General features: G+C 69.3%; 96 protein-coding genes, 3 tRNA genes, 2 pseudogenes and 1 riboswitch (1 of these 102 cut by a window edge). Of the genes and pseudogenes, 42 read left to right on the top strand and 59 right to left on the bottom strand.

Features of this window, described 5'->3' with window-relative positions:
• Positions 1-193 (bottom strand): transposase (locus tag Q8W71_RS05210; RefSeq protein ID WP_305524274.1); only part of this gene is annotated, 193 nt, incomplete at its 3' end.
• A 273-nt stretch (positions 194-466) separates the two neighbouring features.
• Here Q8W71_RS05210 and Q8W71_RS05215 point away from each other — a divergent pair.
• Together Q8W71_RS05215 and Q8W71_RS05220 are read left to right on the top strand one after the other, a co-directional pair.
• Positions 467-640 (top strand): hypothetical protein, encoded by a 174-nt coding sequence (locus tag Q8W71_RS05215; protein WP_305524275.1) that lies wholly within the window; start codon positions 467-469, stop codon positions 638-640.
• 50 nt (positions 641-690) lie between these two features.
• Positions 691-849: a hypothetical protein gene (locus tag Q8W71_RS05220; protein ID WP_305524276.1), complete on the top strand. Its 159-nt coding sequence runs from the start codon at positions 691-693 to the stop codon at positions 847-849.
• Between the two features lie 217 nt (positions 850-1,066).
• On the opposite strand, the gene Q8W71_RS05225 is transcribed toward Q8W71_RS05220, so the two are convergent.
• From Q8W71_RS05225 to Q8W71_RS05240, 4 genes are all read right to left on the bottom strand, one after another.
• Positions 1,067-2,368, bottom strand: coding sequence for an MFS transporter (locus Q8W71_RS05225; RefSeq protein ID WP_305524277.1), 1,302 nt, complete (start codon positions 2,366-2,368; stop codon positions 1,067-1,069).
• A gap of 88 nt (positions 2,369-2,456) precedes the next feature.
• A complete protein-coding gene (phnY, locus tag Q8W71_RS05230) occupies positions 2,457-3,908 on the bottom strand; it encodes a phosphonoacetaldehyde dehydrogenase (RefSeq protein ID WP_305524278.1) in 1,452 nt (483 codons plus the stop codon).
• 4 nt (positions 3,909-3,912) lie between these two features.
• Positions 3,913-5,157: a phosphonoacetate hydrolase gene (gene phnA, locus Q8W71_RS05235; RefSeq protein ID WP_305524428.1), complete on the bottom strand. Its 1,245-nt coding sequence runs from the start codon at positions 5,155-5,157 to the stop codon at positions 3,913-3,915.
• Positions 5,158-5,174: 17 nt separating this feature from the next.
• The gene (locus tag Q8W71_RS05240; RefSeq protein WP_305524279.1) at positions 5,175-6,284 is read right to left on the bottom strand and encodes a phosphonoacetaldehyde reductase; all 1,110 of its coding nucleotides are present in this window, start codon (positions 6,282-6,284) and stop codon (positions 5,175-5,177) included.
• Positions 6,285-6,387: 103 nt separating this feature from the next.
• Between Q8W71_RS05240 and Q8W71_RS05245 the strand changes: the two genes are divergently transcribed.
• Complete coding sequence (locus tag Q8W71_RS05245; protein WP_305524280.1) at positions 6,388-7,275, top strand: LysR substrate-binding domain-containing protein; 888 nt, start codon at positions 6,388-6,390, stop codon at positions 7,273-7,275.
• A gap of 154 nt (positions 7,276-7,429) precedes the next feature.
• On the opposite strand, the gene Q8W71_RS05250 is transcribed toward Q8W71_RS05245, so the two are convergent.
• Both Q8W71_RS05250 and Q8W71_RS05255 read right to left on the bottom strand, forming a co-directional pair.
• Positions 7,430-11,599, bottom strand: coding sequence for a peptidoglycan-binding protein (locus Q8W71_RS05250; protein ID WP_305524281.1), 4,170 nt, complete (start codon positions 11,597-11,599; stop codon positions 7,430-7,432).
• 374 nt (positions 11,600-11,973) lie between these two features.
• Positions 11,974-12,049, bottom strand: a tRNA-Ala gene (locus Q8W71_RS05255).
• A gap of 126 nt (positions 12,050-12,175) precedes the next feature.
• Between Q8W71_RS05255 and Q8W71_RS05260 the strand changes: the two genes are divergently transcribed.
• Together Q8W71_RS05260 and Q8W71_RS05265 are read left to right on the top strand one after the other, a co-directional pair.
• Entirely contained in the window at positions 12,176-12,478 is a 303-nt protein-coding gene (locus Q8W71_RS05260) for a YggT family protein (protein ID WP_305524282.1), read from the top strand.
• 11 nt (positions 12,479-12,489) lie between these two features.
• Positions 12,490-13,533: a MaoC family dehydratase gene (locus tag Q8W71_RS05265; RefSeq protein ID WP_305524283.1), complete on the top strand. Its 1,044-nt coding sequence runs from the start codon at positions 12,490-12,492 to the stop codon at positions 13,531-13,533.
• 76 nt (positions 13,534-13,609) lie between these two features.
• Here the strand turns inward: Q8W71_RS05265 and Q8W71_RS05270 are convergent, their stop codons facing one another.
• The gene (locus Q8W71_RS05270) at positions 13,610-14,170 is read right to left on the bottom strand and encodes a L,D-transpeptidase (RefSeq protein ID WP_305524429.1); all 561 of its coding nucleotides are present in this window, start codon (positions 14,168-14,170) and stop codon (positions 13,610-13,612) included.
• Positions 14,171-14,196: 26 nt separating this feature from the next.
• On the opposite strand from Q8W71_RS05270, the gene Q8W71_RS05275 reads away from it, so the two are divergent.
• From Q8W71_RS05275 to Q8W71_RS05310, 8 genes are all read left to right on the top strand, one after another.
• The gene (locus Q8W71_RS05275; protein WP_305524284.1) at positions 14,197-14,793 is read left to right on the top strand and encodes a hypothetical protein; all 597 of its coding nucleotides are present in this window, start codon (positions 14,197-14,199) and stop codon (positions 14,791-14,793) included.
• A gap of 203 nt (positions 14,794-14,996) precedes the next feature.
• Positions 14,997-16,238, top strand: coding sequence for an efflux RND transporter periplasmic adaptor subunit (locus Q8W71_RS05280; protein ID WP_370875347.1), 1,242 nt, complete (start codon positions 14,997-14,999; stop codon positions 16,236-16,238).
• Between the two features lie 18 nt (positions 16,239-16,256).
• Positions 16,257-19,421, top strand: a complete 3,165-nt coding sequence (locus tag Q8W71_RS05285; protein WP_305524285.1) for a multidrug efflux RND transporter permease subunit — start codon at positions 16,257-16,259, stop codon at positions 19,419-19,421.
• Positions 19,422-19,590: 169 nt separating this feature from the next.
• The gene (locus Q8W71_RS05290; RefSeq protein ID WP_305524286.1) at positions 19,591-21,207 is read left to right on the top strand and encodes an ABC transporter substrate-binding protein; all 1,617 of its coding nucleotides are present in this window, start codon (positions 19,591-19,593) and stop codon (positions 21,205-21,207) included.
• Positions 21,208-21,220: 13 nt separating this feature from the next.
• Positions 21,221-22,201: an ABC transporter permease gene (locus tag Q8W71_RS05295; RefSeq protein WP_305524287.1), complete on the top strand. Its 981-nt coding sequence runs from the start codon at positions 21,221-21,223 to the stop codon at positions 22,199-22,201.
• On the top strand, positions 22,198-23,172 hold the full coding sequence (locus tag Q8W71_RS05300; protein WP_305524288.1) for an ABC transporter permease: 975 nt from the start codon (positions 22,198-22,200) through the stop codon (positions 23,170-23,172). Before Q8W71_RS05295 ends, Q8W71_RS05300 begins: the two co-directional genes overlap by 4 nt.
• Before the next feature lie 208 nt (positions 23,173-23,380).
• Positions 23,381-24,361, top strand: a complete 981-nt coding sequence (locus tag Q8W71_RS05305) for an ABC transporter ATP-binding protein (RefSeq protein WP_305524289.1) — start codon at positions 23,381-23,383, stop codon at positions 24,359-24,361.
• Positions 24,358-25,338, top strand: a complete 981-nt coding sequence (locus Q8W71_RS05310; RefSeq protein WP_305524290.1) for an ABC transporter ATP-binding protein — start codon at positions 24,358-24,360, stop codon at positions 25,336-25,338. The genes Q8W71_RS05305 and Q8W71_RS05310 overlap by 4 nt, the downstream gene beginning before the upstream one ends.
• 50 nt (positions 25,339-25,388) lie before the next feature.
• On the opposite strand, the gene Q8W71_RS05315 is transcribed toward Q8W71_RS05310, so the two are convergent.
• From Q8W71_RS05315 to Q8W71_RS05330, 4 genes are all read right to left on the bottom strand, one after another.
• On the bottom strand, positions 25,389-26,600 hold the full coding sequence (locus Q8W71_RS05315) for an SMP-30/gluconolactonase/LRE family protein (RefSeq protein ID WP_305524291.1): 1,212 nt from the start codon (positions 26,598-26,600) through the stop codon (positions 25,389-25,391).
• Between the two features lie 20 nt (positions 26,601-26,620).
• Complete coding sequence (locus tag Q8W71_RS05320; protein ID WP_305524292.1) at positions 26,621-27,652, bottom strand: SMP-30/gluconolactonase/LRE family protein; 1,032 nt, start codon at positions 27,650-27,652, stop codon at positions 26,621-26,623.
• Positions 27,649-28,971 (bottom strand): MFS transporter, encoded by a 1,323-nt coding sequence (locus tag Q8W71_RS05325; protein ID WP_305524293.1) that lies wholly within the window; start codon positions 28,969-28,971, stop codon positions 27,649-27,651. Before Q8W71_RS05325 ends, Q8W71_RS05320 begins: the two co-directional genes overlap by 4 nt.
• Positions 28,972-29,047: 76 nt before the next feature.
• On the bottom strand, positions 29,048-30,442 hold the full coding sequence (locus Q8W71_RS05330; RefSeq protein ID WP_305524294.1) for a M20/M25/M40 family metallo-hydrolase: 1,395 nt from the start codon (positions 30,440-30,442) through the stop codon (positions 29,048-29,050).
• Between the two features lie 256 nt (positions 30,443-30,698).
• On the opposite strand from Q8W71_RS05330, the gene Q8W71_RS05335 reads away from it, so the two are divergent.
• The 4 genes from Q8W71_RS05335 (at position 30,699) to Q8W71_RS05350 (ending at position 35,208) form a co-directional block, all read left to right on the top strand.
• On the top strand, positions 30,699-31,223 hold the full coding sequence (locus Q8W71_RS05335) for a (2Fe-2S)-binding protein (RefSeq protein ID WP_305524295.1): 525 nt from the start codon (positions 30,699-30,701) through the stop codon (positions 31,221-31,223).
• Positions 31,220-32,227, top strand: a complete 1,008-nt coding sequence (locus Q8W71_RS05340; RefSeq protein WP_305524296.1) for an FAD binding domain-containing protein — start codon at positions 31,220-31,222, stop codon at positions 32,225-32,227. The genes Q8W71_RS05335 and Q8W71_RS05340 overlap by 4 nt, the downstream gene beginning before the upstream one ends.
• Positions 32,228-32,238: 11 nt before the next feature.
• Complete coding sequence (locus Q8W71_RS05345; RefSeq protein ID WP_305524297.1) at positions 32,239-34,491, top strand: xanthine dehydrogenase family protein molybdopterin-binding subunit; 2,253 nt, start codon at positions 32,239-32,241, stop codon at positions 34,489-34,491.
• Between the two features lie 564 nt (positions 34,492-35,055).
• Complete coding sequence (locus Q8W71_RS05350) at positions 35,056-35,208, top strand: hypothetical protein (protein ID WP_305524298.1); 153 nt, start codon at positions 35,056-35,058, stop codon at positions 35,206-35,208.
• 52 nt (positions 35,209-35,260) lie between these two features.
• Here the strand turns inward: Q8W71_RS05350 and cynS are convergent, their stop codons facing one another.
• Positions 35,261-35,749, bottom strand: coding sequence for a cyanase (gene cynS, locus Q8W71_RS05355; protein WP_305524299.1), 489 nt, complete (start codon positions 35,747-35,749; stop codon positions 35,261-35,263).
• A 291-nt stretch (positions 35,750-36,040) separates the two neighbouring features.
• Between cynS and tsaE the strand changes: the two genes are divergently transcribed.
• From tsaE to Q8W71_RS05370, 3 genes are all read left to right on the top strand, one after another.
• Positions 36,041-37,624, top strand: a complete 1,584-nt coding sequence (gene tsaE, locus Q8W71_RS05360; RefSeq protein WP_305524300.1) for a tRNA (adenosine(37)-N6)-threonylcarbamoyltransferase complex ATPase subunit type 1 TsaE — start codon at positions 36,041-36,043, stop codon at positions 37,622-37,624.
• 15 nt (positions 37,625-37,639) lie between these two features.
• Positions 37,640-38,377 (top strand): nucleotidyltransferase family protein, encoded by a 738-nt coding sequence (locus tag Q8W71_RS05365; RefSeq protein WP_305524301.1) that lies wholly within the window; start codon positions 37,640-37,642, stop codon positions 38,375-38,377.
• A gap of 160 nt (positions 38,378-38,537) precedes the next feature.
• A tRNA-Arg gene (locus tag Q8W71_RS05370) sits at positions 38,538-38,614 on the top strand.
• A 606-nt stretch (positions 38,615-39,220) separates the two neighbouring features.
• Here the strand turns inward: Q8W71_RS05370 and Q8W71_RS05375 are convergent.
• On the bottom strand, positions 39,221-39,496 hold the full coding sequence (locus Q8W71_RS05375; RefSeq protein ID WP_305524302.1) for a hypothetical protein: 276 nt from the start codon (positions 39,494-39,496) through the stop codon (positions 39,221-39,223).
• Between the two features lie 407 nt (positions 39,497-39,903).
• Between Q8W71_RS05375 and Q8W71_RS05380 the strand changes: the two genes are divergently transcribed.
• A complete protein-coding gene (locus Q8W71_RS05380) occupies positions 39,904-40,152 on the top strand; it encodes a hypothetical protein (protein WP_305524303.1) in 249 nt (82 codons plus the stop codon).
• A gap of 29 nt (positions 40,153-40,181) precedes the next feature.
• Here the strand turns inward: Q8W71_RS05380 and Q8W71_RS05385 are convergent, their stop codons facing one another.
• The 3 genes from Q8W71_RS05385 to Q8W71_RS05395 all read right to left on the bottom strand — a co-directional run bounded on the left by Q8W71_RS05385 (position 40,182) and on the right by Q8W71_RS05395 (position 42,020).
• On the bottom strand, positions 40,182-40,757 hold the full coding sequence (locus Q8W71_RS05385) for a PIN domain-containing protein (protein ID WP_305524304.1): 576 nt from the start codon (positions 40,755-40,757) through the stop codon (positions 40,182-40,184).
• Positions 40,750-41,043, bottom strand: coding sequence for an STAS-like domain-containing protein (locus Q8W71_RS05390; RefSeq protein ID WP_305524305.1), 294 nt, complete (start codon positions 41,041-41,043; stop codon positions 40,750-40,752). Before Q8W71_RS05390 ends, Q8W71_RS05385 begins: the two co-directional genes overlap by 8 nt.
• 80 nt (positions 41,044-41,123) lie before the next feature.
• A complete protein-coding gene (locus Q8W71_RS05395; RefSeq protein ID WP_305524306.1) occupies positions 41,124-42,020 on the bottom strand; it encodes an ATP-binding protein in 897 nt (298 codons plus the stop codon).
• Positions 42,021-42,487: 467 nt separating this feature from the next.
• Here Q8W71_RS05395 and Q8W71_RS05400 point away from each other — a divergent pair, with 467 nt between their 5' ends.
• From Q8W71_RS05400 to Q8W71_RS05410, 3 genes are all read left to right on the top strand, one after another.
• The gene (locus Q8W71_RS05400) at positions 42,488-43,396 is read left to right on the top strand and encodes an SMODS domain-containing nucleotidyltransferase (RefSeq protein WP_305524307.1); all 909 of its coding nucleotides are present in this window, start codon (positions 42,488-42,490) and stop codon (positions 43,394-43,396) included.
• Positions 43,351-43,956, top strand: coding sequence for an SLATT domain-containing protein (locus Q8W71_RS05405; RefSeq protein WP_305524308.1), 606 nt, complete (start codon positions 43,351-43,353; stop codon positions 43,954-43,956). Before Q8W71_RS05400 ends, Q8W71_RS05405 begins: the two co-directional genes overlap by 46 nt.
• Before the next feature lie 855 nt (positions 43,957-44,811).
• Complete coding sequence (locus tag Q8W71_RS05410; RefSeq protein ID WP_305524309.1) at positions 44,812-45,357, top strand: Ros/MucR family transcriptional regulator; 546 nt, start codon at positions 44,812-44,814, stop codon at positions 45,355-45,357.
• 3 nt (positions 45,358-45,360) lie between these two features.
• Here the strand turns inward: Q8W71_RS05410 and Q8W71_RS05415 are convergent, their stop codons facing one another.
• Together Q8W71_RS05415 and Q8W71_RS32885 are read right to left on the bottom strand one after the other, a co-directional pair.
• Positions 45,361-45,642, bottom strand: coding sequence for a hypothetical protein (locus Q8W71_RS05415; RefSeq protein ID WP_305524310.1), 282 nt, complete (start codon positions 45,640-45,642; stop codon positions 45,361-45,363).
• A gap of 77 nt (positions 45,643-45,719) precedes the next feature.
• Positions 45,720-46,112, bottom strand: coding sequence for a DUF6894 family protein (locus Q8W71_RS32885; protein WP_370875343.1), 393 nt, complete (start codon positions 46,110-46,112; stop codon positions 45,720-45,722).
• A gap of 121 nt (positions 46,113-46,233) precedes the next feature.
• Here Q8W71_RS32885 and Q8W71_RS05420 point away from each other — a divergent pair, with 121 nt between their 5' ends.
• The 3 genes from Q8W71_RS05420 (at position 46,234) to Q8W71_RS05430 (ending at position 48,882) form a co-directional block, all read left to right on the top strand.
• On the top strand, positions 46,234-46,446 hold the full coding sequence (locus Q8W71_RS05420; protein WP_305524311.1) for a hypothetical protein: 213 nt from the start codon (positions 46,234-46,236) through the stop codon (positions 46,444-46,446).
• A 501-nt stretch (positions 46,447-46,947) separates the two neighbouring features.
• A complete protein-coding gene (locus Q8W71_RS05425; RefSeq protein ID WP_305524431.1) occupies positions 46,948-47,601 on the top strand; it encodes an SOS response-associated peptidase in 654 nt (217 codons plus the stop codon).
• Between the two features lie 570 nt (positions 47,602-48,171).
• Positions 48,172-48,882, top strand: a complete 711-nt coding sequence (locus Q8W71_RS05430) for a hypothetical protein (RefSeq protein ID WP_305524312.1) — start codon at positions 48,172-48,174, stop codon at positions 48,880-48,882.
• 31 nt (positions 48,883-48,913) lie between these two features.
• Here Q8W71_RS05430 and Q8W71_RS05435 read toward each other — a convergent pair whose 3' ends face one another.
• From Q8W71_RS05435 to Q8W71_RS05465, 7 genes are all read right to left on the bottom strand, one after another.
• Positions 48,914-49,228, bottom strand: coding sequence for a hypothetical protein (locus tag Q8W71_RS05435; RefSeq protein WP_305524313.1), 315 nt, complete (start codon positions 49,226-49,228; stop codon positions 48,914-48,916).
• A gap of 748 nt (positions 49,229-49,976) precedes the next feature.
• Positions 49,977-51,068 carry a S49 family peptidase gene (locus Q8W71_RS05440; protein ID WP_305524314.1) on the bottom strand — a complete coding sequence of 364 codons (1,092 nt, stop codon included), beginning with the start codon at positions 51,066-51,068 and terminating at the stop codon, positions 49,977-49,979.
• Between the two features lies 1 nt (position 51,069).
• On the bottom strand, positions 51,070-53,841 hold the full coding sequence (locus Q8W71_RS05445; protein ID WP_305524315.1) for a phage tail tape measure protein: 2,772 nt from the start codon (positions 53,839-53,841) through the stop codon (positions 51,070-51,072).
• Positions 53,841-54,092, bottom strand: coding sequence for a hypothetical protein (locus Q8W71_RS05450; RefSeq protein ID WP_305524316.1), 252 nt, complete (start codon positions 54,090-54,092; stop codon positions 53,841-53,843). Before Q8W71_RS05450 ends, Q8W71_RS05445 begins: the two co-directional genes overlap by 1 nt.
• Positions 54,092-54,700, bottom strand: coding sequence for a hypothetical protein (locus tag Q8W71_RS05455; RefSeq protein WP_305524317.1), 609 nt, complete (start codon positions 54,698-54,700; stop codon positions 54,092-54,094). Before Q8W71_RS05455 ends, Q8W71_RS05450 begins: the two co-directional genes overlap by 1 nt.
• Entirely contained in the window at positions 54,697-54,981 is a 285-nt protein-coding gene (locus Q8W71_RS05460) for a hypothetical protein (protein WP_305524318.1), read from the bottom strand. Before Q8W71_RS05460 ends, Q8W71_RS05455 begins: the two co-directional genes overlap by 4 nt.
• Before the next feature lie 291 nt (positions 54,982-55,272).
• Positions 55,273-55,674 (bottom strand): hypothetical protein, encoded by a 402-nt coding sequence (locus Q8W71_RS05465; RefSeq protein WP_305524319.1) that lies wholly within the window; start codon positions 55,672-55,674, stop codon positions 55,273-55,275.
• A gap of 86 nt (positions 55,675-55,760) precedes the next feature.
• Between Q8W71_RS05465 and Q8W71_RS05470 the strand changes: the two genes are divergently transcribed.
• Positions 55,761-56,756 carry a DUF2971 domain-containing protein gene (locus Q8W71_RS05470; protein ID WP_305524432.1) on the top strand — a complete coding sequence of 332 codons (996 nt, stop codon included), beginning with the start codon at positions 55,761-55,763 and terminating at the stop codon, positions 56,754-56,756.
• A gap of 372 nt (positions 56,757-57,128) precedes the next feature.
• Here Q8W71_RS05470 and Q8W71_RS05475 read toward each other — a convergent pair whose 3' ends face one another.
• The 6 genes from Q8W71_RS05475 to Q8W71_RS05500 all read right to left on the bottom strand — a co-directional run bounded on the left by Q8W71_RS05475 (position 57,129) and on the right by Q8W71_RS05500 (position 62,593).
• On the bottom strand, positions 57,129-59,351 hold the full coding sequence (locus Q8W71_RS05475; RefSeq protein WP_305524320.1) for an AAA family ATPase: 2,223 nt from the start codon (positions 59,349-59,351) through the stop codon (positions 57,129-57,131).
• The gene (locus tag Q8W71_RS05480; RefSeq protein ID WP_305524321.1) at positions 59,341-59,652 is read right to left on the bottom strand and encodes a hypothetical protein; all 312 of its coding nucleotides are present in this window, start codon (positions 59,650-59,652) and stop codon (positions 59,341-59,343) included. The genes Q8W71_RS05475 and Q8W71_RS05480 overlap by 11 nt, the downstream gene beginning before the upstream one ends.
• Positions 59,653-59,708: 56 nt before the next feature.
• Positions 59,709-59,894 carry a MerR family transcriptional regulator gene (locus tag Q8W71_RS05485; protein WP_305524322.1) on the bottom strand — a complete coding sequence of 62 codons (186 nt, stop codon included), beginning with the start codon at positions 59,892-59,894 and terminating at the stop codon, positions 59,709-59,711.
• A gap of 590 nt (positions 59,895-60,484) precedes the next feature.
• Positions 60,485-60,694: a hypothetical protein gene (locus tag Q8W71_RS05490; protein WP_305524323.1), complete on the bottom strand. Its 210-nt coding sequence runs from the start codon at positions 60,692-60,694 to the stop codon at positions 60,485-60,487.
• A gap of 28 nt (positions 60,695-60,722) precedes the next feature.
• Complete coding sequence (locus Q8W71_RS05495) at positions 60,723-61,277, bottom strand: hypothetical protein (RefSeq protein ID WP_305524324.1); 555 nt, start codon at positions 61,275-61,277, stop codon at positions 60,723-60,725.
• Positions 61,277-62,593, bottom strand: a complete 1,317-nt coding sequence (locus tag Q8W71_RS05500; protein WP_305524325.1) for a tyrosine-type recombinase/integrase — start codon at positions 62,591-62,593, stop codon at positions 61,277-61,279. Before Q8W71_RS05500 ends, Q8W71_RS05495 begins: the two co-directional genes overlap by 1 nt.
• 136 nt (positions 62,594-62,729) lie before the next feature.
• Between Q8W71_RS05500 and Q8W71_RS05505 the strand changes: the two genes are divergently transcribed.
• Positions 62,730-62,800, top strand: a tRNA-Ser gene (locus Q8W71_RS05505).
• 108 nt (positions 62,801-62,908) lie between these two features.
• On the opposite strand, the pseudogene Q8W71_RS05510 reads toward Q8W71_RS05505, so the two are convergent.
• The 7 genes and pseudogenes from Q8W71_RS05510 to uraH all read right to left on the bottom strand — a co-directional run.
• Positions 62,909-63,073: pseudogene (locus tag Q8W71_RS05510) on the bottom strand (IS3 family transposase); the annotation flags it as partial.
• A 91-nt stretch (positions 63,074-63,164) separates the two neighbouring features.
• Complete coding sequence (locus Q8W71_RS05515) at positions 63,165-63,899, bottom strand: aspartate/glutamate racemase family protein (protein ID WP_305524326.1); 735 nt, start codon at positions 63,897-63,899, stop codon at positions 63,165-63,167.
• A 14-nt stretch (positions 63,900-63,913) separates the two neighbouring features.
• Positions 63,914-65,413, bottom strand: a complete 1,500-nt coding sequence (locus tag Q8W71_RS05520) for an NCS1 family nucleobase:cation symporter-1 (protein WP_305524327.1) — start codon at positions 65,411-65,413, stop codon at positions 63,914-63,916.
• 319 nt (positions 65,414-65,732) lie between these two features.
• Positions 65,733-66,815 (bottom strand): annotated as a pseudogene (puuE, locus tag Q8W71_RS05525) (allantoinase PuuE); the annotation flags it as partial.
• A gap of 146 nt (positions 66,816-66,961) precedes the next feature.
• Positions 66,962-67,864: a LysR family transcriptional regulator gene (locus Q8W71_RS05530; protein WP_305524329.1), complete on the bottom strand. Its 903-nt coding sequence runs from the start codon at positions 67,862-67,864 to the stop codon at positions 66,962-66,964.
• 164 nt (positions 67,865-68,028) lie between these two features.
• Positions 68,029-69,720 (bottom strand): AMP-binding protein, encoded by a 1,692-nt coding sequence (locus Q8W71_RS05535; protein ID WP_305524330.1) that lies wholly within the window; start codon positions 69,718-69,720, stop codon positions 68,029-68,031.
• Between the two features lie 314 nt (positions 69,721-70,034).
• Complete coding sequence (uraH, locus tag Q8W71_RS05540) at positions 70,035-70,388, bottom strand: hydroxyisourate hydrolase (protein WP_305524331.1); 354 nt, start codon at positions 70,386-70,388, stop codon at positions 70,035-70,037.
• 290 nt (positions 70,389-70,678) lie between these two features.
• Between uraH and Q8W71_RS05545 the strand changes: the two genes are divergently transcribed.
• Positions 70,679-71,926 (top strand): urate hydroxylase PuuD, encoded by a 1,248-nt coding sequence (locus Q8W71_RS05545; RefSeq protein WP_305524332.1) that lies wholly within the window; start codon positions 70,679-70,681, stop codon positions 71,924-71,926.
• Between the two features lie 58 nt (positions 71,927-71,984).
• Positions 71,985-72,512 (top strand): 2-oxo-4-hydroxy-4-carboxy-5-ureidoimidazoline decarboxylase, encoded by a 528-nt coding sequence (gene uraD, locus Q8W71_RS05550; RefSeq protein WP_305524333.1) that lies wholly within the window; start codon positions 71,985-71,987, stop codon positions 72,510-72,512.
• Between the two features lie 9 nt (positions 72,513-72,521).
• Here uraD and Q8W71_RS05555 read toward each other — a convergent pair whose 3' ends face one another.
• The 3 genes from Q8W71_RS05555 to Q8W71_RS05565 form a co-directional block, all read right to left on the bottom strand.
• Positions 72,522-73,451 carry a LysR family transcriptional regulator gene (locus Q8W71_RS05555; RefSeq protein WP_305524334.1) on the bottom strand — a complete coding sequence of 310 codons (930 nt, stop codon included), beginning with the start codon at positions 73,449-73,451 and terminating at the stop codon, positions 72,522-72,524.
• Positions 73,452-73,592: 141 nt separating this feature from the next.
• A complete protein-coding gene (locus Q8W71_RS05560) occupies positions 73,593-74,609 on the bottom strand; it encodes a hypothetical protein (RefSeq protein WP_305524335.1) in 1,017 nt (338 codons plus the stop codon).
• 117 nt (positions 74,610-74,726) lie between these two features.
• Positions 74,727-76,163: a nucleobase:cation symporter-2 family protein gene (locus Q8W71_RS05565; RefSeq protein ID WP_305524336.1), complete on the bottom strand. Its 1,437-nt coding sequence runs from the start codon at positions 76,161-76,163 to the stop codon at positions 74,727-74,729.
• Between the two features lie 459 nt (positions 76,164-76,622).
• Between Q8W71_RS05565 and Q8W71_RS05570 the strand changes: the two genes are divergently transcribed.
• On the top strand, positions 76,623-77,984 hold the full coding sequence (locus tag Q8W71_RS05570; RefSeq protein ID WP_305524337.1) for an 8-oxoguanine deaminase: 1,362 nt from the start codon (positions 76,623-76,625) through the stop codon (positions 77,982-77,984).
• 100 nt (positions 77,985-78,084) lie between these two features.
• Here Q8W71_RS05570 and bhcD read toward each other — a convergent pair whose 3' ends face one another.
• The 4 genes from bhcD to bhcA all read right to left on the bottom strand — a co-directional run bounded on the left by bhcD (position 78,085) and on the right by bhcA (position 82,487).
• Entirely contained in the window at positions 78,085-79,050 is a 966-nt protein-coding gene (gene bhcD / locus Q8W71_RS05575; protein ID WP_305524338.1) for an iminosuccinate reductase BhcD, read from the bottom strand.
• A gap of 34 nt (positions 79,051-79,084) precedes the next feature.
• Entirely contained in the window at positions 79,085-80,248 is a 1,164-nt protein-coding gene (gene bhcC / locus Q8W71_RS05580; RefSeq protein ID WP_305524339.1) for a 3-hydroxy-D-aspartate aldolase BhcC, read from the bottom strand.
• Between the two features lie 14 nt (positions 80,249-80,262).
• Positions 80,263-81,204, bottom strand: a complete 942-nt coding sequence (gene bhcB / locus Q8W71_RS05585; RefSeq protein WP_305524433.1) for a beta-hydroxyaspartate dehydratase BhcB — start codon at positions 81,202-81,204, stop codon at positions 80,263-80,265.
• Between the two features lie 92 nt (positions 81,205-81,296).
• On the bottom strand, positions 81,297-82,487 hold the full coding sequence (gene bhcA, locus Q8W71_RS05590) for an L-aspartate--glyoxylate aminotransferase BhcA (RefSeq protein WP_305524340.1): 1,191 nt from the start codon (positions 82,485-82,487) through the stop codon (positions 81,297-81,299).
• 189 nt (positions 82,488-82,676) lie between these two features.
• Between bhcA and bhcR the strand changes: the two genes are divergently transcribed.
• Entirely contained in the window at positions 82,677-83,489 is an 813-nt protein-coding gene (gene bhcR, locus Q8W71_RS05595; protein WP_305524341.1) for an HTH-type transcriptional regulator BhcR, read from the top strand.
• A gap of 47 nt (positions 83,490-83,536) precedes the next feature.
• Here the strand turns inward: bhcR and gcvP are convergent, their stop codons facing one another.
• From gcvP to Q8W71_RS05615, 4 genes are all read right to left on the bottom strand, one after another.
• Positions 83,537-86,389, bottom strand: a complete 2,853-nt coding sequence (gene gcvP, locus Q8W71_RS05600) for an aminomethyl-transferring glycine dehydrogenase (protein WP_305524342.1) — start codon at positions 86,387-86,389, stop codon at positions 83,537-83,539.
• Between the two features lie 77 nt (positions 86,390-86,466).
• Positions 86,467-86,829, bottom strand: a complete 363-nt coding sequence (gene gcvH / locus Q8W71_RS05605) for a glycine cleavage system protein GcvH (protein WP_305524343.1) — start codon at positions 86,827-86,829, stop codon at positions 86,467-86,469.
• Positions 86,830-86,842: 13 nt separating this feature from the next.
• A complete protein-coding gene (gcvT, locus tag Q8W71_RS05610; RefSeq protein WP_305524344.1) occupies positions 86,843-87,988 on the bottom strand; it encodes a glycine cleavage system aminomethyltransferase GcvT in 1,146 nt (381 codons plus the stop codon).
• Between the two features lie 50 nt (positions 87,989-88,038).
• A riboswitch (glycine riboswitch) is annotated at positions 88,039-88,143 on the bottom strand.
• A 175-nt stretch (positions 88,144-88,318) separates the two neighbouring features.
• On the bottom strand, positions 88,319-88,978 hold the full coding sequence (locus Q8W71_RS05615; protein ID WP_305524345.1) for a DJ-1/PfpI family protein: 660 nt from the start codon (positions 88,976-88,978) through the stop codon (positions 88,319-88,321).
• A 70-nt stretch (positions 88,979-89,048) separates the two neighbouring features.
• Between Q8W71_RS05615 and Q8W71_RS05620 the strand changes: the two genes are divergently transcribed.
• The 4 genes from Q8W71_RS05620 (at position 89,049) to Q8W71_RS05635 (ending at position 92,765) form a co-directional block, all read left to right on the top strand.
• Positions 89,049-89,660 carry a helix-turn-helix domain-containing protein gene (locus Q8W71_RS05620; RefSeq protein ID WP_305524346.1) on the top strand — a complete coding sequence of 204 codons (612 nt, stop codon included), beginning with the start codon at positions 89,049-89,051 and terminating at the stop codon, positions 89,658-89,660.
• Between the two features lie 76 nt (positions 89,661-89,736).
• Positions 89,737-91,080, top strand: coding sequence for an MFS transporter (locus Q8W71_RS05625; RefSeq protein ID WP_370875344.1), 1,344 nt, complete (start codon positions 89,737-89,739; stop codon positions 91,078-91,080).
• Between the two features lie 165 nt (positions 91,081-91,245).
• Positions 91,246-91,821 carry an MOSC domain-containing protein gene (locus Q8W71_RS05630; protein ID WP_305524347.1) on the top strand — a complete coding sequence of 192 codons (576 nt, stop codon included), beginning with the start codon at positions 91,246-91,248 and terminating at the stop codon, positions 91,819-91,821.
• Positions 91,818-92,765, top strand: a complete 948-nt coding sequence (locus Q8W71_RS05635) for a PDR/VanB family oxidoreductase (RefSeq protein WP_305524348.1) — start codon at positions 91,818-91,820, stop codon at positions 92,763-92,765. Before Q8W71_RS05630 ends, Q8W71_RS05635 begins: the two co-directional genes overlap by 4 nt.
• Positions 92,766-92,831: 66 nt before the next feature.
• Here Q8W71_RS05635 and Q8W71_RS05640 read toward each other — a convergent pair whose 3' ends face one another.
• Positions 92,832-92,963, bottom strand: a complete 132-nt coding sequence (locus Q8W71_RS05640; RefSeq protein ID WP_305524349.1) for a hypothetical protein — start codon at positions 92,961-92,963, stop codon at positions 92,832-92,834.
• A 120-nt stretch (positions 92,964-93,083) separates the two neighbouring features.
• Positions 93,084-94,838, bottom strand: a complete 1,755-nt coding sequence (locus Q8W71_RS05645) for a DUF3369 domain-containing protein (RefSeq protein ID WP_305524350.1) — start codon at positions 94,836-94,838, stop codon at positions 93,084-93,086.
• A gap of 134 nt (positions 94,839-94,972) precedes the next feature.
• Between Q8W71_RS05645 and Q8W71_RS05650 the strand changes: the two genes are divergently transcribed.
• On the top strand, positions 94,973-95,743 hold the full coding sequence (locus Q8W71_RS05650; RefSeq protein ID WP_305524435.1) for a response regulator: 771 nt from the start codon (positions 94,973-94,975) through the stop codon (positions 95,741-95,743).
• Positions 95,744-96,196: 453 nt separating this feature from the next.
• Here the strand turns inward: Q8W71_RS05650 and ugpB are convergent, their stop codons facing one another.
• A complete protein-coding gene (ugpB, locus tag Q8W71_RS05655) occupies positions 96,197-97,552 on the bottom strand; it encodes a sn-glycerol-3-phosphate ABC transporter substrate-binding protein UgpB (protein ID WP_305524351.1) in 1,356 nt (451 codons plus the stop codon).
• Complete coding sequence (locus Q8W71_RS05660; RefSeq protein WP_305524352.1) at positions 97,549-99,894, bottom strand: ATP-binding protein; 2,346 nt, start codon at positions 99,892-99,894, stop codon at positions 97,549-97,551. The genes ugpB and Q8W71_RS05660 overlap by 4 nt, the downstream gene beginning before the upstream one ends.
• 211 nt (positions 99,895-100,105) lie before the next feature.
• Here Q8W71_RS05660 and Q8W71_RS05665 point away from each other — a divergent pair, with 211 nt between their 5' ends.
• Positions 100,106-100,291, top strand: coding sequence for a hypothetical protein (locus tag Q8W71_RS05665; protein ID WP_305524353.1), 186 nt, complete (start codon positions 100,106-100,108; stop codon positions 100,289-100,291).
• Between the two features lie 137 nt (positions 100,292-100,428).
• A complete protein-coding gene (locus Q8W71_RS05670) occupies positions 100,429-101,742 on the top strand; it encodes an MFS transporter (RefSeq protein ID WP_305524354.1) in 1,314 nt (437 codons plus the stop codon).
• 26 nt (positions 101,743-101,768) lie between these two features.
• Here the strand turns inward: Q8W71_RS05670 and Q8W71_RS05675 are convergent, their stop codons facing one another.
• A complete protein-coding gene (locus Q8W71_RS05675) occupies positions 101,769-103,967 on the bottom strand; it encodes a CHASE2 domain-containing protein (RefSeq protein ID WP_370875348.1) in 2,199 nt (732 codons plus the stop codon).
• A 92-nt stretch (positions 103,968-104,059) separates the two neighbouring features.
• On the bottom strand, positions 104,060-107,725 hold the full coding sequence (locus Q8W71_RS05680; protein ID WP_305524356.1) for a beta strand repeat-containing protein: 3,666 nt from the start codon (positions 107,723-107,725) through the stop codon (positions 104,060-104,062).
• 1,204 nt (positions 107,726-108,929) lie between these two features.
• Between Q8W71_RS05680 and Q8W71_RS05685 the strand changes: the two genes are divergently transcribed.
• Together Q8W71_RS05685 and Q8W71_RS05690 are read left to right on the top strand one after the other, a co-directional pair.
• Complete coding sequence (locus tag Q8W71_RS05685; protein WP_305524357.1) at positions 108,930-110,861, top strand: glycosyltransferase family 2 protein; 1,932 nt, start codon at positions 108,930-108,932, stop codon at positions 110,859-110,861.
• 139 nt (positions 110,862-111,000) lie between these two features.
• Positions 111,001-111,711: a FecR family protein gene (locus Q8W71_RS05690; protein WP_305524358.1), complete on the top strand. Its 711-nt coding sequence runs from the start codon at positions 111,001-111,003 to the stop codon at positions 111,709-111,711.
• Positions 111,712-111,757: 46 nt separating this feature from the next.
• On the opposite strand, the gene Q8W71_RS05695 is transcribed toward Q8W71_RS05690, so the two are convergent.
• The 3 genes from Q8W71_RS05695 to Q8W71_RS05705 form a co-directional block, all read right to left on the bottom strand.
• Positions 111,758-112,501, bottom strand: a complete 744-nt coding sequence (locus tag Q8W71_RS05695; protein WP_305524359.1) for a DUF1223 domain-containing protein — start codon at positions 112,499-112,501, stop codon at positions 111,758-111,760.
• Between the two features lie 133 nt (positions 112,502-112,634).
• Positions 112,635-113,630 carry a lipid A biosynthesis lauroyl acyltransferase gene (locus Q8W71_RS05700; protein ID WP_305524360.1) on the bottom strand — a complete coding sequence of 332 codons (996 nt, stop codon included), beginning with the start codon at positions 113,628-113,630 and terminating at the stop codon, positions 112,635-112,637.
• Between the two features lie 77 nt (positions 113,631-113,707).
• Positions 113,708-114,061 carry the 3' end of a zinc-binding dehydrogenase gene (locus Q8W71_RS05705; RefSeq protein ID WP_305524361.1) on the bottom strand. The gene runs 669 nt beyond the window's last position, so 354 of the gene's 1,023 nt are visible here — the last part of the coding sequence; its start codon lies off the right edge, out of view — the gene reads right to left on this strand; the stop codon is at positions 113,708-113,710.

Consider the following 114,061-nt stretch of genomic DNA (forward strand, 5'->3'; position numbering starts at 1 on the left):
CCACCGCCGCCCGCTGTTCAGCCAGGACCGCGCGGCGCCAGCGAAACAGCAGGCTGGAATGCAGCCCGTGCCGGCGTGCCACCGCCGAGGCCGACGTGCCCGGCTCGTCCGCCTCGGCCAGGATCGCTCGCTTCTGCTCCGGCGACCACGCCCGGCGCGTGCCGGCGACCACGACGTGCGAGGGAGAAGTCATAGGTCCAGACCCAGCGCCGATCCAGCGCCATCCGACGCCAGCACCTGTATCCAGAGCGCGCCACTATCCGCGCAAGGCAGCCGTCACCGAGCGCTTACGATCGCGATACGCTGACGGCGCTGGATAACGGCAAGGCGGCGTGGCCCAGCCTGCGTCTGGCCATCCTAGACGGTGCCTTCACCGCCGAGCGCTGCAAGGACTGGTGCCATCTGCACGGCATGCGCCACCGCGTCGTCGAGAAGGACCCGGATCAGAAGGGCCCTTATCCTGAGCTTGTCGAAGGACGTCGTGCTGGAACGGCGCTGGCTCGTCGAGCGCACTTTCGGCTGGCTCAGCCACTGGGCCGGCCTGCTGCGCGAGCGTGCCGGCCGTCTCGACGTGGCGACCGGTCGCCTCACCTGCGTCGCCTGCCTCATGGCCGCCAACGCCCTCCACAATCCAGCCTAATCTCTCGCCCTCAAACAGGCTCTTACATCCTCGTACTGACGGCCTTGGACATGGGCGCACCGCTCAGCGTAGTCGCGACGGCGCGTGAGATGTCGATGATGGTCGGCGCGCTGCTCGGCATGGTGGTCCTGCGCGAGGCAGTGGGACTGTGGCGCCTAATCGGCTGCTTCGTGATGATCACCGGCGTTGTTCTCCTGAGCGCCAGTTGACCATGTGAACGCAGCTCGCGAGCATCGTCGAGCGTCGCGCCGATGGCAGTCGTCACTGAGCCGTATGAAGCGAAGCATGCCGGCACGGCGCGTCGCCGGGCCGGGTCCCGTTCCAGGAGGAAGGCGAGGATTCGATCGTGCCGTTCCATCGGACACTGGAAGGCCGCCCCGAGCCAGGGGCACGGGGCGGCGTGGATAGCTGTGTAGACTCGATCGTTCAGCGGCGGATGAACAAGGCCACCGTCGCACTCGCCGCGCTGGCGGCAGCCACGATCAGAAACACCAGCGACGTGTCGTTGTGGGTGTCCATGAACCCGCCGATCAGCGGCTCGCCGAGACCGGCAAACAGGTAGGCGAAGAAGTTCATCACGCCGATCGCCGTACCGGCTCGTTTGTGCCCGACGAGGTCCGGGCAGAGTGCCCAGAACGAGGATTGCGGACCGTAGACGAAGAACCCGCAGAGGAAGAGGACAGCGAGGCCTTTGTAAACCTCTGTCGTCGGGATCGTGTACATGTACAGCGAAGTAATAGCTGCAAGCGCCATGTAGAGCACGATTGCCAGGTAGCGCTTGGATCCGAAAACTTTATCGGACACCCAGCCGTTGGTCGCGGCACCGAAGGCCATGCCGACAGGTAGGGCGACGCTGATCCACTTCGGATCGATCATGGCGGTCTGTGCGCTCGCCTTCGCCCAGTTCGCACCGAGGAAGTGCACCGGCACCCAGACGAGTAGGCCGTAGCGCGCAGCGTTCTGGAAACCAATGGCGAGACCGCCGACGAGAAGACGCCAATTCTTCAGAACGCCCTTGTAGCGATCCCAGGAACTCTCGTCGTCGGCGACCTGTGCGGCGCTTTCGTCCACGGCATCGTCGTGCGGCGAGGCGAAACCCAGATCCTCCGGACGCTCGCGGGCGACCAAGTAGAAGGTGATGCCGCCGACCAACAGGAGAAGCACCGGGATCCGGAAGATCCAGCGCCAGTCGAGGTGGAGTTGCTGCACGATGATGAGCGAGGTGACGAAGGATAAGACCGAGGCCATGCCCGCCGCGAACACGTAGCAGCCGAACACCTTTCCGCGCTCGTGCCGGCCCCACCAGTTCGAGAGCAGGCGGCTGCCGGGCGCCCAGCCCATCGCCTGGAAATAGCCGTTCACGGCCCAGAAACCGCCGAGCGTGAAGACGCCCGTCGCGAAGCTCGTCGCCCAATTCATCGCGCAGGACAGGATTGCGCCGGCGCTCATCACGCGTCGGCCACCGAATTTGTCGCCGAGATTGCCGTTAATGGCTTGGCCGAGCGCGTAGGCCCACAGCATGCCGGCGCTGACCCAGCCGAGAGTCTCCTTGCTGACCCCGAACTCGGCCTGAATCCCGGGAATAGCGAAACCGAAGGTCTGCCGGCCGGTGTAGAAGAAGAAGTAGCAGAACATCGCCGCCAGTAGCATGCGCCACTGTGCACGACGGAATGAGGCTTGGACTGGGGTTACGGCAAAGCCGGGCACCCCCACCTGTGCGGTGGTCATCGACGTTCCCTCCCAGGGACAGTGAATGGGGACGTTGCCGGGTGCCGAACTCTATTTTCTATCCGGCACCCTTAGCACGCGTGGCGTTTTATTGATGCCAGGGCATCGACCAGGTCCTGACATTGGTGAAGCTCTTCATGGCTTCTACGACGCCTTCCTTGTAGCCAAGGCCCGAGTCCTTGATTCCACCGAAGGGCGACATCTCGATGCGGTAGCCCGGGACTTCCCAGACGTTGACCGTGCCAACTTCAAGCTCGGCCACGAAGCGGCTCACGTAGTCGAGTCGATTGGTGCACACGCCCGACGACAGGCCATACGCGGTGGAGTTGGAGATCCGGATCACCTCGGCGATGTCGTCGGGGCAGCGGATAATCGGAATGACCGGACCGAAGGTCTCCTCGTGCACCAGCTTGCAGTCGTATGAGATCCGATCGACCACGGTCGGCGCGAATAAGGCTCCTTGGCGGGGGGGGCCGTGCAGGACCTCAGCACCGCGCCCGACCGCGTCGTTGACGCGCGCCTCGAATAGGGCGGCGGAGCGTTCGTTGATAACGGTACCAACATCCGTCTCCGGGTCTGACGGGTCACCGCATTTCAAGCGCTTGGCCTTCTCGACCACGAGCTTGGAGAAAGCGTCGGCCACACTCTCGACGACCAGAATGCGCTTGACTGCCGTGCAGCGCTGGCCGGAGTTTTTCGTGGCTCCGGTCACCGCAAGTTCGGCAGCCTTGTCGAGGTCGGCATCCTCCATGACGATCAGCGGGTCGTTGCCGCCGAGTTCGAGCACGATGCGTTTGTAGCCCGCCGTATTCGCGATGTGCTTGCCGACGCGGACCGAGCCCGTGAACGTGACGAGGTCAGCATCCGGGTCGGTGATCATGGAGTCGCCCATAGTGGACGGGTTGCCGGTCACCACGGAGAGCATTTCCGGTGGAAGACCCGCTTCATAGAGCACGTCGGCCAGGGCCAGAGCCGTGAGCGGCGTCAGCTCGGTCGGCTTCAGGACCAGCCGGTTGTTGGTGGCGATGGCCGGCGCCAGCTTGTGGCTGACCATGTTGAGCGGGTGATTGAACGGCGTGATGGCCGAGATCACGCCGAGCAGTGGTAGACGGGTCGTGTATATCTTGCGAGCCTTGCCGTTCGGCGAGACATCGCAGGAGTAGATCTCGCCGTCGTCTTTGATCGTGAGCTGCGCCGCAAAGGACCAGACATCGTAAGCGCGGCTGGCCTCGTAGAGCGAGTCCTTCCAGCAGAGCCCCGACTCGGCCGTGATGAGTGCGGCGAAGGTCTCCTTACGGTCACGCAGCAGCTCGGCCGTGCGCTGCAGGACCTGCTGGCGCTCATAGCGGGACAGCCGCGGCTTGAACGCCCGGGCTTTGGCGAAGGCCTCCCGCACATGCTCGGGGCGCGCCGCCGGCACAAGACCGACGAGGGCGTTGTCGTAGGGGTTGCGGACCTCGACCTGCTCGTCGGTCTCGACAAGCTTGCCGGCGATGCGCATGGCCTCGCGCCGCACGGGCGGCTTTACATTCACGTTCATGGCATCACCGCACGAGGTTCAAGGCGACGTCGAAGACGTCGAAGTTGCGCAGTGTGCGGCCTTCAGGGACCGCGATCGGACGGTTAGCAATCATCGGCACCACCTGCTCGGTGAGGCCGCCGTGCGAGCGCAGAGGCTCGGTCAGGCCGGAGAGGTCGTGCTTGGCCGCGGCCGTACCGAGCACCTTGTGCCGGTCGGAGAGGACCACGACATCGCCGATCCGATCGGCCGGCAGCTCGAAGCGCTGGCAGGCTTCCTCGGCCGGGATGGCGACGGTGACGCCTGGAATGGCCTTGGCGATGCTGACGACCGCGTCGCGCGTAGCGGCATCGACGTAGACCGTGGCGAAAGAGCCAAGCGCCCCATGATGCGCGACGTAGGGGTCGGTGATCGGCAGGATCACCCGCGCCGTACCAGCACCGAGTTCCTTGTCGAGGATCTCTTGCAGGTAGATCACGTCCGGCTGGCCGTCCGCGAGGTGCTTGTCGTTCATGCCGTGATCGGCAGTCATCACCAGCGTGCAGCCCGCCGCATCGAGTTCGCCGACGTAGCGGTCGAACATCGCGTAGAAGCTGTTGGCGACCTCAGAGCCCGGCGCCGCCTTGTGTTGCACGTAGTCGGTGGTCGACAAGTACATCACATCGGGCCGGAACGTCTTGAGGAGCTTCACGCCGGCAGCGAACACAAACTCCGATAGGTCAGCCGAGTAAACCTCCGGCAGGGGCAGACCGACGAAATCCAGCACGTTGTCGATGCCGTTCTCGGCCTTAATGGCCTTATCCGCCTTCTCGGACGAGAAGGCGATCGCGGTGCCGTCGGCGAAGTCGAGGCCCTTGCCGAGGAGCGTGCGCAGCTTGTCCTTGGCAGTCACCATCGCGACCTTCATCCCGGCCTTCTGGAACTCGGCCAAGATGGTCGGCGCGCGCAGGAAGCGCGCGTCATTCATCATCACTTCGACGCCCGCTTCACGGTCGTAGAAGAAGTTGCCGGCAATGCCGTGCCAGGCTGGAGGACGCCCGGTGATGATCGAGAGGTTGTTGGGGTTGGTGAAGCTCGGGATGACTGACAGCGCCGTTGTGTTCGCGCCGGTCTTCATCAGGCGGTCGAGATTCGGCGCGAGGCCTCTCTCGATCGTGGCCTCGATGTAGCCCGGCTCGGACCCATCGATGCAGATGACCACGACTGACTTCTCTGGCCGCCGGTATGTGCGGTCGTTGGCAACGACGTCCGCACCGAGGTTGATGTGCATGTTCATGGCTTCCTCCATCAGGCTGCCGCGGCCAGGACCGCTTCGCGGCTGCCGATGAAGTTGCGGCCGCGCTCGCCCTGCAGGGCTTCATCGATGGCGCCGATCCAGTTCTCGCGCGTGACGCCGTAGTCGGTGGCGCGGGTCGAGACGCCGAGCTGGTTCAGGAAGGCTTCGAGCCGGTCGGCCCCAGCAGCAAGGTCGTCACCGAAGATGCGCTTGAGCGCAGCGTCACAATCCGCATTGCGACCGACCACGCTGCGCATGACCGCCGGGAGGCTGAAGGAGCAGGCGATCCCATGAACGGTGCCGTGGTGCAGGGTCAGGTAGTAGGAGAGCGAGTGGGCAAGCGCCGTTTTGGTGTTGGAGAAGGCGAGCCCGGCGAACAGGCTCGCCTTGGCAACCCGTCCACGCAACTCGATGTCGTCGAGCCGGTCGAGCAGCAGCGGCAGCGCAGATAGGATTTCCGTCGCCGCATGCACGGCATGATTCGCTGACACCGGATTTGCATTATAGTTCCAAATGCTCTCCAGCGCATGGGACAGGGCATCCAATCCAGTCGATAGCGTCAGGCCGCGCGGTACGTCGAGAGAGGTTCGCGGATCAAGGATGGCGTGCTCGGGATAGAGGTTGGGTCGATTGAGCGAGTACTTCTGCTTCGCGTCAGTGTCCCAAACGGTCGCCCAGGAGGTGACTTCGCTGCCCGTGCCCGCCGTGGTCGGTACCGCGATGATCGGCGTGGCGCTCAGGAATTGGGGTCCGTTGCGTCCCTCCAGGAAGGCCTGAACGCGCGAGAAATCATTGCCTGAGGCAGCTAGCACCTTGGCGGTATCAATAACTGAGCCGCCACCAAAGGCGACAATCGCTTCTGGCTGAATCCCAGCCTTGCCGTAAGAGTGGCAGGCAGTCCGCAGCCCGTTGAAGCTGGGATTCGGTTCGACATCGCGAACGATGACCGTCGGGTAACCCACTTCCTTTTTGATCCGCTCGACCATGTGGTCGAAGTACGGATGATCATTGTAGGTCAGAAGGCAGAAGCTGCGACCGGCGAGCCTAACTCGGATTGCCGATGTTGCCTCTTCGCCGAACGTCACAGTGACTGGGTTCGCGTAAGTCCAGGACTCCGCCATCTCCGCCTTCCTCCCAAATTTGTTGGTTCGGTGCGGAGACAGGAACCATAATGCAGCGCCTGCGGCGAATTGATAGTTTTTGCCGTTCCTATAGAAAAAACCTATGAGACACACTCAGCTCCGGGCCTTCCATGTCGTGGCGTTCACCGAGAGCGTCACCGCGGCCGCAAATCAGCTCAACGTCAGCCAGCCGACGCTGACCACACAGATCCGTGCACTGGAGGATGAGTATGCAGTTGAGCTGTTCGTGCGAACTGGCGGTCGCATGCGCTTGACCGACGCTGGACGACAGCTCCAGGCGATTACACGGCGCTTGTTTGCCGACGAAGCGGAGGCGCGCCATTTTCTGGTCGAGAGCCGCGAGCTGCGCACCGGTCACTTGCGGGTCGGGGCGGTCGGCCCCTTCCACGCGACCGAGATGCTGGTCGCGTTCCATGCCCGTTATCCGCAGATTGAGATCTCAGTGTCTGTCGGTAACTCGCAGATGGTGTTGCAAAACCTCCTGGACTTCCATTCAGATGTCGCGGTTCTGGCGCATTTCGAAGAGGACCCTCGCTTATGGGTATCGGAGTACAGCAAGGATCCAATCGTCGCATTCGGAAGGAAGGACCACCCTCTGTTCAGTCAGAAGCGGAGGGGAATACGGCTGCTTGAATTACATGGGCAGCCAATGGTGGTCCGTGAGCATGGATCTAACACGCGCCGCGCCAGCGATGCTGCAATGGCATCGGCAGGAGTGATCCCACAAGTCGTCATGGAAATCGGCAGCCGCGAAGCTGTGCGTGAGGCTGTTGCTAGCGGAGTTGGCTTCGGCTTTGTGTCCAAAGCGGAGTACATCGACGACAAGCGCATTACCAGCTTGCCGATCGTTGATGCCGAAATTTACAATTATGCGCGGATTGTCTGTTTGCGTGACCGAGTATCTTCGCGCATGATTTCGGCCTTCCTGGATGTGACCAAAAATCTAGGAAGCGGACCTGCAGCTGCTTGAGGACCATCGCTGGCATGGATTGCATAATTCTCGCCGGACGGGAGCATCTCCGAAACCTCCCCTCAAAAGTCCGGGTTCGGTGGAGAAGCCGCCTTCTTGAGTGAAGCTGCCGAAGGTCGGCTGTTGGCGCAGATCGGAACCGCAGCCTCACCTTCTAGGGAGCGATCCACCTGCTCACGAAGCGTTCGCCCTGCTTGTATTGTACTAGCTTGGGCCCACTGCCGTCACACGGCTCGCCGATCATGTCGCGAACCATGCCGAACTCGGTGTCGCTCACATACCCGGTGATGAAGCAGACATCCCGGTACTCGCCCCGGAGGCGGTTGCGCATCTTGATGGTCGACGTCGCCAGCGCCGTCTCCAGCGACCGCTCCTTGTACATGGCCGTGCCGTAGTCGAGGATCGTCGTCTGCGCCGACATGAACTCCCACCGATCGTCACGTAGACTGGCGTAGGCGCGTGCCAGCTTCGGATACCGATCCGAGAAGGTAGAGGGCCGCCCATCCGCGAACGCCTTCGCCTCCTCGCCCAGCGCCTGCTCGAACGTGCGCGCGCGCTCACCCCATTGTGCCCGTAGCGCGCGTTCCAGCGCTTCCCGTTTCCGCGCCTCTTCCGCCGCCTTGTCGCGCTCGATCGCGTCCCGGTCGCGCAGTTCGCGGTCGCGCTCGGCCCGGTCTTCGACCCTCCGGCGCTTCTCCTGGTCGATGCCGGCCTGCGTGCGGATGATTTCCTCCGGCGTGATCCAGATCGGCAGGAAGCGAGAACCAAGACCATCGCGGCCCATCGCCTCGACCAGCGCGAGCAGGTCCGCTACCGCGGCATAGACCGCCCCGCACTCGCCGCGCTTCACACCGATGAAGGCCCCGTCCGCCGATGTCGGTGAGGTGATCGGCCGGCTCGGCAGTTCATCGCCGAGCCGTTCGGCCAGCCGCGACAGGATCGCGTCCTGGGCCTCGGCGTTGGCGTCGCCGACCCGGCACACGACGCTCGAATCGTTGGCCGCGACGATTACGCCGAACCCTTCGACCTTGCGGCCGCGCACCGTCGCCTCGACCTCGTTGGCCTTGGCGGCCTCGGCCTGCCTCGTCGCCGCGAGCACGGCCGCGTCGACGACCGTCAGCCGCGCGTACAGGCCGCCGTTGACCGCATCTGCGAGCGCGATCACCCGGTCGACTGGCTCGCGCAGGAGGCGGTCGCGCTCGGCGAAGATCAGGTCCTGTTCGGCCAGCGTGCCGGGAGCGCAGGATGCCAACGGTAAGTCGAGCCGGGCGCCCAACGCCGCGGTCCGGTCGCGGATCTGGCGATTGAGGAAGACGTCGCCGAGGGGCGCGTGATAGACGCACGCCGCGGCCCGCCCGTCGTCGAACACGAGCTCGCCGCGCAGGTTGCGCACTACCGAGGGCGCCTTGCCGCCGTCGTTGTAGAGCACGATCAGGTCGCCACGCTCGCCCTCGATGAGGAAGCGGCTCTTCGGCGTCAGGATGCGGGCGAGGCGCGCGGCCTCGTCGATGCGCCCGCTCTTCTCCGCGTAGCGATCACCGAGCTCTCTCAGGCGTGCCTCGGCCGTGTCCGGCCCAACGGCGGCGACATCGGCGACGAACCCGGTCAGGAACGCCTGCAGGTCCGGCGGCACGCCCGCCATCAGCGCGGCCTCGGCTTCAGCCTTCGATCGGTTCAGGCGCTCGATCACCGCTTGCCGGTCCCGGCGCACCTGCTCGTCCTGCCGCTCCCTGTCCCGCTCCGCCTGCGCGCGGCGGCCCTGCTCGTCCTTGTCGGTGAGTTCCTGCCGCGCCTTCTCGACGACCTCCGGCGCGATCCAGATCGGCAGATAGCGGAACGTTACGCCGTCGCGGGTGAACCCCTTGCTCAACGCCGCCATCTCCTTGGCGCTGGCGTAGATCGCCCCGCACTGCCCGCGCTTGGCCGACAGGAAGGCGCCGTCCGCGCTCGACGCCACCGTGGTCGTCGGCCCGCGCAACTCGCCCCGCAGCAGGGCCTCGAAGGGCTTGAGGAGGCGCTCGTGCAGCGCGGCGTCGCCGGCGGCGACGCGGCAGAGCGTGCGTGAGCCGTTGGCGAGCGCCACCATCGCGAGTCCGTCCAAGGTGCCCCGCGCCACCTCGGCCTCGGCCTCGGCTGCGCGGATCCCCTCCGCCTGATGCACAGCGTCAAGATCGGCCTTGGAAAGCGTCCCGGCGAGAGCATAGACACCGGTGTCGACGCCCGAGGCGACCGTGCCGAACAGCCCGGACTGCGCCCGCAGCGCGCCGCGCTCGAACACGATCAGGTCGGCGCTCTGCTGCTGCGCGCCGGTGCAGCGCGCGAAGGCGTCCTTGATCGGTGCGCCCACGGCCCGGGCCTTGGCTGCGAGTTGTTCCTGCGCGACGCGGCCCGTCGGCGGGTCGAGCAGCGCGCAGGCGACCATGCGCTCGGGGTCGAACACGAGGCCGCCGTCGAGCCCGCGGGCCACGCCGCCGGCCTTCGGCGAGCTGTTGTAGAGCAGCACGAGATCGCCGGGATCGCCCTCGACGAGAAAGCGGTTCCGATCCGTGACCGCCCGCTGCACCGCCTCCGCCTCCCGCAGGCGCGGCTCCAGCTGCGTCAGGCGCCGCTCGATCCCGTCCGCCAGGGTGCGCGCGTCCGTCGTCCCGCGCGCCTCGGACTGCCGCAGCGTCTCGGTGAGGTCCGCCCGCAGTTCGTCGGGCGCGGGACCGGCGAGCACGGCCTGCACGCGCTTGCGCTGCTCGTCGAGGCGCGCCTGCGCCTGCGTCCGGGCGGACCGCTCGCGCTCCTCGGTCCCGAGATCGATGAGATAGCTGTCGAAGCGGCTCGCCACCGCGTTGATGCGCGTGACCAGGCCTGGATCGATGACCACGCCCGCGCTCGGCGCAACGCCGGAGCGCCGTCCCAGCCGATCCGCCAGCGCGTTCGACAGGAACCCGTCGGCCGTCAGCCCTTCGGCCTCGGCGAGAGCCGTGATCGCGCGGCGGGTGACGCTGCCGTAGACGCCATCGGCCTGCGCATCGCTTGCCAGGAAGCCGGTCGCGCGCAGCGCCTCCTGCAGATGCGCGTGCTCGGCGATCGGGCGTGCGAGTTCCTGGCGCGCGCCGGCCGGCCCGTCGCGGCCGACGCGTGCGGCCCACGCGTCCCGCTGTCGCTGGTAGACCGTCGCGATGCACGGGACCGCCCTGGCGCGCAACGTACCGCTCACCTTGCCCGTGTCGGGGATGCGGCATCCCTCCTGCGTGCGTTTGACGAGGTCGTTCGATTCCGCTTTCAGCGCCGCCCCGTCGTCCGGCCGGAAATGGCGCAGCGCGTAGAACGGTCTGGCCAGCTCCAGGTCGAGGCGGCGCAGACCGGCGTCCTCGCAGATCATCAGCGGCAGCGGCGTCGCCGCCTTCTCGCAGTCGAAGGATGGCCCGAGCTCTCGCTCCGGTGCCAGCACCGCCTTCTGGACCTGGACCGGGCGCGGGGGTTCGGACACCGCGGCGGTCGCGGCGCGCAGCTCGGTCAGACGGCGCTTCAGACCGTCCGGGGTGTCGCCCTTCGTGCGCGCCTCCGCCTGGGCGCGTAGGCCGTTCAGGCGATCGAGCGCCGCCAACCGTGACGCCTCCGCGTCGGACAACGCATCGAGCGCCTTGACCGCGCGGTCGATGGCTTCGGTGTCCGGCGCGGACGGACCGGCCCGGGTGGAGAGCTGCTGCTCGATGCGGTTCTGCAGGCGGGCAACCTCGGCACGCACGACCGGTGACGGCTGGCGCTGATAGTTCGCCAGCGTCGCGCGCAGCACCTGCAACTGCTCCGCCCGGCCCTGCGCCTCGACCCGGGCCGCGCGTGCCTGCCGCGCGTCCTCCGTCTCGAGGTCGGTGACGAACACGCGGGTGCCGGAGAAGTGCAGCTCGACGGCCTCGCGCACGTCGATCGGCCGAACGCTGCCCGCGGCGTCGCGGTAAGCGAAGGTCTGATCGCAGGTCGTGCCTACAACCCCAATGTTGTCGTCACGGACGGTGCAACTGATGCCGCGGCGCAGGCTGGCCTCGGTGAAGCGCCGGCACTGGGACACGTAGGGGCCGAGGCGGCCGTCTTCGGGTCCGATCCCGCTACGGACGAGCGCCTCGATGTCCGTGTTGCGGGTCGCCAGGGCACGCTGGAGGCAAGAGCGGTCGGCGCCCGGCAGGCGAGCCCACGCTTCCCGCGCCGCCTGCATCTGCGCGGCGCCCATCAAACCGCCGAAGATGTCGAGTGGATTGACCTGCGCGGACGCCGGTCGCACGGCAGCCACCACCAAGATCATAAGCACCGCACAGCGCAGCCCAGCGCGGACCATGCCGGCAACCTCCCCGAACCCCGTCGCGACCCTTGTCGATGGTTCCAGAGCGACATTCAAGGTTGCACAAGTCACACAGCGGGTGTGTTCACCGCCCCAAAAGCGGCGGTGGCGTTGTCGAACGGTGGCTGCGGCTTGAGGAATGGATTCGAACGCGGTCTGCGAGCCGATGCGAACCCGTCTACGGTTCGCCGCTGGCGAGGCGTGCAGAAAACCGCTGCGCCCGCCGCGAGACACGGAGCAGAGACTGGGCGGTACGAGCGGGTGTGAAGGGGGCTGAACTTAGCAGAAGGCGTTGCCCCCGGCCGCTAACCGTAGGCGACCACGGCCTTGTCAGTGCAATGCCCGGAATACCGATTTTCACCAGGAAACCCTGGTGGAGCTGAGGGGATTCGAACCCCTGACCTCCGCAGTGCGATTGCGGCGCTCTCCCATCTGAGCTACAGCCCCGTCCCGGGGACGCCGGCCTTGTAGGCGGGGGCGGCTCAGCCTGTCAATTCCCATCTGCAACGCCGCGTACCGCCGCCGATCCGGCCCCGGGCGCGGGCGTCATTCCAAGGACATCGCGCGGCCCGCATGAATGCCCTGATCTGGCTCTTCGACACGGTCGTACAGCTCTTCATCTACGTTCTCATCGCCAGCGCAGTCCTGAGCTGGCTCGTCGCGTTCAACGTCGTGAACGTGCGCAACCCCATCGTCGCCCAGATCGGCGAGGTGCTCTACCGGATCACCGAGCCGGCGCTGCGGCCGATCCGCAACCTGCTGCCCAACCTCGGCGGCGTCGACATCTCGCCGATCATCCTGATCCTGCTGCTGCTGTTCATCAGCCGGCTCCTGCACGAGTACGCCGTGCCGGCGACCTACATCTACGCCCGCTGACGGTGGCGCCCGTGAAGACCAATCCCGGCCGCTTCTTCGAGGATTTCCGCCTCGGCGAGACCATCCGCCACGCGACGCCCCGCACGGTCACGACCGGCGACGTGGCGCTCTACACCGGCCTCTACGGGCCCCGCTTCGCGGTCCAGTCCTCGGACGCCTTCGCACAGGCGCTGGGTTACCCGAAGAGCCCGCTCGACGACCTGCTCACCTTCCACATGGTGTTCGGCAAGACCGTGCCGGACGTCTCGCTCAACGCGCTCGCCAACCTCGGCTACGCGGAGGGCGGCTTCCGGCGCCCGGTCTACCCGGGCGAGACGCTGTCGACGGTGTCCGAGGTGATCGGCCTGAAGGAGAGCTCCAACCGGCAGACCGGCGTCGTCTACGTCCGCTCGGTCGGGTCGGACTCGCGCGGCGAGACCGTGCTGAGCTACTGCCGCTGGGTCCTCGTGCGCAAGCGCGACCCCGAGGCCGCGATCAGCGAGGAGCGGGTGCCGACGCTCGCCAAGGCGGTCGACCCGCGCGATCTCGCGGGCGCCCTGCCGCCCCTGAAGGCGGGGGCCTACGACACCGAACTCGCCGGCAGCCCGCACCGCTTCTCCGACTACGCGGCGGGCGAGCGGATCGACCACGTCGACGGCATGACCGTCGAGGAGGCCGAGCACCAGATCGCCACGCGCCTGTTCCAGAACACCGCCAAGGTGCATTTCGACGGGCTGGCGGCGCGCGACACCCGCTTCGGCCGCCGGCTGATCTACGGCGGTCACGTCATCTCCCTGGCGCGGGCGCTGAGCTTCAACGGGCTCGCCAACGCCTTCTCGATCGCCGGGATCAACGCCGGGCGGCACGTGGCGCCGCTGTTTGCCGGCGACACGGTCTACGCCTGGAGCGAGGTGGTGGAGACGGCCGATGTCGGCCGCGACGATGTCGGCCTGCTGCGCCTGCGCACGGTCGCCACCAAGAACCAGCCCTGCGGCGACTTCCCCGACCGGGCGGGCGACGGCTACGACCCGGCGGTGATCCTCGACCTCGACTACTGGGCGTTCATGCCCAAGTGAACGACCCAAGTGAGCGAGGGCGGGCGCGGCAGGATCCGCGCCCGCATCCGCCAGGCGAAGGCCAAGTCCAAAGAAATCAGTTGCGGACCACGACCTTGGTGCCGACCCGGACCCGGTCGTAGAGATCGACCACGTCCTTGTTGGTCATGCGGATGCAGCCCGAGGAGACTGCGGCGCCCATCGTCTCGGGCTCGTTCGACCCGTGGATGCGGTAGAGCGACGAGCCGAGATAGAGCGCGCGGGCGCCGAGCGGGTTGTCCTGGCCGCCGGCCATGTAGCGCGGCAGGTCCGGGCGGCGGGCCAGCATCTGCTGCGGCGGCCGCCAGTCCGGCCACTCCTTCTTCATGGTGACGGTCTTCTGGCCGGACCACGAGAAGCCCTGGCGGCCGACGCCGACACCGTAGCGGATCGCCGCCCCGCCGCCGAGCACGTAGTAGAGCCGCCTCTGCCCCGTCGAGACGACGATCGTGCCGGGCTTCTCCGACCCCTTCCAGGCCACCGTCTCGCGCGGGATCGCCTGGGTGCGGAAGACGTTGAGGAAGTCGGCGATCGGCCCCCGGTCGAAGGGATTGGCCTGCGCGGGCAGACTCCCCAGGGCGAGCCCGGCAAGCGCCAGCACCGCGATCCGTCTCGACATCATCCTGTTCTCCCGCTGTCGATGGGATGGCCTCGGTCACGCCACCGGAGGGTGGCACGACGGCCGCGGGCGCGAGCCGGCCCCGGTTTCGCGGCAGGGATGAGGCCGGCGCGGCGCACAACCGGCTTTCGCGGCCGGGCGTGTCCTTCCTGCAACAGGGTCGCCGCGAGCCGGGCCGGGGGGTGATTGCGTTGGCGGAAGGCCATGCTTATCTCAGGTCCGTGATCGCGCCCAATCCCCCGCCCCGCCGCAATGCGGGTCTGCCGGACTGCCTCCGAGCCTGCTTCGCGCTGCTCGCGCTGCTGGTCGCCGCGGGGACGGTTCTGCTGGGCGGGCCGGCGGCCGTCCGCTCGACCGGACCGGTCTACGCCTGCACCGGGATCACGACGGTGGCGAGCCTGACGGCTCCGAAGGCGGCGCGCCCCGCCGCGTCGATCACCCGCGACGAGAGCAGCATCGAGGCCGCCGACATCGAGGTGCCCGCCGAGTTCGGCCTGCTGGCCCCGCATCGGGTCGCGGTGCGCGTGCGGCGTACCGCCGCGATCGCCTACGCGGAGCCGGCCGGCCCGCCGTCGCCACCCATCGGTCGGGGATCGCCGCACCGCCCGCCCCGGGCGGCCTGATCGAGACGCGCCGCGCCTCAGTCCGTCCACGCTTGCAGACGCTGACGGCGTGCAACCCCCGGTCCTCGCGACCTGGGGCTTCTCTCGGCGTATCCTGTCGAACGCGCCGATCCCAACAGACGCCTTTCCCGAGGAGCGTCGGACCCGTGATCCACAGCCCCGTCACCAAGCGCCGTACCCGCCCCCTGCGGACCCTGCGCCCCCTGCGGACCCTGCCCGCCGCCCTCCTGCTGATCGCGCTCGGCGCCTGCCAGCAGAAGCAGGCCGCGGTCCCGACCCCGCCCGTGCCGGAGATCGGCGTCGTCACGGTGCAGCCGCAGGCGATCCCGTACCTGCGCGACCTGCCCGGCCGCGTCGCGCCGATGCGCATCGCCGAGGTGCGCTCCCGGGTCTCGGGGCTCGTCGTGAAGCGGCTGTTCGAGCAGGGCAGCATGGTCAAGGAAGGCGACATCCTCTACAAGATCGACCCGGCGCCCTACGTGGTCGAGCTCGCCAGCGCCGAGGCCGCGCTCGCCCGCCAGGAGGCGGCGCTGGTGCTCGCCAAGCAGCAGGCCGACCGCCTGGAGACGCTGCTCACCCGTGCGACCGCGAGCCAGGCACAGTACGACGCCGCCTTCGCCGCCCGGAAGCAGGCCGAGGCCGAGGTGGCCGGCGCCAAGGCGACAAGGGACCGCGCCCAGCTCAACCTGTCCTGGACCGACGTGCGCGCGCCGATCACCGGGCGCATCGGCCGGGCGCTGCTCACCGAGGGCACCCTGATCGACCAGAGCTCGACGGGAGCGCTCGCCACGATTCAGCAGCTCGACCCGATCTACGTCGACATCACCCAGTCGGTGGGCGAGCTGAACCGCCTGCGCCGCGATCTCGCGAGCGGCGAGCTGGCACGGCTGGAGGACAACACCGCCAACGTCCACCTGATCATGGACGACGGCAGCCTGTACCCGCTCGCCGGGCGGCTGCTGTTCTCGGACGTGACCGCCGACCCGAGCACCGGGCAGGTCACCCTGCGCGTGCAGTTCCCCAACCCGCACGACGAGCTGTTTCCGGGCATGTACGTCCGGGCGCGGATCAAGCAGGGCATCGACGCCGACGCCATCGCGGTGCCGCAGCAGGCGATCCAGCGCACCGACGACGGCCGCGCCGAGGTCTGGCTGGTGCGCGCCGACGACACCGTCATGCGCCAGCCTGTCGATGTCGGCCCCGTGGTGGGCGGCGACTGGCTGATCCGCTCGGGCCTCAACCCCGGCGCGCGGGTGGTGGTGGACGGCTTCCAGAAGATCACCGTCGGCGCGAAGGTGAAGCCGATCGATCAGTCCCCGGCCCGCGCCGAGGCGGCGGCCGGGCACGATGCCGACGAGGCGCCGGACGCGCCCGACGCCCGCAACGCAGACTTCAAGCAACCCGCCGGCGGCCCGCAGCCGCAGGCGGCCGCGCAGCGGCGCTGAGCGGAGCCGGTCCCGACCATGGCACGCTTCTTCATCGACCGGCCGGTCTTCGCCTGGGTGGTGGCGCTGTTCATCTGCCTGGGCGGCGCGCTCGCGATCCCGAACCTGCCGGTGGCGCAGTATCCGGTGATCGCGCCGCCCTCGATCGCCCTCTCAACCGCCTTCCCCGGCGCCTCCGTCGAGAGCCTCTACACGGGCACGACCCGGCTCATCGAGGACGAGCTGAACGGCGCGGCCAACATCATGAGCTTCGAGTCGACCACCGACTCGTTCGGCTCGATCAACATCACCGCGACCTTCCAGCCCGGGACCGACCCGTCGCTGGCCTCGGTCGAGGTGCAGAACCGCCTCAAGCGCGTCGAGGCGCGCCTGCCGGCCGAGGTCCGCCAGCAGGGCATCCTCGTGGAGGAGGCCTCCGCGGCGACGCTCAACATCATCACGCTGGTCTCCACCGACGGCTCGATGGACGAGGTCGGGCTGGGCGACTTCCTGATCCGCAACGTCATCAACGAGATCCGCCGAATCCCCGGCGTCGGGCGCGCGACGCTCTACTCGACCGAGCGCAGCCTTCGCGTCTGGGTCGATCCGGACAAGCTGCGCGGCCTCTCGCTCACGCCGGGCGACGTCAGCGACGCGATCCGCAACCAGAACATCCAGATCGCCTCCGGCGCGGTCGGCGCTCAGCCGAGCCCGAACAAGAACGCGCTGACGGCGCCGATCGTCGTCAAGGGCCAGCTCTCGACCATCGAGGATTTCGGGGCGATCGTGCTGCGGGCCAACCCCGACGGCTCGAACGTGCGCCTGCGCGACGTCGCCCGGATCGAACTCGGCGGCGACGCCTACCAGTTCTCGACCCGCCTCAACGGCGGGCAGGCGGCCGGCATCTCGGTGACGCTCGCCCCCGACGGCAACGCGCTGGAGACCGCCAAGGCGATCCGCGCCAAGATGGAGGAGCTGGCGCAGTTCTTCCCGCCGGGGCTGAAGTGGGACATCCCCTACGACATCACCCCGGCCGTGAAGGCCTCGATCGAGAAGGTGATGCACACCCTCGTCGAGGCGGTGGTGCTCGTCTTCCTCGTGATGTTCCTGTTCCTCCAGAACATCCGCTACACGCTCATCCCGACCATCGTCGTGCCGATCGCCCTGATGGGCACGGTGACGGTGATGTGGCTGTCCGGCTTCTCGGTGAACGTGCTCACCATGTTCGGCATGGTGCTGGCCATCGGCATCCTCGTCGACGACGCCATCGTCGTGGTCGAGAACGTCGAGCGCATCATGAACGAGGAGGGGCTGCCGCCGAAGGAGGCGACCCGCAAGGCGATGGACCAGATCACCGGCGCGATCATCGGCATCACGCTGGTGCTGGTGGCGGTGTTCATCCCGATGGCGTTCTTCCCCGGCTCGGTCGGCATCATCTACCGGCAGTTCTCGATCGCGATGGTCACCTCCATCGCCTTCTCGGCGCTGCTCGCCCTGTCGCTGACGCCGGCGCTGTGCGCCACCTTCCTCAAGCCGATCGAGAAGGGCCACGGCCACGCCAAGGGCGGCGTGTTCGGGATGTTCAACCGCTTCGTCGACCGCGAGACGGCCCGCTACGGCCGCGGCACGGCGTGGTTCATCCGCAAGTCCGGACGGGTGATGCTGGTCTACCTCGCGCTGGTGTCGGGCACGGCCTACGCCTTCGTGAACCTGCCAGAGGGCTTCCTGCCGGTGGAGGACCAGGGCTTCTTCACCGTCGACGTCCAGACCCCGCCCGGCGCCTCGTTCAACCGGACGCTGGCCGCCGTGCGCAAGGTCGAGGAGCACCTGCTCGCCCAGCCGGGCGTGGCGACGGTGACGATCCTCAACGGCTTCTCGTTCTCCGGCCAGGGCCCGAACACCAGCCAGGCGTTCGTGACGCTGAAGCCCTGGAGCGAGCGCGACGCGGCCAATTCCGCGGCCAACCTCGTGAAGGGCACCAACGACGCGCTCGCCAACTACCGCGACGCGACCATCGACGCGCAGGAGCCGCCGCCGGTGGACAACCTCGGCAACGCGGCGGGCTTCTCGTTCCGCCTCCAGGACCGGGCGCAGCGCGGCTACGCGGCGCTCACCGCCGCCGAGGCGCAACTGCTGGAACTCGCCAAGCGCAGTCCCATCCTCCAGAAGGTGAAGATCGAGGGCCTGCCCGCGACTCCGCAGGCCGAGCTGATCATCGACCGCGAGAAGGCGGCCGCGCTCGGCGTGAAGTTCGAGGACATCAACGACACGATCCAGGTCAACCTCGGCTCGGTCTACACCAACGACTTCCCGAACCGCGGCAAGATGCAGCGCGTCTACGTGCAGGCGGAGCAGCTCCAGAGGCTGAACGCGGCCGACATCCTCAACTACGCGGTGAAGAACGCGCAGGGGACGATGGTGCCGCTCTCCTCCTTCGCGGAGCTGAAGTGGAGCATGGGGCCGAGCCAGATCGTCGGCTTCAACGGCTACCAGTCGGTGCGCTTCACCGGCGAGCCGAACCCCGGCTACACGTCGGGCGACGCGATCAACGAGATGGAGCGGCTGATGCTCCAGTTGCCGAAGGGCTTCGGCTACGCTTGGACCGGCCAGTCGCTCCAGGAGAAGCTCGCGGGCTCGCAGGCGAGCCTGCTGCTGGCCCTGTCCGTGCTGATCGTGTTCCTGTGCCTCGCGGCGCTCTACGAGAGCTGGGCGATCCCGTTCTCGGTGCTGCTCGTGATCCCGCTCGGCGTCATCGGCGCGGTGGCGGCGGTGTACCTGCGCGGCATGCCCAACGACGTGTACTTCAAGATCGGGCTGATCACGATCATCGGCCTGTCGGCCAAGAACGCGATCCTGATCGTCGAGTTCGCCAAGGACCTGTGGAAGCCCGGCACCTCGGTGGTGAAGGCGGCGATCGACGCGTCGACGCTGCGCTTCCGTCCGATCGTGATGACCTCGCTCGCCTTCATCTTCGGCGTGGTGCCGCTGGCCATCGCCACCGGCGCCGCCTCGAAGAGCCAGCAGGCGATCGGCACCGGCGTGATGGGCGGCATGATCACGGCGACCGTGCTGGCGGTGTTCTTCGTGCCGGTGTTCTTCGTCGTCGTCATGCGGATCTTCCGCCGCAAGGACGTGGCGGCGGGCGAGCGCGCGGGCGAGGCGGCGGTCCCGGAACACCGGCCGCACGCCACGGCCGCGGAGTGAGGCGCCGGCCGCCGCGCGGCGCGACCCGCGCGGCGGCCGACCGCATTTTGGATACATCTGGCCCGGCGCTTGCTGGGGGTTGCTCCGAACGCCCCTTTGCCGGCGCCGATTGCCGGATTACCGTCGGTCGCCGCGCCGGCAATCCCGTTCCCAGGTCCCGGAGATCAGCGTGTCCCGAACCCTCCTGAAGAGCCTCGTCCGCGGCGTCGCCGCGGGGGCGGCCCTCGCCCTCGTCGCGATGCCGGCGCAGGCCGAGAACGTGTTCCGCTTCGCCTTCCAGGGCGACATCAAGTCCCTCGACCCGTACTCCCTCAAGGAGACGTTCACGATCGGCATGCACGCGGCGGTCTACGAAGCGCTCGTGACCCGCGACAAGGACATGAAGATCGTGCCCCAGCTCGCGGAATCCTGGGAGACGCCGGAGCCGACCCGCTGGCGGTTCCACCTGCGCAAGGGCGTGAAGTTCCACGACGGTTCGCCGTTCACCGCTGACGACGTGATCTTCTCCGCCCAGCGCGTGCGCGCGCCCGGCTCGAACTTCCAGACCAACGTGCCCGCCGACGCCGAATTCGTGAAGGTCGACGACTACACCGTCGACATGGTGCTCAAGCGGCCCAACCCGATCGCCATCGCCCAATTCCCGACGTGGTACATCATGTCGAAGACGTGGGCCGAGAAGAACGGCGCCGTGCAGCCCACCGCGCCCACCGCCGGCAACCCCGGCTACGCCACGCTCCACGAGAACGGCACCGGCCCGTTCGTGATCACCGAGCAGCAGCCCGGCGTGAAGACCATCTTCAAGAAGTTCCCGGGCTACTGGGGCAAGGTCGAGTCGAACCTCGACCAAGCGGTGTTCACGACGATCAGCAACGACGCCACCCGCGTCGCCGCCCTCCTGTCGGGCGAGGTCGACTGGATGGACCCGGTGCCGCTCCAGGATCAGCAGCGGGTCAACGCCAGCGGCACCGCCACGGTGATGACCGGGCCGGAACTCCGCACGATCTTCCTCGGCATGGACCAGTGGCGCGACGAGCTGAAGGACTCGTCGGTGAAGGGCAAGAACCCGTTCAAGGACCCGAAGGTGCGCGAGGCGTTCTACCTCGCCATCGACGAGGACACGATCGCCAAGCGCGTGATGCGCGGCCAGGCCACGCCCTCCGCGTTGCTGATCGCGCCCGCGCTCTACGACCGCGCGGGCGAGTTCAAGCGGCCGGCGACCGACCTGAAGAAGGCCAAGGAGCTGATGGCCGAGGCGGGCTATCCGGACGGGTTCTCGCTGACCATGGACTGCCCGAACGACCGCTACGTCAACGACGAGGCGATCTGCCAGGCGGTGGTCTCGATGCTGGCCCGCATCGGCGTCAAGGTGAACCTCAACGCGCAGCCGAAGGCCAAGTACTTCGCCAAGGTGCTGGCGCCGGGCTACGACACCTCGTTCTACCTCGTCGGCTGGACCCCGTCCTCGCAGGACAGCCACAACATCCTGTTCGAGATCGCGGGCTGCCGCAAAGCCGGCGACAAGTCGGGCCGGGGCGGCTGGAACCTCGGCGGCTACTGCAACCCGAAGATCGACGAGATCGCCGACAAGGTCGAGGGCGAGACCGACAAGACCAAGCGCGACGCGCTGATCAAGGAGGGCTTCGACCTCATCCAGGCGGACTGGGGCTACATCCCGCTCCACCAGCAGGCGCTGGCCTGGGGCGTGTCGAAGAAGGTCCACCTCGTCCAGCGGCCGGACAACATGCTGCTGCTCTACTGGGTCTCGAAGGACAAGACCCCGTCCTGAGGAAGCGTTCAGCGTGCTCGCGTTCCTGCTGCGTCGGGTGATCCAGGCGGCCGCGGTGCTCGCGGTCGTCGGGCTCATCGCGTTCTCGATGTTCCGGTTCGCGGGCGATCCCGTGAACCAGATCGTCGGCCCCGACACGCCCGTCTCCGAGCGGGCCGAGATCCGCAAGAGCCTCGGGCTGGACGATCCGGTGATCGTCCAGTTCGGCCGCTACGCGGGCGACGTGCTCCGGGGCGAGTTCGGCATCTCCTACCAGTTCCGGCAACCGGTCTCGCGGCTGCTCGCCGACCGCATGCCGGCGACCCTGGAACTCGCCTTCTGCGCCACCGTGTTCGCCCTCGTCGTGGGCGTGCTGATGGGCGTGTACTGCGCGCTGCGGCGCGACTCCTGGCTCGCCGGCCTGTTCCAGGCGGTCTCGCTGGTGGGCATCAGCCTGCCGACCTTCCTCACCGGCATCCTCCTGATCTTCCTGTTCTCGGTGACGCTCGGCTGGCTGCCGAGCTACGGGCGCGGCGACACCGTGCGGCTCGGCTGGTGGACGACGGGCTTCCTCACCGCGTCGGGCCTCAAGGCGCTGATCCTGCCGTCGATCACGCTGGGCATGTTCCAGATGACGCTGATCATGCGGCTGGTGCGCGCCGAGATGCTGGAGGTGCTGCGCACCGACTACATCCGCTTCGCCCGCGCCCGGGGCCTCACCACCCGGGCGGTCCACCTGCGGCACGCGCTGAAGAACACGCTCGTGCCGGTCATCACCATCGCCGGGCTCCAGCTCGGCTCGGTCATCGCCTTCTCGATCATCACCGAGACGGTGTTCCAGTGGCCGGGCATGGGCCTGCTGTTCGTGCAGGCGGTGCAGAACGTCGACATCCCGATCATGTCCGCCTACCTGCTCCTCGTCGCGCTGATCTTCGTGACCATCAACCTCGTCGTCGACATCCTCTACACCGTGGTCGACCCGCGCCTGCGGCTGCCGGCGGGGAAGGCGGCATGAGCGGCCAGGACCTCGACACCGGCGACATCGCCGCCGTGCCGCAGCCGGGTGCCGCGGCCCCGTCGCGCTGGACGGCGTTCCGGGATTCCGACCTGCTGGCGAGCTTCCTGCGCTCGAAGCTCGCGGTCGGGGCGCTGATCGCCACGGCCGTCATGGTGGCGCTCGCGCTCGCCGCGCCGCTGATCTCCCCCCAGAACCCCTACGACCCGGCCCAGCTCGACCTGATCAACTCCAACCTGCCGCCGATCTGGCAGGCGGAGGGGCAGGCGCCGTTCTACCTCGGCACCGACGACCAGGGCCGCGACGTGCTCTCGGCGGTGCTCTACGGCCTGCGCCTGTCGCTGATCGTGGGCGTGCTGGGCGTCCTAACCTCCGGCATCCTCGGCATCGCGCTCGGGCTGGTGGCCGGCTACGCGGGCGGCGCCCTCGACACGCTGATCATGCGGATCGCCGACGTGCAGCTCACCTTCCCGGCGATCCTGATCGCGCTCGTCGTCGACGGCGTCGCCAAGGCGGCCTTCGGGGGCGCCCTCGACGTCGGCCCCCTGATCGGGCTGATCGTCGTCTCGATCGGCCTGTCGTTCTGGGTGCAGTACGCCCGCACCGTGCGCTCCTCGGTGATGGTCGAGAAGGGCAAGGACTACGTCCAGGCCGCCCGGCTGATCGGCCTGTCGGCGCCCGTCATCATGGTCCGGCACGTGCTCCCGAACGTGACGGGTCCGGTCTTCGTCATCGCCACGATCAACCTCGCGCTCGCGATCATCACCGAGGCGACGCTGTCGTTCCTGGGCACCGGCCTGCCCGAGACGATGCCCTCGCTCGGCACCCTGATCCGCACCGGCAACCGCTTCCTGTTCTCGGGCGAGTGGTGGATCGTCGCCTTCCCCGGCCTCGCGCTCGCCGGCCTCGTCATCGCCATCAACCTGCTGGGCGATTGGCTGCGGGACGCGCTCAATCCGAAGCTGCAGTAATGCGCGTTCCCCTCAACGGCACTTCGTTCATTCCTCCCCGCGTCCTCATCCTGAGGTGCCGCGCCAGCGGCCTGAGGTGCCGCGCCAGCGGCCTCGAAGGAGGTCTCCAGGGATCGCGCGGCTTCTGGAGGGCTCCTTCGAGGCTCCGCTTCGCTCTGCGCCTCAGGATGAGGGAGTGGGTGGGAAGCGCCGCCGAGAGCATGAGCGCATGACCGAACCCGTCCTCTCGGTGCGCGACCTGACGGTCGCCTTCGCCACCCGCCGCGGCCTGCTCACCGCCATCGACCGGGTGTCGTTCGACATCGGCCGCGGCGAGATCCTGGGGGTCGTCGGCGAGTCCGGGGCCGGCAAGTCGGTGACCGGCTCGGCGGTGATCGGGCTGATCGACCCGCCCGGACGCGTCGCGGGCGGCGAGATCCGGCTCGGCGGCGAGCGGATCGACACCCTGTCCCCGGCCGAGATGCGGCGGGTGCGCGGCAAGCGCATCGGCATGATCTTCCAGGACCCGCTGACCTCGCTCGACCCGCTGTTCCGGGTCGGCGATCAGATCGTCGAGACCCTGCGCACCCACACCGGCCTCTCGGCCCGCGCGGCCCGCGCCCGCGCCATCGACCTGCTCGCCGAGGTCGGCATCCCCGCCCCCGAGCGGCGGATCGACGGCTACCCGCACGAGTTCTCCGGCGGCATGCGCCAGCGCGTGGTCATCGCCCTCGCGCTCGCGGCCGAGCCGGAGCTGATCATCGCCGACGAGCCGACCACGGCGCTCGACGTCTCGGTGCAGGCGCAGATCATCACGCTCCTGAAGCGCCTGTGCCGCGACCACGGCACCGCGGTGATGCTGGTGACCCACGACATGGGCGTGATCGCCGAGGCCGCCGACCGGGTGGCGGTGATGTATGCCGGGCGGCTGGCCGAGATCGGCCCCGTCGCCTCCGTGGTGCGCGATCCCCATCACCCCTACGCGGTGGGTCTGATGGGCGCGATCCCGACGCTCAGCCAGGACGCGGACCGCCTCAGCCAGATCCCCGGCGCGATGCCGCGGCTGACCGCGATCCCGCCGGGCTGCGCCTTCAACCCGCGCTGCCCGAAGGTGTTCGCGCGCTGCCGCGTCGACCGGCCGGAGCCGCTGCCCGTGGGCCCGAGCCGGGTGGCGTGCCACCTCTACGACAAAGCCGCGAGGGCGGCATGAGCGCCTACGTCGAGGTCACCGACCTGCGCCGCGTCTTCGACGTGTCGAAGCCGTGGCTGAACCGGGTGATCGAGCGCGAGCCCCGCCGGTTCCTCACCGCCGTCGACCGGGTCGGCTTCGAGATCGTCAAGGGCGAGACCTTCGCGATCGTCGGCGAGTCGGGCTCGGGCAAGTCCACCGTGGCGCGGATGGTGGTGGGCCTGCTGCCGCCCTCGGCCGGCGAGGTGCGGATCGCGAACGTGTCGATGACCGACCCGCGGCAGGCAGCGGCGCGCCGGCGCCTGCGCGCCCGCATCCAGATGATCTTCCAGGACCCCTACGCCTCGATGAACCCGCGCTGGCGGGTGGGCCGGATCATCGCGGAGCCGATCCGGGCCTTCGACCTGATCAAGGGCGAGGCGGCGATCCGCGCCCGCGTCGGCGAGTTGCTCGGCCTCGTCGGCCTCCACGCCGACGACGCGCGGAAGTACCCGCACGCCTTCTCCGGCGGCCAGCGCCAGCGCATCGCCATCGCCCGGGCGCTGGCGAGCCAGGCCGAGTTCCTGGTCGGCGACGAGCCGACCTCGGCGCTCGACGTGTCGGTGCAGGCGCAGATCCTGAACCTGATGCGCGACCTCCAGGACCGGCTGGGGCTGACCTACCTGTTCATCTCCCACAACCTCGCCGTGGTGCGCCACATGGCGACGCGGGTGGGGGTGATGTATCTCGGCCGCCTCGTGGAAGTGGCCCCGTCGCGCGACCTGTTCGCCCGGCCCCGCCACCCCTACACGCGGATGCTGCTCGACGCGGTGCCCGACCTCGCCCATGTCGGCCGCGCCCGCACCCCGGTCTCCGGCGAGATCCCGAACCCGATCGACCCGCCGCCGGGCTGCACCTTCAACCCGCGCTGCCCGCTGGCCAACGACCGCTGCCGCACGGAGGTGCCGGCGCTGCTCGACGGCGTCGCCTGCCACGCGGTCCAGGAGGGGCGGGACTGATGGGGCGGGACTGACCGCCCCGACCGCGACGCGCAGGCGGCGAACGGGCGTCACAGCACCGGGTCGGCGTCGATCCGCATCCGCAGGATCGCGTAGGGCTTCTGCTGGAGGTCACGGCCCCCATTGAACTCGGGCCGGCGGTTGACCTGGGCGGACGAGATGTAGAGCCACCGGTCCGGGGTGATCCAGAACGTGTCGGCCCAGATCAGGCGGTCGTCGGCGGCGATCACCGCAATCGTGCCGTCCGGGTCGCGGCGCCCGACGGCGTTGTGCTCCTGAAGGCTGAGGTAGACCCGGTCCTTCGCATCCGTGGTCAGCCCGCCGGTCATGCCCTTCTCGCCGAGGTCGCGGACGCTCGCCGCCACCTCCGCGTCCGAGACCTTCGGGTCGAGGAGCCCGGCCGTCTCGACCGCGTAGAGGCGCCGGCCCATCAGCGGCGCGTAGTACAGCCGCTCCCCGTCCGGGCTGATCGCGATGCCGTTGGCGCCGCCCTGCGGCGATTGCGGCGGCGCGTCGCCGGTGTCGCGCATCACCGGGCGCCGCTCGACGAACTTGACGATGCCCTTCTGCGACTGGGTGCTGGCGTGTCCCGCGAGGCGGCGCGTCACCTGACCCGAATTCAGGTCGACGGCGAGGATCGCCCCCTCTCCCTCCTGGCCCTGGTCGGTGACGTAGGCCAGCGCCCGCCCGTCCCGCACGTCGACGCGCAGGTCGTTGAGGGAGGAATCCGGCACCACGCCGGCCGAGAGCGGGATCACCCGGCGGACACTGTTCTGGCCGACATCGATCTCCACGATCTTCGCGGCCCCCGGCACCGGCGTGCCCTTGCCCTCGGGCAGGCCGGCGTCGAGCACCCACAGGGTGTCGTTGCGGTCGAACACGCCGTTCGGGACGTGGGCGAGGGTCGCCTGCGGCCGCTTCGGGTCGAAGCGGTTGGTCGCCATGTCCGGGTAGGGCTTCACCGTCCCGTCGGGCAGCGCCTCGCCGAGGGTGAACGGCTCCTTGCCGGTGAAGCGGGGCATCATCAGGAACACCCGGCCGTTCCGGGAGAGGGCGAGCCCTGTCGGCGACGAGGGGGCGTCGGCGGCCAGCGCCAGTTCCATCGCCCCGACCGGCCGGCTCGTGGGCGGCGCGGCCGGCTGGGGGGCGGGCGAGGCCGTGGCGGGACCGGGCTTCACCGGGTTCGGCGTCTCGGCCCGCGCGGGTCCGGCCGCGAGGGCGGCGAGGCCGGTGCCGAGCAGCAGGCGGCGGTCGAGTGGCATGCGTGGCCTCGTCGCGGAACTCAGAAGCGGCGGAGCGCCGGCGCGCGCAATTCGATCGCGTGGACCGCGCTGCCGGCGGTGATGAACAGGGTGCGGTCGTCGGGACCGCCGAAGGCGAGGTTGGCGGCGGTCGTGGGCGTCGCCACCCGACCGAGCAACACGCCCGCGGGATCGAAGATCCGCACGCCGTCGATGCAGGCGGCGTAGACCCGGCCGTCGAGATCGACCTTCAGCCCGTCCGGCACCCCGGCCTCCAGGGCGGCGAACACGCGCGGGGCCCCCAGCCGGTCGGCCTCGACGGGGAAGGCGAGGATCGCCCGGCCGCCCTCTGGGTTCCGCGCCGCGCCGGACTCGGCGACGTAGAGGGTCTTCCCGTCCGGGGCGAAGGCGAGCCCGTTCGGTTGGTCGACCGCCGCGGTCATCGCCTCGACCCGCCCTGGCTCCGGGATCCGGTAGACCCGGCGCGCCCGCTGCTCCGGCTCGGCCTGGATCCCCTCCTCCGGCTCGGCGATGCCGTAGACGGGGTCGGTGAACCAGATCGCCCCATCGGGGCCGAGCACGGCGTCGTTCGGCGCGTTGAGCGGCTTGCCCGCGAAGCTGTCGGCCAGCACCGTGACCGCGCCGTCGGGGTCGCGCCGCACCACCCGGCGGCCGCGGTGCTCGCAGGTGATCAGCCGGCCGCGCGCGTCGAGGGTGTTGCCGTTGGCGTTGTTGGAGGGCGCGACCAGCGTCTCGACCTCGCCCGCGCGCGTCAGGAGCAGGATGTGGTTCCGCTTCACGTCGCTGAACGCCAGCCCGGCGCGATGCGGCAGCCAGCACGGCCCCTCGCACCAGCGCCCGCCGCGGTAGAGCGTCCGGAGCGTCTGGCGCGGCTCGAGCACGGCTTCGAGGCGCGGGTCGTCCACCCGCACCACCGGCGCGGCCGCCCGCGCGCCGGTGGCCGCGAGCGCGAGGCCGGCGCCGATGAGCGCGCGCCGGTCGATCCGGACGGGCCCGCGCCGGACATCGCCTGGATCGATCGGCGACCGGGCCTTCCCCTCCCCCCGACTCACGGGTTGCGGTCGCTGCGGCGCAGGCTGTCCGGCGTCGCGAACAGCAACAGGCCGGCGGCCACGAGGCAGAGGGTGCCGATCGCGTAGAGCGCCGGCGTGGTCGAGCCGGTCAGGTCCTTGACCCACCCGACCATCACCGGGCTGACGATGCCGCCGAACTGACCGAGCGTGTTGATGAGCGCGATGCCGCCGGCCGCGCCGACCCCGGTCACGAGCTTGGCCGGCAGCGTCCAGAAGGCCGGGATGGAGGCGACGATGCCGGCGCCGAGCAGCGCGAGCGAGATCATCAGCGGCACGATGTGGTGCTCGAACAGGCCGGCGGTGAAGAAGCCGACCGCCGCCGCGACCGCCAGAGCCGCCACGAATTTCGGCCGCTCGCCGGAGGCGTCGGAGAGGCGCCCCATCACCACCATGCTGATCGCGCCGCAGATGTAGGGGATCGCGGTGAGGAACCCGACCGAGGCGGCGGCCCCGCCGCTCGCGGTCTTGATCAGGTCCGGCCCCCAGAAGTTCAGGCCGTAGGAGCCGATCTGGAGGAGGAAGTAGACCAGCGCGATGAGCAGGAATCCCGGCTGCTTGATTGCCCCCCACAGGGAGTGGTCGGCGATGTCGCGGTTGTGGTGGGCGATCTGCGAGGAGAGCAGGTCCTTCTCGGTCTGCGAGAGCCAGCGCGCATCCGCGATCCGGTCGTCGAGGCGCGCGAACACCAGCACGCCGAGCACGAGGCAGGGCAGGCCGCCGGCCAGGAACAGCCACTGCCAGCCGGCGAGACCCGCGGCGCCGTTCAGGCCGCCGAGGATCAGGCCGGCCACCGGGCCGCCGATGATGCCGGAGAAGGCGGAGGCCACGAACATGTACGAGGTGACCCGGCCCCGGAACGAGGCCGGGAACCACAGGGTCAGGTAGTACAGGATCCCGGGCGCGAAGCCCGCCTCCATCGCACCGATGATGAAGCGCAGCACGTAGAAGTGCCACTCGGTGCGGATGAAGATCATCAGCGCCGTGGCGATCCCCCACGAGATCATGATCCGCGCGATCCACCGCCGCGCCCCGACCTTGTACAGGAACAGGTTCGAGGGCACCTCGAAGATCACGTACCCGACGACGAACATGCTCGCGCCGAGACCGTAGGCGACGTTGCTGAAACCGAGATCGCTCTGGAGCTGGAACTTGGCGAAGCTGATGTTGATCCGGTCGAAGAACGCGAACATGTAGCAGATCATGATCAGCGGCATCAGCCGCCACGCCGCCTTCCGGACGACGCCGCTCTCCGTGATGCCGCCGCCCGCGGCGAAGGCACCCGACGTGGCGCTGGTCATGCGGGTTCCCTCCGGCCGCCGCTCTGGTCCGGCCGGAGTATCGGGCGCCCGCGGATCGCGAACAGGGGCGCGCCTTTCAGCCGCGCCCGACTGTCCCGAACCCCGCGAGGATGCGCGCCCAGGAGCGCGTGCCCTTGTGGAAGCTCGTCAGGTCGTACTTCTCGTTGGGCGAGTGGATGCGATCGTCGTCGAGCCCGAAGCCGATCAGCAGCGTGTCCTTGCCGAGGATCCGCTTGAAGTCGCCGACGATCGGGATCGAGCCGCCGGCCCCGACGGTGACCGCCGGCACGCCCCATTCCTCGGCCAGCGCGGCGCGGGCGAGTTCCAGCTCCGGCATGTCGAACGGCAGGCTGATCGCCCGCGAGCCCTTGTAGACGGTCACGTCGGCCTCGCAGTCGTCGGGCGTTCGAGCGCGCACGAACGCCTCGAACGCGGCCGCGAGCGCTTTCGGGTCCTGGTCGTCCACGAGGCGGAACGAGACCTTGGCCGAGGCCTCGCTCGCGATCACCGTCTTGGTTCCCTCCCCCGTGTAGCCGCCCCAGATGCCGTTGACGTCGCAGGCGGGCCGCGACTGCACCATCTCGATCGGCATCCGGCCGCGCTCGCCCGCCGGCTCCTTCAGGCCGATCGGGCCCAGCAGCTTCTCGGCCGTCATCCCGAGGCCGCGCCACTGCTCCAGCACCTCGGGCGGGCGCTCGTGCACGCCGTCGTAGAAGCCCGGGATCGCCACGCGGCCGTCGGCGTCGTGGAGATCCGCGACGATCTTCGCCAGCACGTGGACGGGGTTGCGCGCCGCGCCGCCGAAGAAGCCCGAGTGCAGGTCGCGGTCGGCGCAGGTGACCTTGACCTCGAAATAGGCGAGCCCGCGCAGCGACGAGGTAATCGCCGGGGTCTTCGCATCCCACATGGTCGTGTCGCACACGAGCACCACGTCGCAGCCGAGCCGGTCGCGGTTCTGCGCCACCCACTCGGGCAGCCCCTGCGACCCGCTCTCCTCGGCGCCCTCGACCAGGATGGTGACGCCGCAGGGCAGCTCGCCGCTCATCGCGATGTGCGCCCGGCAGGCCTCGACGAAGGTCATCACCTGACCCTTGTCGTCGGAGGCGCCGCGCGCAACGATTCTTCGCTCGCCGTTCGCGTCCGCGGCGATCCGCGGCTCGAAGGGCGGGTGCTTCCACAGGTCGAGCGGATCGACCGGCTGCACGTCGTAGTGCCCGTAGAACAGCACGTGCGGCGCCCCGGGCTTCGGCTTGTGGGCGAGCACCACCGGGTGCAGCGACGTCTCCTCCACCGAGGTATCGAAGCCGAGCGCGGTCAGGTCCGCCGCGAGCCACGCGGCCGCCGCCCGGCAATCGCCGGCGCGGGCCGGCTCGGTCGAGATCGACGGGATCCGCAGGAAGGCGAACAGCCGCTCCAGGGCGTTCTCCAGGTCGGCGTCGATGTCGTTCAGGATCGCGTCGAGCGCGGCCATCGGGCTTCTCCGGGTGCTGGCAGACTTTGGTGCTGGCAGGCTTGGTCGCCCCGAGGGTTAGCCGAGGGTGAGGGCCGCCTGCAATCGCCCTCTCGGCTGCGCGGCAGACCGTTCCCGGAACAGGGGCAGATTGGAATCGTTATCGATCCATTCGACCGCCGGACGTTTCCCGCGGGCGCTCGCTCTGCGCCGTGCCGGGCTTGCGGCCTCCACTCGTCCCGCCGGCCCCGGGCCGGCCCACCCCGCGGAAGGCGCCATGCTCCTCGAACAGTCTCCGCCCGTGTCGGCGGACACGCCGATTCCGATCACGCTCACCATCAACGGCCAGCGGCGCGAGCTCCAGGTCGCGCCGTGGACGACGCTGCTCGACCTGCTGCGCGAGCGCCTGGACCTGACCGGCACCAAGAAGGGCTGCGACCACGGCCAGTGCGGCGCCTGCACGGTGCTGGTGGACGGCACCCGCGTGAATGCCTGCCTCGCGCTCGCCGTGATGAAGGACGGGGCCGAGATCACCACCGTCGAGGGGCTGGCCGGCCTCGGCGAGCGCAAGGGCAGCAACGCCCTGCACCCGATCCAGGAGGCGTTCATCGAGCACGACGCCTTCCAGTGCGGCTACTGCACGCCGGGCCAGCTCTGCTCGTCGGTGGGCCTGATGAACGAGGGCCACGCCAAGTCCCGCGACGAGATCCGCGAGGCGATGAGCGGCAACCTGTGCCGCTGCGGCGCCTACACCAACATCGTCGACGCCATCGAGGACGTCATGCACGGAGGCGCCCGATGAACCGCTTCGAGTACGTCCGCGCCGGCACGGTGGCGGAGGCGGTCCAGGCGTTCGGCGCTGGCGCGCGCTTCATCGCGGGCGGCACCAACCTGATCGACCTGATGAAGTACGATGTCGAGAAGCCGGGCCGGCTGATCGACATCACCCGCCTGCCGTTGACCGGCATCGAGGAGCGGGACGGCGGCCTGCGGCTCGGGGCGCTGGCGACCAACGCCAAGGTCGCCTACGACGACCGGGTGGCGCAACGCTACCCGATGCTGCGCAACGCGATCCTGGCCGGCGCCTCGGCGCAGTTGCGCAACGCCGCCTCGACCGGCGGCAACCTGCTCCAGCGCACCCGCTGCTACTACTTCTACGACGCGGGCACGCCCTGCAACAAGCGCGAGCCGGGCTCCGGCTGCCCGGCGATTGGCGGCGTCAACCGCATCCACGCGATCTTCGGGGCGAGCGAGCACTGCATCGCCACGCACCCGTCCGACATGTGCGTGGCGCTCGCCGCCCTGGAGGCGGTGGTGCAGGTCAGCGGTCCGGACGGCGAGCGGTCGATCCCCTTCGCCGCGTTCCACCGCCTGCCCGGCGACGCGCCGGAGCGCGACACCACTCTCAAGCCCGGCGAGATCGTCGTCTCGGTCGACCTGCCGGAGCGGGGCTTCGCCCAGCACTACACCTACCTGAAGCTGCGCGACCGGCTCTCCTACGCCTTCGCCCTGGTCTCGATCGCCGCCGGCCTCGAACTCGACGGCGACACGGTGAAGACCGCGCGCCTCGCGCTGGGCGGCGTCGCCCACAAGCCCTGGCGCAACGTGGAGGCGGAGGCTCTGCTCGTCGGCAAGCCGGCGACCCGGGACAACTTCCAGGCGGCGGCGGATCGGATCGTCGCCGAGGCGAAGCCGCAATCGGAGAACGGCTTCAAGGTCGAACTCGCCCGGCGCGCCATCGTGCGCGGCCTCGAACAGGCCGCCGCGGGCACGCCCCAGTCGCTCAGCGACAAGCGCATCCAGTGAGGTCGCCGGACATGACGAAGCAGATCAGCCCCGCCGCGGGCCTGGACCGACACGTCGGCAGCGCCCGCAGCCGCGTCGACGGGCCGGCCAAGGTCACCGGCCTCGCCAAGTACGCGGGCGAGTTCGCCGCCCCCGACCTCGTCCACGGGTACATCGTCACCAGCACGATCGCCCGCGGCCGGATCACCGCCATCGACAGCAGCGCCGCGGAGGCGGTGCCGGGCGTGATCAAGGTGCTCACCCACGAGAACCGCGAGAAGACCGCCGAGAAGGCCAAGGCCTACGCCGACATGGTGGCGCCCCCCGGCACGCCCCTGCGCCCGCTGCACGACGCCAACGTCCTGTTCTCGGGGCAGCCGGTGGCGCTGGTGCTGGCCGAGGATTTCGAGACGGCCCGCCACGCCGCGGCGCTCGTGCGGGTGCGCTACGCCGCGGAGGCGCCGGAGACCGACCTCGCGGCCCTGCTGCCGAAGGCCTACGACCCGCCGGTCAAGCGCGACGGCATCAAGCCGCCGCCGAAGGCCTGGGGCGACGCCGACACGGCGTTCGGCGCGGCGCCGATCCGGGTCGAGCGGGAGTACCGGATCGCCGACGAGCACCACAACCCGATGGAGCCCCACGCCTCGACGGTCGTCGTCGAGCCGGACGGCACCTACACGGTCTACGACAAGATCCAGGGTGTGGCGAACAGCCTGATGTACCTCCAGGGTGCCTTCGGCCTGAAGGACGACGAGGTGCGGGTGCTCAACCCGTATTTCGGCGGCGGCTTCGGCGGCGGCCTGCGCCCGCAATTCCAGCTCTTCCTGGCGATGCTCGCCGCGCGCGACCTGAAGCGCTCGGTGCGGGTGACGCTCGCCCGCGATCAGATGTGGAGCTTCACCTACCGGCCCGGCTACATCCAGACCGTCACCCTCGGGGCGGACGAGGGCGGCGCGCTCCAGGCGCTCAAGCACCACGTCGTGCACGGCACCTCGCGCTACGAGGATTACCAGGAGAACGGCGTCAACTGGTCCGGCGTCCTCTACGGCTGCGACAACGTCACCCTGAGCTACAACCTCGTCCAGCGCGACACGGCCACGCCGGGCGACATGCGGGCCCCGGGCGCCGTCTCCGGCATGTTCGGGCTGGAAAGCGCCATGGACGAGCTGGCCTACGCCACCGGCCAGGATCCGATCGCCCTGCGGCTCGTCAACTACACCGACCGCGATCCCGTCGAGGACAAGCCGTTCGGCTCGAAAGCGCTGAAGGCGTGCTTCGCGCAAGGCGCCGAGCGCTTCGGCTGGAGCCGGCGCGACCCGAAGCCCCGCTCCATGCGCGACGGCCGGGAACTCGTCGGCTGGGGCGTGGCCACGGGCATCTGGGAGGCGCTGATGATGCCCTCCAGCGTCCGGGCGGTGCTGACGAGCGACGGCAAGCTGGAACTCGGCAACTCCACCGGCGACCTCGGCACCGGCACCTACACGATCCTCACGCAGATCGGGGCGGACGCGCTCGGCCTGCCGATGGAGGACGTGACGACGAAGCTCGGCGACACGAAGCTCGCCGAGGCGCCGGTGGCGGGGGGCTCGTGGACGGCGGCCTCCTCCGGCACGGCGGCGATGAAGGCCTGCCGCAACATCGCGAGCCAGGTGTTCGTGCTGGCGCGGGGGATGGAGAACTCGCCGCTCGCCAACGTCGATTTCGAGCGCGTGGTGTTCACGGGCGGGCGGATCGCGGTCGCGGGCGAGCCCGAGCGGGGCGTGTCGATCACCGAGGCGATGCGGGCCGGAGGCTTCGATCGGATCGAGGCGACCGAGAAGGCCGGACCGGACACGGACTTCGCCAAGCAGTACGAGTGCTACACCCACTCCGCGATCTTCGCCGAGGTGAAGGTCGACGAGGAACTCGGGCAGGTGCGCGTCACCCGCGTCGTCTCGGCGATCGCGGCGGGCAAGATCCTCAACCCGAAGACCGCCCGCAGCCAGATCGTCGGCGCGACCGTGATGGGGATCGGCTCGGCCCTGCACGAGGAGTCGATGCTCGACCACCGGCTCGGGCGCTACATGAACCGCAACTTCGGCGAGTATCACGTGCCCGCCCACGCCGACATCCACGACCTCGACGTGATCTTCGTCGAGGAGGAGGACAAGGCCAACCCGCTCGGCGTGAAGGGCGTCGGCGAGATCGGCATCGTCGGCACCGCGGCGGCCATCGCCAACGCGGTGTTCCACGCCACCGGCAAGCGGGTGCGCGAGTTGCCGATCACGGTCGACAAGCTGCTCTGAGCCCGGGGCCGCCCGACGCCCGGAACCGGGTCGGTGCAGGCGCATGCATCGCGACGATGAAGAGGAGCCGCTGCGGCCTTGGGCCCGGCGGCTCTTTGCGTCGTGCGGGACAGGGGCCCCCTTACGGTCATCCCGCCCGTGCCGCCGCCGAGTCCCGGCCCTCCGCGCGGCGGACCCAGAGCTCCGAACTCGGGTTAACGACCCGCAACCTGTGAGAGATGCAACCACCTCTGTCACACGCAGTCCGTCATTCCGGGGCGCCGCAGGCGAGCCCGGAATCCAGAACCGCCAACAGTGCCGAGCCTTGCGCGCCGCGTCTTGCGCCCCGAGACTTGCGCTATGCCTGGCACGCCGGAGCGGTTCTGGATTCCGGGCCCTGCTGCGCAGTCCCGGAATGACGGGGTCTCTCGCAAACACCGCTGCCATGCCTGCATTAACCCGAGTTCGGAGCCCTGGCGGTGGAACAGGCCCCGTCGACTTCGGCTTGGTTTGGTGCTCAGATCCCGGTGGAAGAATCGGTTAACCGGACCGGCGCATCCTGCTGATCCGAACGGGGAGGTGGCGATGGACTGGGTCTACCGCGGTTTCGAGACCTCGCTGATCGGTGTCTGCCTGGGCCTCGCCGTCCTCGCGGCGCTCGGCATCCGCGGCGAGGCCGGCGGCATGCTCGCCATCGAATTGCCAATGCTGAGCGTCACCGCGCCGGCCGCGCAGTGACCGGAGCGGCGACCGGACCGGGCGCCGCGCGCCCGGCCCGGTCTCCGTCGGGTCAGCCCTCCTTGTAGCCGTACTCGGGGGTCGCCTCGTCGTTGCCGTAATACTTGTACGGCAGGAACTTGCCGGACATCGACAGCTTCACGCGGTCGCCCTTGTTGTTGGCCTCGCGGGCCATCTCCATGTTGAAGTCGATCGCCGACATGATGCCGTCGCCGAACTCCTCCTGGATCAGCTCCTTGAACGTGGTGCCGTAGACCATCACCAGCTCGTAGAACCGGTAGATCAGCGGGTCGGTCGGCGGCATGGCCGGGATCGAGCCGCGGTAGGGCGCCTCGTTGATCATCCGCTCCTCGGCCGCCGAGAGGCTGAACAGCTCGGCCGCACGCCTCGCCTGCGCCTTGGGCAGCTTCATCTGCCCCAGGCAGGCGGCGGTGATCAGGAACGGCGACAGGCCGCCGATCTCCTCGTGGATGTGCTTCCAGGTCCAGCCGTTCTCGCGCTTGATGTCGAGCAGCTTCTCGGTGAGGTCTTCGCGCTTCATGGTTCGTCCTTGAGCCCGTCCGCCCCAAGCAAACCGCGCGCCAGGGCGGCCCCGCACGGGACCGTTCGAGGCGCAGAGCCCCCGTCACGCGGCCGGGTGCCGGTCGCGGCGGAACGGTCCGGGCCCCGGCCGCGGACCCGCAGCGGCTTCGCGGCTTGCGGGCCTGCCCGGCGTGGTTTCGATGCACCGCCCGGTCGGCATGAGCGCGGCGGATCGGCGATAAGGCTTGCATCGGCTGCCGCTTTTCGGACCATGCGCGCCGGGCCTCAGGGGCGGGCCCTCGGAGGCGGGATGGGCGGGGACGACACGGCGTTGCAGGGCACGGACGCGACGGAGCCGACGCCGGCCGCGGCCTGGGAGTTCGTGCTGCCCGACGCGTATGCCACCGAGGATCTCGGCCTGTTCCTCGCCGAGTTCCTGGCGCCGGGCGACGTCGTCGCGCTCTCCGGCGGCCTCGGCGACGGCAAGACCACCCTCGCCCGGGCGGTGATCCGCGAACTGACGGGCGATCCCACCCTCGACGTGCCGAGCCCGACCTTCACCCTGATCCAGCCCTATGCCGGCCGCGACGGCCGCGCGATCGTCCACGCCGACCTCTACCGCCTGCGCGACCCGGACGAGCTGGTCGAGCTCGGCTTCGAGGAGATGGCCGAGGGGGCGATCACGCTCGTCGAGTGGCCGGACCGGATGCCCCCGCGCGACGGCCCGGTGCTGACCGTCGCGCTGTCCATGCGGCCGGAGTTCGGCGAGGGCTCCCGCTTCGCCCGGATCGACGGCACCGGCGGCATGCGCGCCCGGCTCGACCGCGCCCGCGCCGTGCAGAAGCTGCTCGCCCGCACCGGCTGGGACGTGGCCGAGCGCCGGCTGATGCAGGGCGACGCCTCCTCGCGCGCCTACGAGCGCCTGACGAAGCCGGACGGCGCGAGCGCGGTGCTGATGATCGCCCCGCCCCGCCCCGACGGGCCGCCGGTGCGCGACGGCAAGCCCTACAGCGCGATCGTGCACCTCGCCGAGAGCGTCCACGCCTTCGTCGCCCTCGACCGCGGCCTGCGGGCGCTGGGCTTCTCCGCCCCGCGCATCTACGGCGAGGATCTCGCCGAGGGCCTGCTGATCCTCGAAGATCTCGGCGCGGAGCCGGTGGTCGAGGACGGGGCGCCGCGGCCCGAGCGCTACGCCGAGGCGGTGCGCCTGCTCGCCCGGCTGCACGCCACGGAGCTGCCCGCGGCGCTGCCCGTGGGCGACGGCACCGAGCACGTCATTCCCCCCTACGACCGCGCGGCGCTGCTGTTCGAGACCGAGCTGATGCCGGAGTGGTACGCGCCGGCGATCCGCGGCGTCAGCCTCGACGCGGCGGCCCGGGCCGACTTCATCGCCCTGTGGCGGGAGGCGCTCGCGGGCGCCGAGCCCGACCGCCCGACCTGGACCCTGCGCGACTACCACTCGCCGAACCTGATCTGGCTCGGCGCCCGCGACGGGCTGGAGCGGGTCGGTCTGATCGACTTCCAGGACACGGTGATGGGGCACCCCGCCTACGACGTCGCCTCGCTCCTCCAGGACGCCCGGGTCGATGCCAGCGCCGATTTCGAGCTGCGCCTGCTCGGCCTCTACGTGCGCGAGCGCCGCGCCCGCGAGCCGGCCTTCGACATGGGCGCCTTCGCCACCGCCTACGCCCTGCTCGCCGCCCAGCGGGCGACGAAGATCCTCGGCATCTTCGCCCGGCTCGACAGGCGCGACGGCAAGCCCGGCTACCTCGCCCACCTGCCGCGGATCGAGGGCTACCTCGCCCGCAACCTCGCCCATCCCGCGCTGAGCCGGCTCCGCGCCTGGCACGAGGCGCATCTCCCCGGTCTCGCGGCGGCCGCCGCCGAGACCTGATCGTCGGATCCGCCCATGACCGTCCCGCCCGCGATCACCCGCGCCTTCGTGCTCGCCGCGGGGCTCGGCACGCGCATGCGGCCGGTGACCGACACCGTGCCGAAGCCGCTCGTCGCGGTGGCCGGCAAGACGCTCCTCGACCACGCCCTCGACCGGGTGGCGGAGGCCGGCCTCGACACCGCGGTCGTCAACGTCCACTACCGCGCTGACCAGATCGAGGCCCATCTCGCGAGCCGTCAGGGCGGCCCGCGGATCGCCGTCTCGGACGAGCGGGCGGCGCTGCTCGAGACCGGCGGCGGCATCCGCAAGGCGCTGCCCCTCGTCGGCGCGGCCCCGTTCGTGGTGCTCAACTCGGATTCCTTCTGGCTCGAAGGCTCGACCCCGAACCTCCCGCGGGTGGTCGCCGGCTGGGACGGCGCGCGCATGGACGCCCTCCTGCTCGTGGCCCCCACCGCCACCAGCCTCGGCTACGAGGGCGCGGGCGACTTCACCCTGGACGCCGACGGGCGCCTGGAGCGTCGCGGCGCTGCGACGGCGGCGCCCTTCATCTACGCCGGCGTCGCGGTCCTGAAGCCCGAGCTGTTCGCCGGCACGCCGGAAGGCGCCTTCTCCCTGAACCTGCTGTTCGACCGGGCGATCGGCCGCGGCCGCCTGTACGGCACCCCCCTCGACGGCCAGTGGCTGCACGTCGGCACCCCGGACGCGATCCGCGCCGCCGAGGAGCGGGTGCGCACGAGCGCCGGGGCACCCTGAACCCGCGCCGATAGGAGGGAGGCCGTCACCCGACCGGGACCGGCTGAGGCGGGCGGTCGAAGCGCCGCCGCGACGACCGCGAAGAGCCTTGCCAAGCCCGATCCGACTCTCTAGAAGCCCGTCTCACACGCTGCGGCCACGAAGTCCGGCGGCGTGACAGGCGCCCGTAGCTCAGCTGGATAGAGCACCAGACTACGAATCTGGGGGTCAGAGGTTCGAATCCTTTCGGGCGCGCCATTCCACTTATTTTTACAATCACTTAGGGCCGAAGAAGCTTGTGGTATTAGGTTACCGCAATGCCTTATATGACGCGGGTACGGCTCCGGGTACGGCTAACGGTTCGCTGCTTTATTTTGCTGGCCGCCCCCTCCGCCCAGACCCCGGCTTGATCGCGGCAGCTTTCTGAAGCCCCGCGGCAACGGCCTTCCTCTCTTTCTCGGCCTGAGCCGCTTTTGCGGCTTTGCGCTCATCCCGCTTGGCGATGAACTCCGCAAGCGCGCTTCGCTTGGGACGCTCAAGCCGAGATGCGCCGGTCAGGAAATCGAGGGCGTGATCGATTGCGACTATGTCCCATCCCCACCGCGGGTCGATCGGCGGGGGAAGAACCTTCGACAGGATCAGATCGTCAAAACCTTTTTCAGTCAGGCGGCAGTAGGCGGCAGCCTCCGCTTTTGACAGGATGCGAGGCGGGTGCCGCGGTGTGGGCTCTGGGGGCGTAGGCATAAGCCGACGATAAGGCGATTCTCGTCGGCCCGGGAAGCTGCTTTCAACCTGTGCCGGCAGCCCAGCCGTAAATGCGCGACAGGGCCGACATTAGCGCCGGTCCCTGCTGCTACCCTGGCCCTACCGAGCCGGCGAGGCGGTGTTGCCACCCATGCCGACGCCAGGGCGCGCGGTGCCGGTCCCCGGCACGGTGGCGGCACCTGCCGCGCCCGTGGTCGTGCCGGTCGTCATCCCGGTGCCGTTGCGCTCTTCCATCTTCTGGGTGTTACTCTTCACGGAGCCGGGGTTGTTCATGTTGCCCGTGGCGCTTCCGCCGCCGGCCGGCTGTTGTGCGAAAGCCGCACCCGACAGGGCAAGCGTCATCGCGGCCGCAAGGCCGAGTAACTTCTTAGACATATCGCTTCCTCGTTCGACCCGTGATTGGGCTTACAGAGCCAACGCAGTTCGTGAACAAGTGTTCGCTAGCCATCCTGGAGAGATTACAGATGCGCCCCGGGGCTCTCGCCGAGACCAAAACGTTCAAGGTTGCGAGAATGAACCCGGATCAGGGCTGGCGGCAGTGCCACGTGCACCTACGCGGCTTGTCGAAGAACGTCTGACCGACGAGAAGCGCACCGCCCGCCGCGCGGCCTACGCCGAGCGGGATCGGGCAGCGTCTAAGGTTCATATCCGGCGTTGCGAGATCGAGTGCCAGAGCGGCCAATGCGGCCGACGCAGCCCGGCTGGCTGAAGAGGTCCCGAAGGTCCGCTCAGAGGCCCGCGTCGGCCTCCTGCCGCCTTCTGGGCGGCTGGCGGCGGTCGACATGGACGCCATGCTTCTCATCGGCCCGCTGGGCGCCATCGGCTGCGATGCGACCCTGCTGCGGTCCCTAGCGGTTCTGACGGGCAAGGGCAGGCACCCGGTGCCCTCCCTGCTGGCCGTCGGCCGCTGGAAGGACGAGGCCGCCCTTCAGGCGGCCGTAGGAGCGTTCAGGCCGAGGATGGCGGCGACCGGGCTGCGGATCTGCCGGCGGAAGGCAGGTTGGCGGCTGACGCGCCAAGCGATCTGGTAAGGGAAAGTCAAAATATTATGGACGAAATATCAGTTTATAATATCTGAATTTCGGAGTATGTACTTATTCGCAGTTATCATAGTTAATCCACAATCCGAGAAATCACCATCGTCAGTCATAAAAAGTGCCTGCTCTTTTGCGCAAAACTCGCGAAGCACAATGTCAGTAAAGTCCAGTTTTCCAGAATAAAATTCATTGATTACATCATCAATAGTGCAGTGGCCGGCGGCCGATATGTAGGTGCAATCACGCGTCAGGTCTAAACAATTTTGACGTATTTCATCCATGGCTGGCTCAAACGCCGCTGATTTCCTAACCTTCTTAAACTCGCGTGGGTCAGGCCTGATACCTTGAGCTTGACAATGAAGTTCATATGCAATTTTTATGCACCTATTAGCAAATTCACTCACAACATAATCGGTCACCAAAATTTCATTGCCGTTTCTTAGCAAGTCATTATACGCAGCGCTATAGTCATTCACTTTATTCTGATCAGCACCTTGATTAACGCCATTTATAAAAATCCAAATGTTGGTATCAAATAGAATCCTTGCTCCGGAAATTTTACCGGCATTAGAAATTTGATAGGCCTTACTCCTAGTCATCGGCCTCTTCATCCATCCCAGTTGCAATACGAAAGGAGTTTTTTGCTCGCTCAGGATCGCTAAAGAAAGCTCTGGCCCTATCCACGACCAGCTTCAACTGAGTTAGCTGCCGCTTGTCGGCGTCGATCGGTGGCGCAAGTTGTTGTCGTAATACTTCTTGCGGAAATTCACCATATAACTGGCCAATCGCAGCATTGAGGAATGCCGTTGTCATTCGCGTAACGCTTGAGAATGAAATAAACACACGCTTGCCTTCCGAAATATTTTTAAATATCTCGTCGTGCACTCTGTGTCCGTCGGGCGCTGAAACACATATCCCGCTGCCGACAATTCGAGCGATATTTACTTGAACTTCTCTCATGGCCGTCACCAAATGCTGTAGGGATCGGGCGAGACTTTCAACTCGTACGACTGCCTATCAGATGAGTTTATTTCGAGCACGACAGCCGTTCCCGGGAAGGCCATCGGGAGCCTTCGTTTGGTGACGTTCGTCCCATATTGAGACCAATAACCATTATTGGATACAACCGTAATTTTTCCCTTATTTTTCTCAATAAACTCCCGGAGAATTTTTGATCCCAGTCCTCCAGGTACGTCACCGTCTTTTGTTGTATTGAAGGGCTCCATAGCCCAGCCGATTGCGTCTTGAGGAGTAAGATTTATTCCGAGTTTCGCACTGACTGCGCGCTGGATGCCTTGACCTATGTCAACTATACTCATTGAAATCCAATTTTTGGTGGGATAAAACTGCCCGCCTACGATTATCGGTGCTTTAGTGCGCGAATGCATTGCGGAATTTTCAAATAATTCTCCAATTCCCTCGTGAAGTTTTTCACGCAATGAAATCGTCATCCTCGGCATTTCAGGCCGCGAAAGGTATTTCTTTGCATAGACAGCAAACTCTTTACCGCCATCTACGGAGAAAGTCGTTACGGGCATCACGGTGTTGTGCCGATCGATTCTTTCCTCGACAACAAATCTATTTTTACAAAATGTCGAGTGAATTGCCGAAGCGACCTTCGCTAAGCGTATCGTATTGCCGTTGATCGCAGCACGATTGACTACCGCTTGTAAACACGGGGTGAGATGCCCGTCGATACGATCTACGCCGGTGAGATCCACTATCACATCGGTGTCACGAAGCGTCTCAAGTTGCAGATGCAGCCGAGCAATTAAACTAAAGCCACTGACCGTGCCGTGCACGCGTTCCGCGATGCGCGAGTTAGGCTGCCTAGCGAAGAAAATGACTTTGTTCTTCCTCAAGGCCCTCCTCCATCGGCTGCCTCGACAATTGCAGCCATATGCGACCGTGTAGCCGAACGCAAAAGCTCCGCCACCGCCGAAGCGGACAGACGGGACGGCGGTGATAATGTCGTACGGGACACCGCAAGATTCGGACGCTCTTACAGGAACGTGGCTGTTCAACCGTTAGCTCGAACTGACGTTCTGAGGCTTGAGGCCCAGGCGAAGCGGCGGCTCGCCGACGAGTACGATGCCGCCCAGGAGCGAGGCGAGGTCGCGTCCCGCGCGGGGGCGAACGTTCCGGTCGGGAACATTCGCCCGGAGCGCCGCCGGTCGCCGACCTCGGCCTGACCCGCAAGGCGGTGCACGAGGCCAGTCAGATCCGCAACGCCGAGGCTTTGTCGTCGGACTTTTGAGGTTGAAGTTATCAGTGTTGCAACCTGTGGAAGGCACACCAAAGGGTGTTCGCTATCTGTTCAAGATCGCCCATGATGGCTGCGGAGGGCGACATGTGGGTTGCGGTCACTCAACGTTTCGCGAGGTTTCACGCAGATCTAAACCCAACGGCAGAGCAGGTCGAAGATGCGATCGGCAAAGCGAAACGCGTCGGTCAGGCGTTGGAACGCGCCTACGGCGGTGAAGCGACAGATGCACCTCCGGTTTTCGCTGTCGGCTCTTGGGGCAAGGGCACCCAGGTTCGCTCCTCAACCGACATCGACATCATGGTCCGCTTCGATGCGAGCGTGTTCCAGCGCTTCCACACCTATGCTTGCAACGGCCAGTCGGCGCTGCTTCAGGAAATTAAGGAGCGGCTAGAAACTTCCTATCCACAAACTCGCAAACGCGGTGATGGACAGGTTGTTCAGATTGATTTCAACTCCATCTTAGTAGAATTAGTCCCAGTGTTCCCTGTCGGGAATGGACAGTTCGTCATGCCCGACACGAACGGCGGTGGCACGTGGAAGACGGTCGATCCGATCGCACAGATCAACCATATCGATACCGTAGACCGAGAGCACAATGGAAACGTCCGCGCGCTTGCCAAGATGATCAAGCGTTGGAAGCACGAGCACTCAGTCGATCTAAAATCTTATCTCATCGAGTTCATTGTCGCAGATTTTGTGCAGCAGTGTGGGTGGGGAAAATGTAATTACTTTTGGTATGATTGGCTTATGCGGGATTGCTTCAAATTCCTGCGCACTCGAGCCGACGGGCAAGTCAGGCTGCCCGGGACCAGCGAGATTGTCCCGCTAGGGAACGAGTGGGTATCCAAGGTCGACACGGCAATTGGCATTGCTGAGACAGCCTGCGTCTATGAACGGCTCGACCTGGACTTACTAGCGGGAATGGAATGGCAGAAGATTTTCGGACCCCGGATACCGATGCATGTGCTGTAAAAGCACGCCGACGGGAGATCGTGAAGGAAGCTCTAAGACAGTCCGAAAGCTGCCTTTGGACTTCGACTATGGTCTTCATCTGGTTGAGACGCGTGCGGTGGCAGCACAAGACCATCACACTGGCACCGATTGTACTGACAGCTCTCGCTGGCGCAGCTTTCTTGAAGGAATGGCTACCCGCCGGCGCTGTAGCCGTCATCGCGTTCTTGGCGACGTTGATCCCGTCCGTAGCAGAGGCTTTGGACGTGCAGACGCAAGTCGAAGAGCTCAAGCGGGTGGCTGCGGAGTACAAGGCACTCCAGGACCGATTCCGCCGGCTCGCTCGGATCACTGCGCTCGGCGACGTTGATGAGGCAGAGAAGATGTTGGCGGAGCTCATGGACCGAATGGACGCGGTCCGAAGCTCGTCCATCACTCCGCCCCAGCGCTATTTCGATGATGCCCGACGACAGATCGAAGGTGGTCACTACGATTTCGCAGTAGACCTGCCGACCGGAGAGACCCCATCAGGTATGAAGACTGAGCCAATGGTGAAGGGGCCAGCGGCCGAACCGATGTGAGCTGTCCGCTTCAGATCTCGAATTAAAGGCCTCAGAAAGGCAAGAACCCCGTCCCTTGCCGGGCGCGGGGTCTGCGTCTAACGTCGTCCGTGAGTGTGAGAACCCGAACTAGAGCAAGTCCCGTCAGATCCCTGGCAGGATCGTGCGCCTCCCTGGCAGGAGGGGCAGCGGGAGCAGTCTCGACCCTTGGCAGGGTCGGAACGGACGCGCTTGGCAGCGCGGCACTGAACGCAATAACTTTGACCGGGGCCATCATCAAGGCTCGTCTGGCCCAGTTGGACATCGACTCGGAGCACGAGCCCGACCCGTTCCTGTTCGCGGGGATGGTCCGGGACATCTTGGCGATGGGGGAGGCTGCATGAGCCCGCTGGCCATCCTCGTGCACGCGTGGCGCGTCCGGCGACTGTGCTGGGCCATGCGGACGCTGAACCGGCGGCTGGCGGCCTATGAGAAGGCGTACGGCCCGCAGCCGTTCTGACGCGGAGGGCCCCGGCCGCTCCTACGGACCGGGGCCCCTCGCTTAGCCCAACGGCCTCGTCATCCTCGACCGGCTCTGCTGCCGGGGCAAACCCCTCGTACAGCGCCCGCCACGCCGCTCCGCCATCGGGCGGCTCGACCGGCCGGCGATCGGGAACAGGCACCGCACCCGGAGTAACTCCCTCGAAAATCCGCCCATCTCCGTTCGGCCCGAAAGTCACCGACCAGAGAATGTTGCTCCTCTGCGGCTTCCGGAGCCATCCCACTCACATAGGCACAGGAAATCAGCAGGATTTTTGCAACGATTGAGCACCCGCCTCTTGACGAGGCATTCGCCGCCGCCGCTCTCATGGTCGCTTCAAAACAGAGGAGCGAGCTATGGCCGAAAATTCAACGGTCGAACCGGTTGTGGACGATCGAACCGTAGAACTGACGGCGGATCTCGTCGCAGCCTACGTGGCCAACAACTCAGTTCCGGTGCTCGAACTGGCCGGGCTCATCGCCTCAACGCACGCCGCGCTGAAGGGCCTCGAGCACGGCGCCAGCGCCGAGCCGCAGATCGACAAGCCTTCGCCCACCCAGATCCGGAAGAGCATCACGCCGGAAGCCCTGATCAGCTTCGTGGACGGCAAGCCCTACAAGACGCTGAAGCGGCACCTCACCGGGCACGGCCTGACACTCGAGGAGTACCGCGAGCGCTACGGCCTCCCGCGCGACTACCCCTCGGTCGCGGCCAGCTACTCGGAGGCACGATCGAACCTCGCCAAGAGCGCGGGGCTTGGCATTGGCCGCCGCAACGCTGCACCGAAACAGGCCGCGGTCGCTGAAAAGATCGCGGAGCCTCCGAAGGCCGCTGAGGCAGCTTCGAAGCCCACCAGGGCCAGGAAGCCGAAGAAAGCCCCGGACGCCGCCGGGGCGGAGTAGCTGTCATTCCGCCGCCGCGATCGCCTCCGCCGCGTACCGGGCGCGCGCCGTGCCATCGGCCGGCGCGCCCTCGCGCTCGCACCACGTAGCGAACGCCTCCGGTTCGATCAGCACGCGCACGACCTCCACGCCGCTGCGCTGCACCTCCCGCTCGGTCTGTTCGGTGGCGATGCGCCACGTTTCGTAGGCCGGAGGCAGCTTCGCGCCGTCGGCGAGGCTCGCGCGCAACGCCTCGTAGTGCTCGATCGCGTACCAGGGCAGGCCGACGCGGCGGGGGCGGGTCATGCGGAAATCTGCGGCCGAGAGCGTTGGTCGGGTAGCCTCCAACCCCCGGAAGCGGGCCCGAGTTCGCAGCGGCAGCCCTACCGGGTGGGTGCATCTACGGCTCGTCCCGCCCGTGAGCCGCCACAGCGCGCTGACCGAGCCGCGTGAGCACCCAGGCCGAACCTCCGCGCGCCCGCCGCCTTACCAGTCCCATGTCGACAAGCATCGGCATCACGGTCGGGTACGCCTCGATCCGCAGGCCGCACCGCATCCGCAAACGCTCGGCTCATGAACCTCCGCCCGACCGCGTCATAGACCTCGACGCACCAACCCGACCAGTCGAGGCGTCCGCCGCCAACGGCCATCAGCTCTCTCGCCAGCCGGTCGGCATGCGCCCGCACCAGCGACGGGTTCGGCAGGCGCTTGCCTCGGTCGTCGACGATCAGGTCGACACCGTCCGTACAGTGGAAGCGGTAAAGCCGTGTCGGCATGGGCCTTTCCCGATGCTGTCCCCAGGCGTCCACCGGGGTCGGTGGGGGCCTGCACAAACAGGTTGAACCGTCATCCGGCCTCGGGTTTGTTCCTGTAATGTTCTAACCGGAGGACGGGCAGATGCGAGAGCCGATTCCAGCACTGCCTGTGGATGCCGGTGCCGTGGAGGAAGTCGCGCAGGCCTACCTGCGCGCCGCCCGTGGGGACGCAGGCGCAGCGCTCGCCGCCGTTGTGCGAGATGCGCTCGCCGAGGGCGAGGCCTGGCACCGCGGGCTCGACGAGCAGCTTCGCCTGATTTCCCGCGGCTACGCCCGCGGTCGGCTCGGCGCGTGAGGCATGGGCCGCCTCGGCAAGTTGCCGCCCGCGGGGCGCGTGTCGGTGGCCTGCTCGCACTGCCGACGCCATGGCAGCTTCCGGGTCTCCGGGCTTCTGAGTCGCTACGGGCCGGATATCGAGACGTTAGATCTCCTGCGGACGCTGACGGCCTCGTGCCGTCACCAGCACGATCCCGGTTCGGGCAAGCGGCGGAAGTACGTGCCCGCCTGCCTCGCCACGATCAGTGAGCCGCGCTGGGCCGTACCCGACGTTGTGCCCATGCCGAACCCGTCGACGCAGGCCTACATGATTCAGACCTGGGCCGAGGGCAGCGGCGGCATCGAGATGCACGTCGGCACCGTCTATCAGCTCGCCGTAGCGGCGGCGGCTTTCTCCGCAGCCTGCCATCTCTGGCCTGATTTGGAGATCACCCTGCGGGAGGGGATCCGCGTGCTGCGGCGGCAGGACCGGCGGACGCGGGGTCTGGACCGCGGCCCCGACCTCGGCGAGGCTGACGCGATGTGCAACCTCTACAGCCTCGGCCGGCGCGGCTCCGCGGACCTGAGCGCCTATTTCGCCGCGACGCGGGACGAGGCCGGCAACATGCCCGAGCTACCGGCGATCTTCCCCGATCAGATGGCGCCGGTGGTGACAGGCGGCGCGGCCGGCCGCGCGCTGACGCTGATGCGCTGGGGCGTCCCCGGCCCGAAGGCCTTCGGCGAGCATCCGGTCACCAACGTGCGCAACACCGCCTCGCCGCACTGGCGGCCCTGGCTGAAGCCGGAATATCGCTGCCTCGTGCCGGCGACGGCGTTCAGCGAGTACGCGGGCACCAAGCCCCGCAAGACGCCCGTTTGGTTCGCGCTGGACGAGGACCGGCCGCTGTTCGCCTTCGCCGGCATCTGGCGGCCCTGGACCGGGGTGCGCGGCACCAAGGCTGAGAATCCGGACCGTGCGGAGGCCGAACACCGGCTATTCTCGTTCTTGACCTGCCCGGCCAACGGCGTGGTCGGGCCGGTTCACCCGAAGGCGATGCCGGTGCTGCTGACGAAGCCGGAGGAATGGGCGACGTGGCTCGACGCACCTGTGCCCGAAGCGTTGGCCCTGCAACGACCGCTGTCAGACGATGAGATGCAAGAAGTGGCGCGCGGTGCGAGATCGGACGGTACGTGAGGCTGCCCGCCTGCCGATACCGGGCTACTCTGCCCCGGCTCGTTCACCAGCCTCATCCGCACGGCCAGCCGTAAGAGGTCGGCGTCGCTGTAGGAGATGTCGCCGATCCGCCAGCGCTCGAAATCGTCGCCGACGGGCGTCGCCACGATGCCGCGGGCCCGGAGGGTTGCGATGGCGGCGAGGACGGGATCGGTGTCATCGGACATACCACGGGTGATGGTGGCTGACGGCTGAGCGCAACTGGAACGGGTGAGGCGGGACGCTCCGAAGGTTGCCCTCTTTGGACTTGGTTCAGAGCGCTGCACATGGCCGAGAGTCGGCCACATTCCGCGACCCGCCCCCAAACTTTGCGTGGGTTGGCCGGATGCTGCCCGGCGGCCCCGCGTACGTTGCAGACGCTTCGGCGGTGTGGGCTACGATGTGGAGCGCAGAGGCCTCGCTTTCCGGCCCTAGAGGATTTCGCACCGGGTCCGCTCCCGATCCTAAGCGGACGCTCGCGTATTGACTTCCGGGCCGGGAGCGGTCGTCCTGAAGGACCACCTCCAAGGGGGATGTATGCCTGGAAGTTTGTTGGCCACCACGTACCCGACTGCAGATCAGTGGAAGAGCCTCGTTGAGGAGTTCTCGCCTGAGGCAATCGCTTACAAGCTCCTCCTCTCTCATGTGCCATATGTTTTCAGAGACGAGCCATTAAAGTTCGCGTTGTTCCGTAAGACGATCGCAGATGCGTTTCAGGTTGAGCCGAGCAACGTCTTCATTGTTGGAAGCGCTATGGCGGGACGCAGCCTAAAAGGCAAAAGTATCAGCAAAGAATACTCAAGCAAAAGCGATATAGATACGCTTATAGTTTCTGAGCATCTTTTCACGAACTATGTGATGAAATCTCTAGCTTGGATTAAGGAATGCACTGCGCCGGACTTTAAAACAAAACCGCATCCGACGTCTCCGTCAATCAGCCCCGCCCAAACAAAATTCATATACTGGCTTGCCGATAGTGCTCACAAAGGCATCTGGCGTCCAGATAGTTTGCCCCCGGAAGCTGACGCTCGCAACGAGTTTTTCGATAAGTTTTCTGCTGTGTCACTGAAGACGCTTGGACTTCAGCTTTCCGAAGATACTGTAGCCAAGGTCAACGGTCGTGTAGCTCGGTCCTTTGAGGATGCCGTTAGAGACCTTACGAGCAGCTTATCTCGACTTCGGAAGGAATTTCGTAATGAGCCGGTGGAGCCCGTAGGCGAGCCAACCGACGATACGAGTGCGGGAGCAAACAACGTAAGCTAGAGAGTCATATCAGGGCCGACGATATTACAGGCTAATCAAATAGGCCATCGACAAGACCCTGCCCTCCTGCGGCGTTGACGCTGACGGCGCTGTATAAATTTCTTAGGATGCCAAAGTCGTCTTCGTCGCTCATCACGCTAAAGAATGCATCACCGCTCTTCCGAATGATCCGAAAAACATAGCCCGATTCACCCGTATCGTCGTCGAAGTGATATCGTAGGTGGATGTTTGCATCCTTCTGAGTGGCGAAATAAGCACCCTCTGCGCCCTCCCTCCAAGTGATCTCTCCTTCATTAGTGGCTTGCAGTAGTCGGCCAATGAATGGTCTTAGAGGAGGCGGGATCATGGGCTTCTCCCCGAAAGTCTTTCGCCAGATGCCGCTGTAACGTGGATGAGCATGGTGGTCAGCGTCTTCTTTAAACGATACAGAGATCGCCCACTCAATGGACCCGATGCGCTTGCCGCGTGAGACTGAAGCGCGGCGACGGCCAGTCTTTGAGGAGAGTCAGGTAAATCATATAGAGCATAGAATTGGGATGTGTAGAGCTCTATCACTCGCGCCAGTGCCGACGTTGATACCCAACCGTCACGTTCCAGATCAGTGAGACTGTTGCTGATATATGTTTTGCATTCGGCGAGGGTCTTGATGTCAACCGCCGACAGGACTGCTTTTTGCGCGGAGGCGGCAGCCGACTCAGCCATCTCAGATGCTGCGCGCGCCCGCACAACCTCTATGACTGCAAACAGCACGCCATAAAAGGTTGCAAAGCCACTCAGACTGCTGAATACATTCGTGCGCCCGGTCCATAATTCTGGGAATAGCACGTACGACAAGAGCGCTGATGATAGCGTCCCGCCGAATGATACTCCATGAACTATACGGCTAACGCTCAAAATAGCTGGTCCCACCGGCCGCTGAAGTCCATATAACAGATAGACAGCAGCTTGGGCAGGGCCCTGAATCGCCACTGACCGGAACGGTGAATTTACAACTGACCCGTCGAGAGTTCGATAGGGAACGGGCTTGCCGGCGGCTATGTCATGCGACTACCGCGTTCCGTCCTTGTCGGACACTCGTCATGGCGAAAGGCGGGTTATCTACCTTGTGCTAGCCGCGCCGCATCAAGAATCGCGCGAGCCGCCAACACGTCTCGGAACGCCTCGACGGACATGCCGGAGCGGATCGCCTCGCGCGCTTTGGCTTCGACCCCGGCGGGCGTCATGTTGATGATCGCTTGAGCCCTAGCCCGGTCCGCTAGGACAGCCGGGGGCACTTGGGGCGACGCTGAGACCGACACAACAGGGACCGGAACCCGAGCTGCCTTGGACGTAACGGCGGCGGGCGCCGGGCGGCGTGAAACGGTTTCACCCCGCGACAGCGCGGCGAGGGTTCCTTCGAAGGTGCCGATCTCGTCGGCCATGCCGGCGGCCACAGCATGGGAGCCGATCAGCACGTCGCCCTTCCCGAAGGCGGCGAGCACGGTGTCGACGCTCACGCCGCGGTTGGCGGCGACCGTCTCGACGAAGACCTGAGCGAGGCTGTCGACGCGCGCCTGAACGCGGCCCCGGCCTTCGTCGGTCGACAGGTCCATTTTTTTGAACGGCGACTGGCTCGATACGAACTCATAGCGGCGCACGCCCGTCCGCTCGTCACGCGTCGACGTGTCCGCGTAGGCCACGCGGACGCCGATCGAGCCGAGGGCGGCCGTGGCGCCGATCACGATGCTGTCCGCGGCCGTGGCGAGCCAGTAGGCGGCCGATGCCCCGCAATCGCCGACATAGGCGACGATCGGTTTCGTGCCGCGAACATTGCGCACGGCCATCGCAAGCTCGCAGGCGCCAGCGACCTCGCCGCCGGGGGAGTCGACGTTGAGCAGAATTGCGCGCACGGCGGGGTTGTCGACGGCGGCCTGAAGATCCCGCCGAAGCACGTCATAGGACGTGGCGCCGCAAAACTCGGTCATGAGGTTTGCGCGCTTGAAGAGCGGACCTTCGACCGACACGATCGCGACGCCGTCGCGGTACGTGGCGCGCTCGGCCTTCGCCAGGGTTTGCGCCCGGTAGGCTTCGAGGGCTTGCGGCGACGGCTCATGCTCGCGCGAGGCAATTTCGATCAGCTTCGCAAGCGATTCTTCCTCGATAGCCCATGCCATCGAAATAGCCGCGCTTAAGGCAAAAGGCATCATCTCAGTCGCTCAACATTCCGCGTTGTTCGGACTCGTACTTTTCGAGCACGCGGCGCACGGCGCGCTCGATCTCACGGTTCAGGTCGGCCGAGCCGTTGCCGCCCGCCTGAACCTGCATCGTCACGGTCAGGTCGCCCCGCTTGACGTGCGTCACGTTGGTCGTGCCGCCGCTTCCCCCGGCCGCGCCGATATCGTCGGCCGACGGCGCGCGCGGGCCGCCGCCCGACGTGCTCCCGGCCGCCGCGAGGCGCCGGTAAGATCCATTTGTCTCGATCCGCCCCGCGCTGCTCGGCACGAAGATTTCGGGACCGCGCTCGCCGACGAGGTACGGAGCGCCCGAGCGCACCGGGCCGCCGAGAGCGCGTTCTCCCGCGAGCTTCGGGCCGGTCGGCGCCGCAGCCTTCGCAGCGCCGCCCCCACCGCCGAAGATCGACTTGGCCTTCACCCAGGCGACCGACGCGGCGTCGCCAACGGCGCTCGCGAGCCGGCCGGCGGCGCTCGTGACGCCGCTCACGATCCCGTCGATCAGCGCCGACCCGAGGCTCGCCCAATCGATCGCCTTGAAGGCGGCCCATCCCTGCTGTGCGAGGGCAGTCATCGCGGCGGCGAACTGGCCGCCGATGGCCGCGACCTGTCCCGGCAGGGCCGTGATCGCGTTGACGACGGCCGCCGCAGCCTGCCCAGCGCTCTCGCCCCAAGTCTTCCACTTCGTGTCGACCTCGTCGATCGGCCCGAGGATCTTGTTGACTGCGTCCCAAACGCTCGTGAGGCCGGACACGACGGCCGTCATGGCACCGGCTGCGCCGGGGCCGAGCGCCTTCGTGAACGCCTCGCCGAACGACGAGAAGAACGTCTTGATCCCGGTCCAGTTGTTCTTCACCCACAGCCCGAGCGCCGCGAGGCCGGCGACGATCGCCGTGAGCGCGATGCCGACCGGGTTGGCGGCAAGCCCCCACATGGCGACGCCGATCGCGCGGAGCGCCACGATCGGGAACATGAGCACGGCGCGGCCGAGGCTCGCGATCGAGGCGCCAATCGCCGCCAGGACGGCGCCACGGCCGCCGACGGCGCCGAGGGCGATCATCCCCGCGGCGAGCGCACGAAGCCGCCCCACGGCCCCCGCAGAGGCCGCCAGGGACACGGCGACGATGCCCTTCGCCACCGCAACGAGCCGGGTCGCTAGGCCAAGGGTCGCGGCGCTCCCGAGCAGCATCAGGCCCCGGCCGAGCAGCCCGATCGCGCGCAGGGACGCGCCGCCCGCCATCATGAGCGGGCCGAGGGCGATCAGCGCGAGGCCGACGGCGCCCGCGAAGCCCGTAAGCTTGGGGCTCGCGGTCGATAGGGTCTCGACGCCGTCGGCGAGGGCGGTCAGGCCCTTGGCCGCCGTCGGGAACACGCCCCGGCCGAGCGCGACCGACAGGCCCTCCATCGCCGCGCCGACCTCATAGACAGCGCCGACGATGCCCTTAATCATCGTCTTGAAGCGGTCTTGCGTGTAACCGGGCGACTCCTTCACTATGTCGGAAAGCAACTTCGCGAGGTCGGATTGCATGATCGCCTGATACCGGGCGAAGTGCTGGCCTTCGAGGATCGTCGCGAGATCGCCGAGTGTGGCTTGCCCGGCCTCGACTTTCTTCTTGAAGTCGGTGAAGAATTTTGTCAGATCAATTTGTGAGCCCGCTGCGACGACGGATTGCTGCACGTTCTGGGCGAGCGTCTTGGAGTCGATCGCTCCCTTGCCTGCTCCCGCGACGCCGGCTTGGATCACCTTCGTGATCGCGGCCGAGAGCGCGACCGGCGAGCCGGCGAGCTTCGGGTTCTTCAGGAGCTTGTCAATCTGGCTCTGTACGGGCTTGGCGTCGATGCCGTCGGCCTGAAGGCCGGCGATGACGTTCCCCGACGTGACCGCGCGGCCCTTCCCGCGGTAGTCGTTCACGTTCATGCCGATCCGCTGCATCGTGGCGAGCATCTTCGGGGGCGTCTTCGTGAACCGGACGATCGCCGAGCGCAGGGCTACGCCGGCATCCGAGCCGACCGACCCGTTCTTCGCCATCGCCATCACGAGGGCGGTCATCTTCTCAAGCGGGATGCCGCCGGCTGAAGCCGCACCGCCGACGTAGCGGTACGCCTCGCCCATGTCGCGCAGGCTGGCCGTCGTCTTCACCGCGGCATAGGTCATCTGATCCGAGACGCGGTTCGCCGACGACATGGCCTCGTCGAAGTTGCGCATCGGCAGTTGGAAAGCATTGATGGTCCGCGCCATCATGTTTCCGACTTCGGCCGGGTTCATCTCGCCGATGACGGCGGTCGCAAGCGTTTGATCGAGGGCACCCCTCATCTGCTCGAAATTGAAGCCGCCCTTCAGCATTTCGTTGCCGGTCTGAATGATGCCGGTCAGCGTTTGGGGGTATTTCTTGTTCAGGACGTTCGCGTACTTTTCGAGATCGGCGCGTTGCTCGGCACTCGCGTCGCCGAGGGCTTCGAGGGCATTGCCGGCCTTCTCGAACTCAAAGGCCGCCTTCGCCGCGCCGAAGCCGAGCAGGCCGAGAGGCGCCGACACGCTCGCGGTCACGCTTCGGCCGGTGTCCTGAGTCCGCTTGCCGACCGCGGCCACGCCCCGGCCCGCCGCGTCGATCGTCGACGAAACGCCCGCGTTGACCCGAGACAGGCCCCGCCCTAGGGCGGCGACCTGACTCTGAGCGCCCTTGACGGCACCGGCAAGGCTCGGGTTGAGACGGCCACCGATATCGACCGCGACGCTGAACGCCTTCATTAGAGCACCCGGTCGACCATGGCGCTAACGACGCCGCCAACACGCTCGGCGTCGAACTCGGACAGGCCGTGAATCACAGCGACCGGAACGCTCGCGAGATGAGCCGCAATCGCGATGCCGACCTCGCCGTCGAAGCCGGGGCTGAGCGCCTTCAGGTTGCGCCTCTTCATCGGCCGGATGTGAAGCGCTCCGTAGCGCACCCCGTCGACGGTGACGGGGTTGCCGAGCAGGACAGTGATGGGGGCAGCCATTACCGGAACCCGTTCAGGCGGATCGAATCGTCGCCAGCGTGCAGGCCCGGTAGATGGTCGATTGCGTCGATTAGATCGGAGTATCCGAGACCCGCATACGACTTGCCGGGGCGGGGGGTACGCCGAAACGCCTCGACTTCGCCGATCTCGACCGTCTCGCCGAGTTCCTTCCCACGAGCCGTGAGGCGCCGTTTGGCGGAGTTGTGGTCTTCGATGGCGCCGAGCAGGCCCGCAAGTTCGGCGGCAAGCCGGGGGTATTCGGCACGGATGCGGTCGGTCAGCGCGACGCCGGCCCGCCGAACGTCGTCGACCTCGGCACGGAAGGCGTCGCGGGTCTCGGCTTGGTGGGCCTCAGCGAGTGCCGCTTCGAGGCCGTTGATCGCGTGCTCGGCGATCTCTGCATCGCGGCGCGCCGTGTCGCGCGCCTCGTCGGCGCCCCGCAGGCCCGCGTTGTTGCCCTCGTCGAGCGCTTGGCGCCGAGCCTCGGCGGCAGCCGCCGCGCGGGCCTGAGCATCCGCCAGGGCGGCGCGTTGCGCATCGATCTGGCCGGTCAGGTTTGAAGAGGTCGGCTTCCGGCGGCCGAGCAGCCGGGAGATGAGGTTGCTCACGACTGCGCCCCCACTCGGCCCATGAACGAGTTGTCGGCGCCCATCGCGAGGAAGGCCGGGCGGTTATGCTCGATGTCGATTGAGAGCCGATCCAGAGCCGCGTGACGGGCCGCGATGCGGCTCTGGATCTCGGCGAGGTCGCTTTCGGTCAGGACGGGCCGGCCGCGAAGCTCATGCGCGAGCTTAAGCAGGCCAGCGTGTTCGGCCTGATCGGCGAAGCGGTCGATATGATGATTGGGGCGAGGCGTGCCGCGCTGCGGCTGCCTGACGGACAGAGCCATGATGTGGTGCTTCTCGATATGACCCAGCTTGTTGCCGGCACCACGAGAGTCGCCCGTTGGGAAGGAGACCGACAGGCTGATCGAGTATCCCCCAACGCGAAAAGGCGGACGGCCCGAAGACCGCCCGCTGAAGGTGCGCCCGAGTAAGCAGGCTTGAGGAAGATGCCCGCGGGTCGCCGAGACAGTGGGAGGCTTTTGATCGCCCTGTGCCAAAAAAATGAAACGGGCGGGGAAGGCACCACTCTCCCCCGCCCCATCGGCCTGACGTGAGGAAGATCGTCAGGCCGAATCTTAAAGGGTCACCAAGCGATGGTCCCGGTATGCGACCTCGGCGGCGAGACGGATAGCAGTGGGGATCGTAAGATCGAGACGTTCGGCGATAGGCCGCAGCGCCTCGACAATCTCTGGAGGAAGCGCACGCTCCGTCGGAAGAGGAACGAACTCGTAGTTCAGCGCGCCGAGCACGGCTTCGATCGATTCGAGATTCGGCCGATTTTTGTGCCTCCACGCTTTTAGAGTCGCTTTTTGTACGCCCGACTTTCCTTCGATATCCCAATAGCTCTGTCCCTGTCTCCGCATCTCGGCGAAGACAAGCTTGACATGGGGGCCTGCGCGCTCGGGGATCGTGATCGTCGACGGGCGCTTCGGCTTGGGCTCGGGGTTGCGGCGGGAGGGTTTCGAAGGTGCGGACATGGGGCGATTTTGATGATCGCCCGGGGTAAGGGTAGGCTGTTTTAGTAGCGTATCGACGCCGAAGGGCAGCGAAAGAGATCGTGGCGATGCCAGTCACACCGATGACAGAGCGCGAAGCTCTAGATGTCCACTTGCATTTAGTCCATATGGGTGGCCTAGGACGTGATTACAATAAGATCACTCCAAAAACGGTATGGCATTACACGAATATGTCAGGGCTAAACGGAATATTGCAAAATTCTTGTCTATGGGCTTCAGACTATAGATACATGAATGATGCTTCAGAATTGGAATTTGGGCTACAAATTCTTGAGATTTGCATTGCGCATCACGAAACGACATCAACAATCGATAGACCTCTTAGAAGCGATATATTGATTGAAATTGCGCTCATGAAAAAAAATATTATGGGATTGCATGTGATGACTACCTCATTCTGTCTTCGAGGCAACGTTCTATCACAATGGCGCGCCTATGCTCGACAAGACGGCCTCGCTATTGGTTTTCGAAGAGAACACATTGAAGCTCAAGCCCGCGCACATGGTTTTCTCAGCGACATGGTGCATTATTACTTCTCAGATAATCAACAATATTTGACACCTGATGAAAAATTTGGACCTTGGCTCGGGAGGAGAATTTTGACTCTAAAGGAAAGAATTGCAAATCATCAGGTGGCTGTCAGGCTATTCGACGAAGCTCAGGGGCGCAACGACGACACAGTTCCATTTGCATCAGTTCATCAGATTAAAAACATAGTTCGATCTTGGTGCGCCGAAACTGCCGCTTTCATAAAGCACCCCCTTTTTGAGGAAGAGCAAGAGTGGCGCTGTGTAAAGGTAATCAACGATCAATCAAGCATCTTTCGACAGGAGATAGATCATCGACAGTCTGGAACGAAGATTATCCCCTGCATTAATTTACCTATTTCAGAACCGGATAGTGCAGACAAGGGCATATCCCTTCTAGTGTTAGGACCAAATGCAGATAGTCGATCCACCAATCATTCCGTAAAATTTCTTGCTGACAAATACAATCTAAACGATCTTGCGATTGCGTCGCCCTTTAATCCGTTGCGAGTTTGATGCACGAGAAGTAAAGTTTATCGCGGGCCGATCTTATTTCAATTTTATGACTCCGTAGGGCGAGAGCCGCGTTATTCGAAGACGTAAATCAGCGTTAGATTGTTTGCACCTAGGAAACTGTCGAGCCTTGCGCGTTACCCGCAGGGGGCGGGGGCGTGGGAGGACCCATTGCAAAAATATCATGCATCCAAAAGGCAACATTGTAGCAAAAATACATCAATCGTCAGTGTCGGTTCCCAACGTTCGCCCGTCCTTCCTCTCCATTGCTGCGCTGTGCGGCGCTCCACTCCAGTGGGCTCTCCCTAAAGGGAGTGCCGCACTGGCGCACTGGAGCACGCACTGGCCGCGGCGGTTGCGGTGGTCATGCTCCACTCACACTGCCGCAACTGCCGCAACCTCTACAAAGGTCTTCTTCTTCCGCGAAGCGTCGAGTCCTTCGACGACCTTCAAATGCCCCTCGGCGATCAGCCTTTCGATCATCGCCTTCACGAGCCGCTTCGTCCCTCGCTCAGCCGGGTCCAGATCGAGCGCCGAGACAACCGCGTTGCCGACCCAAGTCGGCGAACGCTCATCGAAACGATGCTCGCCCGCCGCGACCTCGGCCTTGATCGCTTCTAGCTCTGCCGGCGTCAGGGCCGTGCGCGCTGCCTTGCTCGGCGGCGCCCACTCGGCGGCGACCGCGACCTCGTCGCCGGGATCGAGGTTGCCGCTGCCATTGCCGAGGGACACCGACGTGAGACGGAACCAACTGCCCCGATCGGAGCGGCGAGACAGGTTGGCCTTGCCGTCGCTGATCCTGACAAGGCTCAGGCGCTCGTCCGACGGCACGCCGAACTCGTCGGCCTCGGTCGCCGTCATGGGGTTGAGCACGCGGACCACGCGGGCAGCCCCAACGAGCGCGATGCCGCCGCGCGAGTCCTCGGCCGTGACCTCGCCGCCGTTGGTCTTCCGAGCGTGATGCACGAGCAGGATGGCGCAGCCCGTGCGGTTGGCAATGTCCGACCATAGATAGGCGACGCGAGCGATGGCGCCGTTGTCGTTTTCGGCAACCTCGTGGGTCGTTACGAAGGGGTCGACGATCATCACGTCGATCCGCTTCCCGGCGATCTCGCTGACGACAGCCTCAACGACAGGCTCAGCCACGACGAGTTCCCTGCGGACCTCCCGCATGACTACGAGCCGCGTGTCGCGACCCGAGTCGACGAAGAGCCCATCGCCGATCGCGCCCTCGTCGAGGCCATAGTGCAGACAGGCCGCCGCGATTCGCCGCTCAAGCTCGTCCCGAGGGTCTTCGCCGTTCCACAGCCACACGCGCAACCTACCGACCGGCTCTGCGCCGAGCAGGGGCCTGCCGCTCGCCATCGCCAGCGCCTCGACGATCGTGAGCGAAGACTTGCCGACGCCGCCCGGCGCGACCAGCACGCTCATGAACCGGCGGATCAGCGCCCTGCCGTACAGCCACTCCCGACGCGGTATGCGTGCCGGGTCGCCCCACCGGAACGGCGTGGCTGCGACGATGGGCCTATTAAGAACGTCGCTGACGGCGTTCGGCACTTCAAGGGCGGCGGATGTCCGCGCCAGGACGCTCGGCGCCGAAGGGCCGGCGACGAGCGTGATGACAGGCTCGAAGCATTGCCCGAGGGCTTCGCCAATCCATCGAATTGCGGCGTCGCGGTCGTAGCCCTTCGCCGCGATCACGACGTTGAGCGGCGTGTAGGTCTTGCCGCCGTCGCCGAAGTCGCGGATGCCCCGCGGATCAAACGACAGGTTCAGACCCCGGCGAGACGCCGGCCGCCCGCTGCTCGACGGACGCCAGTCCGGAACGGCGCGCCAGCCGCCGTCGTGTTCCCGCTGGCACCGAATGCCGAGCTTCGGCACCCAAGCGTCGAGGTTGGCGAGGGCGTCTTCGTTGAGCCGGCGGAAGAAATCGGTCGCCGACGAGTTCGACTCGCGGATCTCGCCGCTGAACTCGAAGGTTTGCTCGGGCTTATAGCCGAGCGGGCGCAACGCCTCGGCGATCAGATCGGCGACGTTGTCGGGAACCTCGGTAAGCTCGACGAGCGGGGTGTCGAGAAGCGTGCGCTCGCTCATCCACTCGTAAGGCTTGCCCGTCTTCGGATGGATCGAGGGCGGCAGCACGGACTGCTTGCCATCGGCGAGAAGGTCGACGACGCCGATCCCGCCGATCTTGAAGGCGCGCGAGCGGATCTTTGACGTATCGCCGCGGAAGCACAGGGTCAGGCCCTTGGCGCCTTTCTTCCCGACGATGCAGGGCGGCAGGGCCGCCATGACGTACCCAACCGCGTCGTCGAGGTCGATGTCGACGAGCACGAGCCCGCGCCCGCAGGCGACGCCCACGCCGGCGCCGGGAAACCGAGACCAGCCCGCAACGAGGTTCGGGGGGGCCGGCGCGAGGCAGAACCGCTGCCAGCCGCGGAGCAGGGACCATTCGCCGCCTGTAAAGATGCCGGGAATCTTATTGCCGGGCGCGATCGGAAGCGGGGAGTAGCCCTGCTCGATCAGATCGGGGCCTGCAAACGCGAAGGGCGAGAGCACGCCGTCGGTGCGCGGCGCGGCGGTTTGTTCACTGAGCATGGCGCATCGCTCCGGTGATCCCCAGGGACGGCCCATGATCGAACGAGAGGTCGGAGTCCGCCGGGGGCTGTGCGATGATGACGATCTCCATCCGCGCGGTCGGCGCCAAGTGCCGCCGGATCCTGGCGCGGTATCCGTCTCGGCGGCTGAAGATCAGCCAGCCGTCTTCATTGACCAGACAAGGGGCCCAGGGGCGCGTCCGATGAGTCACATCTGGAAACCGGGCGAAAAATTCGTCATCGGAGAGATGGTCGAACGCTTGCGCTTCCGCCATCGGGAGGATATAAGCGGGAACCAACACAATTGTGCCTCACATGTATTGAGAAGCCCGGCGCGCCACGCCGGGTTTTTCTCGTTTCAGGAACTGGCTTCGATCTGACGGGTGCCGATGCGAGCGACGGGCGCGCCCTCAAGCATCGCCTTCCAGTCCTCAGCCATCACGACGGTAGAGCGACCCACTTTCCGCGCTACGAGGCGGCCGTCGCGGATCATGTTGTAGATCGTCGAGCGGCATAGGGGGCCGTTTTTGACGAGATCAGCCACGCGGTATGCTTTCGTCATTGGCGATTGTCCATTAACGTGTGTGGAAGATCATCGTCACAGGCCGAGTTATTTACGTCAACTGGGCGAGAATTACTTTCTGGCCTTAATAATAAAAACCCGAACGATCCGCTCACTCGGGTTCTTCTTGGGCGGCCTGTCGCGTGCCTACAGACGCCTACGCCGCTTCAGGTGCGTCGGGAGGCGGGGTCGCAACCATGAGAGTCGCGGCGAGCGCGCGAAGCGCTTTCGCGACAAGCCCAAGGTCGGTAGGGCCGAGATGCAGCCCGTCTTCGTCGGTTCCGCCTCCCTCGCCTTCGATCCAGTCGGCGAGGGCAACGGCGTGCATATGCTCAGACATAGGTCCCCCTTCGGCCGCACGGCGTGCGTCCGCATTGCGCCCTGCGGGCGACTGTTGATTTTGAAGGTGGAAAGTTCGGCACCCCGAAAAGCCGATCTCGTGGATCGGACCTCCGTTTCAGCGGGGGCAGCCGTTCAATGCCTGATTCTGTTCGGAGGCACCAGATAATTTATCTGGGGCAACAATGACGGATAAAACGGATACTTTCTTGGATCATCCGTCGCCATCAACACTATTGCGTCGCCGTGCGTTCTAGGGAGTCGAGGGCGAGACGTTCCTTAAACGCGGCGAGATCGCCAGAGTCAAAATAACGCCTCTTCTTGATGTACGTCGGCCGCGGGAATTTCAGGTTCTCGTCGGCAAGCCAGCGGTAGAGCGTCATATCGGATATACCGCCCAGTTCTTCCCGAACCTTCTTCGCGGGGATCAGCTTGTTCTGCATCACTTCGTTCCGTAGCGTCTTGTGACGCTCACTCTCTAACGATCCCTTCATCCCCGGTCATGGACATTAAATCGGCCCTTTCCGTCATATCCGTCGTTAGGGCGCGGATACGACGGACAGCCCGACGGACGAGGTCGACTTCAAGCTTCGGTGTGGGTACAGGTCCGAAGCTGACTGTGTCTTCGCCGACACGCACGCCATAGGCGAGATCGCACGTTCCCTCAGCGACACGTTCGACGGCCGCCGCTTCAGTTAACCCGCTCGACCGAAGATAGTAGACCGCCCAAGAGACCTCAAAGTCGCGCTCCCATTTAAGTAGGGAAGTAGTCGGGTCAGCAGATCCCCTATGTGCTTCCGTCACGATGAGACCCACGCGCGCGGAACTCATACCGGCGTCGGCACCGATCGCCGCCGCGATGCGATCGATTTCGATCAGGACCGATTCCGGGATCGGCAAACCCCAGGCGCGCGCAAGACGGTAACAGCGCCATGCCGCGGCTTTGTTGCCGTCGAACTCAAAGACCGCCTGCCATTTCCGCAACTCATCGGCGCGCGCTTGGCCGAGATCGAAGAGCGCGGGCATCAGGCGCCCCCCATTCGCGGGGCCGCGCCGCCAGCTTCGGCCGTCAAGCCCTCGACGTGCGCCGCCCATGCCGTCAACGCCTGCCGCTTCTCGGCGGCGAAGTCGTGCCGCTGGTAGACCCCTACGATTCCCCCAAACGTGCCTGAGACGTGGTTGAGCACTTTCTCGACGACAGCGACGGGCACCCCAGCCCGAGCCATCCCGCTCGCCACCGTCCGTCGAACGTCGTGAAGGCGCCAGGGGGCGAGCGTGACCCGCTCCGGATCGGCGCCTCGCGCCTCAGCCTCACCGCGTGCGATCGTTAGCATCGTCGCGTCGAGTGCCGCCTTCGCCCGCGAGAAGCCGGAAACGGACGCGTCTCCCGTCGTGGTCAGCACGAAGTCGGACCCCTCGATCCGCCGCACGCCACGAATCATCGCGACCGCCCCAGGCACGAGGGGGACGGCATGCACCTTCCCGTTTTTCGTCCTTTCGGCCGGCAGTACCCACACCGGTTCACCGGCATCACAGTCGACCTCGCCCCACCGCATGCCGGCGATCTCCTCGCGGCGTTGCCCCGTGAGCAGGGCGAGCGTGAAGAACTCCCGCCACGGCCATTCGAGCCGGCGTAGGGCCAGTGTCAGAAGGCGAAGCTCGGCGTCGCTCAGCACGCGGTCGCGCGAGACCTCGGCCTTCGGGCGTCTGACACGATCGGCGGGTGAGGTTTCGAGGATGCCCCGGTCAGCGCACCAGTTGAAGAATGCCTTCAGGTTCGCGAGCGTGCGGTTCGCCGTGGTCCCTGCCCCGCGTTCGGCGATATCCTCGACGAGCTTCAGCACGTCGCCGCGGTCGATTTCCGTCACGAGCCGCCCTCGCCACGGGCCTTTGACCTCCTTTTCGAGGAGCCGCTTCACTTCGTGGGCCGACTTCATTCCCTCGACGTGCCGGGCGATGTACCGATCGACGACGTTCTCGATCAGGTCTTCGTGCCGGCGTGCCACCGCCTCGGCCGCTACCCGGTCAGCCTCGCGCCGGGCCGCTTCGGCTGCCCTGTGCGCCTTCCGGTCGGCCGCGGGGTCTCCCCCCGCCGTCAAGCTTTTGCGCGCCTCTCCGGCTTGCTGACGTGCTTCCGCGAGGGTCAGGGCGCCGGAGCCAATGGCAGGGCCGAACGTCACCTTCACGCCCCGCCCGGCCAACTCGTACCGGAAAATCCACGATTTTGACCCGGATGGCTGCACGACGAGCCGCAGGCCGGGCGTCGCACCATCCGCGATCTCGCGCCGGGACGCCTCCGGCTTCGCGTTCGTGACGGCTACGGCGGTCAGGGGCCGGGGCATGGCGATCTCGGGTACGGCACGGGGTACGGCGAAACCGCGATAGCTGCTGCTAGGCGGCGTTGCGAACACCGCCTCACATTATCCCTCTATGCCATTCCATTCAATGACTTAGCTCGGCTTCGTGCTATGGATTGGGGCGCATTGTTATGGTCTGAGCGCAGACTACGAATCTGGGGGTCAGAGGTTCGAATCCTTTCGGGCGCGCCATTCCACCGAGCGATCTTAAAAAGCTAGTGACGAGCCCGAAATTTGGGTCGTTCGCATGTCGCGCGGGGTACGGCTATCGTCTCGCTGCGCGACGAAGCCTTTCCTTCCGTCGCGCTTCAGGCCGCCGTACTCCTCGCGCCTGCGATAATCGGTCACCGCCGTCACGCTGATCGCCCGGATCGCCTCGGCCACGCTCTGGCCCGGCGAGAGCCGCACGTCCACCTGACGTAGCGTGGCGACCACGTCCTCTGTCTTGAGCCGCTTCGGTCCTATGTGTTTGCCCTGGCCCAGGCTCCGAAGCCACACTTCAAAACCGGCCACCTCAGTGGGGGCGGATCACCGTCGGGCGCTGCGCGGTCGCGGGTCAGGCGGCATCCGGAGCGGCGAGCCGGGCTGCGAGCGCCGATCCGAGGTTGACGGTGTCCGTGACGACGGGCTCCGGGCGCCGGTGGGGCGTTCGCGCCGCTGCGAGGGCGGCCCGCACCGTCGTCTCGACGGAGCAGAGGACCGGCACCGGGACACGGGGTTGCAGCCGTGCCGCCAGCCCCGCCAGACCCGCCCCGCCGAGGATGACCGTCTCGGCGCCGTCCCGCTCCACGCAGGCGCGGCACGCCTCGGCAAGGTCCCGCAGGGCGCCATCCGGGTCCCTGGCGATCTCGCCGCCGGTGCGCTCCACCGTCCGGATGCCCGCGAGGCCGTCGCCGAGCCTCAGCCCGGCGACGATCTCTTCCAGCATCGGCTTCCACAGGGCGCCGCCCGTCACGATGGCGTAGCGCTCCGCCGAGCGCCGCGCCGCGAGGCAGGAGGCTTCGAGCATGCCCACCACCGGGACCGGCGAGATCTCCCGCAGGGCCAGGAGGCCGGGATCGCCGAAGCAGGCGATGAAGACCGCGTCGCAGCCCCCGGCGTGCTCGGCGAAGGCGTCGAGGGCGGCGTGCCCGGCGATCGCCAGGGCGGCGCGGCTCGCGATGTAGGCGGCCCCGAACCGGGCCGTCACCGGCACGAAGGTCGCCGCCTCGCCGGCCACCTCCGCGACCCGGTCGGCCACGAGGGCGGTGACCGAGGCGCTGGTGTTCGGGTTGAGCAGGAGGATGCGCATGGGTCGCTCGGGGCTCAGGCGGGGCGCGCCGCGGTCCGGGGCCGGGCGCGCATGATCAGCGCGTAGATCCCGAAGCCCAGGCCGCAGCCGATGAACCACGTGAAGTTCGCCACGCTCTCCAGGCCGGGCAGGACCACGCATAGCACGGGGATCAGGGCGGAGGGGACGATGGCGGCCACGGCGGCGAGGTTGTAGCCGTTCTGGTACCAGTAGGTCCCGCCCGTGTTCATCGTGTAGAGATCGTCGAGGACGATCTTCTCTTTCTTCACGAGGTAGTAGTCGGCGATCAGGATGCCGAACAGCGGCCCGATGAAGGCGCCCAGCACGTCGAGCGTGTAGTGGATCACGGCCGGGTTGTTGTACAGGTTCCACGGCGTGATGAAGATCGAGCCCACCGCCGCGATCATGCCGCCCATCCGCCAGGAGATCCGCTTCGGCGAGACGTTCGAGAAGTCGAAGGCGGGCGAGACGAAGTTCGCGACGATGTTGATGCCGATCGTGGCGATCATGAAGGTCAGGGCGCCGAGCACCACCGCGAAGGTGCTGTCGATGCGGCTCACCGTCTCCACCGGATCGGTGATGAGGTGGCCGAAGACCGGGACCGTGGCCGAGGCGGTGATGACCGTCAGGAGCGAGAAGCCCAGGAAGTTGACGGGCAGGCCCCAGAAATTGCCCCGCTTGACCGCCTCGAAGCTCGAACCGTAGCGCGAGAAGTCGCCGAAGTTCAGCATCGGGCCGGAGAAGTAGGAGACCACGAGGGCCACGGCATTGATCATCACCGGCAGCGCGTCCCAGCCGGTGTACTTCACGGCGCCGAGGTTCAGCCCGATCTGGTCGAAGCCGGCCTTGTACACGAGGTAGCCGGCCAGCGCGATCATCACGACGTAGACCGCCGGCCCCGCCCAGTCGATGAACACGCGGATCGCCTCCATGCCGCGCCAGAAGACCAGCGCCTGCAGCACCCAGAGGGTCATGAACGCGGCCCAGCCGAGCCCCGAGAGGCCCGCGAACCCGTACTGCTTGAGGTCGGCGTAGGGGGCGAGTTCGGGGTAGAAGCGGAGCGCCACCACCGTGAGGGCGGCGGAGGCGAGGTAGGTCTGGATGCCGTACCACGCGACCGCGATCAGCCCGCGGATGATCGCGGGGATGTTCGCGCCCTTCACGCCGAAGGAGGCCCGGCAGATCACCGGGTAGGGCGTGCCGGTCATCTGGCTCGGCTTGGCGACGAGGTTGCAGAAGACCTGGACGATCACGATGCCGACCAGCAGGGCGAGCAGCACCTGCCAGCTCACGAGGCCGAGGGAGAACAGGCTGCCCGCCGTGACGTAGCCGCCGACGCTGTGCACGTCGGACATCCAGAAGGCGAAGATGTTGTAGGTGCCCCAGGTCTGCTTGCGCAGGGGCGCGAGATCCTCGTTGACGAGGTTCGGGTCGTAGCTCGGCTTGATGACGACGGTTTCCCGCTCGTCGGACACGGCGGCACTCACTCCTGCCGCCTCGATCTGTGCGTACATGGCGTTTCTCCCTGCTGGATGAATGGCCCTGTTGCCGGGCCTTGTCGGCGCGCCGCCGGATCGTGGCGTGTCGCGCGAAAGCTGGATCCTCGATCGTCGCGGCGGGCGCGCCGACGGGTCCTGGCGCATCGTCCTGGATCCGATATCCAGGACGATGCGCCAGCCCTTTGTCTTTGCATCATCTTTTCCGAGAGCCGGTGACCACCTCTCGGGACGACGCGCTAGGACCTGCCGCCGCGGCGATGCGGCGGCTGGCTCCGTCGTTCGGGCCCTACCGGCCGATCAGGGCGCTGAGTCTATCCTCGAAGGCCCGCTCGCCGGCCGCGGCGAGCCCGGCCTGCGCGAAGCGGCGCGCGAGGTCCGCGGCCGAATCCGCCTCCGGCCCGAGGCCGGCGCCGTGGACCCGCTCCGCGAGAGACCGCCCCGCCTCGCCCGAACCGCCGGCCGCCTCGGCGCAGACGCGGCCGAACACCTCGGCGAACAGGGCGCGCCCCATCCGGCTCGGGCGATAGCCGCCGCGGGGCGGATGGGTCGACACCCAGTGCCGGGCGATGTCGAGGCGGGTGGCCACCCAGGCGTCGGGATGGGCGCCGACGTAGTCGAGGAACCGCTCCAGGGCGGCCATGCGCCCCGGCCGCCCGACGAGCCGGCAGTGCAGCCCGACCGACATCATGCCGGCCTGACCCTCGCCGCCCTCGCGGTAGAGCACGTCGAACGAGTCCTTGAGATAGGCGAAGAACTGGTCGCCGCTGTTGAAGCCCTGCGCCGTGGCGAAGCGCATGTCGTTGGCGTCGAGGGTGTAGGGGACCACGAGTTGCTGGCGGCCGCCGAGCCCCACCCAGTAGGGCAGCTCGTCGGCGTAGGAATCGGCGAGGTAGAGGAAGCCGCCCTCGGCCGCGCCGATGGCCAGAGTGTTGGTGGAGGTGCGCCCCTGGTAGAGGCCGAGGGGCCGGCTGCCCGTCAGCTCCGTCTGGAGCGCGATGGCGGCGTCGATGTCGGCGCGCTCGTCCTCCAGGCTGTGGTCGCGATAGTCGATCCAGCGCAGGCCGTGGCTGGCGATCTCCCAGTCGGCCTCGACCATGGCGGCGACCGCCTCGGGATTGCGCCGCATCGCGTTGGCGACGCCGAACACCGTGACCGGCATGCCGCGCCGGGTGAAGGCCCGCCAGAGGCGCCAGAACCCGGTCCGGGCGCCGTACTCGTAGATCGATTCCATGTTCGCGTGGCGCTTGCCCAGCCACGGCAGGGCGCCGACGATCTCGGAGAGGAACGCCTCCGACGCCGCATCCCCGTGGAGGGTGCAGTTCTCGGCGCCCTCCTCGTAGTTCACCACGAACTGGACGGCGACGCGCTTGCCCCCGGGCCAGCGCGGGTCCGGCCGGGTCCGGCCGTAGCCCACCATATCGCGCGGATAGTCTTGATCGAGATCGAACACGGCGTGCTCCCCCGTTCCCAGGAGTGATAAACGCCGCGCCGACCCGTGGTCCAATATGTTGTTCGGCTCGATTGATAGGCTATGCCTCTGGATCGCGCCGATCCGTGAGCGGGTCACCGCCTCCGGAAGGTCTCGGCCAGCCCCGCCGCCTCCGCGCGGATCAGGGCCAGGAACTTGTCGACCACGGGTCCCTTTCGCCGGTGGTGCACGGCGTGGACATCCGCCGACAGGAACGGCGGGTCGATCGGCAGGACGACGACGCCGGGGTGGTTCGCGCGCCCCACAAATTCCGGGATGATGGCGAGGCCGAAGCCCGTGGCGACCAGGCTGATCAGCGACGAGGCCTCCCGGACCTGCTGGGAGATGTCCGGGGTGAAACCCAGCGCGAGGCAGCCCCGGAAGATCTCGTCCGCGAAGCGGGAACTGTCGAGGCGCAGGGAGATCAGGCGCTCGGTCCTGAAGACGTCGATGGGGACGCTGCCGTCCCCGGCGCGGGCGTGCCCCGCCGGCAGCGCGACGCACAGGCGCTCCCGCCACGCCACCTCCCCGGCGAGGTCGGGCTCGTCGGGGGGGCTGCGCAGGAAGCTCAGGTCGGTCCGGTGCGCCTTCAGGGCGGCGATCTGATCGCCCGGCGCCATCTCGTGGATGCGCACGTCCACCCCCTGGTACCGCTGCTCGAACGCGCGGATCAGGGCGCCGAGGGGTCCGACGAGGACCGAACTCGTCATGCCGATGTTCAGGATGCCGGCGGTGCCGGTGCCGATGGTCCGCGCCCGGTCCACGGCGTCGGCGGCCTGGACGAGGATCGCCCGCGCGCTGCGCAGGAAGTCTTCCCCCGCGGCGGTCAGCGTGACGCGCCGGCTCGACCGCGCGAACAGGTTGACGCCGATCTCCCGTTCGAGATCACGGATCTGCTGGCTCAGGGACGGCTGCGAAACGCCGAGATCGTCGGCGGCGGCCGTGAAGTTGAGATGCTGCGCCACCGCAGCGAAATACCGGAGATGCCGAAGCTCCATGACCTGCGCCGCACGAACACCGGACACTCTGGGCCGCGGACGGATCTTGGGGCCGTTCCCGCTCGCGGTGCAACCGTACCACGGCGCGAAGCGGTCCTCAGCGCCAGCGCGCGCCGCCGACGGGGATGCCGGTTCGGCGCGCGTGAGCGCGTCGAGACGCGGCGCTACGCGGTCTCCGCGCGCTTCAGGCCGAGCCGCTCCTCGACCGCCGCGCGCATGAGGAACTTCTGGACCTTGCCGGTGACCGTCATCGGGAAGGCGTCGACGAACTCGATGTAGCGCGGGATCTTCTGGTGGGCGATCTGACCCTGGCAGAAGGCGCGCACATCGTCGGCGGTCAGCACGGCACCGTCGCGCAGCCGGATCCACGCGCAGAGTTCCTCGCCGTACTTGGAATCCGCCACCCCGAAGACCTGCGCCTCCTGGATGCTCGGGTGCCGGAACAGGTACTCCTCGATCTCGCGCGGGTAGAGGTTCTCGCCGCCGCGGATGACCAAGTCCTTGATCCGGCCGACGATCTTGCAGTAGCCCTCGGCGTCGAGGACGGCGAGATCGCCCGTGTGCATCCAGCCGGCGGCATCGAGGACTTCGGCGGTCTTCTCCGGCTCGTTCCAGTAGCCGGTCATCACGGAATAGCCGCGGGTGCAGAGCTCGCCCGGTTCCCCGCGCGGCAGGACGCGGGTCTGCGCGTCCACGATCTTGACCTCGATATGCGCCTGCACGCGCCCCACCGTCGTGACGCGCCGCTCCAGCGGATCGTCGACGGAACTCTGGAAGCTGACCGGGCTCGTCTCCGTCATGCCGTAGGCGATGGTGATGTCGCGCATGTTCATCACCTGCTGGACCCGCCGCATCACCTCGATCGGACAGGGCGCGCCGGCCATGATGCCGGTGCGCAGGGAGCCGAAGTCGAACCGCGCGAAGTCCGGATGGTCCAGTTGGGCGATGAACATCGTCGGCACGCCGTAGAGCGCGGTGCAGGCTTCCGCCTCGACCGTCCTCAGCGTGGCGAGGGGATCGAAGCCCTCGCCCGGATAGACCATGGCGCAGCCGTGGGTGACGGCGGCGAGGTTGCCCATCACCATGCCGAAGCAGTGGTAGAGCGGCACCGGGATGCAGATCCTGTCCTCGGGGGTCAGCCGCATGGCGCGGCCGACGAAGTAGCCGTTGTTGAGGATGTTGTGGTGCGTCAGCGTCACGCCCTTCGGCTGGCCGGTGGTGCCGCTGGTGAACTGAATGTTGATCGGGTCGTCGAACTGGAGATCCGCCTCGCATTCCCGGAGTGCGGCGCGCTCCGCGTCACCGCCCCGGTCGGACACCGCCTCGAAGGGGATGGTGCCCGGCGCCGGCGGCCCCCCGATCTGGATCACGCTGCGCAGGTGCGGGAGGCGCGCGGCCGACAGGGCGCCCGGCGCGCAGGTCGCGAGTTCCGGGGCGAGCGCCGTCAGCATCCCGAGGTAGTCGCTAGTCCTGAACGCCGTGGCCGTCACGAGCGCCCGGCAGCCGACCGCGTTGAGCGCGAATTCGAGTTCCGACAGGCGGTAGGCCGGATTGATCGAGACGAGGACGAGACCGGCCTTGGCGGCGGCGAACTGGGTCAGGACCCACTCGGCCCGGTTGAGCGACCAGATGCCGATGCGGTCGCCCCGCTTCAGGCCGAGGGTCAGGAGGCCCGCCGCGAGCCGGTCGACGCGCGCGCGCAACGCCGCCCATGTCCAGCGCACGTCCTGCGGCGGCACGATCAGGGCCGGCCGGTCCGGCCATCGCGCGGCCGTCTCGTCGAGCTGCTGGCCGATCGTCGCGCTGAGCAGCGGCACGTCGCTCGCGCCGTGGACGTAGCTCGGCTGCCCTCGCATGACCTCTCCCTGCCTTGTTCGGACCACGGACACCGGCGCGCGGACGCGATCTCTCCGGCGGGGACGGATCGCGTCTGATCCGGCGGTCCGGCCGAACGTTCCCCGGCCGGTCGGCGTCCGGCGACGTGGACGCACAGGGCATGCGCCGTCTCGCCGAAGCAGACTTTCAGTTCACGGGGCCGTTTCGACACCGCTGGATTGCATCGAAAATCTCCGAATCGGACCACAGTTGTTTGCAAGACCAACGATAGTAAATTCGTACAGAGCTGACAATCGGTCGCCACGCCCCGTCGTCGCGGCCTGCTGCGCCCAACTTAGCTTCCGCGGTAGGTCGCGTAGCTCCACGGGGTGATCAGCAGCGGGACATGGTAGCGCCCGTCGGGATCCGACACCCCGAACCGGACCGGCACGACGTCGAGGAAGGGGGGCTCGGCCCCAGCGCCGGCCGCGGCGAAGTAGGCGCCGACGTGGAACAGAAGCTCGTAGGTGCCCGCCGCCAGGGTCGCGCCGTCGAGCAGCGGGCGGTCGGTGCGTCCGTCGGCATTGGTGACGCGGGACGCGACGCGCTCCGCCGACCCGTCGGCGGCGAGGCGGCGCAGCTCGATCGTCACGCCCGCGGCCGGCCGGCCCGCCGCGGTGTCGAGCACGTGTGTCGAGAGATGGCCCATGGCGAGGATCCTTCGGGAGGTTTGAGCCCCGCAAGGCCGCGGCACCCGCTCGGGCGGGGGGCATTCGGGCGGGAGGCGTTCGGGACGCGCGAGACGAGCACGCGGCAGGCCGCCCGCGCAACCCGGAAAGGGGCCGCCATTTATCGAACCGTTTTGAAAGTCCTTGGCTTTCCGCCCGCTCGTCCCGGGCCCGGCTTCGGGGCACACCGTCCGGCAGCGATCCTCGAAGCCGAGCCCGGGCAGGCCGCCCCGTCTCGCGGGATCACCCCTGGCAAGAGGATGGCCCTCCCATGTACCCGATCCTGCACGAATGGGGCGGCTTCCTCATTCGCTGGACCCATGTCGTCGCCGCGATCGCCTGGATCGGCGCGTCGTTCTACTTCATGCACCTCGACGCGAGCCTGCGCTCGATCGCGGCGATCCCGGCCGGCAAGGGCGGCGAGGCCTGGGAGGTGCACGGCGGCGGCTTCTATCAGGTGCGCAAGTATCTGGTCGCCCCCGACCGGATGCCCGACCACCTGATCTGGCACAAATGGCAATCCTACTCGACCTGGCTGTCGGGCTTCGCGCTGCTGTGCTGGGTCTATTACGGGCAGGCCGACCTCTACCTGATCGATCCGGCGGTGCGCGTGATCACGCCGATGACCGGGGCGCTGGTCGGCATCGGCGCGCTGGCGCTCGGCTGGCTGATCTACGATCGCCTCAACCGCTCGCCCCTGGCGAACCGGCCGCCGCTGCTGGCGGCCGCGGTGTTCCTGACCGTCGTCGCCTTCGCCTACGGCTTCCAGCAGGTCTTCTCCGGGCGGGCCGCGATGCTGCACACCGGTGCCCTGATCGCGACCTGGATGACCGGCAACGTCTTCTTCGTGATCATGCCGAACCAGCGCAAGGCCATCGCCGAACTGGTCGCGGGCCGGGTGCCGAACCCGGACTGGGGCAAGCAGGCGAAGAACAGGTCGTCCCACAACAACTACCTGACCCTGCCGGTGCTGTTCTTCATGCTGTCGGGCCACTACCCGATGGCGTGGTCCTCGCCCTACAGTTGGGGGATCGTCGGCCTCGTGGTGATCGCGGGCGGGGTTGTCCGGCACTTCTTCAACGTGCGCAATGCCGGCGGCGGCGACCGCTGGTGGACCTGGGGCGTCGCCGCGGCCTGCGTGGCGGTGGCGGTCGCCATCAGCGTCGCCTCCAACCCGGCGGCGCGCGAGCGCATCGGCCTGACCGCCGCCGCGCCCAGTCCGGAGCCCGGCCCCGCGCCGACGGTCAGCCTCGCCGCGGCGCGGGCGCCCGCGGTCGACGACGCGGTGATGGCCGTGATCGGGACGCGCTGCGCGATGTGCCACGCCGCCGAACCGCTGTGGCCGGACCTCGGGAGCGCGCCCAAGGGCGTGCTGCTCGACAGCCCCGAGCACGTGGCGCGCTTCGCGCCGGCCATCCGCGTCCAGGCCGTGCTGACCCACGCGATGCCGCCGAACAACGTCACCGACATGCAGCCCGAGGAGCGGGACGAACTCGCCCGCTGGCTGGCCGCGCGCTGAGCGATCCGCGATTCCCTCGGGGCGTCGGCGGCGCCCCCCTCCACGAAAGGACGCCCCCATGATCGCCATCGCCGCCCTCGGCGCCCTGAAGCGGGACGCCTTCGTGTCCCTGCTCGGCGAGGTCTACGAGCATTCTCCCTGGGTCGCCGAAGCCGCGTTCGAGCGCGCGCCCTTCGCCGCGCGCGCGGATCTGCACGCGGCGATGGAGGCGGCGGTGGCAGGGGCGGACCGCCCGCGCCAGCTCGCCCTGCTGCGCGCCCACCCCGAACTCGCCGGGCGGGACGCGCTCCGGGGCGAGATCACGGCGCACTCGATGCGCGAGCAGGGCGGAAGCGGCCTGCTCGACGGCCCCGCCCCGGCCGTCGCCCGGATGCAGGATCTCAACCGGGCCTACGCCGACAGGTTCGGCTTCCCGTTCATCATCGCCGTCCGGGGCCTCGACCGGGACGCGATCCTGGCGCGCCTGGAGCAGCGCCTCGGCAACGGGCCGGACGCCGAGCGGGCCGAGGCCCTGCGGCAGGTGGGGCGGATCGCGGCGCTGCGCCTGGAAGCCCTCGTCGCGGATGAAGACCGCGTCGCGGATTGACGCGCGCCGTCAGGCCGGCCGCCGGCCGACGAGCGCGAGCTGATCGGTCACGTGCGCGCGCAGGGCCTCGTGCGTCATGTCCACGAAGGTCTTGGTCCGGGCCGCGAGCATCTTGCGCGACGGGTACAGCAGGCCGAGCGTCACCGTCGTCGGCGGGGTGTGCGGCAGGACCTCGACGAGACGCCCGTCCGCGAGATGGGCCGCGACCTCGAACAGGGGCTTCAGCACGATCCCCTCCCCGGCCAGCGCCCAGTCGGTGAGCGTCTCGCCGTCGTCGGCGTCGATGTGCCCCGAGACCGGAAGGGTCACCGTCTCCTGTCCGTCGACCAGGGTCCAGCGGAACTGCTCGGAGCCCGGAAAGCGCAGCAGCAGGCAATCGTGGTGCAGCAGGTCGGCCGGCTCGGACGGGGCGGGGCACCGCTCCAGATAGCCCGGCGCCGCGCACAGCACCCGCTCGATCTCGGCGACCTTCCGCAGGGTGAAGGTGGAATCGCGCATCTGCGACAGGCGGACCGCGACGTCGACCGCCTCCTGCACGAGGTCGAGGAGGTGCTCGGACAGGCGCAGGTGCACGTCCGTCTCGCCGTGGCGGGCGCGGAAGCGCGGAACCAGGGGCGCGACCACCCGCCGGCCGAGACCCAGCGGCGCCGTGACCCTCAGCGCGCCCCGCGGCGCCGCCCCCGCGGTCTCGACGCTCTTCTCCGCCTGCTCCACCGCCGCGGCGATGTCGAGGCACCGCTCGTAGAAGATGCGGCCGGCCTCCGTGAGGCTCATGCGCCGCGTCGTCCGGGTGAGGAGCAGGCAGCCGAGATGCTCCTCCAGGGTCTGGATCCGGTAGCTGATCACCGAGGGCGACAGCCGGAGCGCGCGGCCGGCGGCCGAGAAGCTGCCGGTCTCCGCCGAGCGCATGAAGATGCGGATGCTCTCGAGCGAGATCATGATCTGCGATCTTCAGAAACGGCTTGAGACTGTCAATGCGATGTCCCGGACGCTGCGATCGATATGCAGCTCACGGCCCGAGACCTTCATCGCCGGCCGCCCGCTCGGCGGCCGAAGGGTCATCGCCCCGGCCGCCGCGCCTCAGAAGACGTGGAAGGCGACGCCGGCCAGAAAGCTCTTCTCCTCGGTGCCCTTGAAGGTGGAGGTCTCGACGTTGCCGAACTTGTTGTGCCAGTACTGGAAGCCGACGAAGACATCGACCCGGTTGGGCTGGTCGTAGACGAGCTTGCCGACGTCGAGGACGAGGTTGGTGCGGGAGAGGACTTCCAGCCCGCGCGGCCGGTTGAAGGCGAAGGCCGCCGCGTTGCGCACGCCCCGGCCCTTGGGCAGCACGACGTTGTTGAAGCCGACCACGCTGAGCGGCAGCCCGGTGAAGGCCAGGGGGAAGCTGTAGACCAGCTCGAACTCGGGGACGGTCTCGAAGCTCTGGTCCCGGTCGGGCTGGACGTTGAAGCCGTTCCGGTTCCACTCCTTGTAGGCCTGCACGGAGAGATTGAGGAAGCCGGCGGGCACGTCGAAGGCGATGTTCAGGCCGCCGACGACGGCCCGCTTCTTCGCGCCGAAGGCGTTGTTCTGCGTGTTCGCGTCGAAGCCGAAGGCGAGGGACACGCCCTTGACGAGGCCGGGGACGGTGAAGGCCTTCGAGCCGGTCAGCGCGTTGAGGCTCAGCGTGCCGCGGTAGAGCCCGTAGGCTTCGGTGTTGCCGTAATCGGCCACCAGCGGGGCGGCGATCGAGCCCGGCGGGTTGGTGGTGCCGGCCGGAAACTGCGAGCCGGACTTCAGGATGTCGAGGGAGAAGAAGTTCGTCCCGTAGTCCCAGGCGTCGGCGTGGGAGATGTTGAGGATCTGCTTGGGCGCCTCGCGGCTGACGAAGCTCCCGTCCGGACGCCGGATCTGCACGCCGGGCGCGACGCTGGGGAACTGGTAGCGGTAGCTGACCTGGGTGTCGGCGAACAGGAAGAACGGGCCATCCCTCACCACCGTCGTCGCCTCGGGCGCGACCGGCGCCGAGGACGCCGTCCCGAGCTCCTGCGCCCCGGCCGCACACGTCATCCCGAGCGGCACCAGCGCGGCCGCGATCCGACACGCCATCGTCATGTCCGCCTCCGAACCTGCCTGCCAGCCCGCATGCTGCGGCGGCGATGACGGTGCCGGCCTTCGCGGCGCCGCGCCGTCGAGAGCCGCACCCGGTGGGACCGGGCGCGACCGGTCCCCTCAGGCCCGGTCGAGGGCGGCCGCGCGGGGGAAGGCCGGCGCCAAGTCGACGGGGGTGTTCTCGACCGGGGTGGGCTCGACCGGGGCGTGCTCGGCCGGGGCGTGCTGGGCTCCGGCGCCGAGACGGTCCGAGTTGAGCAGCAGGTTGAGGACGATGGCGCCGATCGCGCCCAGCGTGATGCCGCTGTGCAGGATCGGGCCGGCCCAGTCCGGCGCCGTGGCGGCGAACAGCTTCGGCGCCGCCATCGGGATCAGGCTGAGGCCGATGCTCACCGCGACGACGATCTGGTTGCGCCGATCCCCGAGATCGGCGGCGCCGACGATCTTGAGGCCCGCGGCGGCGACCATGCCGAAGATCACGATGCCGGCACCGCCGAGCACGGCCGGCGGGATCGAGGCGACCACGAAGGCGACCTTCGGCAGGAGGCTGAGGGCGAGGATGATGCAGCCGGCCGCGGCGGTGACGTAGCGGCTGCGGACCCGCGTCATGTTCACCAGCCCGACGTTCTGGGAGAAGGAGGTGTGCGGGAAGGTGTTGAGGCAGCCCGCGATCAGGGTCGAGAGCGAGTCCGCCATCAGGCCCCGGGTCAGGGTGCGCCGATCCACCGGGCGCCCGACGATGTCGCCGACCGCGAGGAACATGCCGGTCGACTCGACCAGCGTCACCATCATCACGATGCACATCGCCGCCATCGCCGTGAGGTGGAAGGTCGGCCAGCCGAAGTGGAACGGGGCGACGAGGGCGACGAGCGGCCGGTCGGCGAGCCCGTCGAGGTGAAACAGGCCGAGCGGCCACGCCACGCACAGGCCGGCGACGAGGCCGATCAGCACCGCGATGTTGGCCACGAAGCCTGTGGCGAAGCGGCTGACCACCAGGATCACCGCCAGCACGAAGGCCGCGACCCCGAGATGCATCGGCGCCCCGAAATTGGCCGCGCCCATTCCCCCGCCGGCCCAGTTGATGCCGACCGGCAGCAGCGTGATGCCGATGATCAGGATGACGGTGCCGGTGACGAGCGGCGGGAAGAAGCCCGCCATGCGGGCGAAGAACGGGCGCAGCAGCAGCCCGAAGATCCCGGCCCCGATCGTCGCCCCGAAGATGCCGGGCAGGCCGATCGTCGGATCCTGCGCCATCGCCACCATCGGGCCGACCGAGGCGAAGCTGACGCCCATGATGACCGGCAGCCGGACGCCGAACATCCCGATCCCGAGGGACTGGATCAGGATCGCGAGGCCCGTCACCAGGAGGTCGCAGTTGATGAGGTAGGCGACGGTCTCGGCGGGCAGGTTCATGGCGGCGCCGAGAATGAGCGGCGGCGCCACCGCCCCCGCGCTCATCACCAGCACGTGCTGCACCCCGTAGGCGAGGAGCTTCGGCAGGGGCGGGACCGTGTCGACCGCGTCGACCTCGCGCGGGGTCCCGGGCAGATCCGTCATGGGTGTGTCCTCCGCCAGCCGGGACCTCGTGGGGCGTCGTCCCGTGATGGTGTCGTCAGGGTTCCGCGCCGGGGACCGGACCTCTTCCGGGTCCGGGCCGTCCGAGGCGGGGTTCAGGCCGGGCGCAGGGGGTGTCGCCGCCTCGCCCGGTCGGGCTTGCGGCGCGGTCCGGCCGGGAAAGGATCGGCGTCGCGCGCCGCATTCGGTGTCATGCGCTGCCGACTGGGCCGGCCATTCGAAACTTGCATGGCCAGCGGCGAATGCCAGCCGCGGATTTCGGAAGCAGTTTGCGAAAACTCGCTAAGGTCGGTCGCGCAAGCGCCCGTATGCTGTCCTTCGCTGACGGCCCCGAAGCGGCGTGCCCGGCACGGCGTTCCTGCCGCGATCACGCGGCATCTGGCCGTGGGGGCGCGGCGCGGCCTGTCCGGCGCCGCCCCGCGGCGCGCCCGGAGAGACGCGATGACCTCCCTGCTCCTGACGAACGCCGACGTCCTCGTGACGATGGACGCGGGCCGCCGCGAGATCCGAGGCGGCGCGGTCTACGTGGAGGACAACCGGATCGTCGCGGTCGGCGCCGCGGCCGAGGTGCCCGCGCAGGCGGACACGGTGCTCGACATGCGCGGCCACGCGGTCCTGCCGGGCCTCGTGAACACCCACCACCACATGTACCAGACGCTGACCCGCGCCGTGCCCGCGGCGCAGGATGCCGACCTGTTCGGCTGGCTGAAGGCGCTCTACCCGATCTGGGCGCGGATGACGCCGGAGATGATCCGCGTCTCGACCCAGACCGCGATGGCCGAGCTCATCCTCTCGGGCTGCACCACGTCGAGCGATCACCTCTACATCTACCCGAACGGCTGCCGCCTCGACGATTCGATCGAGGGAGCCGCGGAGATCGGGATGCGCTTCCACGCCGCCCGCGGCGCGATGAGCGTCGGCGAGAGCGCGGGCGGCCTGCCCCCCGACGCGGTGGTGGAGGACGAGGCCGCGATCCTCAAGGACGCGCAGCGGCTGATCGAGCGCTGGCACGACCCGTCGCGGTTCGCGATGCGGCGGATCGTGGTGGCGCCGTGCTCGCCCTTCTCGGTCAGCCGCGCCCTCATGCGCGAGGCCGCCGACCTCGCGCGCCGCACCGGCGTCGGCCTGCACACGCATCTGGCGGAGAACGACGACGACGTCCGCTACAGCCTGGAAACATTCGGCATGACCCCGGCGGAGTACGCCGCGGATCTCGGCTGGACCGGGCCCGACGTCTGGCACGCCCACTGCGTCAAGCTCGACGCGGCCGGGATCGCCCTGTTCGGCCGCACCGGCACGGGGGTCGCCCACTGCCCCTGCTCGAACATGCGTCTCGCCTCGGGGATCGCGCCGGTCCGGCGGATGCGGTGCGCGGGCGTGCCCGTGGGGCTGGGGGTGGACGGCTCGGCCTCCAACGACGGCTCCCACATGCTCGGCGAGGCGCGGCAGGCGATGCTGCTGGCGCGCGTCGGGCACGGGCCGGCGGCGATGACCGCGCGGGAGGCGCTGGAGATCGCCACACGCGGCGGGGCGACGGTGCTGAACCGGGACGACATCGGCGCGCTCGCCCCCGGCATGGCGGCCGACATCGTCGCCTTCGACCTGCGCGGCATCGCGATGGCCGGGGCCCTGCACGACCCCGTCGCGGCGCTGGCCTTCTGCGCCCCGCAGCGCGTGGCCTGGAGCATCATCGACGGCCGGATCGTGGTGCGGGAGGGCCGCCTCGAAACGCTCGATGAAACGGCGCTGGCCGCCCGCCACAACGCGCTCGCCGCCGCGCTGGTGCGGGACGAGGTGGCGTAAAGCCGGGACGTGACGCGAACGGGGGCGACGCCACATCCGTCGATGCGGCGCCGCCCCGGGTCGTCGTTTCCCGCCGCTCGCGAAGCAGATGGGTCGAGGATCAGAAATCGACCTCGACGGCGAGGCCCTTGGCGACCGCCAGATCGACCGCCGCGGAGGCCACGGCGAGATCCTGCAAGCCCACGCCCGTCCCGTCGAACAGGGTGATCTCCTGCGTCGAAGCCCGGCCGGGATGGTCGCCGTTGATCACCGCGCCGATCTCGACGATGGCGTCCGCGGCCAGCAGCCCGCTCGCCACCGCGTGCTGCGCCTCGCCGATGCTGGTCGATTGCGCGACCTCGTCGGTGAACACCGTGGCGGCGGCGAGGATCTGGGCCTCGACCTCCTGCTTGCCCCGGGTGTCCGTCCCCATGCAGGCGAGATGCGTCCCGGGGCGCACCTGGGACGCCTTCAGGATCGGGTCGAAGGAGGAGGTGATCGTCACGATCACGTCGGCCTCGGCGCCGAGCCGGTCGAGATCGACCGCCTCGAACGGCACCCCGTGCTCCCGGGCCACCGCCTCCAGCCGGCCGAACATGCCGGGGTGCAGGTTCCAGGCGAGGATCTTCTCGAAGGGTCTCTGACCGAGGGCCGCCCGGAGCTGAAACGCCGACTGGTGGCCGGCGCCGATCATGCCGAGCACGCGGGCGTCCTTCCGGGCGAGGTAGCGGATGGAGATCGCGCTGGCCGCCGCCGTGCGCAGGGCGGTGAGGAGGTTGCCCCCGACCACGGCGCGGCAACGGCCCGTATCCGCGTCGAACAGGAACACCGTCGACTGGTGGTTGGTGAGGCCCTTCTCGCCGTTGCCGGGCCAGAAGCCGCCGGCCTTGAGGCCGAGCGCCAAGCTCTCCCGGTCGAAGCCGGACTTGAAGCCGTAGAGCGCGTCGGCGTGGCCGATCGCTTCGCGCACCACCGGGAAGTTGCGGGCGCTGCGCTTGGCCATCGAGGCGAAGACCTTCTCGACGGCGGCGAAGCAGTCCGCCGCCGTGACGAGGCCCTCGATGGCGCGCTCCGGAACGATGATCATGGGCGTGCTCTCCCTTCGCGCGCGGGTTGGGGCTTCAATACGCCTTGCCGCGGGCCGAGACCGGCCAGAGCGCTTCGACCTTGCCGTTGCGGACGCCGACGTACCAGTCGTGCACGTTGCAGGTCGGATCGCAGTGGCCAGGGACCAGCCGCAGCTTGTCGTTGACCTTCAGCCGACCGTCGGGATCGTCGATCACCCCGTGCTCGTCGGAGCACTTGACGTATTTCACGTCGTCGCGCCCGAAGACGAAGGGCAGGCCGGAATCGACCGATTGCGCCTTCAGCCCGGCATCGCAGATCGCCTTGTCGGCCTTGGCGTGGCTCATCACGCTGGTGAGGATGAACAGCGCGTTCTTCCACTCGCCCGCGTCGATGCGCTGCCCGTCCTGGTCGCGGATGCGGCCGTAATCGGCGTCCATGAAGGCGTAGCTGCCGCATTGCAGCTCGTTGTAGATGCCCGAGCCGGCCTCGAAATAGTAGCTGCCGGTGCCGCCGCCGCTGACGAGTTCCGGCTCCAGCCCCTCGCGCTTGAGCGCCTCGACGGCCTCGCGCACCTGGGCGATGGCGGCGTCGAGCTTGGCGCGCCGCTCCTCGTAGGAATCAATGTGCTGCATCGCCCCCTGGTAGGCCTGGATCCCGGCGAAGCGCAGGTTCTGGGCCGCGTCGATGGCCTTGGCGATGGCGACCACGTCCGCCGCAGTCTTCACGCCGCAGCGCCCGGCGCCGCAATCGATCTCGACGAAGCCGTCGAGCTGCGTGCCGTGCCGCTGCGCGGCCGCCGAGAGCTCGGCGACGTTGGCCACGTCGTCGAGGCAGACGATGACCCGGGCGCCGTAGCGCGGCAGGCGGGCGAGCCGGTCGATCTTGGCCGGGTCGCGCACTTGGTTCGAGACGAGGATGTCGGTGATCCCGGCGCGGGCGAACACCTCCGCCTCCGAGACCTTCTGGCAGCAGACGCCGCAGGCGCCGCCGAGGCTCTGCTGCAGCTTCAGGACATCGACCGACTTGTGCATCTTGCCGTGGGCGCGGTGGCGCATGCCGTGCGCCTTGGCGTAGTCGCCCATCTTGCGGATGTTGCTCTCGAGGGCGTCGAGATCGAGGATCAGGCAGGGCGTCTGGATCTCGTCCTCGCGCATGCCGGGCAGGGCGGGGACGTCGTAGCCGACTTCGAGTTCGGCGGTCCGGGTGTGTGCGTTCATCGCTGTGCTTCCCTTCATTGCCACGGCAGCTTGTCGAGATCGACGTTCCCGCCGGTGATGATCACGCCCACGCGCTTGCCCGCGAAGACGCCGGGGTTCTTCAGGACCGCCGCGAGAGGCACGGCGCTCGACGGCTCCATGACGATCTTGAGCCGCTTCCAGATCAGGTGCATCGCCGCCACGATCTCGGCTTCGGAGACGGTGAGGATGCCGGCGACGTGGTGGCGGACGAAGTGCCAAGTGAGGTCCTTCAAGGGCACCTTCAACCCGTCCGCCACCGTCACCGGCGCGTCGTCGGCGATGATATGGCCGGCCTGTAGGCTGCGGTAGGCGTCGTCGGCCTGCTCCGGCTCGGCCGCGTAGACCGCGATGTGCGGCGCGAGGCCGGCGAGCGTCAGGCAGGTGCCCGACACCATGCCGCCGCCGCCGATCGGGGCGATCACCGCGTCGAGGCCGTCCACCTGCTCGATGAGTTCCCGCGCGCAGGTCGCCTGCCCCGCGATCACCCGGGGATCGTTGTAGGGATGCACGAACTCGGCGCCCGTCTGCGCGACCACCTCCGCGAACACGGCCTCCCGGGAGGAGGTCGAGGGTTCGCACTCCACCACCCGCCCGCCGTAGCCGCGCACCGCGTCCTTCTTGGCCTGCGGGGCGGTGCGCGGCATCACCACCGTGCAGGGGATGCCGCGCCGGCCCGCCGCGTAGGACAGGCAGGTGCCGTGGTTGCCGGAGGAGTGCGTCGCCACCCCCCGCGCCGCCTGCGCGTTGGTGAGGCTGAAGACGGCGTTCGAGGCGCCGCGCGCCTTGAAGGCGCCGGCCTTCTGGAGGTTCTCGCACTTGAAGAACAGCTCAGCGCCCGCGGCCTCGTCGATGAGCCGCGAGGACAGGACCGGGGTGCGGTGGATGTACGGCCGGATGCGCTCGTGCGCGGCGAGCACGTCGTCGAGCGAGGGGATCGCCGCGGGGGGGCTCGTCGAGGGGAGGCTCGTCGAGGGGGTGGTCGTCGCGGGGACGATGGTCGAGGCAGCGGTCACGGCGCCCATCCTCCTCAGGCCGCCGCGCGGAGGTCGGAGGCCGGGGCGCTCCGGTAGACCGCCTGCGCCGCGGCGACGCCGGAGCCCAGCTCGACCCGCAGGCCGAGATCGACCATGGCCATCTCCGCCGCGGCGATGCCGGACAGGGCCATCACGTCGGTGAGGCTGCCGAGATGGCCGATGCGGAACACCTTGCCGGCCACCTCCCCGAGCCCGACCCCGAAGGCGACGTCGTACTTGCGGGCGGCGTGGGCGACGATGTCAGTGGCGTTGAAGCCCTCCGGCGTGCGGATCGCGCTGACCGTGTCGGAGTAGAGGTCCGGCCGGGCGGCGCAGAGGGGCATACCCCAGGCCGCGACCGCGGCGCGGACGCCGTCGGCGATGCGTCGGTGCCGGGCGAACACGTTCTCCAGCCCCTCCGCCAGGAGCAGTTCCGTCGACAGCTTGAGCCCGTTCAGCAGGCCGACGGCCGGCGTGTAGGGGTAGGCGTTGTTGGCGTAGCCCTTGGCCATGTCGCGCACGTCGAAATAGGTGCGCGGCAGGGTCGCCGTGGCGGTGGCCGCCATGGCCTTCGGCGAGAACGCCGTGATGGCGAGCCCGGCCGGCAGCATGAAGCCCTTCTGCGAGCCGGTGACGGCGACGTCGACGCCCCAGGCGTCCATGCGGAAATCCATGGACGCGATCGAGCTGACGCCGTCCACCAGCAGCAGGGCCGGATGGCCGGCGGCGTCGAGCGCCTGCCGGACCGCGCTCACGTCGGAGCGCACGCCGGTCGCGGTCTCGTTGTGGGTGACGAGGACGGCCTTGATGGCGTGCGCCTTGTCCGCCGACAGGATCTCCGCGAAGCGGTCCGCCGGCAGGCCCTCGCCCCACGGGGCCTCGACGACGCGGACGTCGAGGGCGTGGCGGCGGCACATGTCGATCCAGCGGTGGCTGAACATGCCGAAGCGCGCCGCGAGCACCGTATCCCCCGGGCTGAGCGTATTGGACAGGGCCGTCTCCCATCCGCCCGTCGCCGTCGACGGGAAGATGAACACCTCCGCGTCCTCGCTCTTGAGCACCTTCTTCACGCCGGCGAGCGCCGGATGGAGGATCTGCCCGAACAGCGGCGAGCGATGGTCGAGCGTCGGCATGTCGGCGGCGCGGCGCAGGACTTCCGGCATGTTGGTCGGGCCGGGGATGAAGACGGGATTCTGGGCAAACATGGCTGGGCGCTCTCCTCCGTTGCCGAAAAGGTAGCACGGGTGCCCGGCGTTTGATATTTTTTTGAAAAAGTTTTTCATTTATGGCCCCAGAGACAAAACGAATGGCGGCGCAGTCGCTTGGCATTTTCCGTTGAGCGGAAAATTTTTTCACGGTACGCGGGGCCGGTCGGATCGTGCGCGGAGGGCGTCGTGGAGGCTGGGAATCGCCGCAGGGGACGGCCGAAGGGATTCGGCGGGGCCAAGCCCGCCGACACCATCCAGGCCCTCGACCGGGCGCTGGACGTGCTCGACGTGCTCGCGGCCAGCGACGGCCTGACCCTGTCGGAACTCGCCGGCCGGCTCGACCAGTCGGTCGCGACGATGCACCGGGTCCTGGCGACCCTGGAGCGGCGGGCCTTCGTCGAGATCAGCGCCGACCGGCAGGAATGGCACGTCGGCGCTGAGGCCTACCGGCTCGGCTCGGCTTTCCTGCGCCGCAGCAACGTCGTCGAGCGCAGCCGGTCGACGATGTGGGCCCTGATGCAGGAGACGGGCGAGACCTCCAATCTCGGGGTCGAGAAGGAGGGGCACGTCCTGTTCGTGAGCCAGGTCGAGACCCACGAGACGATTCGCGCGTTCTTCCCGCCGGGCACCCTGTCCCCGCTCCACGCCTCGGGCATCGGCAAGGCCCTGCTCGGCACCTTCGAGCCGGCGCGGATCGACCGGCTGTTCCGGGGGAAGGACCTGGAGCGCTTCACGGACAAGACCGTCGCCACGCTCGCGCAGCTCCGCGACGAGATCGCGGCGACGCGCGCGCGGGGCTACGCCATCGACGACGAGGAGCGCACGACGGGCATGCGCTGCGTCGCCGCGCCGATCCTCAACGTCCACGGCGAGGCGGTGGCGGGCATCTCGGTCTCGGGCCCGACCCACCGGGTGACCGACGAGCGGGTCCGGGAGATCGGCGAGCGGGTGCGCAAGGGCGCCGCCGCCGTCTCGCGGTTGCTCGGCGCGCCGCGGTGACCGGGTCGCCCCGGCGCGCCGGGCCGGCCACCGGGTAACGGCGCGGCTCACTCGGCCGCCGCGTCGTAGGCCTCCGGCGGCGGGCAACTGCACATCAGGTTGCGGTCGCCGTAGGCGTTGTCGACCCGGTTGACCGGCGGCCAGTACTTGTCCATCCCCCGCGCCCCCGCCGGGAAGCAGGCCGCCTCGCGGGAATAGGGCCGCTCCCAGGCGCCGATCAGGTCCTGCACCGTGTGGGGCGCGTTCTTGAGCGGGTTGTCGGCCCGGTCCGCGCGGCCGGTCTCGATCGCGCGGATCTCCTCGCGGATCGCCAGCATCGCGTCGCAGAACCGGTCGATCTCGCCCTTGGTCTCGGACTCGGTCGGCTCGATCATCAGCGTACCGGCCACCGGCCAGCTCATGGTCGGCGGGTGGAAGCCGCAATCGATCAGCCGCTTGGCCACGTCCTCGTTGGTGACGCCCGCGCTCTTCTGGAACGGCCGCAGGTCGACGATGCACTCGTGCGCGACCCGGCCCTGCGCCCCGGCGTAGAGGATCGGGTAGGCGCTCTCCAGACGCTTGGCGATGTAGTTGGCGTTGAGGATGGCGACGCGGGTGGCCTGGGTGAGGCCGCGCCCGCCCATCATCAGGCAGTAGCTCCACGAGATCGGCAGGATCGAGGTTGAGCCGAACGGCGCGGCCGAGACCGCGCCCGCCTCCCCCGTGCGGGGATCGCCCGGCAGGAACGGGATCAGGTGCGCCTTGACGCCGATCGGCCCCATGCCCGGCCCGCCGCCGCCGTGCGGGATGCAGAACGTCTTGTGCAGGTTGAGGTGGCTCACGTCGGCGCCGATGTCGCCGGGCCGCGCGAGCCCGACCAGCGCGTTGAGGTTCGCCCCGTCGAGGTAGACCTGCCCCCCGTGCTCGTGGACGATGGCGCAGAGTTCGCGCACCCGCGCCTCGAACACCCCGTGCGTCGAGGGGTAGGTGATCATGCAGGCGGCAAGCCTGTCCGCGTGCTGCTCGGCCTTGCGGCGGAAATCGTCCACGTCGACGTTGCCGTGCGCGTCGGCGCCGACCACCACCACGCTCATCCCGCACATCTGGGCCGAGGCCGGGTTGGTGCCGTGCGCCGAGGACGGGATCAGGCAGACGGTGCGGTGCGCCTCGCCCCGCGAGAGGTGGTAGCCGCGGATCGCCAGCAGGCCCGCGTACTCCCCCTGCGCCCCGGAGTTCGGCTGCATCGAGATCGCGTCGTAGCCGGTGATCGCGCAGAGTTTTTCCGACAGGTCGCCGATCAGCTCGTGGTAGCCGGCGGCCTGATCCGCCGGGACGTGCGGGTGAATTTCCGAAAATTCCGGCCAGGAGATCGGCAGCATCTCCGCCGTGGCGTTGAGCTTCATCGTGCAGGAGCCGAGCGGGATCATCGCCCGGTCGAGGGCGAGGTCGCGGTCGGCGAGGCGGCGCATGTAGCGCGTCATCTCGCTCTCGGCCCGGTTCATGTGGAAGATCGGGTGGGTCAGGTAGGCGGAGGTGCGGTGCAGCGCCGCCGGGAGCCGCGGCGCGGGCCACGCCTCGTCGTAGGCGAGGGCGTCGCCGCCGAAGGCGCGCCACACCGCCTGGACGATGTCCGGCCGGGTGCGCTCGTCCACCGTGATGCCGATCCGGTCCGCACCGACTTTGCGCAGGTTGACGCCGTTGGCCACCGCGTTGCGCAGGATCACGCCCTGGAAGGCGCCCACCGGCACCGTCACCGTGTCGAAGAACGCCGCGTGATCGGGAGTGAAGCCGAGGCGCTCCAGCCCCTCGGCGAGGCGTACCGCGTCGCGGTGGACGCGTTGCGCGATCGCCTTCAGCCCCATCGGCCCGTGATAGACCGCGTACATCGAGGCGACGACGGCGAGCAGCACCTGGCTCGTGCAGATGTTCGAGGTCGCCTTCTCGCGGCGGATGTGCTGCTCGCGGGTCTGGAGGGCGAGGCGGTAGGCGCGGTTGCCGCGGGCGTCGACCGAGACGCCGACGATCCGGCCGGGCAGCGCGCGCTTGTGGGCGTCGCGGGTCGCCATGTAGGCCGCGTGCGGGCCGCCGTAGCCCATCGGCACGCCGTAGCGCTGCATCGAGCCGACCGCGATGTCGGCGCCCATCTCCCCCGGCGCCTTGAGCAGCGTCAGCGCCAGCGGATCGGCCGCCACCACCGCGACGGCGCCGGCCCCGTGCAGGGCGGCGATCGGCTCCGAGAGGTCGCGGATCGCCCCGGTCACGCCGGGGTACTGGAACAGCGCGCCGAACACCGCCGCGGGGTCGAGGTCGGTGAAGGGATCGCCCACCACGATGCGCCAGCCGAGCGGCGCGGCGCGGGTCCGCAGCACCGCGATCGTCTGCGGCAGGCAGTCCCGGTCGATGAAGAACGCGTCGGCCTTCGAGGTCGCGACGCGCTTGGCCATGCCCATCGCCTCGGCCGCGGCGGTCGCCTCGTCGAGGAGCGAGGCGTTGGCGACGTCGAGGGCGGTGAGGTCGCAGACCAGCGTCTGGAAGTTCAGCAGCGCTTCGAGCCGGCCCTGGCTGATCTCGGGCTGGTAGGGCGAGTAGGCCGTGTACCACGCCGGGTTCTCGAAGATGTTGCGCTGGATCGCGGGCGGCATGGTCGTGCCGTGGTAGCCCTGGCCGATCAGGGAGACGAGCAGCCGGTTCTTGTCCGCCGTCTCGCGCATCCGCTCGATCGCGCGCCGCTCGGTGAGCGCCCGCCCGAAGTCGAGTCCGCCGGCCTGTCGGATGTCGGGAGGCAGGGTCTCGTCGATCAGCGCGTCGAGGCTCGGCGCGCCGACCCGCTCCAGCATCTCGCCGATCTCGGCGAGCGTCGGGCCGATGTGGCGGCGGTTGGCGAAATCGTAGGGGTCGTACTGGCTGGCGGCGCTCGTCATGGGCGGCTCTGTCCGGATGGTGTTCTGGGATACGGTCGCGACCGCCCGGCCGGGTCGCCGGGCGGTCGGCGCAGGTGTCACTTGTCGAGGGCGTCGTAGGCGGCGGCGTCCATGAGCGCGTCCATCGCGCCCGGGTCCGAGAGGCGCATCCGGTAGAGCCAGCCCGCGCCCTGCGGGTCGGCGCCGACCCCGGCCGGGTCGTCCACGGCCGCGCCGTTCACCTCGGTGACCTCGCCGTCCAGCGGCGCGTAGACGTCGGAGGCGGCCTTGACCGACTCGACCACCGCGGCGGGCTCGCCCTTGGTCAGGCGCGCTCCGACCTTCGGCAGCTCGACGAAGACGAGGTCGCCGAGCTGCTCGGCGGCGTGGGCGGTGATGCCGACCGTGGCGATCCCGTCCTCCAGCCGCAGCCACTCGTGGTCCTCGGTGAATCTCAGCATCGGGGTCTCCTGATCAGCCGCGCTTGAAGCCGGCGGGAACGAAGGGGAGCGGGGCGACCATCACCGGCAGGCGCCGGCCGCGCAGCTCGGCGAAGACGCGGGTGCCGGGCTCACCGAGCGCGGCGGGCAGGTAGCCCATCGCCACCGGCGCGCCGCGGCTCGGCCCGAAGCCGCCCGAGGTGACCCGGCCGGCCGGCGCGGAATCGTCCGCCCCGGCGAACAGGGGCGCCCCGGCCCGCACCGGCGCGCGGCCCTCGGGGAGCAGGCCGACCCGTCGGCGGGCGGGACCGTCGGCGATCTCGGTGAGGATCCGCGCCGCCCCCGGGAAGCCGCCGGGCCGCGCGCCGCCGGAGCGCCGGGCGGACGAGACAGCAAAAGTGAGACCGGCCTCGACCGGGCTGGTGGTGGCGTCGATGTCGGCGCCGTGGAGGCACAGACCGGCTTCGAGGCGCAGGGAATCGCGGGCGCCGAGCCCGATCGGCAGCACCGCGGGCTCGGCGAGCAGCGCCTCTGCGACCGCCGCGGTGGCCGCGCGCGGCGTCGAGATCTCGAAGCCGTCCTCGCCGGTGTAGCCGGAGCGCGTCACGAAGCAGGGCGCACCGGCGATCTCGACGCGGCGCACGTCCATGAAGCGCATCTCGGCGGTCGCGGGGGCCAGCGCCGCGAGCGCCGCCCCGGCGGCGGGCCCCTGCAGGGCGAGGAGCCCGCGATCGAGCTCGTCGACGGTGATCGCGGCGGGCAGGTGAGCGCGCAGGTGCGCGGCGTCGGCCCGCTTGTTGGCGGCGTTGACGACGAGGACGAGCCGGTCGCCGAGATGGGCGATCATCAGGTCGTCGCGGATGCCGCCCGCCTCGTCGGTGAGGAGCCCGTAGCGCTGCCGGCCCGGTGCCAGCCCGATCACGTCGGCCGGGACCAGGGCTTCGAGGGCGCGGGCGGCCTCGGCCGGATCGTCCGCACGGAGCGCGATCTGGCCCATATGCGACACGTCGAACAGCCCGGCGGCCGCGCGCGTGTGCAGGTGCTCCTTCAGCACGCCGCCGGGGTACTGGACCGGCATGGCGTAGCCCGCGAACGGCACCATCGTCGCGCCCAGGCGCAGGTGCAGGTCGTGGAGCGGCGTGTGTTCGAGGGGGGCGGTCTCGGCGACCGGTGCCGACATCTGGATTCTCCGCGACAGAGCCTCCGGACGCACCGCGCGGGTGAGTCCGACTGCCCCCATCTGTCGCGCTTACCTGAGAGCTTCCCCCGCGCCCTCAGACGCAAGGTTTCTCCTTCGGTGGGCGCCGTGCGGCGCCTCTCTCCAGATCGTCCAACGATACGGTGATTGTGCCTGAGAGTTTCCGGGGGTGGTTGCTCCGTCGGCGCCATACCTGACGTGTGACCGTCGGGCTGGGCTCTCCCGCATCGCCTTGAGGACGGCCTGAGATAAGCACAGGGTGCCGCGCGACGCAACGCCGGGAGGCGCCGCGTCCGCGGGCCGAGGCGCCCGTCAGCCGCCCGAAGCCCCGGCGCCGGAGACGTGGATCCCGAGCGCTTCCGCGTTCGCCCGCAAGGCCCGGTCGTACTCGATCAGGCGGGCCACCGCGTCGCGGGACTCCGCCCCGTAGAACCGGCCGATCAGGTAGAGCGTGGCGTCGATGGCGAGCGCGACGCCGCCGCCCGTCACCACGCCGTCGTCCACCACGACGGCGGGGCGCGCGTCGATCGCGCCCGCCGACCGCAGGGCATCGAGGGGCGCCACCGGCTCGGCCCCCGCCCGCCCCCGCCGGGTCGTCGCGGCGCGGCCGTCGAGGCATCCGGCCGCCGCCAGGATCATCGCGCCGGTGCAGACCGAGGCGAGCCGCTCGGCCGGCCGCTCCCGGAGAAAGCGCTCCAGCGCCGGGTCCGCGGCCGCCTCCGGCCAGCCGGGTCCGCCGCAGACGATGTAGACGTCGCAGGGCGGCGCGTCGGCGAACCCGTGCGGCGCCTCGATCGCGAGGCCGCCGGCCAGAGTCACGCGGCCGGCGGTCCGGGCGATCACGGCGTCGGAGAGGTTGGGCAGCAGCCGGCGCGCCATCGAGACGACGCCGACCGTCCCGCCGATGTCGATCGGCTCGACGCCGTCATACACGACGATCCCGAAGCGGACGGCGGCGGTCGGGTCGCGCATGTGCTAGGCTCCGGGCAGGGAGGATCGCCCGGCCGGACGGCGCGGGCGAGCGGGGGTTCGACGGGGTCGGATGACGGCTGGGACGACGGTGAGCCGCGAGCAGGTCGCGGCCGAGGCGCGCTCGCAGGTCGCGGTGCTCGCCGAGGAGGTGCGCCGCCGTCGCAAGGAGCGCGGTCTCTCCCTGGAACAGCTCGGCGCGCTGGCCGGCGTCAGCCGGTCGATGATCTCGAAGATCGAGCGTGCCGAGGCCGTGCCCTCCACCACGGTGCTGTCGCGGCTGGCCGAGGCGCTGGACGTCACCTTCTCGCGGCTGATGACCCCGGCGATCGAGCGCGAGGTGCTGCTGATCCCGGCGAGCCGCCAGCCGGTGCTGCGGGACGAGGCATCGGGCTTCCTGCGCCGCTGCCTGTCGCCGGTCCTGCCGGGGCGCGGCATCGACTGGGTGCTCAACACGCTGCCGCCCGGCGCCAGCACCGGCGAGTTCGTGGCCCACCGGCGCGGGGTGTCGGAGTACGTCTTCGTGTTGAAGGGCCGCCTGCGGGCCACCGTCGGCGAGCGGGCGATCGTCGTCGAGGAGGGCGACAGCCTGTACTTCGAAGCCGACACCGGCCACGCCTTCACCAATCTCGGCACCGACCCGTGCCAGTATTTCCTGGTCATCGACGCCTCGCGGATGCGCTGAACGCCGCGAGCGACCGTCTGGCACGCCTGTTGCTCCCCCATACTGGAAACGTCTCCACCGGGGAAGAGGGTGTGCCATGGCGATACAGGGTGCTGAGGCGCTGGTCGGCGCGCCGCTCCTGGCAGGGGCCGCAAGCCCCGCCGCACCGGCGGCGAACATGCGGCGGATCGTGTGGGCCAGCGTGCTCGGGACGGTCGTCGAGTGGTACGACTTCCTGATCTACGGCACCGCCGCCGCGCTGGTGTTCAACAAGCTGTTCTTCCCGACCCTGGACCCGGTCGCGGGCACTCTGGCGGCGTTCGCCTCCTACGCGGTCGGGTTCGCGGCGCGGCCGCTCGGCGGCGTGGTGTTCGGGCATTTCGGCGACCGGGTCGGGCGCAAGGCGATGCTCACGCTCACCATGCTGATCATGGGCGTCGGCACCTTCCTGATCGGCTGCCTGCCGACCTACGCGGAGATCGGCCTGTGGGCGCCGGCCCTGCTGGTCTTCCTGCGCCTGCTCCAGGGCATCGGCGTGGGCGGCGAGTGGGGCGGGGCCGTGCTGATGGTCATCGAGCACGCGCCGGACGGGCGCCGCGGCCTCTACGGCAGCCTCGTCCAGGTCGGCTTCCCGGCCGCGGTCGCCGCGTCCACCGCCACCTTCCTCGCCCTGACCAGCCTGCCGGAGGCGGATTTCCTGTCCTGGGGCTGGCGCGTGCCGTTCCTGTCGAGCGCGCTGCTGATCGCGGTGGCGCTGTTCGTGCGCCTGCGCCTCGTCGAGACCCCGGCCTTCGCCCGGGTGAAGGAGGAGCGCGCCGTCGCGCGGATGCCGTTCCTGGACGTGATCCTCGGCCAGCCGCGCACCTTCCTGATCGCGGTGGGGCTCAAGGTCTCGGAGGTCGCCTGGGTCTACCTGCTGACGGTGTTCTCGATCGTCTACGCGACCGGGACGCTGGGCCTGCCCAAGCGGCTGATCCTCGACGCGATCCTGTGGGCGGCGGTGCTGGAATTCGCGACGATGCCGTTCTTCGGCTGGCTGTCGGACCGGATCGGGCGCCGGCCGATCTACATCGCGGGCGCCGTGATCAGCGCGGCCTGCGCGCTGGTCGTGTTCCGGCTGCTCGACACCCGCGACCCGCTGATCATCACCGCCACGATCGCCGTCGTCATGAGCCTGACCCACGCCTCGATGTTCGGGCCGCAGGGGGCGTTCATGCCGGAGCTGTTCGGCACGCGGGTGCGCTACAGCGGCGCCTCCCTCGGCTGCCAGGTCGCCGCCGCGATCTCGGGCGGCCTGTCGCCGATCGTGGCCACCTCCCTGCTGGCCTGGACGGGCGCGACTTGGCCGATCTCGCTGTTCATGATCGGCCTCGCGGCCGTGACGCTGGTGGCGACGCTGGCGGCGGTCGAGACCCGCGATCTCGACATCGCCCGCCGGTGAGAAGCATCGAATCGATGGGCAGCGGCCCCGTCTCTGGTTCCCTTATCGTGGAAATTCGTCTACTGGTTTCCCCGACATGCAGCGGGGTGGCGAGATGGGACGCACGATCGGCGCGTGGGACGGTGCAGCCCTGTCGGACGGGCGGGTGACGAGGGAGGCGTTCCGGTGACCGGGACCGCCGCCCCCCGCATGACCGAGGCGTTCGAGCACCCCGCCGGCGCCGCCGCGACCGGCGTCCCCGGGGGGTCGACCGGGTGGCGGGGCGTCCTCCTGAACATCCACGTCGCCCCGGCGGCGAGCTACGAGATGGAGGAGCTGGCCGAGGCCCGCTGCGTGGCCGGCCGCGGCATCGAGGGTGACCGCTACTTCAACGGCACCGGCACCTACTCGCCGAAGCCCGACGTGCGGTCGGTGACCCTGATCGAGCAGGAGGCACTCGACGCCCTGGCCCGGAACGATCCGCCGCTCCAGGGCGGACCGATCCGGCTGGCGCCCGGCGACCACCGCCGGAACCTCACGGTGCGCGGGGTGCCCCTCAACCACCTCGTCGGCCGCCGCTTCCGGGTCGGCGCGGTGATCCTGCGCGGCGGCCGGCTCAACTTCCCGTGCAAATATCTCGAGGAGTTGCTCGGGATGCCGGTCTTCCTGCCGCTCTACAACCGCTCCGGCCTCAATTGCGGGATCGAGGCCGGCGGCATCATCCGGCCCGGGGATCCGGTCGAGCTGCTGGAGGGGCCGTGACCGCGCGCCTGATCATGAAGCTGCGGGTGGCCGAGGTCGAGCCCGCCTCTCGCGACGTGCTCCGCGTCGCCTTCGAGCACCCGCTCCGCCCGGAACTGCCGGCCTGGACGCCGGGCGCCCATGTCGACCTGCGGCTGCCCGACGGCAAGGTGCGCCAGTACTCCCTGTGCGGCGACCCCGCCGACCGCGGTCGCTACACGGTGGCGATCAAGCGCGAGGCGGACGGGCGCGGCGGCTCCGTGTGGGCGCACGCGAACCTCGCCGCGGGCGGAATCGCGCACGTGTCGGCGCCGCGCAACAACTTCCCCCTCGCGGAGGATGCGGCGCGCCACGTCTTCATCGCCGGCGGGATCGGCGTCACGCCGTTCGCCGCGATGGCGCGGACGCTGGCTGCGGCAAACGGTGATTTCGTCCTGCACCTCTGCGCCCGGTCCGCGGCGGACGCGCCGCTGCTGGCCGAGCTGCGCGCCCTGTGCGGCGACCGCCTGCGATGCTGGTTCTCCGCCGAGGGGCAGCGCTTCGATCCGGCGACGATCGGCGCGCCGGAGGCCGGCACCCACCTCTACGTCTGCGGCCCGACGCGCCTCGTGGACGCGGTGCAGGCCGAGGCCGACGCGCGCGGCTGGCTCCCGGACCGGCTCCACATCGAGCGGTTCGCGGCGACGCTGGACGAGAACTTCAAGCCGGAGCCGTTCGAGGCGCGCATCGCCTCCACGGGCCAAGTGCTGCACGTGCCGGCGGACCGCTCGCTGCTCGCCGTGCTGCGCGAGAACGGGTTCACGATACCCTCCTCCTGCGAGCTCGGCACCTGCGGCACGTGCGAGTGCGGCTACCGGGACGGAACGGTGATCCACCGGGACGTCGTCCTGCCGGTCGCCAAGCGTCAGGACCGGCTGATGCCCTGCGTCTCGCGGGCCCGGGTCGCGTTGACGCTCGACCTGTAGCGGCGGCGCGGTGCCTCGACCGGAGCCGGCCCCGATCGGTCGCCGGAGCCGGTCACGGACGGGCGCTCACACGAAATGCGCCGGCAGCGCGAGGCCCTGCGCGTACTGGACCAGGGCGAAGCTCAGCCCCGCCATCATGGCCCAGGCCACGAGGTTGTCGGTGACGGTCATCCCCTGGGTCATCATCTTGGCGGCCATCGGTCGTCCCCTCTCGATCCGGCCGTGTGCCGGCCTGGGACGACCGTATGGTTAAGCTCGATTGCGCGACGATTGCGTCGCATGTTGCGTCGCCGGTCATCCCGGGCGGTGCGTGACCGGTCAGATGAACCCGACCGCCTCCTCCGGGAAGCGCACCGAGAACACGGCGCCCTGCCCCGGCCCCGCGCTCTCGGCGGTGGCCCGTCCCCCGTGCAGCTCGGCGATGCGGCGGACGATGGAGAGGCCGAGCCCGGTCGAGCCCTCGCCGCCGGTGGGCTTGGCCGAGAGGCGCTGGAACCGTCCGAACACCCGGGTCGCGTCCTCCGGCGACAGGCCGGGTCCGTGATCGGACACCGCGCAGATCAGCTCCGCCCCGCGCGGGCCGGGCTCGCGGGTGACGCGCACGGTGATCGCGCCGCCCCGGGGGCTGTACTTGATGGCGTTGGAGACGAGGTTGTCCAGCGCCTCGCGCAGGCGCTCGGCGTCGCCGCAGAGGTACAACTCGGCCAGTCCCTCGCAGGTGAGCGTCTGGTCCTTGGCGTCGGCGAGCGGCCGGTCGGCCTCGCAGACCTCCCGGGCGAGGCCCGCGAGGTCCACCGGCTCGCGGCGCAGGCTGATGTCGAGGGCGTCGTTCATCGCGTCCGCCATCAGGCTGTCGATCATCGCCGTCAGCCCCTTGGCGCTGGAGCGGACGTGCTGCAACTGCGCGCGCATCAGGTTCCGGTCGCCGTCGAGGTCGATCAGGTCGGCCAGCATCTCGGTGCGGCCGAGGATCACGCTGAGCGGGTTCTTCAGGTCGTGGGCGACGGTGCCCAGGATCTCGGTCTTGAGGCTGTTGGCCCGGCGCAGGTCCGAGCGCTGGAGATCGAGGCGGCGGTTGGCGCGGATCAGCTCGGCGGTGCGCTCCACCACCCGCCGCTCCAGGTCGGCGTTGGCCCGGGCGAGCCGCTCGTAGAGGATGACGTTGTCGAAGGCGATCGACAGCCGGCTCGTGAACAGGGCGATGAGCGAGCGGTCCGTCTCCGAGAGCTGCCTGTCGGCCTCGATCAGCGCGACGATCTCGCTGCCGCTCGCCGTGCTCAGGTAGAGGGTCGACCAGTGCTCGCCGAAGCTGTGGCGGCGCTCGGAGAAGGCGCGCTCGACGAGCGGATGCACCCGCGCGTCGAGGGGCCAGCACGGCTCGCGGCCGGCGTAGTGCCCATAGCAGCCCGACCCGGCGAGCACGCAGAACCGGTCCTCCGGCGCGGCGCCCTCGCGCAGCACGAGGATGCCGGCGCAGGCGACGTTGAGCAGCGAGGCGACCTGGGTCAGGACGCCCTCCGCGAGGCGCTGCATCGACTTGTGGTCGAGGAGCATCGGCGCGGCGTCGATGATGATCTCCAGACCGCGCCGGGTCTCGTCGAGGCGCTTGAGCTGCTGGTAGGCGCGCAGGGCCGCGGTGAGGCTGGTGAACAGCTTGTCGGCGGTGAGCTCGGTCTTCGCCTTGTAGTCGTTGATGTCGTAGTCGAGGATGATGCGCCGCTCCGGCGCCTGCCCGGGCTGCCCGGTCCGCAGGATGATGCGGACGCTCTCCTGGCGGAGCTCGCGCCGGATGTAGTCGACGAGGTCCAGGCCGGCGCTCTCGGTCTCCATCACCACGTCGAGCAGGACCACCGCCACGTCGCGGCGCTCGGCGAGCAGCACCCGCGCCTCCGCGGCCGAGCGCGCGGCGAGGATCTCCAGGCCGCGCCCGTCGAGGGTGTAGCCGGCGAGCGCGTAGCGGGTGCCGTCGTGGACCGCCGGATCGTCGTCGATCACCGCGATCGTCCATGTTCCGGCCGGCGGCTGCCCCTCGTCCTCGTCGTCCGGGACCAGCGTGAGGATGTCGTCGTCCAAAGCGATCTCCTGACATGCGGCGCGCAACGCTGCGACTACGCTAGCAATCGTGTTGAAAACTTGTCACGCTAGCAGGATCGGGGACGGTTCCTGCATCCGGGCCGGCCGAATCCTTGGACATGCATACAGCGGCGATGGACAGTCTCGGCAGGCTCCCGACCGGCGCGGCGCGATGCGGCGCGGCAGCCCCCACCATCGCCGTGGTCGACGACGAGGCCGCCTCGCGCGAGATGGTCGGCGACTACCTGAAGCTGCATGGCTTCACGGTCGTCCCGTGCGACGGGGGCCGCGCGCTGCGCGCCCATCTCGCCCGGGAGACGCCGGACCTGATCGTCCTCGACCTCAACATGCCGGAGGAGGACGGGCTGTCGATCGTGCGCGACCTCAAGGCCCGCACGGCGATCCCGATCATCATGCTGACCGCGACCGCGAGCGCGATCGACCGGGTGGTCGGTCTGGAACTCGGCGCCGACGACTACCTGCCGAAGCCCTGCGAATTGCGCGAGCTGGTCGCGCGGGTGCGCTCGGTGCTGCGCCGGGCGCAGGCGGCGGCTCCGCCGCCGCCGCCGATGGCGCCCCCGGAGGACACGTCGCGCCGGGTCCGGTTCGGGACCAAGTGGCTCGAACTCGACGCGCTGCGCCTGCGCGACGACGCCGGCGTCGAGCAGGCCCTGACCCGCTCGGAGTTCGACCTGCTCAAGGCCTTCGCCGATCACCCCCGGCGCGCGCTCTCCCGCGAACGCCTCCTCGACCTCGCCGACGCGCGCGATCCCGACGCGTTCGACCGCGCCATCGACGTGCGGATCAACCGCATCCGCAAGAAGATCGAGCCGGATCCGGCCAACCCGCGCTTCATCCGGACGGTCCGGGGGCTCGGCTACGTGTTCCGGCCCGACGGGGACTGAGGGCCCGACGCGCCACGGCGCCGGGCCGACGCAACATATCCGCGCTCCGCACCGCGCGGGACGCAATCTTCGCGGCACGGAGCCGCCCTATCAGGGCGGCGCGACCGGGGCGGTCGCGGGGGAGTGCTGCCATGCCCCACTTCTCGGACGATCCGGACGGGGAAGATCCCGCGTTCCTGCGCAAGCTGCGCGCGATGCTTCGGGCTCCCGGCACGCCCCCTCGGCGGCCGCCGACGCGGGAGGAGCGGTTCGGCGTCCCCCCGGACGGCGGGACCGGGGCCGCGGGTCGGCGCACGCGGCTGGTCCGCGCCGGCACGCGTCCTGGCTCGCGCTAGCACTCTGTTTTTGCATCATCTTTTCCGAAAGCCGGTAACGCCTTTCGGGACGATGCTCTGGGTGGGCCGCGGAGGGCGGCGGATCAGGGCGTACGCGGCCGAGCGCGGCGCGGCTCCGTCACTTCCCGAGCCGCTGCTGGAAGACGCGCAGCACCTGATTGCCGCGGGAGACCGCGTCGTCGAGCGCCCGCTGCGGCGGCTTCGCGCCGCCGAGTGCCGCCTCGATCTCCTCCGCCCAGAGGTCGCGGATCTGGAGCATGTTGCCGAGCCGCAACCCGGCGCTGTTGCGCGTCGGCGGCCGCCGCGTGAGCGCGTTCACCGCGACCTGGAGCTGCGGGTTCTGGTCGTACAGGCCCGCCGCCCGCGCCTCCGCGTAGGCCGCGTGCGTGGTGGGGATGTAGCCGGTGTTCCGGTACATCAACGCCTGCTGGCGGCCGTCGAGGACGAAGGCGAGGAACTGGGCGACGCCGCGGTACTCGTCCGGCGTCTTGCCCTGCATCACGTAGAGCGAGCCGCCGCCCAGGATCGCGTTCTGCGGCTCGTCGACCACGTCCGGGTAGAAGGGCATCGGCGCGACCGCCCAGTCGAACCGGGCCTCGGTGGAGACTTTGCCGTAGAGGCTCGACGAGGTGAGGAACAACCCGCATTCCCCTGAGACGAACCACAATTCGCCGCCGTTGGTGCGGTTGGCGTAGCGGAACGCGCCCGCGCGGTGCAGGTCGACGAGGTTCTGCAGATGGCGGACCTGGAGCGGCCCGTTGAAGACCAGTTCGGCGTCGTAGCCGTCGAGCCCGTTGGACCGGGTCGCGAGCGGCCGGTCGTGCCACGCCGAGAGCTGCTCGATATGCACCCAGGTCGGCCACGCCGCCGCCAGCGCGCAGCGCGTCCCGTCCTGCTCCCGCATCCGGCGCGCGGCGGCGAAGACCTCGGGCCAGGTGGCCGGCGGGCGGGCGGGGTCGAGCCCGGCCTGCCGCAGGCGGTCGCGGTTGATCCACATGACCGTCGACGAGACGTTGAACGGGAGGGAAAGCATCTCCCCGTCGGCGTCGAGGTAGTTGGTCGCGACGACCGGCAGGAAGTCGCCCGGCGCCACCGACAGCCCCGCCTCGCGCATCACGGCGGCCACGGGTCGGACGGCGCCGACGGCCGCCGCCATCGTCCCGTTGCCGACCTCGAACACCTGGAGGAGATGCGGGGCCGCGCCGGTCCGGTAGGCGGCGATGCCGCCGCTGATCGTCTCGGCGTAGGAGCCCTTGTAGACCGGGACCACCCGGTAGGCCTCCTGCGTGGCGTTGAAGGCCTCGGCGATGCGGGCGACGAGGGCGCCGTTCGGGCCGTCGAGGGCGTGCCAGAACTGGATCTCGGTGACGGCGGCGGCCGGGCCCGGCCGCAGGGCGGCGGCCAGGGCGAGCAGCAGCAGGCCCCACAGGCGGGGGCGGGGACGCCCCCCGCCCCGGTGCATCGCGCCCCTCATGTCAGCCGCTCCGGAAGCCACAGGCGCAGCACCGTGCCCGCACCGGGGGCGCTCTGCAACTCGACCCGGCCCTGGAGGCGGTTGACCACGAGGTTGTGGACGATGTGCAGCCCCAGCCCGGTGCCGCCGCGGGCCCGGGCGGTGGTGAAGAACGGATCGAACACCCGGCCGATGTCGGCGGCGGCGATGCCGTGCCCGTCGTCCGCGATCGACAGGGCGATGCCGCCCGCGCTGCGCCGCGCCGCGATGGTGACGCGGCCGCCCTCCCGGTCGCGCAGACCGTGCTCGACGGCGTTCTTGACCGCGTTCGTCACCACCTGCGCCAGGATGCCGGGCAGCGTGTCGACGACGATGTCCGGCGGGCACTCCACCGCGCAGACGTGCCGGCCCGGCCGCGCCAGGGCGCGCAGGCTCTTCAGCAACTCGTCGAGCCAGTCGGCGAGGTTCAGGGCCCGCCGGTCCTCGATCGCCTGATCGGCGGCCACCTGCTTGAAGCTGTGGAGCAGGTCGGCCGCGCGGATCAGGTTGCTGGCCAGCAGCCCCGCCCCCTCGCGCATGCGCCCGGCATATTGCGTGAGCCGCGCGCGCGAGAGCTGGTTGGCGCCCACGATCGACTCGAACGCGGCCGAATCGGACTGCACCTGGGTGGCCGTGGTCAGGGCGATGCCGAGCGGCGTGCTGATCTCGTGCGAGACGCCGGCCACGAGCTGGCCGAGCGAGGCGAGCCGCTCGGAGCGGATCAGGTCCTCCTGCGCCTGCCGCAGGGTGGTCAGGGCGTCGTCGGCCCGCTTGGCGGCGGCGCGCCAGTCCGCCTCCCGGCGGCGGATCTGCGCGAGGAAGACGTTGGTCGCCCGGGCGATGTCGCCGAGCTCATCGTGCCGCCCCGGCAGGCGCCCGTCCTGGCCGATGCCCTCGGCGGCGGGGTCGTCGGCGGCGGTGAGGATGCTGCGCTGGAGGGCGTGCAGGGGCCGGGTGATCGAGCGCGCCACCGCCGCCGCCGCGCCGATCCCGAGGCACAGCGCGCCGACCGCGCCGAACAGCAGGAGCTGGCGGATGAAGCCGCCGAACTGATCGGCGTCGTCGATGAAGGCCCGGCTGAGGGTCTGGGCATTCGCGCTCATGGTCTCGGCGCGGCGGTCCATCTCGGCGATGGTGTCGTTCTGCTCGCCGATCTTCCCGATCGTGGCGGCGAGCTGCGCGCGCCAGCCGTCGATCGCCGCCGCCATCTCGTCCCGGATGCTCGCCGGGAGCGGCAGCGTCCGGGAGCTGCCGGACAGCCCCGCCCCCGCCTCCAGCACCAGCGTGGCCTCGCCGGTGCTGCGGCGCGTGAGAGCCGCGTCGGTCTGGCGGGCGAGGCGCAGGGCGGTGAGCGCGATGTCCTGCGCGGACAGCTCGGCCTCGTTGGAGAGGACCGAGTCGCGGATGAGCAGCCCCACTTCCTCGTACAGCCGGCTCTGGCGGGCGGCGCTCACCTGGATGAGGCCGTCGCACCACTCGACGAGCGCCCGGCCCGTCTGGGTGGCGCGGGTCAGCTCGAAGCCCTCCGACAGGGCGCGGTTCAGGTCATCGTCGGCCCGGCTGCGGTCGCGGTAGGCCTGGAGGAGTTCGGCGGCCCGGTCCGCCGCGGGCGCCTCGCCGTCGTTGCGCAGGACCCGGTCGAGCCTGTCGCCCACCGTCCGGAGCTGCCGCAGGTCGGCGGCGAGCTCGTCGAACTCGATCGGGAACACGGGCCGGCCGATGCGCGCCCGGTTCAGCTCCGCCGTCCCGATCGCCTCCCGCATCTCCCGCAGGGCGGTGACGACGATCTGGTTGCGCTCCAGCTCCGCGTCCTTGCCCGCGAGCACGGCGATCAGTTGGGCGTTCTCCTGCTGCTGCCGGCGGCGGGCGGAATCGGTCAGCGAGACCAGCGCGTCCGCCCGGCGGGCCATGGCGGCGATCGTCCGGTCCGCATCCCGCTCCGAGAGGATCAGGGCGCGCATTCGGGTCGTCTGGGAGGTGAGGTCGTTCACGACCGTCTCGACGAGGGCGGCCTGGCCGCCGGTGCGGGCGAGCCGCGCGAGCCGTTCGAGCTGGCCCGCGGCGGTGGCCGCCTGCGCGTCGAACCGGCGCTCGGCCTCGGCCCGGGCGCTCGATCCGCCGACGACGAAATCCGCCCGCGCCCGGTTCATGGCGGCCAGCGTCTGCGCCGTCTCCGTCGCCACCACCGCCCCGGCCCGGGCCCGCTCCGCCTCGTAGAGCAGGATCCAGGCGCCCAGCGCGATGGCCGCCGCGACGAGGATCGGGATCGCCCCCACCGCGAAGACGCGGCGCGCGATGCCGAACGATCCGAACCCGCGCGTCATCGCGACCCGCATCCTGCCCTGCCCACCCTCACGTCCGCGACCTCCCGATCCGCCGCGGCCGGTGCGCGACGACACACTTGGTCATTCTGGCATCCGCGGGATGTCGTCCCGAGGGCCGCGACGCAACACGGGACGCAATATTCCCGCAGACTCGCACCGGTAGACACCGCTCCACAAACCGGTCCTCGAAGACCGGACGAGGGGAACGACCATGCGCGACATCATCAACCGCCTGCTGATCGCGGCGAGCCTCCTGACCGGGACGATCTACCTGCCGACCCTCTCGCAGGCGGTCTCCGCCGGGAGCGCCGGGGCAGAGGCCTCGGCCGCGTCCGTCCGCACCTGCCCGGCGCGACCGCCCGCTGCCGGGGCCCGGGCTCTGGCCTGCATCGGCTGAACCGCCGTGGGAGCCCTGCCCCTGATCCTGCTCGTCGGCGGAAACTTCCTGATCGCCGTCGTGCTCCCGCTCGCGGTCTGATCGCCGGGAGTCCCGGCCCGACGCGAAATCGCCGCGATGCGCCCCGATGGCGGTGCATGGCACACAGCTCCGACGCCCCGCACCAGCCGGTCCGCGCCTCCGTCGCCGCCTTCGTCGGCACGATGGTCGAGTGGTACGACTTCTACGTCTACGGGACAGCGGCAGCCCTGGTCTTCGGCCGGCTGTTCTTCCCGCAGGTCGACGGATTCTACGGAACACTGGCCGCCTTCGGCACCTTCGCGGTGGGCTTCCTCGCCCGGCCGCTCGGGGGCGCCGTGTTCGGCCACGTGGGCGACCGGGTCGGGCGCAAGACCTCGCTGATCATCACGCTGTTCATGATGGGGCTGGTCACCACGCTGATCGGCCTGCTGCCGACCTACGCGACCATCGGCGTCTGGGCGCCGGTGCTGCTGGTGGCCCTGCGCTTCGTCCAGGGGATCGCGGTCGGCGGCGAGTGGGGCGGGGCGGTGCTGATGGCGGGCGAGCACGCGCCGAGCCGGGACCGGCGGACCTTCTTCGCGTCCTTCGCCCAGCTCGGCAGCCCGGCCGGGCTGATCCTGTCGATGCTGATGTTCAAGCTCGTCACCACCCTGCCCGAGGCCGATTTCCTCGCCTGGGGCTGGCGCGTCCCGTTCCTGTTCAGCGCGGTCATGCTGGTGATCGGGCTGGCGATCCGCCTCGGCGTGCAGGAATCGCCGGACTTCCTGGCCGAGCAGCGGCGCCGGGCCCAGGCGGCGAAGGCGGCGCAGCCGCCGCTCTGGGAGGTGCTGCGCGGCGCGCCCGGGCTCCTCGCGGTGGCGACCTGCGCCAACGTGCTCGGCATCGCGGGCTTCTACTTCACCAACACGTTCATGATCGCCTACGCGACCACCTACCTGAAGATCGACCGCGCGCTGATCCTCGACTGCCTGCTCCTCGTCTCGATCATGCAGTTCCTGATCACGCCGCTGTCGGCCTACGTCGCCGAGCGCGTCGGCGTGCACCGCTTCCTCGTCGCCACGGCGGCGATCTCGATCCTCACGCCCTACGCGATGTTCACCCTCGTCGACCGGGGCACGCTGACCGGCATTACGCTGGGCGTCGGCCTCGCCGTGGCGGGGCTCGGGGCCTTCTACGCGGTGATCGCGGGCTACGTCAGCGACAGCTTCCCGACCCGCATCCGCTACACCGGCATCTCCATGGCCTATCAGCTCAGCGGCGCCGTCTTCGGCGGGATCACCCCGATCGTCGGCACGATCCTCGCCCAGCAGGCGGGCGGCGCGTGGTGGCCGCTGGCGATGCTGTTCAGCCTCATCGCCGCGATCTCGCTGGTCTCGGTGCTGGCGCTGCGCCGCGCGCACGCGCGGCAGGTCGCGGCCTCGGCGGCCTGAGATCGGCTGCGGCCGCCCCGGCGCGGCTACTTCGAGGTGGCCACGTAGACGCCCGCCCAGTCCGCGGGCGGCGGCTCCTCGGCGAACTCCGCGGCGCGCGCCTCGTAGAGCCGGTAGAGGCCGTCGATCCGCAGCCCCTCGGCCAGCTCCCGGCACGCGGTCGCGGCCGCCCGCGCCTCGTCCCAGCGCCGGGCGCGGTAGGCGGCGATCATCCCCGCGTGCCGGGCCGACAGGTCGGCGAACCGCCCGGACCGCCGGAAGGCCTCGTCGCCGAGAAGGGTCGAGATCGTCTCCGGCTCGCGCTTGCCCTTGACCTGGATGAGGTCGATCTCGAGCACCGGGTAGCGGTCGCGGATCGCCTCGGCGGTGGCGGCGCCGAGGATGATCTTCACGCCGTAGAACTTCGATTGCCCTTCGAGCCGCGAGGCGAGGTTCACGGTGTCGCCGAGCACCGAGTAGTCGAACCGCAGGTCGGAGCCCATGTTGCCGACCACGCAGGCGCCGGTGTTGACCCCGATGCCGACGTCGAGCGGCAGCACCGGGTGGCCGCCGCCCTCCGCCTCCGCCCGGCGCGCGGCGTTGAGCGCGTCCATGCGCGCCAGCATGTCGAGGGCGGCGGCGGCGGCGTTCGTCTCCTGGTCGGGGTCGTCGAGCGGGGCGTTCCAGAACGCCATGATCGCGTCGCCCATGTACTTGTCGATGGTGCCCCGCCGGTCGAGGATCGCGTTGGTGAGCGGGGTCAGGAAGCGGTTCATCAGCGCGGTCAGGCCGGCGGGATCGGTCTTGTAGAACTCCGAGATCGTGGTGAACCCGCGCACGTCCGAGAACATGATCGTGAGCCGCCGCTCCTCGCCGCCGAGCCTGAGCTTCTCCGGGTTGGCGGCGAGCTGCTCGACGAGCGCGGGCGAGAGGTACTGCCCGAAGGCGGCGCGGATGCGGGTCCGGCCCGCCTGCTCGCGGAAATAGTTCGTGAACACCAGGGTCAGGTAGACGAGGAACGTCGTGATCAGCGGGAAGGTCGCGTCGAACAGGACGCTCTGCTCCGAGAAGCAGTACCACGAGGCGTAGGCGAGGCCCGCGGCGACGAGGCTGCCCAGCAGCAGCAGGTTGAAGGCGCCGAGGATCGGCGCGAAGGCGATGATGGCGAGCGACACCGCCGCCGCGACCCCGATCTCGACGAGCACCATCCCGTTCCAGGCGACGAGGGTGGTGCCGAACAGCAGGTTCTCCAGGAGCTGGGCGTGCACCTCGACGCCGGGCATCGAGCGGTCGATCGGCGTGGTCCGGTTGTCGAGAAGGCCGACCGCCGACGTCCCCACGAGGACGATCTTGTCCCGGATCCGCTCGGGGGCGACGGTGCCGGCCAGGAGGTCGCGCGCGGAGATGTAGATGTCCGGATCGTGCGGGCTGAACCGCACCCAGACCTGCCCGCCCGGGTCGGTCGGCACGGCCAGGTCCGGCAGGCGCACCGACGCCACGCCGGTGTCGTCCGTGCGGACGAGGATGCTGTCGGCCCCTGTCAGGACGCGCAGGATCTCGACGCTCAGGGTCGGCACCACGGCGCCCTCGGCCCGCAGGATCAGCGGCACCCGCCGGACCACGCCGTCCCGCTCCGGGCTGATGGTGAACACGCCCCGCCCGGCCGCCGCCCGCTCCAGCACCGGCAGGTTGCGGATCAGCCCGGGAAAGCTCATCAGCGCCCGCTCGGGGTCGAGGTCCGGCCCGACCACCGCCATCCCGGTCTGCGGCGGCGGCTCCTTGCCGGTCCAGGGGACGGGCGCGCGCGAGGCGGTCTGGCCCAGAACGGCGGTCGCCGCCTTCAGCGCCTCGGCGAACACCGCGTCGCTGTCGGGCTGCGCCAGCAGGTCGGCCCGCGCGGCCGCGTTCAGGCCCGGCACGGTCTCGGCCAGGAGCGGCGGCGAGAGGCGGTCGGGCTCGGAGAAGATGACGTCGAAGGCGACGACCGCCGCGCCGCCCTCGCTGAGCCGGCGGGTGATCTCGGCCATCCGCGTGCGCGACCAGGGCCACTGGCCGAACGCCGCGAGGCTGGCCTCGTCGATGTCGAGGATCGCCACCGGCCGCTCCGGAGGCCGGGGACGCGGCGCCAGAACTTGGAACGCGTCGAAGGTCCGCAGGCGCAGCGCCTCGACGGGCGGGGGATCGTAGACCCGCAGCGCGAGCAGCAGCACCAGGAGCGCGGCGGCGAGCGCCCGCCCGGGGCCGATCCGGCGGCCGAGGCGCCGGAGGGCGCCCGCGGGCCCGCGGGGCGGCCCGGCGCGGGGCGTCCGCCGCAGGTCGGTGAGGGCGCGCACCGGCCTCAGAACGCGTAGCGCACCGAGGCGCCGCCGTGGATGGTATCGCCGACCGGGCGCGGCCCGAGGGTGCCGAGGATGAACGCGTCCAGGGCGAGATCCTGCCGCACCCGGTAGCTGAGGCGCGCTCCGTACTCGGCCCAGGTCGTGTCCCCGACCGGCGTCTCGAACGGAACGCCCAGCACCGTCGGGTTCAGGCCGCTCTTCAGGCCGAAGCCGTGGGCGACGCCGAGATTGACCTGCGCCTCGACCGAGGTGCCGAACAGGCGCGTGTACTGCGCGCCGAGCTTGGCGATGTTGATCACGTCCGTGCCGCCGCGGCTCGCCAGCGGGTACGGGTTCGGCACCAGTTGCGACTCGCCGTAGCCGGCCAGCGTCTGCCACCCGCGGGCGATCTCGACGGCGGCGGCGACCTCGTCCTGCGGCGACAGCCGGGCGACGTAGCCGACCCGCCCGAAGATCGAGGTGCTGGTGCTCGACATGCGGCCGGCGCCGAAGCCGGTCATGGTGCCGGCCGCGTAGGTCCGGCCGTAGGTCATGGTCTGCCAGGGCGCCACGAGGCCGCCCACGTCGATGAACGGCCGCGCCCCGCCGAACCCGGCGGGGTCGTAGCGCAGGAGCCCCGCGAAGATCGGCGCGCCGGCCACCCGGATCCGCCCGCTGTCGTAGCCGGAATAGGCGAAGCCGCCGATCGCGATCAGTTCCTCGGTGATGGCGCGCCGGCCCTGCGCGCCGACGCTGTACGAGCCGGCCAGCCCGAAGCCGCTGACGCAGTCGCCGCAACTGATCTGCTGGTTGAAGCCGGTGAGCACGCTGCCGAGAACGCGCTGCGTCACGAAGGCGCCGAACCGGTCCCCCGCCAGCGCGCGCGCCGAGTTGATGACCGACTGGAAGTCCGGGCTGGGCGCGTTCGGATTGAGGATCGTGTCGCCGAATTGCACGTAGGCGTTGTTGGCGTCGTAGACCACCGAGGGCTGGAGGCCGCGGACCGGGGCGGTGTAGGCGACCGCGGCGAACTGACCCGTCAGGCCGCCGTTCGCCACCAGCACCGGCAGCCGCACCGGCGTGGTGAAGGCGGTCGCGCCGGGGGTGACGAGCAGCGTCCCGCCGGCGATCGTCGCGGAGGCGGTGGTCGTCAGCCGGCTCGCGGCCGTGGGCGAGACGTTGGTCAGGAAGGCCGAGCCCGCGCCGAGCGCCACCGGGCCCTCCGCGCTCAGGGTGCCGTAGGGGTTGGCGGCGTTGCCGGGCGCGACGAAGCCGCCGGCCTGGACGGCGAGCCCTCCGATCCGCCCGGTGCCGGTCAGGCCCGCCCCCGCCGCGACGGCCGTGAGCGGCGAGGGGGCGATCGAACCCTCGACCTGGAGGATGCCTGCCGAGACCAGGGTGTTGCCGGTGTAGGTGTTGTCGGACAGCACCACGAGGGTGCCGCTGCCCGCCTTCTCCAGGGTGCCGGGGCCGGAGATCGTGCCCGCCACGGCGATGGTGCCGGGGCCGGTATCGAGCGTCGGGTCGGTGGCCCCGGTGAAGCGGATCGCGTTGCGGAAGGTGTAGCCGCTGCCGAGGAACGCGAGCCGGGTCCCTTCGTCCATGGAGACGGTGCCGGGCCCGACCGCGTTCGGGTTGTCGATCGCCACGGTCCCGCCCTTGATCAGGGTTCCGCCGCTGTAGGTCTGCGTGCCGGTCAACGTCAGCGTGCCGCCGCCGACCTTGGTCAGCGACAGGGCGCCGCCGCCCGCGCCGTCCTGGATGAGGCCGCCGAAGCTGCCGCTCGCCCCGCCCGTGCCCACGGTGAAGGTCGCGGGCGCTGCGGCGGCGTTCTGGATCAGGCCGCCGCCGGCCAGTCCGCCGACGCCGAGGGAATTGCCCGCGAGCGTCAGCGTGCCGTCGTTGGTGAGCTGCGTGATCCCGGTGAGGCCGCCGGTCAGGGTGAAGCTGGCCCCGGCGTTGTTGGTGACGGGTCCGTTGATCTGGCCCTGCGCGGTGACGACCGCGCTGTTGGTGACGGGCCCGTTGACGACGCTGCCGCCGGTGAGCGCGAGGCTGCCCCCCGAGACCACGGCGCCGCCGTTGAGCGTGCCGCTGCTGGTGCTGGTGCCGGCGAGGTTGGTCAGCAGGCCGCCCACCGTGCCGGTGTTGGTGAAGCCCCCGCTGTTGGTGACCGTCCCCCCGAGCGTGCCGCTGTTGCGGGCCGTGCCGAGGTTGGTGAGGTTGCCGGTCGCCGTGCCCGCGTTGAGGAAGGTGGCGCCGAGCGCGGTCGTCACCGAGGAGGCGAGCGTGCCGCTGGCGGTCACGCTCAGGGTGCCGGCCTGGACCAGGGTCGGCCCGGCATAGGTGTTCGCGCCCGCGAGCGTCAGCGTGCCGAGGCCCGTCTTCGTCAGACCGCCGGGTCCGACGACCGGGCCGTTCGCCGTCAGCGTCACGCCGGGATCGGTGAGGATGGTGCCGCCGCTGGAGCCGAGCGTGATCGTCCGGGCGGTGGCGAGGCTCGCGGTCGCCTGCAGCGTCCCGCCGTTCAGCAGGAGGCCGCCCGCGGGGGCACCGAGATTGCCGTCCGAGGAGATGGCCAGCGTGCCGCCCAGAACCTGCCACGGCGTGAGGGCGGTCGTCGTGCCGGTGAGGGTCCAGGTGCTCGCGTCGACCTTCTGGAACACGCCGAAGTTCAGGTACTGGGTGCCGATCGCCGAGACGGCGAAGGTGCCGTTGGTGGGGCCGCCGAGGATCAACTGGTCGGCCGGGCTGAAGGCGACGACCGTGCCGTTGATCTGCGAGGTGGAATACAGCGTAAGGCTGTTGACGCCGCCGGTGAAGGTGATGGCGTTGGCGGTGCCGCCCCCCGCGGAGGTTCCACCCGCGATCGTGCCGGCGTTGATGACCGCGAGGTTTGCGCCGGTCACCGCCGTGCCGCCGGAACCGCCCGCGGTGCCCGCGCCGCCGGTGATCGTCCCGTAGTTGATCAGCGTGCCGCCGGACGGCGCGGAGAAGCCGACCCCGCCGGTGCCGCCGAGGCCGCCGCCCGCGGCCGGGCCGCCGGCACCGCCCGCGACGCTGCCCCCGACGCCGTTGACGAAGGTGCCGGGCCCGGCGAGGACGACGCCGGTGCCGCCGGTCCCTCCGAAGCCCGGGGCCGCCGGGGCCGCTCCCGAGGCGCCGGCCGCACCGGCCGCGCCCGCGGCGCCGCCCTGGCCGCCGACGATGGCGCCGGAATTGGTGAAGCTGCCGGGGCCGGAGAATTGCAGGCCGACGCCGCCCACGCCGCCGTTACCGCCCGGACCGCCCGGACCGTTGCCCGTGCCGGCCGAGCCGCCAGTCGCGCCCGCCCCGCCGGCCCCGCCCGCGCCGCCGACGCCGCCCGCGATGGTCCCGGCATTGCTGGAGGCGCCGGAGCCCGCGACGAGCGCGCCGATGCCGCCCGTTCCGCCCTGGCCGCCGACGCCGCCGGACGTGGTGCCGACACCGGCGATGCCCGTCGCGCCGGTCCCGCCCGCGCCGCCGGTGATGGTCCCGAGGTTGATCAGCGTGCCGCCGGCCAGCGCGGCGAAGCCGATCCCGCCCGCGCCGCCGCCCGTGCCGCCGGTCCCGCCCGCCACGCGGCCCGTGCCGGTGTTGGTGAAGGTGCCCGGTCCGGCGAGGAAGACGCCGGTCCCGCCGGTGCCGCCGATACCGAGCGTCACGCCATCCGTGCCGGGGTCGCCGGCAGGTCCCGAGCCCGAACTGCCTGAGCCACCTAGGCCACCTAGGCCGCCTGATCCCCCTGAACCGGCGGCACCGAAGGTACCGCCCTGGCCGCCTGTGATGGAACCGGCGTTGGTGAAGGTGCCTGCGCCGAAGACCTGCAACCCGGTTCCACCCGCACCTCCGTTGCCACCCGCACCACCGGAGCCGCCAGCGCCTCCGGTGCCTCCGGGGCTAAAGCCGAAGATCGGGGTCGTATAGCCCTCGCCGCCCTGACCGCCCTGACCACCCTGGCCGCCCTGGCCGCCAGCCCCACCGATGATCGCTCCGGTGTTGGAGGCATTGCCGCCGCCAATCACCAAGCCTGTGCCGCCGGTACCCCCGGTGCCGCCGGTGCCACCTGTTCCGCCGGTGCCGCCCGCCGTCGAAAGGCCGCTGTCGCCACCATCCGATCCGGTGCCTCCCGTTCCTCCGGTGCCACCGACTCCACCGGTTCCGGCCAAGCCGCCAACGATGCTCCCGGAGTTGACGAAGCCCGCACCGGCAATCGTGCCTGTAGAGCCAGTCTCACCAAACCCGCCCGAACCGCCTTCACCGCCTTGCCCGCCAGGTGCACCAGCGCTACCCGGCGTGCCGGGCGCGCCCGCAGACCACGCGGTCTGGTTGCAGAGCAGAGCGGCGAAGACCGTCCCGCCGACGAAGACGGTCGCGAGCAGGGCGTGACGCTTGGCGTGAGACATGCGCGATCAGGCCGGCAATGGGCGGCGGTCCCGGGCGGCCGGTCGCGCCCGAACCGCGTCGCGACCCAGGGCCACGCGGGCAGCCGCCGGGTGGATCCGGCCGGAGAGCACCTGAGATCTGTCCGCCGAGGATTGCATCGACCGCCGCTCGCTGGGCCCGACAAGGCTCGGCTGATAAAAGCAGAGTTGGTTAAGCCTGTCCGAAACCTGCCCCGCCTTCGGCTTCGAAAGCGGTGCGGGTGTGGGAACACCGCCACATCCAGGACGCGTCCCCGCGGCGGACCTGGCCGTGGCGCGGGCAGCGCCGCCCCGGCCTCGCCACCCGGGCGCCGACGGCGCGCACGGCGCGGTGCGGCGACCTGGGCCACGGTTCCGCGCGATCCGGGAATGGCGCAGAACGCCCGTCCGGTCCGCAATCCGCGGTTGTTGGGGTTCGGCCGGTGCGGGGCGAGGAAGCGAGCGGATGCCGACCATCGGCCTGAGCATGATCGTCAAGGACGAGGCCCACGTCGTCGAGCGCTGCCTGGAGAGCGTTCGCCCCCTCATCGACGCGGTGGTGATCGTCGACACCGGGTCGAGCGACGGCACGCCGGAGGTCGTGCGCGCCTACCTCGCCCGCCGCGGCATCCCCGGCTCGGTCGTCGCGGAGCTCTGGCGCGACTTCGCGCACAACCGCACCTCCGCCCTCGCGGCGCTGCGCGCGCGGCCGGAGATCGACTACGCGCTGGTGATGGACGCCGACGACAGCCTCGCCTTCGACCCCGGCTTCAACGCGGCGGCCTTCAAGGCCGGGCTGAAGGCGGATGTCTACGACCTGGAGATCCGGCACGGCGAGACCGTCTACCGGCGGTCGCAGCTCTTCTCCAACCGGCTGGATTTCGCCTACCGGTCGGTGCTACACGAGTACCTCGTCGTGCCGCCCGCGGCGGGCGCGCGCGCCGCGGCTTCGGGTCTCGCCATCGTCTACGGTGGCGACGGGGCGCGCTCGCGCGATCCAGAGAAATACGCCCGGGACGCCGCCCTGCTCGAGGCGGCGCTGGAGACCGAGAGCGACCCGTTCCTGCGCGCGCGCTACACCTTCTATCTCGGGCAGAGCTACCGGGATGCCGGGCAGGCCGAGCCGGCGCGCGCCGCCTATCTTCGCCGGGCCGAGCTCGGCCACTGGGACCAGGAGGTGTTCGAGAGCCTGCGCAACGCCGGCTACCTGATGGCGCGGCAGGGGGCGCCGACGGAGGCCGTCCTCGCCGTGCTGGACCGTGCCGCCGCCGCGGTGCCGGAGCGCGCCGAGGCCCACCACGCCGCCGCCCGCATCTGCCGCGAGCGCGGCGAGAGCGCCCGCGGGCTCGCCGCGGCCGAGCGGGGTCTCGGCCTGCCGCGACCGGAATCCGGCCTGTTCCTCCAGCCCTGGATCTACGAGTCCGGGCTGCTCGACGAGTACGCGGTGAACGCCTACTGGGCCGGGCGCGACATGGACTGCCTCGTGGCGTGCGCGATCCTCCTGTCGCGGGCGGGTCTCGATCCCGACACGCGCGCGCGGGTGCGGGCCAACCGCGACTACGCCCACGACCGCCTGCGGGCGCGCGGCTCGCCGTGGGTCGGCACCCTGGAGGACCGCGCCCCGCGGATCGCCGTGGTGACCCCCTACGGCGCGGAGCCCCCCGACATCCTCCGGCGCTGCGTCGCGTCGGTGCAGCGCCAGACCGTGCGGGCGGACCACATCCTGGTGGCCGACGGCCACCCGCAGGCGTGGCTCGACGGTGCTGTGACCCGGCACGTCGGGCTCGGCCGCGCGGGCACGGACCCCGGCGGCGCGGTTCAAAGCGGTGCGGCCTGGGCGGTCGGCGGCCTGCTGGCGGCCTCGGCGGGCTACACGGCGATCTGCTTCCTCGACGCGGCCTGCTGGTACGACGACGACCACGTGGAGCGCTGCCTCGTGGCGGCGCTGGCGGTCGGGTTCGACCGGTGCGGCTTCGCCGCCGCCTCCCGCCGGTTCCGGCGTCCGGATCTGAGCGAGATGCCGATCCGCGACGAGGATCCGGACGCGTTCGTCGACGTGAGTTGCTACCTCTTCCTGCCGGCGGCCTACGGCCTGCTCGGGACCTGGGCGCTGATGCCCCCGGCGATCGCTCCGGTGGGCGACCGCCTGTTCTTCCTGCGCGCGCGGGCGAGCGGTCTCGCGGCGGGCCGGACGCGGCGCCCGAGCGTGAACTGCGTCGCCGCCTTCGCGGCCGTCTACGAGGCGCTCGGCGAGGCGGCGCCTCCGGAGGCGCGGGCGCTGCCCGACCATGCCGCCTACCGGGCCTGGATCGACGCCCTCTCGCCGGACGCCCTCGCGACGCTGCGCGCGCAGATCGGGGTCGACGTGCGGGATCTTTATCCGTCCGCGACTGGCTGAGGCGGATACTGACGGGCGCGGCCCGCGCCCGGCCGGTTGCCGTCCATTTACAACAGTGCGGCCAGAAAGTGCGCGGCGCGGTTGCCGGCGCGGCCATCTGGTCCCACCATGGCGCGCCCGCCCGTTGGATCTTCCCGCGATGACGCCCCTGAGACACGCCTGCGCGATCGTCGCGGCCTGCGCCGCACTGGCGACTCCCGGCGCGGTCCAGGCCCAGCAGCGGATCGGCGCGACCACCGTGGTCCAGAACGACGTCTCGCGCGTGAGCGGCGCCCAGCGGGACAGGCTCGCCACCGGCGAGGCGGTGTTCCGGAACGAGGCGGTCCAGACCGGCGCCGACAGCTTGGCGAAGATCGTGTTCGTCGACCAGACCAACCTCTCGATCGGCCCGAATGCCCGGGTGTCGCTGAACCAGTACGTGTATTCGGAGGATCGGCCCGCCGGGAAGGTGGCGCTCAACCTGCTGAAGGGCACCTACCGTTTCGTCACGGGAGACCTTGAGAAGAAGGCCTACCAGATCAACACCCCGGTCGCGACGATCGGCGTGCGCGGGACGACCTTCGACGTGTCGACCACGGGGAGCCGGAGCGTCATCACCCTGCTGAGCGGCGCGGTGCAGGTCTGCACCCGGTCCGCCACGCCCCAGGTCTGCCTCACCCTGGACCAGTCGGGCCAGGTGGCGATCGTGACCGCCACCGGCGCGACCATCGCGCCGAACAACGGCTCCGAGACGCGCTTCGCCTTCTCCGGCTATTGCGGGGCGAACCCGGGGCTGTGCACGCCGACGCGGCTCGCCGAGAACGGGACCGTGCCGCAACCGACCGCCTTCGCCGCGCTCTGCGGCCGGTGAGGCGCGAGGAATCGACCCCGCCGCGACAGACCGCCCCCCGGCGCCGCTACAGGCCCGGCCCCTTGGCCGCACCGAGGATCCGGCCCGGCCGCCCCTCGGCAGCCCCCTGCACCAGCACCACCCAGGAATCGGCGTCGGCGACCGCGGCGGCGGAGCGGGGCACCTCGAACCGGGCGGGTTCCCCGGTCCAGGGTCCGAGCCGCAGCAGGCCGCGCACCACGTTGAGATAGGTGGCGGTCCGCCCGCCGTTCTCGCCGCCGCCGATCGCCACCGTCCGGCTGGTGAGCACCGGCACGAGCCAGACATCGCCCCGCGCGTCCCGGCCGTCGGCGGGGGCCGCGCCGACCTCGACCGCGATGCGGCCGTTGCGGACCTCGTCCCGGACCGCCACCGGCAGGCCGCCCCGGTGGTCGGCCTCGCGGATCAGCCGCTCCAGCGCCGCCCGGTCCGAACCGACCGCGAAGGCGCTCCCGTCCACCACCGCCTGCGGGGTGAACACCTGACGACCGCCGCGGCCCCGCGCATAGGCCCGCTGCCGCTCGCTGAGCGGCTTCAGGCCCAGCGTGTCCTTCCAGCCGAGATAGTCCCAGTAGGTCACCGGCAGGGTCAGGACGACCACGCCGGGCTTGCGGGCGAGGTCGCGGATCACCGGATCGGCGGCACGGCAGGCGCCGCAGCCCTGGCTCGTGAACATCTCCACCACGGTGCCGACCGGCTCCGCCGGGGCGGCGACGGCGGCGAGGCCGGCGAACACGCCCGCGGCGAGCGACCCGGCACGCAGGGCCGTCACGACCCGGACGCGGCCCGAACCGGGGCGGCGCGGACGATGGAACGGGACGGCGCCTGCCGGCTCGCCTCCCGAACGATCAGGCACGCTTCGGGCGCGGGACCGCTGCGTCATGCTTCCATCTGAGCGCGCCGGGTCAGGCGTGGGAAATCACGTTGGCTTGAAGGCCCTCGACCTCCGGTTGCATAGCGGGTTTTCCCGGCTTCGGCAGCATGTCCGGGCGCCAGCGGCGGTGCATCCACAGCCACTGGCCCGGATGCTCGCGCACCCAGGCCTCGACGGTCGCGGTCATCGCCTGCATGGCGCCCGCGACGTCGATCAGCCCGTCCGGCCCGCGGGGCAGGTCGAGGGCCGGCGTCAGCTCCAGGCGGAAGCGCTCCCCCGGCAGCCGGACGACGCGGACCCCGTGCACCGGGCAGTCGTGGTGCCGGGCGAGCTTGGCGAGCAGCGGGTTGGCGAGGCAGGGCTGCCCGAAGAAGACCACGGGCACGCCGCGGGTGAAGTGCTGGTCGATCAACTGCCCGAGATGGCCGCCGCGCTCGACCACGCCCTGCATCGCGAAGGCGGCACCGGGGCGCGAGGCGGCCAGCCCACCCATGGTCGCGCGGCGGACCTCCTGCACGAGCCGGGCGGCGGCCGGGTTGTTGGGTGGCCGGAACACGGCGGTCGCCTCCAGCCCGAACCGCGCCGCGCAGATCGCCGGCAGCTCCCAGTTGGCGAGATGGGCGGAGAAGATCAGCCCCGGCCGGCCGTCGTCGCGCAGGGCGAAGAAGTGCTCGATCCCCGCGACCTCGGTGCGCCCGGGCGCGGCCGCAGCGGGGTCGTAGTCGAACAGGGTGTCGAGATGGGCGTATTCCGCGCCGGTGCGGCCGAGATTGTCCCAGGCCGCGCGGGCGATGCCCCGCACCTCCGCCCCCGGCATCCCGGGGAAAGCGGCGCGGATGTTGGCCAGCGCTGTGCGGTGGGCAGGCAGCAGCGGGCCGATCCCGCGCAGCAGGGCGCCCCCGAGCACGGCGGCGCGCTCCGGCCCGAGCAGGCGGGCCAGCGCGAACACCGCGCGGATCACCGGGATCATCGCGTAGCCGGCGAGCCGCGGGAAGGAGCGCTTCAGGAGCAGGGCGAGACGCAGCACAGGCGGGTTCCCGAGTGCGGACGCCGTGCCCGCAAGGCTGCGCTTAGAGCATCATTTCCGGATCGACGCGAACGAACTCACAGGGAGACCAAGATCTTCCCGAACACCTTGCGCGATTCCAGTCGCTTCAGCCCGGCCGCGAACTCGGCGAGCGGGTAGACCGTGTCGACGACCGGGCGGATGCCGGCGGCCATCTTGTCGAGCGCCTGACGGATGTTGCCGAGCGAGCAGCCGAACGAGCCGGTGATGCGGTACTGTTGCTGGAACAGTTGCATCAGGTTCATCGTCGCCGAGACGCCCGAGGTCGAGCCGCAGGTTACGAGCCGGCCGCCGCGCTTGAGGCAGAGCAGCGAGCCGTTCCACGTGTCGGCGCCGACATGCTCGAACACCACGTCGACGCCCCGGCGCTTCGTCAGGCGCCGCACCTCGCC

Origin of the sequence: Methylobacterium amylolyticum (genome assembly GCF_030700245.1) — a bacterium.
Lineage (GTDB): Bacteria > Pseudomonadota > Alphaproteobacteria > Rhizobiales > Beijerinckiaceae > Methylobacterium.

Excerpts from the sequence above, each read along its gene's own strand:
- Q8W71_RS05690 (WP_305524358.1), top strand. The coding sequence starts at position 111,001 with ATGACGCCCCTGAGACACGCCTGCGCGATCGTCGCGGCCTGCGCCGCA.
- Q8W71_RS05615 (WP_305524345.1), bottom strand. The coding sequence starts at position 88,978 with ATGCGCGACCCGACCGCCGCCGTCCGCTTCGGGATCGTCGTGTATGAC.
- Q8W71_RS05385 (WP_305524304.1), bottom strand. The coding sequence starts at position 40,757 with ATGACTAGGAGTAAGGCCTATCAAATTTCTAATGCCGGTAAAATTTCC.
- bhcD (WP_305524338.1), bottom strand. The coding sequence starts at position 79,050 with ATGATCATCGTTCCGGAGCGCGCCATCGAGGGCCTCGTCACGGCGGCG.
- Q8W71_RS05500 (WP_305524325.1), bottom strand. The coding sequence starts at position 62,593 with ATGCCCCGGCCCCTGACCGCCGTAGCCGTCACGAACGCGAAGCCGGAG.
- Q8W71_RS05565 (WP_305524336.1), bottom strand. The coding sequence starts at position 76,163 with ATGACGGATCTGCCCGGGACCCCGCGCGAGGTCGACGCGGTCGACACG.
- Q8W71_RS05530 (WP_305524329.1), bottom strand. The coding sequence starts at position 67,864 with ATGGAGCTTCGGCATCTCCGGTATTTCGCTGCGGTGGCGCAGCATCTC.
- Q8W71_RS05445 (WP_305524315.1), bottom strand. The coding sequence starts at position 53,841 with ATGAAGGCGTTCAGCGTCGCGGTCGATATCGGTGGCCGTCTCAACCCG.
- bhcC (WP_305524339.1), bottom strand. The coding sequence starts at position 80,248 with ATGAACGCACACACCCGGACCGCCGAACTCGAAGTCGGCTACGACGTC.
- Q8W71_RS05240 (WP_305524279.1), bottom strand. The coding sequence starts at position 6,284 with ATGGCGGAGTCCTGGACTTACGCGAACCCAGTCACTGTGACGTTCGGC.
- Q8W71_RS05560 (WP_305524335.1), bottom strand. The coding sequence starts at position 74,609 with ATGACGATGGCGTGTCGGATCGCGGCCGCGCTGGTGCCGCTCGGGATG.
- Q8W71_RS05260 (WP_305524282.1), top strand. The coding sequence starts at position 12,176 with ATGAATGCCCTGATCTGGCTCTTCGACACGGTCGTACAGCTCTTCATC.
- Q8W71_RS05460 (WP_305524318.1), bottom strand. The coding sequence starts at position 54,981 with ATGGCTCTGTCCGTCAGGCAGCCGCAGCGCGGCACGCCTCGCCCCAAT.
- Q8W71_RS05640 (WP_305524349.1), bottom strand. The coding sequence starts at position 92,963 with ATGGCCGCCAAGATGATGACCCAGGGGATGACCGTCACCGACAACCTC.
- Q8W71_RS05475 (WP_305524320.1), bottom strand. The coding sequence starts at position 59,351 with ATGCTCAGTGAACAAACCGCCGCGCCGCGCACCGACGGCGTGCTCTCG.
- Q8W71_RS05625 (WP_370875344.1), top strand. The coding sequence starts at position 89,737 with ATGGCGATACAGGGTGCTGAGGCGCTGGTCGGCGCGCCGCTCCTGGCA.
- Q8W71_RS05375 (WP_305524302.1), bottom strand. The coding sequence starts at position 39,496 with ATGTCTAAGAAGTTACTCGGCCTTGCGGCCGCGATGACGCTTGCCCTG.
- Q8W71_RS05490 (WP_305524323.1), bottom strand. The coding sequence starts at position 60,694 with ATGCAGAACAAGCTGATCCCCGCGAAGAAGGTTCGGGAAGAACTGGGC.
- Q8W71_RS05440 (WP_305524314.1), bottom strand. The coding sequence starts at position 51,068 with ATGATGCCTTTTGCCTTAAGCGCGGCTATTTCGATGGCATGGGCTATC.
- Q8W71_RS05340 (WP_305524296.1), top strand. The coding sequence starts at position 31,220 with ATGAACCGCTTCGAGTACGTCCGCGCCGGCACGGTGGCGGAGGCGGTC.
- Q8W71_RS05415 (WP_305524310.1), bottom strand. The coding sequence starts at position 45,642 with ATGACCCGCCCCCGCCGCGTCGGCCTGCCCTGGTACGCGATCGAGCAC.
- ugpB (WP_305524351.1), bottom strand. The coding sequence starts at position 97,552 with ATGAGGGGCGCGATGCACCGGGGCGGGGGGCGTCCCCGCCCCCGCCTG.
- Q8W71_RS05325 (WP_305524293.1), bottom strand. The coding sequence starts at position 28,971 with ATGACCAGCGCCACGTCGGGTGCCTTCGCCGCGGGCGGCGGCATCACG.
- gcvH (WP_305524343.1), bottom strand. The coding sequence starts at position 86,829 with ATGCTGAGATTCACCGAGGACCACGAGTGGCTGCGGCTGGAGGACGGG.
- Q8W71_RS05555 (WP_305524334.1), bottom strand. The coding sequence starts at position 73,451 with ATGATCTCGCTCGAGAGCATCCGCATCTTCATGCGCTCGGCGGAGACC.
- Q8W71_RS05435 (WP_305524313.1), bottom strand. The coding sequence starts at position 49,228 with ATGATCCCGCCTCCTCTAAGACCATTCATTGGCCGACTACTGCAAGCC.
- gcvT (WP_305524344.1), bottom strand. The coding sequence starts at position 87,988 with ATGTCGGCACCGGTCGCCGAGACCGCCCCCCTCGAACACACGCCGCTC.
- Q8W71_RS05450 (WP_305524316.1), bottom strand. The coding sequence starts at position 54,092 with ATGGCTGCCCCCATCACTGTCCTGCTCGGCAACCCCGTCACCGTCGAC.
- Q8W71_RS05220 (WP_305524276.1), top strand. The coding sequence starts at position 691 with ATGGGCGCACCGCTCAGCGTAGTCGCGACGGCGCGTGAGATGTCGATG.
- Q8W71_RS05300 (WP_305524288.1), top strand. The coding sequence starts at position 22,198 with ATGAGCGGCCAGGACCTCGACACCGGCGACATCGCCGCCGTGCCGCAG.
- Q8W71_RS05250 (WP_305524281.1), bottom strand. The coding sequence starts at position 11,599 with ATGGTCCGCGCTGGGCTGCGCTGTGCGGTGCTTATGATCTTGGTGGTG.
- Q8W71_RS05275 (WP_305524284.1), top strand. The coding sequence starts at position 14,197 with ATGGCCTCGGTCACGCCACCGGAGGGTGGCACGACGGCCGCGGGCGCG.
- Q8W71_RS05380 (WP_305524303.1), top strand. The coding sequence starts at position 39,904 with ATGGACGCCATGCTTCTCATCGGCCCGCTGGGCGCCATCGGCTGCGAT.
- Q8W71_RS05465 (WP_305524319.1), bottom strand. The coding sequence starts at position 55,674 with ATGTCCGCACCTTCGAAACCCTCCCGCCGCAACCCCGAGCCCAAGCCG.
- Q8W71_RS05285 (WP_305524285.1), top strand. The coding sequence starts at position 16,257 with ATGGCACGCTTCTTCATCGACCGGCCGGTCTTCGCCTGGGTGGTGGCG.
- uraH (WP_305524331.1), bottom strand. The coding sequence starts at position 70,388 with ATGGGCCATCTCTCGACACACGTGCTCGACACCGCGGCGGGCCGGCCG.
- Q8W71_RS05545 (WP_305524332.1), top strand. The coding sequence starts at position 70,679 with ATGTACCCGATCCTGCACGAATGGGGCGGCTTCCTCATTCGCTGGACC.
- phnA (WP_305524428.1), bottom strand. The coding sequence starts at position 5,157 with ATGCACATCAACCTCGGTGCGGACGTCGTTGCCAACGACCGCACATAC.
- Q8W71_RS05335 (WP_305524295.1), top strand. The coding sequence starts at position 30,699 with ATGCTCCTCGAACAGTCTCCGCCCGTGTCGGCGGACACGCCGATTCCG.
- Q8W71_RS05405 (WP_305524308.1), top strand. The coding sequence starts at position 43,351 with ATGGCAGAAGATTTTCGGACCCCGGATACCGATGCATGTGCTGTAAAA.
- Q8W71_RS05350 (WP_305524298.1), top strand. The coding sequence starts at position 35,056 with ATGGACTGGGTCTACCGCGGTTTCGAGACCTCGCTGATCGGTGTCTGC.
- Q8W71_RS05400 (WP_305524307.1), top strand. The coding sequence starts at position 42,488 with ATGATGGCTGCGGAGGGCGACATGTGGGTTGCGGTCACTCAACGTTTC.
- Q8W71_RS05535 (WP_305524330.1), bottom strand. The coding sequence starts at position 69,720 with ATGCGAGGGCAGCCGAGCTACGTCCACGGCGCGAGCGACGTGCCGCTG.
- Q8W71_RS05310 (WP_305524290.1), top strand. The coding sequence starts at position 24,358 with ATGAGCGCCTACGTCGAGGTCACCGACCTGCGCCGCGTCTTCGACGTG.
- Q8W71_RS05665 (WP_305524353.1), top strand. The coding sequence starts at position 100,106 with ATGCGCGACATCATCAACCGCCTGCTGATCGCGGCGAGCCTCCTGACC.
- Q8W71_RS05570 (WP_305524337.1), top strand. The coding sequence starts at position 76,623 with ATGACCTCCCTGCTCCTGACGAACGCCGACGTCCTCGTGACGATGGAC.
- Q8W71_RS05515 (WP_305524326.1), bottom strand. The coding sequence starts at position 63,899 with ATGCGCATCCTCCTGCTCAACCCGAACACCAGCGCCTCGGTCACCGCC.
- Q8W71_RS05225 (WP_305524277.1), bottom strand. The coding sequence starts at position 2,368 with ATGACCACCGCACAGGTGGGGGTGCCCGGCTTTGCCGTAACCCCAGTC.
- Q8W71_RS05620 (WP_305524346.1), top strand. The coding sequence starts at position 89,049 with ATGACGGCTGGGACGACGGTGAGCCGCGAGCAGGTCGCGGCCGAGGCG.
- Q8W71_RS05305 (WP_305524289.1), top strand. The coding sequence starts at position 23,381 with ATGACCGAACCCGTCCTCTCGGTGCGCGACCTGACGGTCGCCTTCGCC.
- Q8W71_RS05470 (WP_305524432.1), top strand. The coding sequence starts at position 55,761 with ATGCCAGTCACACCGATGACAGAGCGCGAAGCTCTAGATGTCCACTTG.
- Q8W71_RS05420 (WP_305524311.1), top strand. The coding sequence starts at position 46,234 with ATGCGAGAGCCGATTCCAGCACTGCCTGTGGATGCCGGTGCCGTGGAG.
- Q8W71_RS05365 (WP_305524301.1), top strand. The coding sequence starts at position 37,640 with ATGACCGTCCCGCCCGCGATCACCCGCGCCTTCGTGCTCGCCGCGGGG.
- Q8W71_RS05245 (WP_305524280.1), top strand. The coding sequence starts at position 6,388 with ATGAGACACACTCAGCTCCGGGCCTTCCATGTCGTGGCGTTCACCGAG.
- Q8W71_RS05345 (WP_305524297.1), top strand. The coding sequence starts at position 32,239 with ATGACGAAGCAGATCAGCCCCGCCGCGGGCCTGGACCGACACGTCGGC.
- Q8W71_RS05650 (WP_305524435.1), top strand. The coding sequence starts at position 94,973 with ATGGACAGTCTCGGCAGGCTCCCGACCGGCGCGGCGCGATGCGGCGCG.
- Q8W71_RS32885 (WP_370875343.1), bottom strand. The coding sequence starts at position 46,112 with ATGCCGACACGGCTTTACCGCTTCCACTGTACGGACGGTGTCGACCTG.
- uraD (WP_305524333.1), top strand. The coding sequence starts at position 71,985 with ATGATCGCCATCGCCGCCCTCGGCGCCCTGAAGCGGGACGCCTTCGTG.
- gcvP (WP_305524342.1), bottom strand. The coding sequence starts at position 86,389 with ATGACGAGCGCCGCCAGCCAGTACGACCCCTACGATTTCGCCAACCGC.
- tsaE (WP_305524300.1), top strand. The coding sequence starts at position 36,041 with ATGGGCGGGGACGACACGGCGTTGCAGGGCACGGACGCGACGGAGCCG.
- bhcA (WP_305524340.1), bottom strand. The coding sequence starts at position 82,487 with ATGTTTGCCCAGAATCCCGTCTTCATCCCCGGCCCGACCAACATGCCG.
- Q8W71_RS05330 (WP_305524294.1), bottom strand. The coding sequence starts at position 30,442 with ATGGCCGCGCTCGACGCGATCCTGAACGACATCGACGCCGACCTGGAG.
- Q8W71_RS05410 (WP_305524309.1), top strand. The coding sequence starts at position 44,812 with ATGGCCGAAAATTCAACGGTCGAACCGGTTGTGGACGATCGAACCGTA.
- Q8W71_RS05670 (WP_305524354.1), top strand. The coding sequence starts at position 100,429 with ATGGCACACAGCTCCGACGCCCCGCACCAGCCGGTCCGCGCCTCCGTC.
- Q8W71_RS05685 (WP_305524357.1), top strand. The coding sequence starts at position 108,930 with ATGCCGACCATCGGCCTGAGCATGATCGTCAAGGACGAGGCCCACGTC.
- phnY (WP_305524278.1), bottom strand. The coding sequence starts at position 3,908 with ATGAACGTGAATGTAAAGCCGCCCGTGCGGCGCGAGGCCATGCGCATC.
- Q8W71_RS05495 (WP_305524324.1), bottom strand. The coding sequence starts at position 61,277 with ATGCCCGCGCTCTTCGATCTCGGCCAAGCGCGCGCCGATGAGTTGCGG.
- cynS (WP_305524299.1), bottom strand. The coding sequence starts at position 35,749 with ATGAAGCGCGAAGACCTCACCGAGAAGCTGCTCGACATCAAGCGCGAG.
- Q8W71_RS05315 (WP_305524291.1), bottom strand. The coding sequence starts at position 26,600 with ATGCCACTCGACCGCCGCCTGCTGCTCGGCACCGGCCTCGCCGCCCTC.
- Q8W71_RS05270 (WP_305524429.1), bottom strand. The coding sequence starts at position 14,170 with ATGTCGAGACGGATCGCGGTGCTGGCGCTTGCCGGGCTCGCCCTGGGG.
- Q8W71_RS05520 (WP_305524327.1), bottom strand. The coding sequence starts at position 65,413 with ATGTACGCACAGATCGAGGCGGCAGGAGTGAGTGCCGCCGTGTCCGAC.
- Q8W71_RS05425 (WP_305524431.1), top strand. The coding sequence starts at position 46,948 with ATGTGCAACCTCTACAGCCTCGGCCGGCGCGGCTCCGCGGACCTGAGC.
- Q8W71_RS05660 (WP_305524352.1), bottom strand. The coding sequence starts at position 99,894 with ATGACGCGCGGGTTCGGATCGTTCGGCATCGCGCGCCGCGTCTTCGCG.